Here is a 110,119-nt window from a genome sequence, read left to right as displayed (position 1 = left end):
GAACCTGCTCTCGGCCACGATCGATGCGTTTGACCGCGTGGATATCCTCGTGAATGCCAGCCGCCAGATGATGGTCTCGGACCCGCTCGACCCGGATGAGGACAATGTCGCCCCGATGCTGGAGCAGAACCTGATGACGGCCCTGCGCCTGAGCCAACTCGTGGCCAAACGCATGATCAAGCAGGTCGTGGCCGAGGGCGATGATGAGGTCCCGGCGGGCGCCATCGTCAACCTGTCTTCGATTGCCGCGCGCCAGACCCATGCGCAGCTTCTGGGCTATTCCGTGGCCTCGGCGGCGCTGGACCAGATGACCCGCTCCATGGCCGTGGCTCTGGCCGAGCACCGGATCCGGGTCAATGCCGTGGCCTTCGGCAGCGTAATGAGCGCGAGCCTCAAGGACGTGTTGAAGGACAACAAGTCCCTGCGCGGCGAGATCCTCGACTGCACGCCCATGTCCCGGATCGCGAAGTCCTCAGAGGTCGCGGATGCGGTGCAATACCTCGCTTCGGCGGGGTCCGGCTTCGTCACGGGTCAGATCATCACCATCGATGGCGGGCGGACCCTGCTCGACCCGGTTACTGAGCCCGCGCATTAAGCATGCAAGCGTCGTAGTCGGCCCGCGCCCGCTCCTTCAGGCCCGGGATCCGCGCCCGCAGATCCGCGGCAATCTTGCGCTCCTGATCCTCATCCACGGCCACGGGCCGGTCGCGCTTGGTCTCGAACTGATTGGTGCAGATCGTGCGCGGTGACAGGGTCGCATAGCAATCGCTGACATCGAGATCGACCCAGGTCTCTTCTTCGAGTCGATAGCCCCGCAGGGCCGAATCTTCGGCTTGCGCGATAAGCGAATAGACCGTCGCCAGCTCGCGCGTCGCGACGGCAAAGCACATATCCTCGTCCGGAACGGCGCAGGCGGAGAGCGCCGCGAGCATGAAAAGAGACAGGCGGAGTGTCATTGGGACCTGACACTGGCGGGCAAAACTGCTAGCCAGAACTCCAGACGAAGGAGACCGAAATGACCGAAGACTTCACCGAGCGCAAGGCCCGTGCCTCGTCCTGGTTCCGCACCCTGCGCGATGAGATTGTCGCCGCATTCGAGGGGCTTGAGGACACGCAGGCCGAAGGCCCCTTCGCCGATCTCCCGGCCGGGCGCTTCGATGTGCGCGAGACCAGCCGCGCCTCCGAGGACGGGTCCGATGCCGGCGGCGGTCTGATGAGCGTGATGCGCGGTGGGCGTGTGTTCGAGAAGGTCGGGGTCAATATCTCCACGGTGTATGGCGAGCTCGCCCCGCGCGCCCAGGCCGCCATGGCCGCGCGCAAGGGCGTGCCCGGCATGGACACCGATCCGCGTTTCTGGGCCTCGGGCATCAGCCTCGTGGCTCATATGCGCAACCCCCACAGCCCGGCGGTCCATATGAACACCCGCATGTTCTGGACCCCGCAGACCTGGTGGTTCGGCGGCGGCTCGGACCTGAACCCCTGCATCGAGAAAGAGGCCGATACGGCCGAGTTCCACAATGTGCTGAAAGAGTATTGCGACAAGCATGATGCCGCGCTCTATCCCAAGTACAAGGAATGGGCGGATGAGTATTTCTTTGTCCCCCATCGCGGGCGCGCGCGGGGTGTCGGCGGGATCTTCTATGACGACCGCAACACCGGCGATTGGGAGGCGGATTTCGCCTTCACCCAGGATGTGGGCCGCGCCTTCCTTCCGGCCTTCCTGCCGGTGACCGAGCGCAACCGGAACCTGCCCTGGACCGACGCCGACAAAGAGGCGCAGCTTGTCCATCGCGGCCTCTATGCCGAGTATAATCTGGTCTATGACCGGGGCACGAAATTCGGGCTTGAGACCGGCCACGACGCCACTGCCGTGCTCATGAGCCTGCCGCCCGAGGCCAAATGGCCTTGAGCCCGCGCCGGGCCTGACAGCCCCCATCCTCATGATCCGATCTCCATGCCTTTGACCTACGGGTCAGAGGCAAATTTTTGGTTAACAGCTTCTTGCCGAGACCGTCTGAAAGGGCGCAGTCCACTGTTTCCAGTTCGTGGAAACTCGCTACCATGGGGGCGGTAGTGGGAGAATATCATGACAAAGCACATCACCCTTGCGGCCCTCATCGCCTTGAGCGGCACCGCCGGGTTCGCGCAGGAAGCTGCAGACAGCGTCGCGCCCGAGGCCGCCAGCGCCTCTGGCCCCTTCTCGGGCATTTCCGAGGCCGCCCGTGCGGCCCTGGCCACCAAAGAGGCAGGCGCGCCCGTGGCCGCTGAGACCTGGATGGTCGCCGCCGCCAACCCCCATGCGGTGGAGGCGGGCGCGCGCGTGCTCGCCGAGGGCGGTACAGCGGCGGATGCCATGGTCGCGGTTCAGGCCGTGCTCGGTCTGGTGGAGCCGCAATCCTCCGGGCTCGGCGGGGGCGCGTTCCTCGTCTGGTATGACGCGAATTCGGGCGAGGTGACGACCCTCGATGGCCGCGAAACCGCGCCGCTTTCGGCGACGCCGACGCTCTTTCAGGATGAAAACGGCGAGCCGCTGAAGTTCTTTGACGCTGTGGTGGGCGGCCTCTCTGTCGGCACGCCCGGCACGCCCGCTCTGATGGCCGAGGCCCATGCCCAATGGGGCACGCAGGATTGGGCGGGGCTCTTTGCCGAGGCGATCGCGCTGGCCGATGGCGGCTTCCCGGTCTCACCGCGCCTTGCGAGCCTCGTGGCTGGCGATGCGGAGCGGCTCTCGCGCTTTGCCACGACCCGCGACTACTTCCTGCCCGGGGGCACGCCGCTCGCCGAGGGGGATATTCTCGTCAATGCGGACTACGCCGACACGCTTCGCAAGATTGCGGCCCTCGGGGTGGACGCCTTCTATGGTGGCGAGATCGCGGCGGATATCGTCGCCACGGTCCGCACCGCGCCGGGCAATCCCGGGGTCCTCTCGATGACCGATCTGGATCTCTACCAGGTGAAGGAGCGGCCCGCGGTCTGCGCCACCTACCGCGCCCATGAGGTATGCGGCATGGGCCCGCCGTCGAGCGGCGCGCTGACCGTGGGGCAGATCCTCGGGATGCTCGACAGCTATGACCTCTCGGCGCTGGGGGCGGAGAACCCCGAAGCCTGGCGTTTGATCGGCGATGCCTCGCGGCTGGCTTTCTCGGACCGGGGCCGCTACATGGCCGATAGTGATTACGTGCCCGTGCCGACCCAAGGGCTCGTCGCGCCTGCCTATCTCGCGGAACGCGCGGCCCTGCTCGATACGGATGCGGCGCTGGAGAGTGTCAGCCCCGGCAGCCCAGAGTTTGACCACGCGCTCCTCTGGGCCGATGACGAGAGCATCGAGCTGCCCTCGACCTCCCATATCTCGATCGCGGATCAATACGGCAACGCGCTGTCGATGACGACGACCATCGAGAACGGCTTCGGCTCGCGGCTCATGGTGCGGGGCTTCCTGCTCAACAATGAGCTGACGGATTTCTCCTTCCGCACCCATCGCGAGGGCGTGCCCATCGCAAACCGGCTCGAGCCGGGCAAGCGTCCGCGCTCGTCGATGTCTCCAACCATCGTGATGAAGGATGGTGCGCCGAGCATGGTGATCGGCTCCCCCGGGGGCAGCCGGATCATCGGCTATGTGGCCAAGACGATCATCGCGCAGCTCGACTGGGGACTCGACCCGCAACAGGCCGTCGCCCTGCCGCATCTGGTGAACCGCTTTGGCACTTATGATGTGGAGGCCGGTACCAGCGCCGAGGATCTCCTCCCCGCGCTGGAGGGGCTTGGCTTCAAGATGAACGCGCGCGGCCTGACCTCTGGCCTGCATGTGATCACGCTCGGGGAGGGACTGCTGGGGGCTGCGGATCCGCGCCGCGAAGGGATCGCTCTGGGCGACTGAGCCTTGGCGTCAGAACATCAAAGGCCGCTCCTTCGGGGCGGCCTTTTTGTTTGCGCACATGGCGGACGTCTCGCGGTCACGCCACCGCGCGGGGCCCGAGCTTGGCATGGACCTCGTCGAGATCGACCTCGCCCAGGGGCATCTTGTTGGCCGGGTTCTCGAACTCATAATGGAAAAGCTCAAAATCCTGTTTGTACATCTCATACATCAGATGCATCGCGAGATCGTCGAAATAGTCCTCCACCGGATGGAGCCGCTTCGGCCCATGCCCTTCGGATTCGTTGAACCGCGGGATCGTCTCCAGATCCACCGGATGGGGTGTCGAGACTTGCGCCAGCACATCCGCCATCCCCTCCTGAAACCGTTCGGTGAAAAACACCCGGTCATAGCGCCCGCCATTGGCCACGAGCGTCGAGACATGGCCCGACATGGCCGACCAGTGGATATCCGGATCCATGGGGCGGCGATAGCGGATCGTGTCCCGGGCAAAGAGAAGGAAGCGGCGGAAGCTCGCGATCTGATCGAAATCGCCCTCCACATCCACGCCGTAGCGCTGGGTCAGCATCGGGACGAGCTTGCCCCGATAGCGGTTCCCGTTCCGCTGGATCCCCGCGATCTTGTCGAAAAACGCCGACAGGATCCGGGTATAGGGGTTGCGCACGCAGGTGAAGACCAGCCCGCCATGGTCGCGAATCCCGGCCTCGATCGCCGGGCGGCTCGCCTCCTGACCCCATTTGTGCAGCCGGTCCTTGCTGTCATGGATGTCGCCGACAAAAAACGCGCCATTGTCCGAATAGAACATGATCTGCCCGATGGTCGAGCAGGCGCATTTCGGCACCACGCGATAGATCATGGAGCCGCTTTCGGTCATCCAGGTCCCGGGAAATCCCATCTTGCCTCCGTCTGTTTGCGCGAGGATGCGTCAAAAAAATGAATGCATCATTGATTTGTAAAGACTCTTCACGGTCTATGGGAGCACCCCGAAGCTGACACGAGGCTGCACGGCTTGGCAAGAATTGCCTTTATCCTCCTGTGCCACAAGGATCCTGACGCGATCATCGCCCAGGCGCGGCGTCTGACGTCCGAAGGCGATTATGTGGCCGTGCATTTCGATGCGCGCGCGAGGGCGGAGGATTTTGCCGCGATCCGGAGCGCGCTGAAGGATAATCCGCAGGTCCGGTTTGCCGCGCGCCGCCACAAATGCGGTTGGGGCGAGTGGTCGCTTGTGGCCGCCACGCTGGAGGCGGTGCGTGTGGCCGAGGCGGCCTGGCCCGATGCGAGCCATTTCTACATGGTCTCGGGCGACTGCATGCCGATCAAATCGGCCGAATACGCCCATGATTTCCTCGACCGGCGTGATTGCGACTACATTGAGGCGGTGGACTTCTTCAATTCCGACTGGATCCGCACGGGGATGAAGGAAGACCGGCTGCGCTATCGACACTGGTTCAACGAGCGCACCCAGCGGCAGTTGTTCTATGGATCTCTCGCACTTCAGCGGGCCCTGCGCCTGCGCCGCCCGGTGCCTGCGGATCTCACCATGCAGATCGGCTCCCAATGGTGGTGCCTGCGCCGCAGCACCATCGAGGCGATCCTCGCGTTTTGCGCCGAACGGCCCGAGGTGCTGCGCTTCTTCGCGACGACCTGGATCCCGGATGAGACGTTTTTCCAGACCTTGACCCGACATCTGGTGCCCGACGCCCAGATCGAAAGCCGTACGCCGACCTTCCTGATGTTCTCGGATTACGGGATGCCGGTGACGTTCTACAACGATCACCATGACATGCTGCTGGGGCAAGAGGCGCTCTTTGCGCGCAAGATCTCGCCCGAGGCGCAGGAGCTCAAGGACCGGCTCGGCGCGCTCTGGTCCGAGACCGGGCGCGGCTTCGCGATCTCTAACGAGGGGCGGCGCCTGCACGGGTTTCTGACCGGGCAGGGGCGGATCGGCCATCGCTACGCCCCCCGGTTCTGGGAGGCGGCGAGCAGTCTAGGCCCGGAGCGGGAACTGCTTCTGATCGCGTGCAAGAAGTGGCATGTGGCCAAACGGCTCCTGACCCGGGCGCAGCAGGATCTGGGCCTGCAGGGGGTCGCCTTCGCCTTTCACGAAGAAGACTGCGAACTGCCCGATCTCGGCGGGCTCGACAAGACGCTCGACAAGCGCAATCGCCATCGCCGGTCGCTCGTGCGGCTCCTCTATAGCTGTTTTGAGACCGACCGCCTGGCCCTCTGCATCGACCCGAGCGCGTTGGATCTGATGCGGGATTTCTTCGCCGACCGCGCCACCACGCGGCTTCTGGTGATCGATTGCGATTTCTCCGATGGATATCTGGTGGGGCACGCGAAACGCATCGGCCTCGCGGCAGAGCATTCGCCCCAAACCGTGCTCGATCAGGCCGTCCCGACGATCCGCGCCGAGATTGCGCTGGAGCGGGAGCAGATACGGGATGCGGGCTTTGGCGATGTCTATTATATCAGCGAACAGAACTCCGCCGATGGCAATGCGGTGGCCCTGGCCGGGTTCTTCGGCATTCCGGAGGCTCAGGCCGAGGCGCTCGCCCGGTCGGATCACCTGTTCAGTGACTGAGGATTGGCATGGCCCATAATTACGACCCCGAGAACATTTTTGCGAAGATCCTGCGTGGAGATTTGCCCAACAAGACCGTGCTGGAGACCGAGCACACCCTGGCCTTCCACGACATCTATCCCCAGGCGCCGGTCCATGTGCTGGTGATCCCCAAGGGGCCTTACGTGACCTATGATCATTTCGCCGCCGAGGCGTCGGATGCGGAGATCCTCGATTACACGCGGACGATTGCGAAGGTCTGCGAGATGCTGGGCGTGGGCGAGGACGGGTTCCGCCTGATCTCCAACGCCAAGGAGATCGGCGTGCAGGAGGTTCCCCACCTGCACATCCATATCCTGGCCGGTCGACCCCTCGGGCGGATGCTCAATCCGCCCAAATAGGGAAAGGTTGCGGATGCCCCATCCGCCTGAGCAGAGCAGCTTGCGGATGCGCAAGCCGCTAAAATAGCGGCGGGGTGGGGGGCTTCAGTCGTCGGAATAGAGGCCCCAGCCGACTCTCATTTCCCGACGGGAAACCTCGGAAGGTCTCCCCTCTCCGAGGCAACCGTGCCGCGTGCTTTCGCCGTCCAAAGGATCCTCTGCGGCGAATACCCCACCCGCCGCATCTCGCGCGGGCGTCCGGGGCCTATTCGGGCCGGATCAGCCGGTTTGCGTGGCCCATCTTGCGGCCCGCGCGGGTCTCGGCCTTGCCATAGAGGTGCAGTGCGACGTCCCGTTCGGTGGCCAGCGCGGGCACCCGGTCCATATCGTCGCCGATCAGGTTCTCCATCACCACATCCGCATGGCGCTGCCCGTCCCCGAGGGGCCAGCCGACAACGGCGCGGATATGCTGCTCGAACTGATCCACGACGCAACCGGTCTGGGTCCAATGGCCGGAATTGTGGACCCGCGGCGCGATCTCATTGACCACCAGCCCGCCGGGCGTCACGAACAACTCGACCCCCATCACACCCACATAGTCCAGCGCGTTCAGGATCTGCCCCGCGAGGATCACCGCATCCATGCGCTGGCTCTGGCGCAGGCGCGCAGGCACGGTCGTGGTTGCAAGGATGCCGTCGCGATGGACATTCTCGCCGGGGTCGAAACAGGCCACTGCGCCATCCTGCCCGCGTGCGGCGATCACTGACACCTCATGGGAGAAATTGACGAAGCCTTCGAGGATCGCAGGCGCTCCAGCCATGGCCGCGAGCGCATTCTCGGCCTCTTCGGAGCTCTGGATCCGGGCCTGGCCCTTGCCGTCATAGCCCAGCCGCCGGGTCTTGAGGATCGCAGGCGTGCCGATCTCGGCCAGCGCGGCCGCGAGACTGGCCGCGTCGTCCACCGGCGCAAAAGGCGCCGTGGTCAGCCCAAGTCCTTGCAGGAATTCCTTCTCGACCAGTCGGTCCTGGCTCTTGGCGAGCGCCATGCGGCCCGGATGGATCGGGCGCAGAGCCTCCAACGCGTCCAGCGCCTCGGTCGGGATGTTCTCGAACTCATAGGTGATGACATCCACGCCCTCGGCAAAGGCGCGCAGGGCGTCGAGATCGTCATAGGGCGCGGTCATGACCTTCTCGGCCACCTGACCGGCGGGCGGGTTGGCCCCAGGCTCGAAGATGTGACAGCGAAAGCCCAACCGGGCCGCCGCCATGGACAGCATGCGTCCGAGCTGCCCACCGCCGAGAATGCCGATCACCGCACCGGGGGAGAGGGGATCACTCATCGACCGGCACCTCCGGGATCGAGGCCGCCAGCGCGGCGCGCCAGGCATCGAGCCGCGCGGCCAGATCGGCGTCCTCATTGGCGAGGATCGCTGCCGCCATCAGACCCGCATTGGCCGCACCCGCCTCGCCAATCGCCATGGTGGCCACGGGGAAGCCCTTGGGCATCTGCACGATGGAATAAAGGCTGTCCACACCCGAGAGCGCCCGGGTCTGCACTGGCACGCCGATCACCGGCACCCGGGTCTTGGAGGCCATCATGCCCGGCAAGTGCGCCGCCCCACCGGCCCCGGCGATGATCGCTTTCAACCCGCGTTCGGCGGCGGTCTTGCCATACTCCCAAAGCCGGTCGGGCGTGCGATGGGCGCTCACGATCCGCGTCTCATAGGCCACGCCCAGCTCATCCAGCAACTCGGCCGCCAAGCGCATGGTCTTCCAGTCGGACTGGCTGCCCATGATGATCCCAACGCTCACGCTCATATCCCTCTCCGTCTCTTGGGAAAGCGGCACTATAGCCAAGCGCCGTGGCTTGGCAACGCGCTGCCGCTGATGGCCTCTCGCCTATGCGATGATATCCGGGGTGAGCTGGTCTTCGATCCGGGTGATCTGGTCCTTCAGGGCCAGTTTCTTCTTCTTGAGACGCTTGAGGGTCAGCTGATCGGGCGCCGGGCGTTCCGCCAGAGCCTGAATCGCCTCGTCGAGATCCCGGTGCTCGCTGCGCAGCACTTCCAGCTCGACCTTGAGCACCTCTTCTCGGCTCATCTCGCCGGTGCCATGCATACCCGTCACTCCAACTCACTCGCCCTGCGGTTTTAAAGGGATTCCTCCAATCGCGAAAGGCCTTTGGCCGCAGGCAGGCCCCGAACACTTGTCGCATGGGGCCACGCCCCCCATATTTCTGAATAAGCGCCGGTTGCCAGTCGGGACCGCGCGCGGAAGGTCGCTTTTCGAAGGACAGCACGATGACGAAGATGACTTTGGGCGCGCACCCGTTTCTGCTTGGGTTTGACCAGCTTGAACGGTTGGTGGAGCGCACGGCGAAATCCGGGAATGACGGATATCCGCCCTATAATATCGAACAATCCTCCGAGAACCGCTATCGCATCACCCTTGCGCTGGCCGGGTTCGAGGAAGAAGACCTCTCGATCACCGTCGAGGATCGCCAGCTCGTGATCCGCGGTCGCCAACGCGATGACAGCGAGGGCCGGATCTTTCTCCATCGCGGGATCGCCACGCGCCAGTTCCAGCGCAGCTTCGTGCTTGCCGACGGGGTGGATGTGAGCGGCGCGACCATGGAGAACGGCCTGCTCCACGTGGATCTCAAGCGCGACGTGCCTGAAACCGTGGTCCAGACCATCCAGATCACCCCCTCCAAGGACAGCCGCAAGAAGGAGCGCTCCGAATGACCCATGATTTCGACGACGTGACCCAGAACGGCCAGCCGATTGTCTATGTCCGCCCTGTGGACATGGCCGAGCTGCCGGCGGATGTGCAGGCCCAGCTCGAGGATGCGTCCGAGCTGTTCGCGGTGCATTCCGACACGGGCGAGCGCCTCGCGCTGGTCACCGACCGGGATACGGCCTTCGTGCTGGCCCGCCAGAACGAGATGTCGCCGGTGCATGTGCACTGAACACCCGCGATAAACATGCCTAGAGCGTGACGAGATCGCCCTCGAAATCCACGAGGGTGATCCGCTCCACCCCCGGGACACGAGATTTGATCCGCAGTACGGCGCTGCGGTCCGCCAAACACAGCGCCGTCGAGAGCGCATCTGCGACCACCGCTGTCTCGGCCTCCACCGACACAGTTGACCATTGCGGACCACGCCCCCCGCGGGGATCGAGGATATGGGTCGCCCCATCGCGCAGATGGAGCGCGCGCGGGCTTGAGCTTGCGATGGCTCCGCTGCGCAGCATCCGCGTCCCGAGCAGGCCCTGATCCGGGTCTTGCAGACCGATCCGCCATGGCCCGCCCGTGCCGCGAAACTCCCCGATATTGACCAGAAGATCGCCGAAACCATGGGCGCTCAGCGTTTCCGAGACCAGATCCGTGGCATAGCCCTGGGCAATCCCGTTGAAGCTCAGCGCTTGACCCGGGGCCAGCCGCAACGCGCCGTCCTGCCAGGCGACCCGGTCCCAGCCGACCCGCGCTCGGGCCGCCCTTGCATCCCCGCCCCGGGCCAGCGCGGACCAGAGGGGCTGGATGCTCGGATCGAACCGCCCCTCGGTCACGTTGTGCATCTGATCGGCGAGCTCCACCAGCTCTGCAAAGCGCGGATCCGGATGAGGCAGATGCCCCGTCCGGTTCAACCGCGACAGGGCCGATCCCGGATCATAGAGGTTGAAGAGCCTCTCCACCTCACGCAGCGCCGCAAGAGCCGCATCCAGCGCGGGCTGCGCCTGACGCGGCGGGGCACGCAGGGTGATCTTGCAGGCTGCGCCGAGGGCTTGGCCCTCCCAATGGGTGAAGCCCGCCCCGGCCCGCGCGCCCGCGGCCCCGCGCCCCAGCGCCCCGGCGGAAATGGTCAGAAAACGGCGACGGCTCAGGCTCATTTCGCGGCCACTCCGTAGCTGCGCTCCTCGCGCCGCGCGGCCAGGATCAGTGGCACACATTGGCTGGGGCTGTCATGGATCGTCACGCAGTCGAGGCACTGGAAGCACTCGGAATAGGCGACCTTGCCCGAGGGCTCGATCGCGCCGTATTTGCACTTCACCTTGCAAAGCTGGCAGGGCGAGCCGCAGGCCTCGCGCCGCGCGATCCAGTCCCGCCCGCGGATCAGCCCGCCAATGGCCATCACCGCGCCCAAGGGGCAGACATAGCGGCAGAACCCTTTGAAGAGCACCATCCCGAGCAGCAGCCAGAGCGCCGCATAGGCCACATAATACCACTCCCGCAGGAAATAGACCGTGATGGCGGTCTTGAAGGGCTCGATTTCGGCCACCGTGTCGATCTGCGCGGGCGCGATGAACACGGTCGCGACCAGCCCGGCCAGCAGGATGTATTTCACGCTCTTGAGCCGTTTATCCCAGACCGCCGAGGGTTCGATCTGCGGCAGGCGGAGCAGGCGGCCCAGATGGTGGGCAAACTCCTGCAACGCGCCAAAAGGGCAGAGCCAGCCGCAGAACAGCCCACGCCCCCAGGCGACAAAGCCGAGGATCGCCACCGCCCAGATCACCAGCGAGAAGGGATCATAGAGCAGATAGGCGAAACTCGCCCCCTCCCACGCCGTGCGGAGGGTCGCGAGCACCGTCACGATCGACAGCTGCCCTTGCCCCCACCAGCCGATGAAGCCCGTCACCACCGCGAGGATCCCGAGCCGCACCGGCATGAACGCCGCCAGCCCCGCCAGCCAGTTCAGCCGCGCCGCCAGGAGCGCGACGAGCCCGGTCAGGAACACCGCCAGCAGGATCAGGTCGGTTTGGCGGTTGAGCAGCGCCTCCTGCCAGGGGGCGAGGGGTTCGGTGATCGCAGGGGTCAGAAAAAACCGCGGATCCGAGGCATAGGTCGCGGTCAGGGTCACGCTGCCGATCTGGGGCTGCAGCATCCCGTGGCTGCGCACGGCCTCGACCCCGAGCACCCAGTCCCGCGTCGGATCAAAGCCCAGCCGCCGATCCGTGCGCAGCACCATGGCAACCCCGTCCTGCAGGGCCTCGGGCAGGTCCGGATGCAGCTCCACGAAGATGTCACTGTCGCGCAGGGCAACCGGCAGCCCGTCCTGGGTGATCGACAGCCAGGCGGGGGAGGTGTTGCGCACGAAATCCGGTGAAACCAGCCCATGCCGCGCGGTCTCGATCATCAGGATCGGCTCGTCGGAGCCCGAGATTTCGAGGAAGTCCTGCAGCTCGGCATAGCCGTCCTCCGACAACAAGGCGCGGGCCACGGAAGGCGGGCCGAGATCCGCGATCCAGAGGTCGAGATAGGCCGCCTCGGGGTCCTCCAGCGCCTCCGGATCATCATCCTCCCAAAGCGTATCCTCGAACTGCGCCTGCACCTCGGCATTGCTGACGGTCTTGCGCAGCAAGAGCCCCTCTGCTTGCAGAGCCGCGAAATCCAGATCCTCGGTATAGTCGGGATCGGGATGGGCCGGGGGGCCGGTGGCCACGCCCTGCATCTTCTCGCGGGCGACCTGCAAGGTGGCCGCAAGGATCGACTCATGGGCAATCCGCACGCTCGCCGTCGCCTTGGTCACCCCGTCCAGATAGACCAGACCGCCCCCCGCATCGCCGCCGCCATAGGGCGTGCCGACCACGAGGCTGTCGGAGATCGAATGCCCGCGATACTGCTCGAAAAACTTGTGGAACGCAGCCTCGCCCAGCCCGGAGACGAAGATCGGCTCGTTATGGGAGACCAGCAGCACATGCTCGAACCGCCCCTCCAGATCGAGGAGCACCAGCAGGTTGATCGCGCTGCCGGAAAAGCCGGGCAGGGGGGCCATGGGCTCGGTCTCAAAGGCATACCCCGCCAGCGCGCCCCCGGCATTCAGGAGCGACCAGACCCCCTTGTCATTCAGGGGCTCGCCCAGGGTGAAGGGCGGCAGGATGCGCGCGGCCATCGCCTCCCGGTCCAGCGGTTCGGCCCGCGCGGGGGCGCTGATCACCAGAAGGCACAGCAGCAGGATGCGGAGGATGAGGGCGCGCATTCCCGGACACTAGGCGGGCCTCCGGATGCCGCGAATTGGACCAAGGTCGCAAAACCCTGTGTCTCACAACAGGTTGATGAGGCTTTGCCTGTGGCGGCGAACCTGCCAGAGTTACGCCATGGACATGCAGGCCGGCCTCACCAAGTTCCGCACCACGTTCCTGTCGCTGATCGCGCTGGGCGTGGCCTGGCAATTGGGGGCGCTCGCGCTGGCCGATCCGGCGGTGCTGCCTTCGCCCATGACCGTCTGGACGATCATCGCGGCGGAATGGGCCTCGGGCGAGCTGGCCTTTCACACGACCCAGACCCTGATCCGGGTCGCGGCGGCCTTCGGGCTGGCCATGGGGCTCGGCTCGGTGATCGGGGTGGTGCTGGGCAAGCTGCCCTGGCTCGACCGCTGGCTCGACCCTTGGGTGGTGTTCTTTCTGAACCTGCCCGCGCTGGTGGTGATCGTGCTTTGCTATCTTTGGATCGGGCTGAACGAGACCGCGGCGATCGTGGCGGTGGCCCTGAACAAGACGGCCATGGTGATCGTCACCATGCGCGAAGGGGTGCGCGCGCTCGACCCCAATGTGGCCGAGATGGCGCGGGTCTACCGCTTTTCCGCCTGGTCGCGGATCCGCCATGTGCTGATCCCGCAGCTCGCGCCCTTCATCTCGACAGCGGTCCGCAACGGGCTCGCCGTGATCTGGAAAATCGTGCTGGTGGTGGAGTTTCTGGGCCGCTCCAACGGGGTGGGCTTTCAGATCCACCTCTATTTCCAGCTCTTCGAGACCGGATATGTGCTGGCCTATGCCCTGAGCTTTGTGGCGATCATGCTGGCGCTGGAATACGCGCTCGTCCAGCCATGGGAGGCGCGCGCCCGCCGCTGGCGCCGCACCGCGACCCCCTAGGGTGCCGCCCCCGCCAAGCGGCCCAGCACCACCGCGCTCAGCAGACCATTGCCCGACAGATACCCCGCATCGCCGGAGCCCGAGACGCCACAGGCCGCCCCGCCCACGGCATAGAGGTTCGGCAGCACCCCGCCCGCGGCCCGCTTGACCTGCCCCTCGGGCGTGATGTCGAGCCCGCCTTGCGTGTGAAACAACGCCCCCGTGACCCGCACCCCGTGATAGGGCGGGCGCAATCGCTTGGTGGGGTCGAAGATCCGGCCAAAGCTGCAGGCTTTCAGGCTTTCGAGCCCCAGCATCGTCTGCACCAGCGTCGGGCCCGGCAACCCGAGCCGCGCGGCCAGGGCCTCGGGCGTGTCGGCGGTGACAATCGCACCTGCGGTCTCGGCGGCGCGGAAATCCTCGAACTGCCGGGCGATGCTTGCGATCCGGCTGTCGAAAATCGCATAGGCCTCGCCGCCCGGCTGGCGCAGCACCTCGCGCGCGGCCTCAGAATAGCCAAGGCTTTCGTTCCAGAACCGTTTGCCCTCGCGATTGACCTGCACACCGCCCTCGGCCATCACCGCCCAGGTCACGAGGATCCCATGGGGATGGGCCACATTGCCGTGGCCCTGATAGGCATCCAGATGGCGGGTCGCGGCGCCGAGGCCTGCGCCCCAGACAAGCGCATCGCCCTGATTGCCGTCATGCCCGAAATAGAGCGCATCGCGGATCTCGGGGGTTTGCATCGCGACCATCTCGGCATTGCCGCCAAACCCGTTGCAGGCGAGGATCAGCCGCCCGCACCCCACCCGGTCCAGCCCGCCATCGGGCCGCGTATAGGCGACCCCGGCGATCTCTCCGTCCTCCTCGGCGTAAAGGGTGGTCACCTTCGCCTCGGTGAGCGTCTCGATCCCCTCCATGCGGGTGCAGGCCTCGCGCAGACGGTCCACCAGCTCCTGTCCCGCCCGGCTCGGCAGCCCGTGCATGCGCCTTGTGGAGTGGCCGGGATAGTCGAAATCCGCGACGACCGAGAAGGGCATGTCATGGGTCTCGGCGAGCCACTCGATGGTCGGACCCGATTGCGCGCAAAGCGCCTTGACCACGGCCCCATCCGCCTCGCCGCGCGCCTTGGTCTGGATGTCGACGGCAAAGGCGCTGGGGCTGTCCTTGATCCCGGCATTCGCCTGCATGCGCGTGCCCGCCGCCGGGATCAGCCCCGCCGAGAGGGCGGTGGAGCCCGCCTGCACCGCGTCGCGCTCGAGGATCAGGCAGGACCGCCCCTGTTCCGCGCTGGTCAGGGCGGCCACCATGCCGCCCGCACCGCCGCCCACGATGACCGTGTCGAATTGAAGGGCGAAGCCGCCCGCAGGAGGAGGTGCGACGCTCATGACGTGTCCCCCTCATAGGTTTTGCCCGCAGCGAGGATCTCTGCCGTGCCCAGCCGCGCATTCAGGGCGCCGAAATCGAACATCCGCTCCTGCATGGCCGCGTTGGATCCGGTCGCGGCGAGGGAGTGGTAATAGGCCTCCGCCGTATGGGCGAGGGCCCGGACGATCCCGCCGGGGAAGATCACCACGCCGAACCCCAGCGCCTCCAGTTCGGTCGCGGATTTCAGGGGCGTATCCCCGCCTTCGACCATATTCGCCAGGAGCGGCACGCGCCCGGCAAAGCGTCCGGCAATCGCCGTCATATGGGTGTCCGAGCGCGGCGCCTCGATAAAGAGCACATCCGCCCCGGCCTCCAGATAGGCTTCCGCCCGGTCGAGCGCGGCCTCCAGCCCCTCGACCGCGATGGCATCCGTGCGCGCCACGATCAGCGTTTCCTCCGAGAGGCGCGCATCGGCCATGGCCCGGACCTTGCCCGCCATCTCCGAGACCGGGACGAGGACCTTGTCCGCCAGATGGCCGCAGCGTTTGGGATAGCTCTGATCCTCGACCTGCAAGGCGCTCGCCCCGGCCCGCTCATAGAGCCGCATGGTCCGCTGGGCGTTGAGCGCATTGCCGAAGCCCGTATCCGCGTCGATGATCACCGGAATATCCACCCGGTCCCGCACCAGCGCCATGGTCGAGGCCATCTCCGTGACCGAAGTCAGCCCGATATCCGGCCGCCCGAGCCGCGTGTAGGAGACCGCCGCCCCCGAGAGGTACAGCGCCTCGAACCCGGCTTGGGCGGCCAGCGCCGCCGTCAGGGCATCATAGACCCCCGGCGCCACGAGGATCGAGGGATCGGTCAGGCGCGCGCGCAGGCTCATAGCACCGCCTCCACATCCGCACAGCTGGCGATCCGGGTGACGGTGCCGAGGGATTTCAGGGTTGCCGCATGGACCTCCGGGTCGAAGGCTGCGCAGCCATCGGACAAGAGCACCGTGTCGAGGTTGCGCAGATGGGCGTCCCGCACGGTGGAGGCGACGCCGCCATTCGTCACGATCCCGCCGATGATCAACCGGTCGATGTCCATGGCGCGCAGGACATATTCCAGCCGCGTCTGGTAGAGCGCGGAATAGGCGACCTTCTCGATGGTGAAATCCGCCGGTGCGAGCGTCTCGACCAGCCCGTGTCCCCAGGCCCCGGGGCAGAAATCTCCGCGTCCGAGGAAGGGGCGCAAGGCCTTCAGATGCGGCGCGATCAGGGGCTCGCCATCGCGCCCCGGCACCAGTGTGAACTGGGCCGAAATATAGGTGCCTCCCGCCGCCCGCAGCTTGTCGCGCAGGGGCGCGATCCGGGCGGGCAGGGCCGTGAGCGCTTCGCCAGTCTGGCCCGCGCGGCCATAGGCACCGTCCGGGTGCAAGAAATCGTTCTGAAGATCGATGGTCAGCAGCGCCGTACGGGCCGGGTCCAGTGTCGCCAAAGGTTGGGCCATCAGGATCCCCCTTCCGGTTGGGTGACCGACAGGATGAGGTTGCCATAGGCGTCCACGCGCCCCTCATAGCCCGGTTCGATCAGGATTGTGGTGTCGGGTTGTTCGAGAATGGCGGGGCCCGGAATGACACTGCCCACGGGCAGGGCGAGCCGGTGGTAAAGCGCCGTGTCCTGCCAGCCCTCGCCGAAATGCACCGGTCGGCTGCCATGGCGCGCAGCCTCCGCGTCGGACCCGTCTTCGGGCGCGAGGGTCTTGAGGTCAAACTTGGGCCGCGTGCCCGTCACGCTGGTCCGCAGGTTGAGCACCCGGCGCTGTCCGCCCTCCAGAAGCCGCCCGAATGCCGCGCGATAGGTGGCGTCAAAGGCCGTGGCGATGGTCTCCGCATCCGGCGGGCGCACCGTGCCTCCGGGCGCTTCGGGCAAGGGGACAGGCACGGCGACCGTATGGGTCTGACCCAGATAGGCCATGTCAAAGCTCAGCACGATCCGCCGTGCGGCAAAGGGGCTCTGGGCCGCATCCAGTGTCGCGAGCCCCTCGGCCACATGGCCCTCAAGGATCGGCGCCAGGGTCTCGGGCGTCAGATCCGCGAGCATCATGTTCAGGGTCTGCACGAAATCCTGCCGCATATCGGCGATCACGCAGCCCATGGCCGAGGTCACACCGGGATAGCGCGGGATGATCGCCCGGGCGAGCCCGACCTCGCGCAGCATCGCCGTCGCATGGAGCGCCCCGCCTCCGCCAAAGGGCATGAAGGCAAAGGCCTTGGGATCATGGCCCCGCTCGATGCTCACCAGCCGGATCGCGCCCGCCATCCGCGCATTGGCCACGGTCAGGATCGCCTCCGCCGCGGCCAGCGGATCGAGGCCCAGGGGCGTGCCCACATGGGTCGCGATGGCCTCGTGCGCGGCCTCCACATCCAGCCGGTTGAGGCTGCCGCCAATGGGGTTCTCCGGGTCGATCCGGCCCAGCACGACATTGGCATCCGTCACCGTGGGCCGCGTGTTGCCCTGACCATAGGCCACGGGGCCGGGCGTCGAGCCCGCGCTTTCCGGCCCGATCTGCAGGAGCCCGCCCTTGTCCACCCAGGCAATCGAGCCGCCCCCCGCGCCAATCGTGGCGATCTCGATCATCGGCGTGCGAATGACCATCCCGAAATCGATCGCGGTCTGCGGGCTGAGCGCGGGCACCCCGCCCGTGACCAGCGAGACATCGAAACTCGTGCCGCCCATATCCCCGGTGATCACGTCCGGATAGCCTGTCGTCTCGGCGATATAGGCCGCCGCCGTCACCCCCGCCGCAGGCCCCGACAGGGCCGTCCGCACGGGCCGCGCGCAGGCGGTCTCGACGCTCATCACGCCGCCATTTGATTGCACGATCAGGAACTCGCCCCCGGACCCGCCCCTCTTGAGCGCGGCCTCCAGCCGGTCGAGATAGCCCGCCACTTCGGGCTGCAGATAGGCGTTGAGCGCGGAGGTCGAGAACCGCTCGAACTCCCGGATCTCCGGCAGGATCTCGGACGAGCCGCTTACATGGGGCGTGGGCCAGACCTCCCGCACGGCGGCGAGCGCTGCGGCTTCATTGGCCGGATTGGCATAGCTGTTCACGAAGAGGACCGCGACCGCCGCGCAGCCCGCCTCCAGCAACTCCGCCGCCGCACTCCGCACTGCGTCGAGATCGACCTGAGTATGCAATGTCCCGTCCGCGAGCACCCGCTCGGGCACCTCAAGGCGCAAGTCACGAGGCACCACCGAATGAAACTCACCGCGCAGCCCCCATGTGTCGCGCCGATCCCGCCGCCGCATCTCCAGCACGTCGCGGAACCCTTCGGTGGTGATCACCCCGGTCTTCGCGCCCTTGCGCTCCAGCAGGGCGTTGGTCCCGGCGGTGGTGCCATGAACCACCGCGCCGACAGTGCTCAGATCCGGCACATGCACCCCGATCCCGGCGAGAAATCCCGCCGACTGGTCGGGGCGGGAGGTCGGGACCTTCGCCACCCGGGCGCGGCCCGTCCCCTCGTCCAGAACGAAGACATCCGTGAAGGTCCCGCCAACATCGACGCCGATCAACACGCTCATGGCGCGACCTCCTGCCAGGCGGGGCCGTATTGCGCGGTCGCGGCCTCGGGGCTGAGATAGCCCAGCCGCACATCCCGGGCGACGGCCTCAGGACCGCGCTCGGAGGCTGCGCCGTATCCTCCACCCCCGGGCGTGTCGAGCCGCACGCGCTGGCCTTTGGTCAGGCGCATGCCCACGGCCTTGGAGGCCAGCGGCGGCACCTGCCACCCCTCGGGCTGCTCATAGCGGAACGCGTTCAGCGCCCCGTCGCCGCCCCCGGCCACGCCCTTGGGGGCAAACCGCCCACGCTCGCCAAAGAGAAACGCCTCCGCCTCCTCCTCCAGCAGCTCGATCTCATAGGTCGCGCCCAGCCCGCCGCGATGGGCCCCGGGCCCGGCACTGTCTGGCCGCAACGCCCATTGGCGGAACATCACCGGATAGGCGGCCTCGAGGATCTCCGCCGGCGGGATCGTCGCCGTCGAAATCGGTGCGTTCCCGTGGTTCAGCCCGTCGCTCTCGGGGCTGCCGCCATGGCCGCCGCCATAGAACGAGAACATCACCCAGCGCGCCCCATTCCCCCGCCTTCCGGCAATCGACAGCGCGTTGATCGTGCCATAGGCATTGGCCACAACCCGGTCCGGAATGGCCTGGGCCGCCGCCGAGAAGATCACGTCGATCATGCGCAGGATCGTCTCCGTATAGCCGCCCGTGGGGGCCGGAAACTCCGCCGAGAGGATCGAGCTCTCGGGCACCTTTACCGCTATCGGGCGCATCACCCCGGCATTGGCGGGCAGGCTCGGAAAGATATGCTTCATCGCCACATAGGCCGTGGCAATCGTCGTGGGCAGGGCGATATTGACCGGCCCTTTGACCACCCCCGCACTGCCCGTGAAATCGAGGCTGAGCCGATCACCCGCGATCTCCAGCGCGACCTTGATCGCCAGCGGCTCCGGGTCGATCCCGTCATTGTCGAGGTAATCCACCGCCTCCCAGCGGCCATCGGGAAGGGCAGCGATCTCGGCCCGCATCAAGGCCTCCGCCCGGTCGGTCAGGGCCGTGAGCGCGCCTTGCACCGTTGCCACCCCGTAATCCGACAGGAGCGCATCCAGCCGCCTGACCCCGAGATCGAGCGCGCCGAGTTGGCCGTTCAGATCCCCCTGGGCCGAGGCGGGCAGGCGCGTGTTGCGCATCAGGATGTCGACAATGTCGGTCTGGAGCACGCCCGCGCGCATGAGCTTGACCGGCGGCAGGACGAAGGCCTCCTGAAAGACTTCCGTCGCCGAGGGGTTGTAATTGCCCGGCACCGCGCCGCCCACATCATGCCAATGGCCGACCGAGGCGAGAAAGCAGATCAGCGCGCCGTCACGAAAGACCGGACGCACCAGCCGCATATCGCTCAGATGGGTGCCGCCGATATGGGCGTCGTTGAAGATATAGACATCGCCCTCGGCCAGATCGCCGTCCCGTGCGGCCTTCTCGATCACCGCCTTCACCGCAAAGGCCATGACCCCGACGAAGATCGGCAGGCCCGATTTGCCCTGTACCAAGGTGTCGCCGGTCTCAGCATGGTAGATCCCGTGGGACGCGTCATGGGCCTCGGCGATGATCGGGTTGAAGGCCGCGCGAAAGAGCGTCGCGTCCATCTCATCGGCGATCTGCTCCATCCGCCCGGCCAGCACGGCGAGGGTGATCGGGTCGATCTCGGAGGGGGCCGTCGCGCTCATGACTGGGCCTCGCCCAACCGCGCCTCACCCATGTCGTTCCAGACCTCCTGCCGCCACAGCTTGCCCGCCCGCAGCTCGAAACGGTCGACAAAGCGGATGCCCTCGAACGCGGTGCCGCCGGGCCAAGCGCCGGCGAGCGTGCCACGGCAGATCACCACCGGACCGCCCTCGGTCATGGCCGTGTCGAAGCCTGTATAGGTCTTGGCGATCCGGGCATAGCGCGGCTTGGACCAGGCGATGAGCTCGTCGAGCCGGGTCATGCGGACGCCGCCGGGAAAGGTCATCTCGAACCCTTCGGAGAGGAACCCCGCTGCGCGGTCGAGATCCCGCGCCTCCATCGCCCGCAGGAAATCGCGCACGGTTTTCACCGGGTCGGGCAGGGCCGGGGCCGGGCTGCGGTTCTGACCGCCGCGCATATACCCAGCGGCGCTGACCTCATGGGTGAGGACCGTCACCGCCTCCGGATCGGCGGGGAGGACCGCACGCACCGCATCGGTCAGGCCCCGGCCCAACCGGGCTTTCGTGTCGATGTCATAGCCCTCGATCAGGTGCAGTTCGATCACCGGCATCCGCTGTCTTCCCCCCTCGCAGATCGGGTTCCGGCACGGACCTGTCTGCTTTTTGATACAGGTGAAGCTATGGCGATGGACCAAAAAGGGTAGGGTTTGTGATCCAAAATCTTGCGCCTGCGCCGAACCGGGCTAGGTGGCGCTTAGGAAGAGAGGGCGACGCATCATGGATGGCGGCAGCGGCACACACCTCCCCGAGGGGGGCAAGGCACGGCGGGTCTACCTGCAGTTGCGCGATATGATCGTGCAGGATGCCATGCGCCCGGGGGACCTGTTGCCGGGCGAGCAGAAGCTCGCCGCCCGCTTCGGGGTGAGCCGGGTCACGATCCGCCGCGCATTGGAGGCCTTGGCCGAGGATGGGCTGATCGACAAGCGCGCGGGCGCAGGCAGCGTGGTGTGCGCGCCGGGGGCGGCGGGCTCGGTCCTGACGGGCAATCTGGCGTCTCTCATGCCGCAACTGGTGGAGATGGGGCAGCGCACCGAGGCGCGGCTCCTGGCCTTCTCCTATGGCGAGGCGCCGGGCGCGGTGCTGCAAGCGCTGGCGCTGGAGCCGTCCGAGCAGGTGCAGACCGCCACGCGGGTGCGCCTGCTGGGCGGGGTGCCCTTCTCGCATCTCACCACCCATGTGCCCGCGCGGATCGCGACGAATTACTCCGAGGCGGATCTGGCGACCACGCCGCTCTTTCGCCTGCTGGAGCGCAGCGGGGTACGCATCGCCTCCGCCCATCAATCGGTGACCGCGACGCTCGCGACACCCGAGGTCGCGGATGCGCTAGACGTGGCCGTGGGCTCGGCTCTGACGGCGCTGACCCGGGTCGTGCGTGATGTGGACGGGCAGGGGATCGAGTACCTCTCGGCGCTCTACCGGCCCGATCTCTACCGGCTCGACATGACCCTCTGCCGGGTCGGAGCCGAGGACAATCGCCATTGGGAGCCGGTACTGAGCGAGCCGCCCAGCCCGTCGGAGGGGGTTGCATGAGCGCGGCTCCGCGCACCCTGCTGGAGAAGCTCTGGCACGCCCATGAGGTGCTCCGGCGCGAGGATGGCACCTCGCTCCTCTGGGTGGACCGCCACCTGCTGCATGAGGGCTCGCACCACGCTTTTGCCAAGCTTGCGGCCCGGGGCCTGCCCGTCGCTGTACCGGAGCAGACCTTCGCCGTGGTCGACCACTATGCCCCCACGCGGAACCGCGAAAAGGGAGGCGCCACGCCCGAGATCCGCAGCATGATCACCCGGCTCAAGGAGAACGCGGCGCGGCACAAGATCCGCCTCTTTGACCTGATGGATCCGGATCAGGGGATCGTCCATGTGATCGGGCCCGAGCAGGGGCTGACCCTCCCCGGTCTCACCATCAATTGCGGCGACAGCCACACCTCGACCCATGGCGCGTTCGGCGCGCTGGCCTTCGGGATCGGCGCGACGGAGGTGGCCCATGTGCTGGCCACCCAGACCATTTGGCAGGCCCGGCCCAAGACCTTGCGGCTGCGCTTTGACGGCGCGTTGGGACCCGGTGTCGGGGCCAAGGACATGGCGCTGGCCTGGATCGCGCGGTTCGGGGCGGATGCGGCCCGGGGCCATGCCATCGAATACACGGGCGCTGCGGTCCTGGGCCTCTCGATGGAAGGGCGGATGACCCTGTGCAACCTCTCGATCGAGGGCGGGGCCAAGCTCGGTCTCGTCGCGCCGGATGAGACCACTTTCGCCTATCTCAAGGACCGACCCTATGCGCCCCAAGGCGGGGGTTGGGACAAGGCCTGTACCGATTGGGCGGCCCTGCCCAGCGACCCGGAGGCCGCGTTTGACCGTGAAGAGAGCCTCGACTGCGCGCAGATCGCGCCGGTCGTGACCTGGGGGACGCGGCCGGATCAGGCCATTCCCGTGACCGGCAACCTTCCCCGCGGGGAAGGTGGAGAGGTTAATTCTGCATTAACTTACATGGGCTTAGAGGCGGGGCGCCCAATTGCGGGCCTGCCCGTGGATCAGGTCTTCATCGGGTCCTGCACCAATGGCCGGATCGAGGATTTGCGCGCGGCAGCGGCTGTGCTCGCAGGGCGCGCGGCCAAGGTGCCGGGACAGGTCTCGCCCGGCTCGGCCCGGGTGAAAGCGCAGGCCGAGCAGGAGGGGCTCGACCGGATTTTCACCGCTGCCGGGCTCGACTGGACGGGCGCGGGCTGTGCCATGTGCGTGGGCATGAATGGCGATCTTGTGGCGCCGGGCGCGCGCTGCGCCTCGACCACCAACCGGAATTTCAAGGGGCGGCAAGGCCCCGGTGCGCGCACGCATCTGATGTCGCCCGCCATGGTCGCCGCAGCGGCGGTCACGGGCGAGATCACCGATGTTCGCCCCCTTCTGGCCGGGAGGGCGGTGGCATGAGCGCGCGCGGCTGGCAGACCCATGAGGGCCTCGCCGTGGGTCTCCCCATGGATGGGGTCGACACGGATCAGCTGATCCCGGCGCGCTTCATGGCGACGCCGCGAGAGGCGGGCTATGGCGGGTTCCTCCTCCATGATCTGCGGTTTGACGGGGCGGGCGCGCGCCTGCCCGAGTTTGTGCTGAACAGAACCGAGAGCGCCGGGGCCAGCGTGCTCGTGGCGGGGCGGAATTTCGGCTGCGGCTCCTCCCGGGAGGCGGCGGTCTATGCCCTGATCGATTACGGGATCCGCGTGGTCGTGGCCCCGAGCTTTGGCGATATCTTTGCGGCCAATGCGGTGAATAACGGGCTCTGCCCGGCGCAGGTCAGCGAGGATGTGGCCGCCGCGATGCTGGCCGGGCTAGGCGAGGCGCCGCGCCCGGTGACCGTGGATCTGGAAGCCTGCGAGATCGTCGGGCCTGCCTGTCGGGTGCCGTTCAGGCTCGACCCGGTTTGGCGGCAGAAACTCATGGAAGGTTGGGACGACATCGATCTGACCCGGGCCTATGCGGCGGATATCACCGCCTTTCGCGACCGGGATGCGCGGGCCCGACCCTGGGCGGCGGTGCGGCCCCCGGGGCTTGCAGCAGAGACAAGACCAGACCGCGTTTGAACGCGGCAAAAGGGGCACAGGCATCGCCCCGGACAGGTGCCACAACAGGGAACTGGGTCGCCGCAGCGCGAACCGAACATGAAGGAGCGAAGTGATGAAACATACCGTATTGGGCACCGTGCTCGCCGGCAGCCTCGGGCTGGGTGGTGCGGCCTGGTCCATGGACACGCTGACTGCGGTCCATGCCTTTCCGACCACGCTGATCTACACCAAGAGCTTTCTGGAATTCGTCGACAAGGTGAATGCCGCGGGCGAGGGTGTGGTGCAGATCGAGGTGCGGGGTGGTCCCGAGGCGATCGGCATGTTCCAGCAGCCCGATGCGGTGCGCGACGGGATCGTGGATATGGTCTATACGCCCGGCTCCTTCTATGGCGGTGCGCTGCCTGAAAAGGACGCGATGGTGGCTTCGAACCTCACGGCGGTCGAGACCCGGATGAATGGCGGGACCGAGCTGATCGACCAGATCCATCAGGAGAAGATGGGCCTGAAATATCTCGGCTGGTTCGACAGCGGCGTGAGCTACAACCTCTGGACCGTGGATGAGCCGACCTTCGAGGATGACGGCGATCTGAGCGTGGCGGGCATCAAGCTGCGTGGCAACGCGGTTTATAACGCGTTCTTCACCGAGTATCTCGGCGCGCAGGTGATCGATCTGCCCACGACGGATGTCTATGCGGCGCTGGAGCGGGGCGTGGTGGATGCCACGGGCTGGACCCAGATCGGGCTGATTGACCTGAAGTGGAACGAGTTCCTGAACTACCGGATCGAGCCGAGCTTCTTCTCGACCGATCTCGGGGTGATCGTGAACCTCGAGAAATGGGAGAGCCTCAGCGAGGAGGCCCGCACCATCCTGCAGGATGTGGCGATCCAGCATGAGAAGGACAGTGTTGCGGCCCTGACGGCCAAGCGCGATGAGGATTTCAAGGCGCTGGATGCGGGCGGTATGAAGGTCGTGAGCCTCGAGGGCGATGCCAAGGCGCGGTACCTGGCCGCCGCACGTGAGAAGACCTGGGAGCGGATGAAGGGTCTGATGGCCGAGCATCCCTCGGGGGACGGCAATTACGACACGCTGATCTCGCTCTTCTACGATCCGGCGCAGGATTGATCTGAGAGAGGCGCCGACGGGGCAAGCCCGTCGGCGCGGACCCGCCCCGCCCATGCGCGTGCTCGTGAAACTCTATGACGGATGGATCGTCGGGATGGCCGCCCTCGCGGGGCTCGGCCTTGTCTGGCTGATGGTCTCGGTGATCGTCTCGGTGGTGATGCGCAATGCGGGGGTGCAGCCCTTTGCCTGGCTCTTCACATCCGCGGAATACAGTCTTCTCTACCTGACGATGCTTGGGGCGCCCTGGCTCGTGCGCGAGAAGGGGCATGTGCATATCGAGCTTGTCACCGCCGCCCTGCCCGAGGGGGTGCGGCAGGTGGTGAGCCGGGCGGTCGCACTCCTATGTGTGCTGGTCTGTGTGATCCTTGCCTGGAAAGGTGTGGAGCTCTGCCTGCGCAATCTGGAGCGGAACGACTATGACGTCCGCGCCTATTTCTTTCCGCGCTGGATGCTGACGATCTCCTTCCCCATTGCCTTTGGTTTCATGGCGCTGGAGTTCACGCGCTTCGTGGTCGGGCGCGAGATCCTGCATTCGGGCGAAGCGGGGATCCACGAATAATGGAATGGCCCGATGGAATGGTTTGAGGCTTTGGCCCTGCTCTTGGGGGCCATCGTGGCGCTCATGGCGCTGGGCATGCCCGTGGCGCTGGCCTTTCTGGCGGCGAATATCCTCGGGGCCTGGGTGTTCATGGGCGGCGACCGGGGGGTCGTGCAACTGCTGAACAACGGGCTCGGGGCGCTGACGAAATTCGCGCTGGTGCCGATCCCGCTTTTCCTGCTGATGGGGGAGATCTTCTTCCACACCGGCCTTGGCGGGCGCATGTTCACGGCCATTGACCGGCTGCTGGGGCGCCTGCCTGGGCGGCTGAGCTATGTCACCGTGCTGGGCGGGACGGGGTTTTCGACCCTCTCGGGGTCTTCCATGGGATCCACCGCCCTGCTGGGCAGCCTGATGGTGCCGGAGATGCAGGCGCGCGGCTACAAATCCCATATGAGCATCGGGCCGATCCTCGGCACCGGGGGGCTTGCGATCATCATCCCGCCCTCGGCGCTCGCGGTCCTGCTGGCCACGCTGGCACAAATCGATGTTGGCGCATTGCTGATCGCCGGGGTGTTCCCGGGGTTGATCCTTGCCGGGTTCTATATCGCCACGATCTACGTCCAGACCCGGCGGGACCCGAGCGCGGCCCCGGCCTATGACGTCTCGCCGATCTCGGCGCTGGCCAAGCTTGGCCTGCTTCTCCGGGATGTGGTGCCCATGGTGGGGGTGATGATCGTCATTGTCACCCTGATGATCTTTGGCATTGTCACCCCGTCCGAGGCGGCGGCCTTTGGCGCGCTGGGGGTGATCCTGCTGGCGGCTGCGTTCCGGTGCCTCACGCTCAAGGCTCTGAAGACGTCGGTTATCGGCGCGCTCAAGGTCACGCTCATGGCCTATATGATCGTCTTTGGCTCGGCGACCTTCAGCCAGCTTCTGGCCTTTTCCGGCGCCTCGCGCGGGCTGATCACCTGGGCGACGGGGTTCGAGCTCGACCCGATCTGGATGCTCTTGGCGATGTTCGGGGTGCTTTTGATCCTTGGCATGTTCATGGAGCAGATCTCGATCATGCTCCTGACCGTACCGATCTTCTTTCCGCTGGCCGAGAGCCTGGGCTTTGATCTCGTGTGGTTCGGGCTGATCATGCTCTTGGCGCTGGAGATCAGCTTTACGACCCCGCCCTTTGGTCTTTTGCTTTTCGTGATGAAGGGCGTGGCCCCGCCGAGCACGACCATGCGCGAGATCTATCTGGCGGCGATCCCGTTCATCCTGTGCTCGCTGGCGCTGGTGGCGCTCTTGATCCTCTTCCCGCCGCTGGCCACATGGCTGCCCGGGCGCGGTGGCTAGACAGGGTGCAGGAGGCCGGACTAGCCTGCCCTTCTGACATTGCGCTTTAAGAAAGTGACTGCATGAATTTCGCCCTTTGGCTGGCGCGCAGTGCCACGCGCAGCCCAGATGCCCCCGCCCTCTATACCGGTACCACGCTGGAGACGGATTATGCGGGTTTTGCCGATCAGGCGGCCCGGATCGGGGCGGCGCTGGCCGCGCGCGGGATCGGCAAGGGCGACCGGGTCGGCGTCTTCATGAAGAACTGCACGGATTACCTGCGGGTGATCTATGGCATCTGGTGGAGCGGTGCGGCGGCGATCCCGATCAATGCCAAGCTCCATCCGCGGGAGGCGGAATGGATCCTGTCGGATGCGCAGGCGACCCTATGCTTTACCACCCCGGATCTGGCCGAGGGGCTCGCCGAGGTCGCGCCCGCGTGCCCTTGCGTGGTCAGTGGCGGTGCCGATTTCGCCGGGATGCTCGCCACGCCTCCCATGGCCGAGCCGGTGGAGATGGCGCGCGAGGATCTCGCCTGGCTCTTTTACACCTCCGGCACCACGGGCAAGCCCAAGGGCGTGATGATAAGCACGGCCACCATCACCGCCATGACCCTCAGCTATTTCGTGGATGTGGACGAGGTCAGCGCCGAGGATGCGATCCTCTATGCCGCGCCCATGAGCCATGGGGCGGGTATCTACAACTTCATGCATGTGCTGCGCGGCGCGCGCCATGTGGTGCCCGAGAGCGGCGGGTTCGAGCCGGCGGAGATCTTTGCACTGGCCGCCGAGATGCGCGCGATCAGCATGTTCGCCGCCCCGACCATGGTGCGCCGGATGATCGATGTGGCCAAGGCGACGGGCGCCACGGGGGACGGGATCAAGACCGTCATCTATGCGGGCGGGCCGATGTATCTGGCCGACATCATGGAGGCGGTCGAGGTTCTGGGCGACCGCTTCGTGCAGGTTTACGGGCAGGGCGAGTGCCCCATGGGGATCACAGCGCTGAGCCGGGCGGATGTGAGCGATCGCACCCATCCGAACTGGCAGGCGCGGCTGGCCTCGGTCGGCACGGCCCAGACCATCAGCGAGGTCGCCATCCTCGATGAGAGCGGCGCGCCCGTGCCTGTAGGCGAGACCGGCGAGATCGCTGTGCGCGGCGCGGGTCTGATGCTGGGCTATTGGAACCGGCCCGAGGCCACGGCGGACACCATCAAGGACGGCTGGCTCTGGACCGGGGATATGGGGCGGCTCGATGCGGATGGCTATCTGACCATGGTGGACCGGTCCAAGGATATGATCATCTCGGGCGGCTCCAACGTCTATCCGCGCGAGGTCGAGGAGGTGCTCCTGACCCATGAGAGCGTGGCCGAGGTCTCGGTCGTGGGGCGGCCCCATCCAGACTGGGGCGAGGAGGTCGTGGCCTTTGTCGTCCCCACCCCCGGCGCGGCTCTGGCGGAGGCGGCGCTTGACGCGCTCTGCCTCGATCAGATCGCGCGGTTCAAGCGGCCCAAGGCCTATATCGCCATCGAAGCACTGCCCAAGAACAATTACGGAAAGGTCCTCAAGACCGACTTGCGGGCCCGGTTGCGGGGCGATTAGGCCCCGCCCCCCTGCGCCAGATCATCCCCTCGCCTAAAGCGGCGATTGGGACTAGGCTTTGATCCATGCGCCTTGAGCCGCCCTCCACGCCCCAATCGGGGAGCCTGTCCGGGATTGACGATTCCGCATGGTCCGAAGTGTTGCGGGCCGTCGATGACACCTATTCCGCTCTGATCGAGAACCAGACCGCGCTGGAGGCGCGCAACCGCGAGCTTGAGGATCTGCGCCGCTTCATGGGGTCAGTCATGGCCTCGGTTTCGGATGTGCTCCTGGTCGTGTCGCGGACCGGGGATCTGCAAGAATGCAGCGCGTCGCTCCTGCGGTTGGCGGAGCGGGACCGGGAAGAGATCCTTGAGACGCCCGTCGCTGCGCTGTTCACCGAAGCGGACCGGCCCCGGTTGGCGGATGCTTTGCAGGCGGCGATCTCGGCCAAGGCGCGGGTGGATTTCGAGGCGGATCTGGATCTGGCCGATGGGGCGGCGACGCTGGAGTTCAACATCGCGCCGCGGCTCGATGATCGCGGGCGCGCGACGGGCGCGGTTCTGACCGGGCGGCCCGTGGGCGAGCTGCGCCAGGCCTATGCCGAGCTCGCCAAGAGCCATGACGCCCTGCAACAGACCCAGGCCCAGCTGGTGCGCAATGAAAAGCTCGCCTCGCTGGGTCGGCTGCTCGCGGGCGTGGCCCATGAGCTGAACAACCCGATCAGTTTCGTCTATGCGAACGCCCATGCCATGGAGCGCTACGCCACCAAGTTCGAGACCTATTTCGAGCGGGTGCAGGAGGGCGCGGACCGGGCCGAGCTCGTGTCGCTCCGCGAGGAGCTGAAGCTCGACCGGGAGATCCGCAACCTGCGCGAGGCAATTGACGGGGCCCGGGACGGGGCGGAACGGGTGCGCGATATCGTGGCCGATCTGCGGCGGCTCTCGGCGGAGGGTTCAGGCGAGACCGAGGAGTTCGATCTGGCCGAGGCGGCGCGGACGGCGGCGAGCTGGGTCGCGCGCGGGGCAAAGGGCGAGCTGCGGATTACCTTCATGGGGCTCGATGCGGCCCCGGTCGCGGGCAAGCCGGGGCATATTCAGCAAGTGGTCATGAATCTGGTGCAAAACGCCGTAGATGCCATGGCCGATCAGGAGGATGCATCGCTGCATTTGGACGTCTACCAGACCGGGGATCTGCTGACCCTCGATGTCACCGATACGGGGCCGGGGATTCCCGCGGATGTGGCCCCGCATATCTTCGATCCGTTCTACACCACGAAACCCGTGGGGCAGGGGACGGGGCTGGGCCTCGCGATTTCCCACAAGATTGCCGATGAGCATGGCGGGCGGCTCTTGCATGTGCCGACCGAGACCGGGACCTGCATGCGGCTGGAACTGCCCGTGGTGACCGCGCCATGACCCGGCGGCGGAGCATGCTCTGGCTGCAATCAGCGGGCTGCGGCGGCTGCACCATGTCGCTTCTCTGTGCTGAGGCGCCCGGCGTTCTGCATGCGCTGGAGGGGGCGGGGATCGACCTGCTCTGGCATCCGGCGCTCAGTGCCGAGACCGGCGCCGAGGTGCGCGCGCTCTTGGCCGGGATCGAGGCGGGGGAGATCCCGCTCGATATCCTCTGCGTCGAGGGTGCGGTGGCCAAAGGGCCCAAAGGGACCGGGCGCTACCAGATGCTCTCGGGGACGGGGCGGTCCATGCTCGATTGGGTCGAGAGCCTTGCCCCCCATGCGGGCCATGTGCTGGCCGTGGGCAGTTGCGCGGCCTTTGGTGGCGTGACCTCGGCTGGGGGCAACCCGACGGATGCGGTCGGTCTGCAATATGAGGGCACCCATCCGGGCGGCGTGCTGCCGCCGGAGTTTCGCGGGGCCGAGGGCCTGCCGGTGGTCAATATCGCGGGCTGCCCGACCCATCCGGACTGGGTGACCGAGACGCTTCTGATGCTGGCGGGCGATGATCTGACGCCAGAGGCGCTCGATGCCTATGCCCGGCCGCGGTTTTATGCAGATCATCTGGTCCACCATGCCTGCCCGAAGAACGAATACTACGAGTACAAGGCCAGCGCCCGCAGCCTGTCGGAGATGGGCTGCATGATGGAGCATCTGGGCTGTGTCGGCACGCAAGCCGTGGGCGATTGCAACATCCGGCCCTGGAACGGATCGGGGAGCTGCACGCGCGGCGGCTATCCTTGCGTGAACTGCACCGCGCCCGAATTTGAGGAGCCGCGCCATCCCTTCACCGAGACCCCGAAACTGGCCGGGATCCCCGTGGGTCTGCCCACGGATATGCCCAAGGCCTGGTTCATGGCGCTCGCCTCGCTGAGCAAGGCCGCCACCCCGCCGCGTGTGGGCGAGAACGCTGTCTCGGACCGGGTGCGCGTGCCGCCCACCTTGCGAAAGCCCCCCGGCGCATGAGCGAGCGGGAACTTCTGGTCGGGCCGTTCAACCGGGTGGAAGGGGATCTGGAGCTGCGACTCGAGATCTCTGGCGACCGGGTGCAGGCGGCCTATGCGAACTCGCCGCTCTTTCGCGGGTTCGAAATGATGCTCCTGGGCAAAGCGCCACAGGATGCGCTGACCCTGACGCCGCGGATCTGTGGGATCTGTTCGATCAGCCAATCGGCGGCGGCGGCGCGGGCACTGGCGGCGGCGCAGGGCGTGAGCCCTACTGAGAATGGCGCGCGGGCGGCGCAGATCATCCATGCGGTAGAGAATCTGGCCGATCACATCACCCATTTCGCGCTGTTCTTCATGCCGGATTTCGCGCGCGCCGATTACGCGGGCCGCGACTGGCACGGCGCGGTGACCGAGCGGTTTCTGGCGACCAAGGGCTCCATGGCCCATGCGACGCTCTCGGCCCGGGCTGAGCTGATGCATGTCCTCGGGCTGCTTGCGGGCAAGTGGCCCCACACGCTGGCGATCCAGCCGGGGGGCGTGACCAAGGCCCCGACCGCACGGGACAAGGCGCGGATCGCGCTGAGCCTCGCCGGGTTCCGGCGGTTTCTGGAGACAGATCTCTTTGGCGCGCCGGTGGAGGCCTTTGCCGAGCTCGCGTCGGTTGAGGCGCTGATGGCCTGGGAGCCTGGGGATGCCGGGCTCTTTCTGCGGATCGCGCGGGATCTCGAACTGGCAGAGATGGGCGCGGGGCCGGGGCGCTATCTGTCCTTCGGCGCCTATGCGGGGGACGCGGGGCCGGCCTTTGCCCAAGGGGTTTGGGACGGGGCGCTGCGCCCCTTTGATCCGGCGGATGTGGTCGAGGATCTGAGCCATGCCTGGATGCTCGGCGAAGATGCCCATCCGCAGGCCGGGCAAACCCGACCGGATGAGGATATGGCGGCCCCCGCCTATAGCTGGTGCAAGGCGCCACGCCTCGCGGGGCAGGTGGCCGAGACCGGGGCCTTTGCCCGGCAAGTGGTGGACGGGCATCCGCTGGCCCGGGCGTTGGCGGCCTCGGGCGGCAGTACGGTGCTGAGCCGGGTGGCCGGGCGCCTGCTGGAGGTGGCGCGGACACAGATCCTGCTGGAGGAGTGGACCCGGGCGCTCGATCCCGGGGCGGTCTTCATGGTGCAGGGCGAGACCCCGCGCGAGGGAGAGGGCGTCGGGCTGGTGGAGGCGGCGCGCGGCGCGCTGGGCCATTGGTTGCGGATCGAGAAAGGCCGGATCGCGGGCTATCAGATCGTCGCGCCGACCACATGGAATTTCAGCCCGCGCGACCGGGCGGGGCAGCCCGGGGCGGTCGAAGCCGCGCTGGCCGGGGCGCCTGTGGGACCGGCGGAGGAGACGCCGATCTCGGTTCAGCATATCGTGCGCAGTTTCGATCCCTGCATGGTCTGCACGGTCCACTGAGATGGAGGGCCGCCGCATTCGCGTGCGCGGGCAGGTGCAGGGGGTCGGGTTCCGCCCCTTCATCTGGCAACTTGCCCAGGCGCGGGGGCTGCGGGGCGAGGTTCTGAACGATCCCGAAGGCGTGCTGATCCATGTCTGGGGCGCGGATCTGGAGGAGTTTGCCGCCGAGATCACTGCCAAGGCTCCGCTGCTCGCGCAGGTCGATGCGGTGGAGGTCGTACCCATGGAGGGCGCGCCGCCAGAGGGGTTCTCGATTGCCGCCAGCGCGGGGGCGGGGAACCAGACCCGGATCACCCCGGATGCGGCGACCTGCGCCGCGTGTTTGGCCGAGATTCGCGATCCGGCGGAGCGGCGGTTTGGATATCCTTTCGCCAATTGCACCCATTGCGGACCGCGCCTGACAATCATCGACGCGCTGCCCTATGACCGGGCCCAGACCGCGATGGCGGATTTTCCCATGTGTGATGCCTGTCGCGCGGAGTATGAGGACCCGGAGGACAGACGGTTTCATGCCCAGCCCATCGCCTGCCCGGATTGCGGTCCGCGCCTGTGGTTTGAGCGGGACGGAACTGAGATCGGTGGCGCGGCCATTGACATGGCCGCGCGGTCGCTCGCCGCTGGAGAGGTGATCGCAATCAAGGGACTTGGGGGCTTTCATCTCGCTGTGGACGCGGGCAACGGCGAGGCCGTCGCCCGCTTGCGGGAGCGCAAGCGACGACCGGCGAAGCCCTTTGCCCTGATGGGAACGCTGGAGATGATCCAGCGCCATTGCCCGATGCGGGGCGATGAACAGGCCTTGCTCAAGAGTCCGGCCGCGCCGATCTTGCTGCTGGAGGCGCGGGGCGAGGCCTTGCCAGAAGCGGTCGCGCCGGGGATGGACACGCTGGGCTGGATGTTGCCGAGCACGCCTTTGCATCACCTTCTGCTGGATGCGTTTGGCGGGCCGCTGGTCATGACCTCGGGCAACCTCTCGGGCGAGCCGCAGGTGATCGGAAATGCGGAGGCGCGCAAGAAGCTTGGCGAGTTTGCGGATGCCTTCCTGATGCATGATCGAGAGATCCGGCGGCGCCTCGATGACAGCGTGATGCGGGTCCTGCCCTCCGGGCCCATGGTGCTGCGCCGGGCGCGGGGGAATGTGCCGGGCACGCTGCCCTTGCCCGAGGGTCTGCGCGATGCCCCGCCCGTGGTGGGCTATGGCGGGCAGATGAAAGGCGCGATTTGTCTGACCAAGGGGGGCGAGGCGCTGCTCGGGCACCATCTGGGCGAGATGGACAACCTTCTGACCATCGAGGCCTTTGATCAGGCGGATGCGGATTACGCGGCGCTCTTTGACCATGACCCGGCGGCGGTGGCGTGTGACCTGCATCCTGAGTTCCATGCCTCGCGCCATGGGGCCGCGCGGGCAGAGACGCTGGGCGTGCCGCTGTTCGAGGTGCAGCACCACCACGCGCATATGGCGGCCTGTATGGCGGAAAACGGCTGGTCGCTGGAGGCAGGCCCTGTGGTCGGGATCATCCTGGATGGGTTGGGGCTTGGGCCCGATGGCACGGTCTGGGGGGGCGAGGTCCTGCTGGGGAGTTATGCCGAGTTCGAGCGGTCAGCGTGGCTGACCCCTGCGCCTCTGGTCGGCGGGGATCGGGCGCAGGCGGAGCCGTGGCGCAATGCGCTGATGCGGCTGGATGCAGCGGGACTGGGCGACTGGGCGGATCGGGTCTTTGCCGATCATCCCCGCGATCTGCTCCGGCAGGCGGCGGAGGCCGGGGTGAACGCGCCGCTCTCCTCCAGTGCCGGGCGGCTTTTCGATGCTGTCGCGGCGATCCTGGGGATCTGCCCGGATCGGCAGAGCTATGAGGGGGAGGCGGCCATGCGGCTGGAGGCGCTGGCAGGTACATGGACCGGCCCGGCGCCGGGCTGGGCCGAGGAGGTTGCGCTACCGCGCACGGGTCCGATTGACCCCGCTCCGATGCTGCGCGCGCTGGTCGCGGAGCTGCAGGCGGGGGGCGATCCCGCGGCGCTGGCTCATGGGGCGCATCGCTGGGTGGCGGACGCCGTTGCGGCCCCTGCGCGTGCGGCTGTGGAGGCGGGGCAGGCCCTGGCCATCGCCCTGTCGGGCGGGTGTTTTCAGAATGCGCTGCTGTCCCGGATGGTCAGCGAAAGGCTCGGGGATCTGCCGGTTCTGACCCATGGAAAGGTCCCGGCCAATGATGGCGGACTCGCCTTGGGACAAGCGGCGGTGGCCGCCGCGCGGCTGCTTCGCGGCGGATAGATACTTCCCACCCTCTGCCGGAAACTGGAAATCCGATCACCGGGCCCAGAGACGAGCATCTCAGGGAATTCCGCGTAACGCGCTGAAAACATGATTGTATTCCGTCGCACACAAATATCCGCCCAAAGGTTTGCGACCCCTTTCCGATCCATCGCCTACTGACCCAAAGCGCGGCCAGAGCTCCGTCCACAAGGGGCCGGGACGCGCAGGGACAGTGAATGGAGGACCCCCGGTGAGTGAGATCGAAACCTTTTATGACGTGATGCGGCGGCAAGGGATCACCCGGCGCAGCTTCATGAAATACTGCTCGTTGACGGCGGCGGCCCTCGGGCTCGGGCCGTCCTTCGTGCCCAAGATCGCCCATGCGATGGAAACCAAGCCGCGCACCCCGGTGATCTGGGTGCATGGGCTGGAATGCACCTGCTGTTCCGAGAGCTTCATCCGCTCGGCCCACCCGCTGGCCAAGGATGTCGTCCTGTCGATGATCAGCCTCGACTATGACGACACTCTCATGGCGGCGGCGGGCCACGCGGCCGAGGCGGCGATGGCGGACACGATCGAGAAATACAAGGGCAACTACATCCTCGCGGTGGAGGGCAACCCGCCCTTGAACGAGGACGGGATGTTCTGCATCTCCGGCGGCAAACCCTTTGTCGAGAAGCTGAAATACGCGGCCAAGGACGCCAAGGCAGTGATCAGCTGGGGGGCCTGTGCCTCCTATGGCTGTGTGCAGGCGGCCAAGCCGAACCCGACCCAGGCCACGCCCGTGCACAAGGTCATCACCGACAAGCCGATCATCAAGGTGCCCGGCTGCCCGCCGATCGCCGAGGTCATGACCGGGGTGATCACCTATATGCTCACCTTCGAACGGATGCCCGAGCTTGACCGCCAGGGTCGTCCGAAGATGTTCTATTCCCAGCGGATCCACGACAAATGCTACCGCCGTCCGCATTTCGATGCCGGTCAGTTCGTCGAGGAATGGGACGATGACAATGCGCGCAAGGGCTATTGTCTCTACAAGATGGGCTGCAAGGGCCCGACCACCTACAATGCCTGTTCGACCGTGCGCTGGAACGAGGGGACATCCTTCCCGATCCAGTCCGGCCATGGCTGTATCGGCTGTTCCGAAGACGGGTTCTGGGATCAGGGTTCGTTCTACGACCGGCTCACCGACATCAAGCAGTTTGGGATCGAGAAGAACGCCGATCAGGTGGGTCTTGCGGCCGCCGGTGTCGTCGGCGGGGGCGTCGCGCTCCATGCTGCGGTCTCGGCCCTGAAAGCGGCCCAGAAAAAAACGCAATCCGATGCGTCCGAGGAGGTCTGATAGATGACCATTCAAACACCTAACGGCTACACGCTGGACAACTCGGGCAAGCGGATCGTGGTCGATCCCGTGACCCGGATCGAAGGCCATATGCGCTGCGAAGTGAATGTGGATGACGAGGGGGTGATCCGTAACGCGGTCTCCACCGGGACTATGTGGCGGGGGCTCGAAGTGATCCTCAAGGGCCGCGATCCGCGGGATGCCTGGGCGTTCACCGAGCGGATCTGCGGGGTCTGCACCGGCACCCATGCGCTGACCTCGGTGCGCGCGGTCGAGGATGCGCTGGGGATTACAATCCCGGACAATGCGAATTCGATCCGCAACATCATGCAGCTCAACCTGCAGATCCATGACCATGTGGTGCATTTCTATCATTTGCACGCGTTGGACTGGGTGAACCCGGTCAACGCCCTGCGCGCGGATCCCAAGGCGACTTCGGAGTTGCAGCAGATGGTCTCGCCGAGCCATCCGCTCTCGTCCCCGGGCTATTTCCGCGATGTGCAGAACCGCCTGAAGAAGTTCGTGGAAAGCGGCCAGCTTGGCCTCTTCAAGAACGGATACTGGGACAACCCGGCCTATAAACTGCCGCCCGAGGCGGATCTGATGGCCACGACTCACTACCTCGAGGCGCTCGATCTCCAGAAGGAAATCGTGAAGGTCCACGCGATCTTTGGCGGCAAGAACCCCCATCCGAACTGGCTGGTGGGCGGGGTGCCGTGCCCGATCAACGTCCATGGGGATGGCGCGACGGGCGCGATCAACATGGAGCGGCTGAACATGGTCAGCTCCATCATCGACAAGTGCGATGAGTTCAACAAGAACGTCTATATCCCGGATGTGATCGCCATTGGCGGGTTCTACAAATCCTGGCTCTATGGCGGGGGGCTGAGCTCGCAGGCGGTGCTGGCCTATGGGGACATCCCCGAGCATGCCAACAATTTTGACGCCGACCAGCTGCACCTGCCGCGCGGGGCGATCATCAATGGCGATCTGAGCACGGTCCATGACGTGGATGTGCGCGATCCCGAGCAGGTTCAGGAATTTGTCGACCACTCCTGGTACGACTACGGCGAGCCGGGCAAGGGTCTGCATCCCTGGGACGGGGTGACTGAGGCGAAGTTCGAGCTCGGGCCCAATCTCAAGGGCACCAAGACCAACATCAAGGAGATCGACGAGGCCGCGAAATACTCGTGGATCAAGGCGCCGCGCTGGCGGGGGCACGCGATGGAGGTCGGACCGCTCTCGCGCTACATCGTCGGCTACGCCAAAGGGCACGAGGACATCTCGGAGCAGGTCAATGGCCTGTTGCGGACCATGGATCTGCCGGTGGAGGCGCTCTTCTCGACCCTGGGTCGGACGGCGGCACGGGCGCTCGAATCCGAGTATTGCGGACGCTTGCAGAAGTACTTCTTCGACAAGCTCGTCACCAACATCAAGAACGGCGACGAGAGCACCGCGAATATCGAGAAATGGGACCCGTCGAGCTGGCCGAAAGAGGCCAAGGGCGTCGGCATGACCGAGGCGCCGCGCGGCGCGCTGGGCCATTGGGTGCAGGTCAAGGATGGCCGGATCGAGAACTACCAATGCGTGGTGCCAACCACCTGGAACGGCTCGCCCCGGGACAAGGAGGGCAATATCGGCGCCTTCGAGGCCAGCCTGATGAACACGCCCATGGAGCGGCCCGAGGAGCCGGTCGAGATCCTGCGCACCCTGCACAGCTTCGATCCGTGCCTTGCCTGTTCGACCCATGTGATGTCGCCCGATGGCGACGAGCTGACCACGGTCAAAGTGCGCTAAGGGAGGGCGTCATCATGAAAACCGCAGCAATCTACCTGCTGACGGCCGGGGCGGCGCTCGCCCATCCCGGCCACCCGGAGGCCGAGACCGGGCTCCTGCACTGGATCACGTCGGCCGACCATCTGCTGATCGTGGCGGCGCTGGGCTACGGGGTCGGGCTGGCCCTGCCTATCTTGCGGGCGCGGCTCGGCCGCAAGTCGGAATGAGGAGGGGGCTGCCATGAACACCAGCACCCGCACCATCCACAAGCCCAATGCGGAGGTGGAGCCGCTGCCGTCATCGCGCCTGACGGGCGACGCGACGGCGGAGGATATCGACAGCATCCGCCGCCGCACCTCGGTCTATGTCTACCAGGTCCCCGTGCGGCTCTGGCACTGGATCAACGCGCTGGCCATCGTCGTGCTCTGCGTGACGGGCTATTTCATCGGCTCGCCACCTCCGACGATGATCATCGGCGAGGCCACGGATCAGTTCGTCTTTGGCTATATCCGCTTTGCCCATTTCGCCGCCGCGATGATCATGACGATCGGCTTTTTTGGGCGGATCTATTGGGCGATGGTGGGCAATCACCACGCGCGGCAGATGTTCTACCTGCCGATCTTCAACCGTCACTGGTGGGCCGAGATCCTGTTCGAGCTGCGCTGGTACATGTTCCTGGAAAAGGAGCCGAAGAAATATGTGGGCCACAACCCGCTGGCCCAGGTCGCCATGTTCTTCTTCATGACCGTGGGGCTGAGCTTCATGATCGTTACGGGTTTCGCGCTCTATGCCGAGGGGATCGGCGCGGGCTCGACGCTGGAGAGCATCTTCGGACCGCTTCTGGTCTGGGTCGGCGGCAGTCAGATGATGCACACGCTGCACCATCTGGGCATGTGGGCCATCGTGGTCTTCGCGATCATCCATATCTATGCGGCGATCCGCGAGGACATCATGTCCCGTCAATCCATGGTCTCGACCATGATTTCCGGGCACCGGACCTTCAAGGATGACCGCCCCGAATAAGGTGGAATCATATCCCTCCAGAGGGCGTCCTTCGGGGCGCCCTTTTTCGTGCTGGGTGAGGCGTTTTCGGAAAACCCAAAAAGTGGAAACTAACTTTGCATCATGATTTCGCGAAAACGCGCCATCTGCATGCAATAGTATCCTGAAATCAACCACTTGGGCTGGTGCGGCAGAAAGTCCGCCTGACAACCTTCGCGCAAGTGACAACCCTTTGAGCATTCGGGGTAGAAATCGGAAACAAATAAGCCGATCTCCGGGAGGGACTGACAGAATGACACAGCGAGTGCTGATCCTCGGGATCGGAAATGTGCTTTGGGCGGATGAAGGCTTTGGCGTACGCGCCGTGGAGGAGCTGGCCCGCCGGTGGAAATTTCCTGACCATGTAAAACTGCTGGATGGGGGCACCCAGGGCCTCTATCTGCTGCCGTTTCTCGAAGAGGCGGATGTGCTTTTGGTCTTTGACGCGGTGGATTACGGGCTGGAGCCCGGCACCATCAAGGTGGTCGAGGATGACGAGGTGCCCCGCTTCATGGGCGCCAAGAAGATGAGCCTGCACCAGACCGGGTTTCAGGATGTGATCGCCACGGCGCAGCTGATGGATCAATGCCCCGAGAAGCTCTGCCTGATCGGTGTGCAGCCGGTGGAGCTGGAGGATTACGGCGGGGGGCTGCGCCCGCTGGTGGCTGAGCGGATCGCCCCGGCCATCGAAATCGCGCTGACCTATCTCGCGCGCCACGGCGTGCAGCCCGAGCCCGGCCAGAGTGCCGCCGACCTGTTGGCGGACCCGGCGATCCTGCGCGATGCCTATGAGGCCGGGCGCCCGTCGGAAGACGAGGCCTGCCGCACGGGCGATGCCCGCTTCTTCCCGGCTGGGGCCTGATCCCATGTGTCTCGGCGTTCCCATGCAGGTGATCTCGATCGACGGGATCGCCGCGCTCTGCAGCGACGGGCAGCGCGAGGAGCTGATCGATATCTCTCTCACCCCGGACGCGATCCCCGGCGTCTGGCTGCTGACCTTTCTCGGCGCGTCGCGCGAGGTGCTCGATGCCGATGAGGCGGCCAAGATCTCGGCGGCTCTGGGCGGTTTGAAATCGCTCATGGCCGGAGACGGGCTCGGCGATGCCTTCGCCGATCTCGAGGCGCGCGGTCCGCAACTTCCCCCCCATCTCGCCGCGGCGGCTGCCGCTGGCAAAACCACAGGATAATCCCCATGGCCTATTTGATCACACGATTGACCGATGAGCTGGGCTGGGCCCGGCTGGAGGATCTGGCCGCTTTCGAGGCGCTGCTGGCCGCGCCCGGCGCCCATTGCGTCTTTGTTCCGGGCGATCCGGTGCGCAATCTCGAGAGCACGGATGTGGCGGTGATCCTGCCCGAGATCCGGCAGGCGTTTCAGAACCGGTTCGATGTGGCCATCGCCACCCCGGCAATCGAGCAGAACATCCTCAAGGCTGCGGGGGTCTTCAAGACACCGAGCCTGATCTTTTTCCGCGACGGCGCCATGATCGGCGCGATCCCCAAGGTGCGCGACTGGGACGATTACATGGCGCGCGTCACCCGCATTCTGCAGTTTGAGACCGCCTGAGGAGGGCCCCATGGTACAGAACTTTCACCTGCCGCCCTCCGGGTTTGGCCCCGGCTCGCAAGCGGACCCATCCGAGGGGCCGGAGCTCGAATACATGCCGCTGCCCTCGGGGATGCGGACCTATTCCACCCATCTTCCCGAGATCGACGAGATCGAAGCGGATGTGAGCACGGCCCTGGGCCTGCTGGCCGCGATGGCCGATGCCGCCGACCGGGTCGGCCGGGGCGGCGCGCCCGAGACCTTCGATCTGAGCGCGCTCGACACGGCGAACCGTGCCCTGCTGGCCGAAACCATGGGCGATGGCGAGGTGTCGATGAAGCTGCGCGGGGTGCCAGCGCTCGCTGTGCAAGAGAGCGTTTTTGCCGGGGTTTGGCAGGTCAAGGGGGCCGAGGTCGACGCGATCGAGATCGCGCCCGTGCCGCAAGCCGCCCGGGACCGCGCCTTTGACCCTGTCGCGCCGGCGCTCGGGAAAGACGCGCCGCTCAGCCCGCAGGTGGTCAATGCGCCCGCCCTGCTGGCGGAGCTGCGGGACAAGTCCGACGCTTATGGGCCCGGGGTTGAGACCCATGTGGTCAACCTGACCCTGCTGCCCCATACGGAGGCCGATCTCGACTGGCTCGCCGCCACCCTCGGGACCGGTTCGGTTGATGTGCTGAGCCGCGGCTATGGCAATTGCCGGGTGACCGCCACGGCCACGCCCCATGTCTGGCATGTGCAATTCTTCAACTCCATGGATACGCGGATCCTCGATACATACGAGGTGGGCCCCATGCCCGAGGTCGCCCTGGCCGCGCCCGAGGATTTGGTCGACAGTGCCGAGCGTTTGCGCGAAGTTCTGGAGGCGATCCGATGACCACTGCGCAAGGCATGACCCCCGGCTTCGAGGGCTCCTATATGGGGTCGGACGCCAAGATCAGCGCGCAGGCGGTGATGGAATGCAAGATCTGCTGGACGCCCTACGATCCCGCAGAGGGGGACGAGCATCGGCAGGTTCTGCCCGGCACGCCCTTCACCGCGCTGCCCGAGGACTGGTCCTGCCCCAATTGCGACGCGCCCAAGGAACAGTTCCTCGTGCTCGACGATCCGGGTTCCGTCGAGGCGGAAACCTCCGCCCATATGGAGGAGGCGGTGCGCGCCCTCGTGGCCGATTTCACCGAGATCTATCACGCCAAGATGCGCGACGTGCCGATCATCAACAAGGCGCTCCATGTGGAGGCTGTGGGCTTTCGCCCCCATGGCACGGGCTATCTCGGGGTGCTGATGTCGCCCTGGTTCATGAACCTCGTGCTCCTGCCGGGGCGGGATGAGGATTGGGCGGATCTGACCGCCGGGGCGAAGGAGAACCTCGATTTCCCCTCGGGCACCTACGAGTTCCTGCACAACACCCGCGAGACCGTGGGGGGCTACAAGGCCTGCTCGCTTTTCTCGCCGATGGAGGCGTTCAACAGCCAGATGCAGGCGCTGGATACGGCGCGCGCGGTGATGGTTGCGCTCTTTGACGAGAACAACCGGGCCGAAACCGACCGGGCTGCCGAGATCCGCGCCACGCGGCAGGCTGAGCTTGATGCGGTGGCCGAGGCCGAAGCGGCCGCAGAAGCGGAGACCGAGGAGGCCGCCAAGGCCCGCGCCCGGGCCGAGACCGAGGCCGCCAAGGCCGCGATCCTGGCCGAGGCGCCGTCGCGACGCGCGGTGATCTCGGGCGGTCTGGCCGGAGGCGAGAGCTGAGATCATGGCGGGCTCCGGGTTGCAGTTGCGATGGACCAAGGCAGGCGCGCCCCCGCGTCTGATCCCGGAGGCTGCGATGCCGATCGGGGCCTTTCTGTCCGGGCGCCCTGCTGCTGAGGCCGCCGAGCTCCTGCCGCGGATCTTCAACGTTTGCGCGGTGACCCAGCGGGTGGCGGCACGGCTGGCACTGGACCTGCCGGCCTTGCCCGGAGATGCCAAGGCGCTGCAGGCCGAGATCCTGCGCGAACATGTGCTGGTCTTTGCCCTGCGCTGGCCGGGGCATCTGGGGCTGCCACAGCGCCCGGACCTGCTGCAACAGTCTGGCGAGGCTCTGCGCCATGCGCTCTTCGGAGCTGCGACCTTGCCCCAGAGCTTGACCGCGTTTCTCGATCTTCTGCGGCGGGGCGAGGCCCCAGGGCTCGCGGTGCTGAACGGGATCGAGCGGGCCTTTGCCCCGGGGGAGGCGACCTGCGATGCGTTGCCCTTCGCCGGTGCAGGTGATCCGTTCAACGGGGCGCCATCGGAGAACTCCGCCGTCGGGCGTCATGGCGCGCATCCCCTCCTGGGCGATATCGAAGCGATCTATGGGCGCGGCCCGTTTTGGCGTGCCACGGCCCGGGCGCTGGAGCTTGAGGCGCTGGCCCAAGGCTGGCAGCCCCGCGCGCGCCAGTGGGCCGATGGCACCGCCGAGGTTGCTGCCGCCCGGGGGACCTATTTTTGCCGGGCGTCCTGCGATGATCAGGGGCGGGTCACCGGGTTTGCCCGGGCGACCCCCACGGATCATGGCACGGCCCCGCGCGGCACCATGCATCAGGCGCTTGCCTGCCTGAACGATCCCAGCCAAGCGCGGGTCGACCTGCTCTTTGCGATCCTCGATCCCTGCGCCCCTGTGACCCATAACCCGGAGCCGGCCCATGCATGAGATGTCGCTTTGCGAAGGGATCCGCGGCATTGTCGAGGATCAGGCCCGCAACCACGGCTTTGACCGGGTCACGCGGCTGCGGCTGGAGATCGGGCGCTTCGCGGGCGTCGAGAAGGACGCCCTGCGCTTTGCCTTTGAGGTGGTCATGCGCGGCTCGCCTGCGGAAGATGCCGCGCTGGAGCTGATCGACCTGCCGGGGATAGCCCTTTGTTATGACTGTATGAGCGAAAAAGAGATCAACGACCGGCTCGACCCCTGCCCGGATTGCGGCAGCGGCAAGATGATGCCCCAGGGTGGGGACGAGATGCGGATCAAGGATATGGAGGTGGCTTGAGATGTGCACGGTATGCGGATGCGACGGCGATGGGGTGAAGATCGAGGCGGGCGGGCATAGCCACGCCCACGGGCATGATCACCACCACCATCATCACCATCACCACGGGCAGGACATTCATTTTGGCGCAGGCCCTGCCGGGGTCGAGGTGCCGGGGATGAGCCAGGAGCGGCTGATCGAGATCGAGACCAGCATCCTGTCCAAGAACGACGCCTATGCGGATGGCAACCGCGCGCGGCTCGCCGAGCTCAACGCGCTGGCGCTGAACCTTGTCTCCTCCCCGGGTTCGGGCAAGACGACGCTGCTCTGCAAGACGATCGAGGCGTTGGGCGATCAGCCCCTCGCGGTGATCGAAGGCGACCAGCAGACCAGTGCCGATGCGGACCGGATCCGCGAGACCGGCGCGCGCGCAGTGCAGGTCAATACCGGCAAGGGTTGCCATCTGGACGGGCATATGGTGGGTCATGCGCTCGACCATCTGGCGCTGGATCCGGGCGCGATCCTGTTTATTGAGAACGTAGGCAACCTTGTCTGCCCGGCGGCGTTCGATCTGGGCGAGGACGCCAAGGTCGCGATCCTGTCGGTGACCGAGGGTGAGGACAAGCCCCTGAAATACCCGGATATGTTCACCGCCTCCAAGCTGGCGATCCTGAACAAGATCGACCTCGCGCCCTATTGCGATATCGATCTGGATCTTTTCGAGACCCATCTGCGCCGCGTGAACCCGGAGATCGAGATCCTCCGCGTCTCGGCCCGCACGGGCGAGGGGATGGAGGCCTGGATCGCCTGGCTGCGGCAGGCGCTGGCGGCCAAGACCGCACAAGCGGCAGCGGCCGAATGACCAAGGCACCGCCCCTCCCCGGAGTGCTCCTCGTCGATGACGAGGCGCATTCCCTGACCTCCATGCGCATGGCGCTTGAGGACGATTTCGAGATCTTCACCGCCGCCGATGCGGAGGCCGCCTGGGACATCCTTGAGCGGGAGTGGATCCAGGTGATCTTTTGCGATCAGCGGATGCCCGGGAAGACCGGCGTTGAACTGCTCTCGGATGTGCGGGAGCGCTGGCCCGAGACCGTGCGGATCATCATCACCGGCTACACGGATGGCGAGTCCATGGTGGCGGCGATCAACGAGGCCGGGATCTATCAGTTTGTGACCAAGCCCTGGCATCCGGACCAGCTCCTGATGGTGGCCAAGAATGCTGCCGACCTTTTTTCTCTGAGCCGTGACAATGAGCGGATGAGCCTTGAGATGCGCTATCTCGGGACCACGGCGCAGACGAAGCTGGACAAGCAGCGGGCCGCTCTGCGCGAGGGGATGGGGTTTGAGACCATCCTGCGCGCGACCAACTCTCCGACCAATGAAACCGTGGCCCAGGCACGGCAATTCGCGAGCTTTGACGTACCCGTGTTGCTCACTGGCGAAGTGGGCACGGGCAAAACCGATCTGGCGCGGGCGATGCATTACGCGTCCCTCCGCGCAGATCGTCCTTTCTATGCGTTCAACTGCGCGGGCCTGCCGGATGCGTTTCTGGAGGCCGAGCTGTTCGGCGCCCGGCGCGGCGCGCTGGAGCATTCCAACGCCAACAAGATCGGCCTTTTGCGCAAGGCGGATCAGGCGACGCTCTATCTCGGCGGGATCGATGCGCTGAGCCCGGAGTTTCAGCTCAAGCTGACCCGGGTTCTGAGCGAAGGCGCGTTCCAGCCTGTGGGGGCCACGGAGGTGCAGACCACCAATGTGCGCCTGCTGGCGGGCACCCATAAGGATCTGCGCGCGATGATGGCCGAGGGAAGCTTTCGCAGCGATCTCTTCTACCTGCTGGCCTCCACCGAGTTGACCATGCCGCCTCTGCGGGCGCGGCCCGGGGATATCTCGATCCTCGCCACCAACATGCTCTTTGAGGCGGCGAACCTGCACGGCAAGAAGGTGCGCGGTTTTACCGATGGCGCGCTGTCATTCCTGGAAAACTACGACTGGCCCGGGAACCTGCGGGAGCTTGAGAATGAGGTCACGCGGATGCTGATCTTTGCCCAGGAGGATGTGCTGGGCGCAGAGCTGATCTCGCGCCACATCCTGCAGACCGCGCCGGGCGAGGGCTCCGATGACCGGATGGCGGATCCCGCGGCGATGACCGACGGCTCGCTCAAGGACCGGGTGGAGCTTATCGAGATGCGCATCCTGCGCGAGACGCTCACGCGGCTGAAATGGAACAAGAGCCGGGCGGCGGCGGAACTGGGGCTGAGCCGGGTCGGCTTGCGCGCCAAGCTCGACCGCTACGGCATCAAGCCCGCGCCGGAGACCACCGCGCGCGAGCTGGACTGAGGAGGACACCCAATGTGCTTAGGAATTCCGGGCCGGATTACGGCCATCACCGATCCCGACCGCCTGATGGCGCAGGTCGATGTGTCGGGCGTGAAACGCGAGGTCAATGTGGCTTGCGTGGCGGGCAACCGACCGCTGGAGGAGCTGATCGGGACCTGGGCGCTGATCCATGTGGGCTTCGCCATGAGCGCCATTGATGCCGAGGAAGCCGCCAAGACCCTCGAGGCCTTGCGCGAGCTGGGTGAGGCCCAGGAAGAGATCGAGGCCATGCAGGCCTCCAATGCCATGCTCGCCGGGGAGGGTGCGTGATGAAATATGTTCAGGAGTTTCGGGATCCCAAGGCGGCCAAGGGCGTGCTCGCGGCGATCGAGAAGGTCTGTGACGAGATCGGTGCGACGGCGGAGAAGCCCGTCCACATCATGGAGATTTGCGGTGGTCACACCCATGCGATCTTTCGCTACGGGCTCGACAAGCTGACCCCGCCGGGGATCGAGTTCATCCATGGGCCGGGTTGCCCGGTCTGCGTGCTGCCCATGAGCCGGGTCGATGAATGCGTGGAGCTGGCCGAGCGGCCGGAGGTGATCTTCACCACCTTTGGGGATGCCATGCGCGTGCCGGGGACCCGCAAATCCCTGCTGCAGGCCAAGGCCGATGGGGCCGATATCCGCATGGTTTATTCCCCGCTCGACGCGCTGGAACTGGCGCGCCGCAACCCGGATCGGGAGGTGGTGTTCTTTGGCCTCGGGTTCGAGACCACGACGCCGTCGACCGCGCTGAGCATTCAGGCCGCGGCGCGCGAGGGGCTGACGAATTTCAGCGTCTTCTGCAACCACATCACCGTGCCGCCCCCCATCAAGGCGCTGCTGGATGACCCGCATATGGTGCTGGACGGGTTTGTGGGGCCGGGCCATGTGAGCATGGTGATCGGCGTGCATCCCTATGATTTCATTGCCGAGGAGTATGGCAAGCCGCTGGTGGTGGCAGGGTTCGAGCCGCTGGATCTCTTGCAATCGGTGCTCATGGTGCTGGAGCAGATCCGCGACGGCCGTGCCGAGATCGAAAACCAGTATGCGCGGGTGGTGCCCGAGCATGGCAATCCGGTGAGCCTTGCGGCGATTGCCGATGTTTATGAGCCGCGCCCGACCTTCGAGTGGCGTGGGCTGGGCGAGATCGATGCGAGCGGGCTGCGGATCCGCGAGACCTATGCCGCCTTTGATGCGGAAGAGAAGTTCGAGATCGGTTACGGGGCGGAGCGCCGCGTGGTCGAGGAGATCGAGGGCTGTGCCTGCGGGGCGGTGATGACCGGGCGGATGAAGCCCGTCGCCTGTCCGCAATTCGGGCGCGGCTGCACGCCGGAGATGCCTCTGGGGGCGTTGATGGTCAGTTCCGAAGGCGCTTGTGCGGCCTATTACCAGTATGGCGGGGCCCGGGCGCTGGACCCGGTTGCGGCGGAGTAGGGGGCTCTGCCCCCGCGCGCGATGCGCGCTCCCCCAGAGTATTTGACGAACAATGAGAAGGTGGGCGCGATGACGGCCAAGAGCTTGCGCGACACGGCGGTGACCCTGTCCCATGGGGGCGGCGGCAAGGCGATGCGGGATCTGATCGAGGTGGTCTTCACCTCTGTCTTTGAGCCCGACGGGATGGAGGATCAGGCGCGTCTGACCGCGGCGGCTCTGGCCGAGCCCGGGGCGCGGCTGGCCTTTACGACGGATAGTTTCGTGGTCGATCCGGTGGAGTTTCCCGGCGGCGATATCGGCAAGATCGCAGTGTGCGGCACGGTGAATGATCTGGCCGTGGGCGGGGCGCAGCCGCTCTGGCTCTCGGCGGCGTTTATCCTTGAGGAAGGGGTCGAGATCGCGCTGGTGCAGCGGGTGGTCGCCTCCATGGCGCGGGAGGCGGCGGCGGCGGGCGTGCGCATCGTGACCGGCGATACCAAGGTGGTCGGGCGCGGCTCGGCGGACAAGATTTTCGTGACAACCTCGGGGGTTGGGGTGATCCCGCCAGGCCGGGATCTGGCCGCGGGCCATGTGCGTCCGGGAGATGTGGCGATCGTGAACGGTGTGCTGGGAGATCACGGTGCCACGATCCTTGCGGCGCGCGGGGACATGGCGCTGAGTGCGGAGATTTCGTCTGATTGCCAATCGCTCAACGGGTTGATGGAGGCGGTTCTGGCGGTCGCCCCCAATACGCGGGCGGCGCGGGATGCGACGCGGGGCGGTCTGGCCTCGGCGCTCAACGAGATTGCCGAGGCGGCGGGCGTGGGCGTGGTGCTCGAGGAGACCGCGATCCCCATGCGGGACGAGGTGCGGGGGACGTGTGAGATCCTCGGGCTCGATCCGCTTTATCTCGCCAATGAGGGCACGCTTGTCCTCTTTGTGCCGGAGGCAGAGGCGGAGGCGGCACTTGCGGCCATGCGCGGCACCTCTGCCGGGCGCGGGGCCTGCATCGTCGGGCGTGCGGTGGCGGAGCATCCGGGCCGGGTGGTCATGACCACGCTCTTCGGGGGCACGCGGATCGTCGACATGCTGGTGGGCGAGCAATTGCCCCGGATCTGTTGATCAGCGCTCTGCAATCGGGCTGCGATAGACATAGGCCGTGTATTCATAAAGGTCGTAATCGGCGCGCAGGATGACCCGCCGCCCCGCGAGCCCGTAGAGCCAGCGCAGAAGCGCGTCGCTTTCCACGTGGAAGAGATCTTCGCGCTGCCAATCGACCACGGCGGACATGACGTTGAAGGCCATGCCGTGCCGCGTCATCTCCCACATGGCAGTGGTGGCGGCGCGCAGGAAGTCCCACATCTCGTCCTGGCTCAGGCTGTCCTTGACGGTGAAGAGCCCGTTGGCGATCACATAGTCGAACGGCCCGGGTGCCGGGTCTCGCAGGATGTCATGGCGGGCGAAGTGTTCGGCGCCATGCTTTGCCTGGGCTGTGGTGATGGCCGCTTCGGAGATATCGAGACCGAGATAGCGCCGGGGCGGTTGGCCTGCCGCGATGAGATGGTCGAGAAACGCGCCTGTGCCACAGGCCAGATCGCAGAGATCCTGCATCTGACCTGCGGGCGCCAGCTCTCTCATGATCCCGAACCGGGTCTGCCGGTCCGCCTCATTGGGCCAGCCGGCGCCTTGGGCGGTGTCGCCGTGATCGGCGAGGCAGCGGTCATAATAGTCATGCAAGGTCTCGGGGCTGCGATCCATCAGTGCTGGACCTCCTCGGGCGGGGGGAGTTGGGCTAGCTCGGCGCGGAGCGCGTGGATCGGCTCGGTCGAAAACGCGTGGAGCATGGAGAAACGGGTGCCCGTGTAGGGGGCGAGGAAGGCAAGCCGCAGGGCGTGATCGCGAAACGTCGCCGCGTTGTAGAGGTCGCGCCCGCCGGGCAGGTTCACATAGGTCTTCCCTTCTGCGGCGCGGGCGGCGGCGATCACCCGGTCCTGTCCGCGCAGATCCGGGGGCAGGGCAAGGTCCGAGCTGCGCCGGATTGGCGTCTTGATCCCCAGCATCGCACAAGCGCGCGCAAGCTGCCCGTCGAGATAGGCAGTGACCCCGTCTGCGAACGGGGCGGAGAGCGTTTCGACCATCTCCTCCGAGAGCCAGGGCAGGGCCGCGAGGCGCTGGGACCATCTTTGGCTTGCGTCGGTGGCGAACCGCAGATCCTCGATCATTGTGTCGCGCGGTTGGCGTGCGAGGGGCAGGGTCAGCCAGCCATCCTCGGGCAGCGGGGCGCGGTGGATCCGCCCGCGTCGGGGAAACTGCACGCAGTCAAAGAGGATGAAGAGATCCACCGAGGCGATCAGGTGAAAATAGAGCGGATAGGGGTAGAGATAGGGTTGCATCACCGCGACCCGCATCACGCCCCTCCGGTCTTGGCGGCGATTGCGGTCCGGCGGGCGAGCGCTTCGGCCCGGCGATCCTCGAAAACCCCGTGGGCGGTCCGCACCGCCCCGGCGGCTTCCATCGCGGCCAGCGCGTCGGGCGCATAGAATTGCCGGTCGAACTCGTCCTGCAAACCACCCGCCTCATAGATCTCCAGCCAGCGCCGCCAATGCCAGGCGATGTTCCCGGAATGATCCGCATCATAACGCGCGAAGACGCCCGCGATGTTCTGCACCTTGCGCTCGAAGCGGGCATAGGTGGTGAAAGGCAGGTGGGCTACGACGATGTCCTGCCCCCGGGCGCGGCGCAGCACGCTTGCATCGGCCGTGGCGACCTGATGCATGCCGAGCCCGTAGCTCTGCACCGTTTCGGGCCGCACCATCAGCTTGGGCCCGATGCGATGGGTGACCCAGCGCAGGCTTGGATCTTCGGCCATGGCCTGGCGGGAGAGCGCTGCACGCTCCACCAGAAGCGGCAGATTGCGCAGGCCCGCATCGCTGTCCAGCTGCGCAAGGTCGACCGCGCCCTCGGGCAGGGCTGCGTTGAACCGCTCGACCACGACCACATCATGATTGGCCAGCGCGGCCGTCTTGCGCAGATCCCCCCGGCGCGGCATCCAGAACTCATCCGCATCGGTCACCATGAGCCAGTCGGGCTGGTCCCGCTGCAGGATGGGGCCAAAGATCGGGCCATCCAGCCCGAGCGAGGTTTTCAGGTCGATCACCCGTGCGCAGCGATGCACATTGTCATGCGCGGCACAGAGCCGGTCGACCAGCGCGCCCGTCCCATCGGTGGAGCCGTCATCCATGATGCTGATCGAGTAGACGCCGCTGCGTAGGAGCTGGGCCACGGCCCGGCCCAGCAGGTCGACCTCATCCTTCACCCAGATGACCGCGCTGATTTTCACGTTTGATCGCCTTCTATCCACACCCGGCGCTGCTCGCCTTGGGCGTTGATCGGAGCATACAGGGCAGGCGGGCATGCTCAACCGGGCGCTCTTGGCGCCGCGAGAGCGCGGGCGCGCGGGGCGCGAACCGTCGCGCTTGGGCCACAGTGGTGGCGGGCCGATTGCGCTTTCATCCGCGATTGGTGCACCATAGCATGAGACTTGGCCGGCCCTGTCGCCGCGCAGTTCCAAGGATGGACAACAGTTTGATGAGCGGCGACCTGCACAAAGTGTGCGATCCCCTTTTGCCCGGCGCGCAGGAGATCATGGCCTATCTGGAGGTCCCGGATCGCAATCGCTGGTATGCGAACCGCGGCGAGCTGGTGCGCAGGCTTGAGACGCGGCTGTCGCAGGCATTGGGGGCGGCGCGTGATGTGGTGACCACCACGGCGTCCGGAACCGCAGCGCTGGAGGCGTCGATCCTCGCCACTGCCGGGCGGGCCGGGCCCGAGCGCCCGCTGGCGCTGCTGCCGTCCTATACCTTCGCGGCCACGGCGCTTGCGGCGGAGCGGTGCGGATACACCCCCTACTTCGCCGATATCGACCCGGCGACCTGGGCGCTGGATCCGGGCGCCTTGGCAACCCATCCTGCGCTCTCTCAGGTCGGGGTGATCCTGGTTGTGGCGCCCTATGGACGGCTGCCGGATATCACCGCCTTCGAGGATTTGCGCGCGGCCACGGGGATCCCCGTGATTGTCGACGCGGCGGCCGCGTTTGAAGCGGTGATCGCCGCACCGGAGGCCGTGACCGAGACCATCCCGGTCTGCCTGAGCTTTCACGCGACCAAGACCTTCTCCACCGGCGAGGGCGGGGCCGTGATCTGGGACACCCAGCCCGGGCGCGAGCTGATCTCGCAGGCGACGAATTTCGGCTTCCTGAACTCGCGGGAATGCCGGATGTCGGGGTTCAATGGGAAGATGAGCGAATACCACGCCGCTGTCGGGCATGCGATGCTCGACATGTTTGACCGGCGCGCCGCGGCCTATGGGACGGTGTCCGAGACCTATCGCCGGACCTTTTGCGAGGCGGGCGTGCCGGGACGCCTCTTTGCGTCGCCCGAGGTCAGCTCGGCCTATGCCCTGCTGGAGGTGGCCAGCGGTGCGGCGGCGGATCCCCTGCTCAACGCGCTGGATGCGGCGGCCTTTGGCTGGCGGCGCTGGTATGAGCATGGGCTCCACGAGATGTCCAACTTTGCCGAATGCCCAAGGGATCCCCTGCCTGCGACGGTCGATCTGGGGCTGCGGCTGATCGGGCTTCCCATGGCGCCAGACCTCACCGAGGACCGGATCGCGGCGATCGCGACCCATCTTGCCCAGGCGGCGCAGGAGGCGTCGGCGCCGCAAACTGCGGTACGGTCCGCCTCGTGATGGCGCGCCCTGCCGAGATTTCGGCCGCTGTTTGGGAACGGATCTGCAAACGCGCGGTCCCGCCGCCGAACGGGCGGCCCGTCTCCCTGATGAACGCGATGCATGTGAAGCGCGATTTGCGCGCAGCCCTGCCCCTGGACGCGGCGGTGGCGCATTACGCGGATCTCATGGGGTTGGGGCCCGGGTGCCACTGCGTTGAGATGGAGATCGCGCCGCTCGCCGCCGCGTTGGAGGCCGGGCCGGGCCCGGTCACCGTTCTGAACGAAGGAGGCGCGCCGCTCAGCAATCGCGCGCCGGTGACTTATGGTCCGGCGGAGGTGCCGGGTTTTGACAATCTGAGCCGCCGGGTCCTCTCTGGCTGGCTCCATGGGGCGACGGTCTTTGGCCGCTCCGCCCTGATTGCGCAAGACGGACGCCTTCTGCTCGATGCAACGCCGGAGGAGCGGGTGGCCCTGCCGGTGGAGCTGGCCTTCGATCCCATCGTCTTTGAGCGCATCGCGCCGGATCGCGCGCAGGTTCTGGTCGCGCCAGACGCACCGCGCCGCGCACTGCCGCGAGCCCTCTCGATGCTTGGGATCAATTCGATCTCCTTCGGTCATTGGATGATGGAGCATCTGCCCCAGTTTCTGGCGGCGCAAGCAACCCTTGGCGCGGATCTGCGCGGGGCCGATGGGGCGCCATTGCCGGTTCTGATCGACAGCCATATGCCGCGCCAGCATGTGCAATCCCTGCGGTTCTTCGCGGGGGCTGCTGGGGTCGAGTTGATCGAGATCGGCAAGGGGGAGGCGGTGGAGGTCGCGCAGCTGTTCGTGACGCAGAACTGGATGCACGCGCCCCATCTCTTGCTGACGGATCAGGGGCTGGACATCGCCGCGCTCCACCCGACCGCGATCGGGCTGGCCGGGACCTACTCCGCCGTGTCGGACCGGGTGGAGGCCAAGATCGCGGCTGAGGCGGAGGACACCGCCCCTGCGGACCGGCTCTTCTGGGCGCGCAAACCCAATCGCCACCGGGCCATCGACAATTGGGAGGAGATCCGCGGCAAGCTTGAGGTGCTGGGCTATCGCACCTGTTTTCCTGAGGAAATGAGCTTTGACGCGCAGATCCGCGCGATCCGTGGCGCCCGGCGCATCGCGGTGCAGAACGGGTCGGCGTCGCTCGGGCTCTTTCTTGCCGCAAAGAGAACGCGGCTGCTTTATCTCAGCCATCCGGACATGTCGCGGCTGGCCATGCAGATCGAGGCCCATGCTCAGACCGGGGTTGAGATGCGGGTGCTGGCCGGGGCGTTTTCCAAGCGAACGGATCGCTGGGTGGATCAGTCCAACTACCGGATCGCGGCCCCGGATTTCGAGGCCGCCATGGCTTGGCTCGAAGCCCCTGCAGAGGAGGGCGCGCCATGACGCAAACGGATATCGTGCTCTTTGGGGCGGGGGATATGGCCGCTGTGGTCGCGGTCTATATCCGGGCAGAAGCGCCGCATCTGAACATCGTCGGCTACACGCTGGACGACGCCTATTGCACCGCCGAGACCCATGACGGGCTGCCGCTGGTGCCCTGGTCGCAACTCGAGGCGCAGTTTTCGCCTGACAAGGTGCAGCTGCTCGGGCCGCTCACCTACCAGCGCATGAACACGATTCGCCGGGACCGGTATCTGGAGGGCAAGGCGCGGGGCTATGCCTTCGCCAGCTTCCTGCATCCGGATTGTCACTATTACGGCGACAGCATTGGCGAGAATTGCGTGATCCTTGAGCGCAACATCATCCAGCCCTTCGCCAGGATCGGCAACAATTGCATCCTGTGGAGCGGCAACCATATCGGCCACCATGTCACCATCGGTGATCATGTCTTCATCTCGTCACAAGTGGGCGTCGCGGGCTCCACGGTGATCGGGGATGAGTGCCATCTGGCCGGGCAAGTCGCGGTGACCCATGGGTTGAAGATTGGCCGGGCTGCGGCGCTCCTGAACGCCGCGCTTGTTTCGCAGGATGTGCCCGATGAGGGGGTCGTGGTCGGACCCGCGCCCGAGACCAAACCCTTCAAGAGCAGCCGGATGCGCAGGTTGTTGTGACCGGCGCGGGCGCAGATCTCTGGCAGCGGCGCGGGGTGATCCAGATCGCGCCGGAGCCGGGCGTGGACTGGTGGCAAAGCCATGCCCAGAACCCGACGCCGCTGATCTTCGACGACCGGCATTGGCGGCTCTATTACGCCGTGCGGGATCAGGAGAACCGGGCGCGCATGCTCTGGGTCGATGTGGACCCGCTGGACGAGATGCGGGTGATCGGGCGGTCAGACAGGCCGATCCTGCCCCTCGGGGTGCCGGGGACCTTCGACAGCGCGGGGCAGGGGCCGAGTGTGGCCTTGTGGCGCGATGGGATCGCGCATCTCTACTATATGGGGATGCATCTGCGCCGGGATGTGCCCTACGGGCTGGCGCTTGGTCTGGCCACGAGCCCGGATGGCGCGGCGTTCACGCGACAATGCGCGGGGCCGGTCCTGTCGGTCGGTTCGGTGGACCCGTTCTTTGTCTCGCTGGCCCATATTCAAGCTGAGCCCACAGGGTTTTCCGCCTGGTACATGAGTGCCACGGGCTGGACCCCGCGGCCGGAGGGGCCGGCGGATGCGGATTATGGGCTGCGGCGGGCGGTCTCGGAGGATGGCCTGACCTGGACCCCTCAGGACGTGTTGATCGCGCCGGGCACCGCGAATCTGCCCGAGGGCGGCGGGCTGGCCCGTCCCTGGCGGGCGCGGATTGACGGGGGCGAGCGGCTCTATTTCTCTTACCGGGCGCGGAGCGATTTTCGGACGGATCGGGACGCGGCCTATCGCATTCTGTCCCTGCCGCTGGATGCGGAGGGGCTGCCCGCAGGCCCGGCAGAGCCCCTGGTTTTCGCCAACCCGCCTACCACGTCGGACTGGGACGGGTTCATGCAGGCCTATCCCACGATCCTGCCGCTCGGGCAGGGTCATGTGATGCTTTATAACGGCAATGGATTTGGCCAGACCGGGTTCGGTTGGGCCACGCGCGGTCTCTAGCGCCCGGGGGTCACCAGGTCAGGCGACCTCGTCAACGAATCCCAGACGGGCCAGGGCACGCGCGGCAGCATTGGCCATCTCGGCGGAGCCTTCGAGGATCTCTTCATTCAGGGTGTGAACCAGGGCGCTCAGGCGTTTATGCGCGATCTGATCCCGCAGAAACTCCCCGATATCCTCATCGCCCAGAGCCAGGACGTCAGCGGCAGAAGACCGAATGTCATGTTGCATGTGGCAGCACCTTCTAGAGAGAAATTCTCCAATCCCCACGAATTCGTTACCAGAGAGTTACCCTTCAGGGCGAGTCAAATTCGCGCGGATCCCGGGGGCTGCGGCGCTCAGACCCAGCTGGGGCGTTTGGTCGCCTGCAAAAGCGACACGCCGGCGGTCTCTGAACCGGCCAGGGCAAGGGTCGTGTCGCGCAGCATCGCAATTCCCTCTTCGCTGCGCGCAGGCAGGGCGGCGGCAGAGATCGGCTCGCCAATGGTGACCTGAAAGGGCTGGCGGTCCTTGTTCAGGGTCTCGTGGAAGAGGGTGATGTCGCGCAGGGTCGGGTGGATCAGGTCAAAGAGGTAGAACAGGACCGAGTTGCGGGCCTGAATGTGGATCGGGATGACCGGCACGTCGAATTTGCGGGCGATCATCGCCGCCGACGCCATCCAGGGCCGCTCGAAGAGGCGCAGGCCCCGCCGTTTGGCCAGACGCCCGGAGGGAAAGATCACGCCGAGCCGCCCCTGCCCGAGGGCTGTGCGCGTATAGGCCATGGTCTCGCGCGTTTTGGTCATGCTGCGCTTCTCGTGCCGCCATTCCACGGGCGCGATCAGTTGGGTCATCTGCGGCAGCACCCGGAGGATGTCGGAATTGGCGTAGAAAAACAGATCCGGGCGGATCGGCGCCAGCGCATGATGCAGGATGATACCGTCCGCGATCCCGGTCGGGTGATTTGCCACAACCAGCGCGCCTCCGTGCCATGGGATGTTTTCCAGGCCGCTCACGCGCACGGCGCGGGCCAATTGCGCGCCCATGGTCGCCATGATCTCCGGCGCGGGTTTCGGGGCGAGCCGTTCGCCCAAGGCTACCGTGCGCGGATAGCCCAGCAGCTCTGTCAGCGCCCGCCGCGCCACAGCCACGCCCAGCCCGTCGTCAAACAGCCACGGGGCGCGTTCAGCAATCAGCGGATCGAGTCTCTCCTGCATGGGGGCGTTTGAGCAAAGCTTTGCAACAGGCCCGTGACGCTGCGCCGGGATCGGCGAAAGACGGGGTCTGGTTTTGCCCGGTATCGGCGATAGACTGCTCAGCGGGGAAGCTGAGAGGGTGTCATGCCGAACAAACGCATCTCCGCTGCAGCGGCAGCGGATCTCATTCGTGACGGGGATACTGTGACCACGTCTGGGTTCGTCGGGATCGGCGTGCCGGAGGAGCTGCTGGTCGCGCTGGAGACGCGCTTTGCCGAGACCGCGGCGCCTCGGGACCTGACGCTGCTCTTTGCGGCGGGGCAGGGGGATGGCAAGACGCGAGGTCTCAACCGGTTGGGGCAAGAGGGGCTTTTGTCGAAAGTGGTGGGAGGCCATTGGGGGCTGATCCCCAAGGTCGCGGCGCTTGCCACGGCGGGCAAGATCGCGGCCTATAACCTGCCCCAGGGGGTGATCAGTCACCTCTACCGGGACATCGCGGCGGGGCGGCCGGGCACGCTGACCCGGGTGGGTTTGGGCACCTTCGTGGATCCGCGCCTGCAGGGGGGCAAGATCAATGATGCGACGCCTGAGGATATCGTCTCGGTGATGGAGATCGGCGGCGCGGAGCATCTGTTCTACAAGGCGATGCCGATCCATGTGGCGCTCCTGCGCGGGACCTCGGCGGATCCCGAGGGCAATATCTCCATGGAGCGCGAGGCGCTGGTGATCGACAACCTTGCCCAGGCCATGGCCGCGAAGAACTCCGGTGGTGTGGTGATCGTGCAGGTCGAGCAGATGGTGGCACGCGGCGGGCTCAATGCGCGGGACGTGGTGATCCCCGGCGCGCTGGTGGATGCGGTGGTGGTGGCTGCGCCCGAAAACCACCATCAGACCTTTGCCACCCCCTATAGCCACGCGTTTTCCGGTCAGTTCCGGGTGGAGGCCGATGCCGCGCCCGAGATGCCCCTGACCGTGCGCAAGGTGATCGCCCGGCGCGCGGCGTTCGAGTTGCCGATCAATGGGGTGGTCAATCTCGGGATCGGGATGCCCGAGGGCGTGGCGGCGGTGGCGGGGGAGGAGCGGCTTCTGCCCCACCTGACCCTCACCGCCGAACCGGGTGTGATCGGCGGGCAACCGGCCTCGGGCCTCGATTTCGGGGCGGCGATCAACACGGATGCGATCGTGCCCCAAGGGGCGCAGTTCGATTTCTATGATGGGGGCGGGCTCGATATCGCCGTGCTCGGCATGGCCGAGGTCGACCAGCAGGGCAACGTCAATGTCTCGCGCTTTGGGCCCAAGCTTGCCGGGGCGGGGGGCTTCATCAATATCAGCCAGAATGCCCGGGCCGTGGTCTTTGCGGGGACCTTTACCTCTGTCGGGCTGGATATTTCTGTGGGTGATGATGGGCTGGCGCTGCGCAGCGAAGGGCGGGTGGCGAAGTTTGTCGAGCGCGTGGAGCAGGTCACGTTTTCCGGACCGCTGGCCGCTGCGGCGCGCAAGCCGGTGCTCTATGTGACCGAGCGGGCGGTGTTCCGGCTGCGGGGCGACGGGCTGGAGCTGATTGAGATCGCGCCGGGCATGGATCTGGAGCGGGATATCCTCGGCCATATGGCCTTCCGCCCCCATATCGCGCCGGATCTGGCGCAGATGGATGGGCGGATCTTCCGCGCGGATCCGATGGAACTGCGGGTCGACCTGCTGCATCTGGATCTGGATGACCGCATGGCGCTCTCGCCGGATCGCAAGCAGCTCTTCCTGAATTTCGAGAAGATGCGCGTGCGCGGCGCCACGGAGGTCGCGCGGGTGCGCGAGCGGGTCGAGGCGCTCTGTGCGCCGCTGGGGCATCGGGTCGATGTGATCGTGAATTATGACGGTGCGCGGATCGACGAGGATATTCAGGAGGCCTGGGTCGCCATGGTCCACGGGCTGGAGGATCGGTACTACGGCACGGTCACCCGCTATTCGGGCTCGGCCTTCATGCGCATGAAGCTCGGCGATGCCTTTGCGCGGGAGGTCCGTCCCCATGTGTTCGAAACCGCGGCTGAGGCGCGCGCGTTTTTGTCGGGGGCCAAGGCGTCGCTGTGATCAATGGGTCGCTGTTTTCCGCTTGAGTTTCGGGGCCGTGCGGGTCACTCCGGGCGAGGTCGGCAGGGTCCAAGGAGCGAGGCGAAGATGCGGTACAAGGCGGTGGTGTTTGATCTCGATGGCACGCTGGTCGACAGCGCGCCGGATATGCGGCGGGCGATCAACGGGATGTTGGAGGAACGCGGGCGCCGGACCCTGAGCCTGGCTGAGGCGGTGTCCTTCGTGGGCTCGGGCGCGCGGGTCCTGGTGCAGCGTAGCCTGCGCGCGACCGGTGGGATCGTGGACGAGGACGCCGCCTTGGCGCGGTTTCTGGAGCTCTATGAGACCGGGGTGGATCATGAAACGGTGATCTATCCGTGCGTGACGGAGATGCTGGAGGCGCTGCAAGAGGCCGGGTTGCCCATGGCGCTCTGCACGAACAAGCCGGAGGGGCCAGCGCGTGTGCTGTGTGGACATCTCAATCTGTCGCGGTTTTTCCCGGTGATCGTTGGCGGGGATACTCTGCCCGTTTTGAAGCCCGATCCGGCGCCCTTGCACCATGCGATTGCCGGGCTTGGGGTGGCGCCGGAGGCGGTGCTCTATGTCGGGGACAGTGTGACGGACTACAAGACGGCCCTTGCGGCAAAGGTGGATTTCGCCTTCGTCGAAGGCGGGTATCAAAGCCAGGCGATCCCGGATTTCGCCCCGACCTATCAACTGACCCGTCCGGCGCTGGTGGGGCCGCTGGTCCTGAACAGCTGAGGCCTGGCGTGTCGGCGCGGTCCACATGTGGACCGCGCGGTCGCGCGCGGCTCAGGCGCTGATCTCTGCGGCGTCCTGGGTCAGGGTGACCGGCAGACCTGTGGCGATGGAGCGTTGGGCTGCCAGCCCCATCTCTACTGCGCGCCAGCCATCATAGGCGCTTACCTCCGGCGCATCGGTCTCTCCGCGCACCAGTGCCAGGAATTTCTGGTGCTGGTAGAAGGTCGCGCCGTTGTGGTCGCCCGCTTCGAGCAGTTCCGGATCCACCGGGACCTCGCGCACTTCCGGGCGCTGGGGATTGCGCGGGCTCAGCTCAAGCTGGGGCACCGGGGCGGGGCCGAGATCTGCGGGCCAGAACCGGCCCGGACCGGGCACGCGGGCTTCGATCTTGCCTGCGGGACCGACTGCGCTCAGCTCTTCCTGATAACGCGCGCCCTCGGCATACATGCAGAGCTCCAGCATGGCGCGGGCGCCGTTTTCGAACTCGCATATCGCGTAGCCCGCATCGAGAATGTCCGGGGCTTGCCCGCCATAGGTCTCGCCGCGATGGTTGAGCACCGGAGCGGCACTGGCCATGATGCGGGTCGGTTCGGACTTGAGCGCAAAACGCATCAGGTCGAAGAAATGGCAGCATTTCTCGACAAAGGTTCCGCCGGTGTAGCGGTTGAACCGGTTCCAATCGCCGACCTTCTGCAGGAAGGGGAAGCGGTGCTCACGGATCGAGAGCATCTGGACACCACCGGTCGCGTCCTCGAGCCGGTCGAGGAAGGCGGCGATGGGGGGCATGTAGCGATACTCCATCGCGACCCAGACCGGGGCCGGGTAGCGCGCGAAGAGCGCTTTGACCCGGGGCAGGTCCGCCGGATCCGTGTAGAGCGGCTTTTCCACCAACAGGGGCAGGGGGCGGGTTGCAGCGATCTCGGCCACCTGTTCCATGTGGCGGAAATTGGGGCTGGCGATCACCAGCGCATCGAGCGCTGGCATCGCCAGCATCTCACTCAGGCTCGATGCGCGCACCGCTCCGGGCGCCAGCGCGAGGGCGGCGTCGGCCATCTCCTGATCCGGCTCGAACAGCGCCACCGCCTCGGCGCCGGGCAAGAGCGCGAGATTGCGCAGATGCTCTTGCCCCATCATGCCACAGCCGATCAGGCCATACCGAATAACGTCACTCATGGATGTCTTCCGTCTTTGGGCCCGTCCCTTGGGCCGCTTCGTTCAGGCGTTGCACGTAATGCGCGCAGGTCCCGTCGAACCATGTGCGCGAGTATTCCACGGGGGCCCCGGGGCCGCCCCAGGCGAACCGTTCCACATAGCCCGCCAGCGTGCCCGGCGCGGGCAGCGCGGCGGGCGTCCAGTCCGGGAAGGGGGCGAGCCGCACCCGGTCCTCGGCCCGGGTGATCGTCAGCCCGAGCCGCGTGGCGTAGCTGCGATAGAGCGACTCCGAGAGAGGACCTTCGTCCAGACGCCCGGCCCCGGCATCGAGCCAGATCTCCTCGGCGGCGATGGGTCGGTCATCGAGATAGCGCAGCCGCCGGAAGCGAGTCGCCTCGGGGCTGCGGCCAAACTCGGGCAAGTCGCGCGGCTTGGCGAGAAACACGCGATCGAGCATTTCGGCCCGGGGCAACCCGCCGCCGCCCAGCCGCTCCAGCCGGAACATCGCGTAGACCCCCGCCGCGGGCCCGCCGCGCCGCACGTAGTTTCCCGAGCCCTGGATCCGGTGCAGCAAGCCCTGTTCGGTCAGATGCGCCAAGGCCTTGCGCAGGGTTCCGACGGAGGTCCCCATCTGGACCGCCAGATCCCGTTCAGGCGGCAAACGCGCGCCTTCGGCCAGCCGCCCGGCCGTGATATCGCGGATCAGAACCTCGCTGATCTGCATGTGTTTCGGGAGGGCGGCGAGGGCGGGCATCGGGGACCGGAATAAAATTGATACAGGATTGATCTATATCAAGGCGGATGCTACGCACAATAAAAATCGCACCTTCCGGAGACGCTTTCCATGACCGTCGTACCTGTCACCTCTGCCGATCTCGACGCCGCCGAGGTTTCCTGGTTCGCTGCCCTGTGTTCGGACGATTATCGCTTTCTGGGCGTGCCGGAGGGCGATCTGCGCTCCTCCTGGGCCCATTGCAGCGAGATCGTGACAACCGCCGAGCGACTGGGCTTTCGCAACATCCTCTGCCCGTCCTCCTATCAGGTGGGCCAGGACACGCTGAGCTTCGTGGCGGGCTGCGCGCCGATCACCGAAAAGATCAACCTGCTGGCGGCTGTGCGTTGCGGCGAGATGCAGCCGATCATGCTGGCGCGAACCATCGCGACCCTGGATCACATGCTGCAGGGCCGTCTGACGGTGAACATCATCAGCTCGGATTTCCCGGGCCAGAAGGAGCCGAGCCCCTATCGCTATCAGCGCTCGCGCGAGGTGGTGGAGATCCTCAAGCAGGCCTGGACCCGGGACGAGATCAACCATGAGGGCGAGGTCTATAACTTCTCGGGACTGACCACGGATCCGGCGCGCCCCTATCAGACCGGCGGGCCGCTCCTTTACTTCGGCGGCTACAGCCCCGACGCGCTCGATCTCTGTGCCGAGCACTGCGATGTCTACCTGATGTGGCCGGAGCCCAAGGAGAACATCAAGGGCCGGATGGAAGCCGTCCATGCCCGCGCCGCCGAGAAGGGCCGCACCCTCGATTACGGGCTGAGGGTCCATATGATCGTGCGCGACACCGAGGTCGAGGCGAAGGAATATGCCGAGCATATCACCTCGAAGCTTGACGACGAGTATGGCCGCGCGATCCGCGAGCGGGCGCTGGATTCCGGCTCGCTGGGCGTGTCCCATCAGGCCAAGAACCGCGATATCGCCGATGAATACGGCTATGTGGAGCCCCATCTCTGGACCGGGGTCGGGCGCGCGCGCTCGGGCTGCGGCGCGGCCCTCGTGGGCTCGGCCGATCAGGTCCTGTCGGAGATCGAAGAATACAAGAAGATGGGCATCCGCGCCTTCATCTTCTCGGGCTATCCGCACCTGGAAGAGGCCGAGCATTTTGGCCGCCTCGTCCTGCCTGAGCTGAAAACCTGTTCCATGCCGGAGGCTTACGGTCGCGTACCCGCCAGCCCCCCTGCCACACCCCTTGCCGCCGGAGAGCGCCGCTGATGGACCGCACCCAACTTACCAATGATCTCAGCCTGAGCCGCATCGTTTATGGCATGTGGCGACTGGACGAGGATAGCGACACCTCGCCCGCCCATATCCAGGCCAAGATCGAAGCCTGCCTCGCACAGGGGATCACCACCCTGGATCAGGCGGATATCTATGGCGGCTACGAGGCTGAGGAGCTGCTGGGCGCGGCGCTGAAGGCCGCCCCGGCGCTGCGCGAGAAATGCGAGATCGTCACGAAATGCGATATCGTGGCGCCCGTGGGCCGCTATGCCAGCGCGAAGGTGAAGCATTACGACACGTCGCGGGCGCATATCGAGGCGTCGGTCGAGCATTCCCTGCGGCTGATGAATATCGAGCAGATCGACCTGCTGCTGGTTCACCGCCCCGACCCGATGATGGATCATCGCGACACAGGCGCGGCGCTGGATGGGCTTGTCGCCTCGGGCAAGGTCCGCGCCGTGGGCGTGTCGAACTTCAAGCTCCATGACTGGACGCTGCTGCAATCGGCGATGGAGACCCCGCTGGTCACCAACCAGATCGAAATCAGCCTGACCACCAATGACGCCTTCACCAATGGCGATATCGCCTTCCTGCAGGAACGCGGCGTGGCGCCTATGGCCTGGTCGCCTCTCGGGGGCGGGTCGCTGATGACCGGCGATCACGCGGCGGGCACGGCGCTCGATCAGGTGGCGAGCGTCCAGGGCGTGGATCGCGCGGCGGTTGCCGTGGCCTGGCTTCTGGCCCATCCGGCGGGAATTGTGCCGGTGATGGGGACGAACAAGCTTGACCGCATCGCCACCTTCTCCGATGCCTTGAAGGTGAAGATGGACCGCGAGACATGGTTTGCCCTCTATGAGGCGGCCAATGGGGCGGAGGTTCCCTGACATGGCCGATGGAGCAGCCCCGCATATGACCGAGATCACGCGCCTTGCGCCCTTCACCCCCGGTCCCGAGACCGCCCGGGAGTTCCGCAATGCCATGGGGCGCTTTCCCACGGGCGTGACCGTGGTGACCGTGCAGGGGCCGAACGGACCCATGGGGATCACCGCCAACAGCTTTGCCAGCGTGTCGATCGATCCGCCGCTCCTCTTGTGGTGCCCGGCGAAGAAATCGAGCCGGTTCGACGCCTTTGCCGGGGCGGATCGGTTTGCCATCCACATCCTCGGACAGGGCCAGATGGAGGTCGCGCGCGGCTTTGCCCAGCGGGCCGATGCGTTCGAGGGGCTGGAGCTTGACCCATGCCCCCACGACGTACCGCTTCTGGCCGATTGCCTGGCTCGGTTCGAGTGCAAAACAGTGCAGACACATGATGCGGGCGATCATATGATCGTCGTTGGAGAGGTCCTGGAGGCGGGCTATCGCGACGGCGAAGCGCTTGTCTTCAGTGAAGGAATGTTCGGCCGCTTCGTCGGTCACTAGGCCTTCGGGCCAAGAGGGACGCGGAGATGGGGACGCCAAATGATCCCCGCCCGCCAATGGGAGGAGGACGCGCCATGAGCGCATTACTGGCGGTGCTTGCACCGTTCCGGATCGTGAACGAGGCCGTGTTCAAGCTCGGCCGCGGGATCGGGGTGATCTGCGTGGCCGCCATGGTGGTAGCGATCCTGATCCAGGTGTTTTACCGCTATGTTCTGAACAATGCGCTCCCCTGGCCCGATGAGGCCGCGCGGTTTGCCATGCTCTGGATGACCGGGCTGATGGCGCCCACGGCGTTCCGGCGCGGCGGGTTCGTGGCCATCGACATGGTGGTGCGGATGCTGCCGCAGAAGGTCGGCGCGCTCCTGTCGTTGTTCCTGTTATTCGTGATGCTCTTGGTGCTGGTGATCTCGGTGCAGATCGGCTGGTCCGAGGTCACGGGCTTTGGCGGGAAATTCGCCACCGCCTCGCTCTATGTCCCGCTGGATCTGGGGTTCACAGAGTGGTTCCGGGTGCCGCGCAGCTGGATGATGGCCTCGCTGCTGGTAGGGATCATCATGATGATTTCCGCCAATATCGAGCTGATCCTGCGTTCTGTCATATCCCTGTTGGGCGGCGCGGACACATTGCCGGAAATTCCCGGCGCCGAGAATGTAGGAGCCGAATGACATGCTGATCTGGTTCCTGCCCCTTTTCCTGATTTTCCTGATGATCGGCCTGCCGGTGGTGTTTGGCCTGTTGGCGGCCCCGGGTCTGCTGCTCTGGCTTAACGGCCAAGAGCGCGACATCACGCTGCTCTATCGCAATGTCTATAACGGGATGGACAGTTTCCCGCTGATGGCGATCCCGTTCTTCATGCTCGCAGGCGAGCTCATGAACCGGGGCGGCATCACCATGCGTCTGGTGGAGTTTGCCCAGGCGCTGATGGGGCATTTCCGGGGCGGTCTGGCCCATGTGAACATCCTGAGCTCCATGCTCTTTGCCGGGCTGTCGGGCTCGGCGGTGGCCGATACCTCGGCGCTGGGCTCCATGCTGATCCCGGCCATGGAAAAACAGGGCTATACCCGCCGCTTTGCCGCAGCGATCACTGCCGCGAGCTCGGTGATCGGGCCGATCATTCCGCCTTCGGGCATTATGATCATTTATGCCTATGTCATGGGCGAAAGCGTCGCCGCCCTGTTCCTCGCGGGGATTGTTCCGGGGATCCTTGTGGGCGTGGGCCTGATGCTCATGGTCAAGGTCATGGCCGACAAATACGACTTCCCCATCGCCTCGGCCAAGACCACATGGGGCGAGCGCGGGCAGGCGAGCCTCAAGGCGTTCTTCCCGCTGATGACGCCGGTGATCATTCTGGGCGGGATCCTCGTGGGGATCTTCACCCCGACGGAGGCGGCCGCCGTGGCCGTGGCCTATGCGCTCTTCATCGGGTTCTTCGTGCTGCGGACGCTGAAGGTTTCTGAACTGCCGGATATTCTGGGCCGGGCGGGGATCACCTCGGCGGTGGTGCTGCTGCTGGTGGGCGCGGCCATGGCCTTCAAGACCGTGGTCAGCCTCAGCTACGCGCCGCAGATCATGGCCGATTTCATGCTCTCGCTGTCGAACAACCCGTTGATCCTGCTGCTGCTGATCAACTTGCTTCTGTTCGTGGTGGGGATGTTCCTCGACGCAGGCCCGGCGATCATCATCCTGGGGCCGATCCTCGGGCCGATCTTCGTCGATCTGGGCGTCGACCCGATCCATTTCGCGATCATCATGAGCGTGAACCTGACCGTGGGGCTGGCAACGCCGCCCATGGGGCTTGTCCTCTTCGTGGCAAGTTCGGTGTCCGGCGAGAGGGTGGAGCGCATCGCCAAGGCGATCCTGCCCTTCCTCGCGGTGGAGATCTTCGTGATCTTCCTGATCACCTATGTCCCCGCGATTTCCATGACCATTCCCCGCCTGACCGGCTTTGTCGAGTGACGGCGCCGGTGAGACAGACACAACCGCAAAAACACGATCAACTGAGGAGGTACACAATGTACAAAAACACCCTGAAGGCGATGCTGGCCGGCGCGATGCTGATCGCGACCCCGCTGGCGGCGACCGCACAGGACTACACCCTGCGCGCCACCGCGAATTCCAACGAGAATGACGAGGATTATGACGGCCTCGTGGTTTTCAAGAACTTCGTCGAGAGCGCCTCGAACGGCGCGATCGCCGTTGAGCTCTTCATCGGCACGCAGCTTTGCTCGAACGGGGCGGAATGCCTGCAGGGCGTGGCCGATGGCTCGATCGATATCTATATCTCGACCTCTGGCGGTGCCTCGGGGATCTTTCCTTACGTGCAGGTGCTCGACCTGCCCTACCTGATGGCCGATGACCGGGTTGCCGAGGCCGTTCTGGCAGGTGATTTCACCCGCAAGCTGCGCCAGATGGCGTTGGAAGACAGTGGTGACACGATCCGCCTGATGACTGTGGGCAATACCGGTGGCTGGCGCAACTTTGCCAACACCAAGCGCCGCGTGGCCGCCCCCGCCGATATGGAAGGCCTGAAGATCCGCACCGTGGTTGCCGACCTGCCCCAGGAGCTGGTCCGCGCACTCGGCGCGTCCCCGACCCCGATCCCGTGGCCGGAGCTCTTCACGTCCTTCCAGACCGGCGTCGTTGAGGGCTCCAAGAACGGCATCACCGACATCATGGGCATGAAATTCCCCGATGCGGGCCTGCAATATGTGACCCTCGACGGGCACGCCTATATGGGCGCGCTCTGGTGGATGAGCAATCAGCGCTTCCTCGAGATGCCCGAGGATATGCGCCGCGTGGTCGTGGACGGGTTCTATGCCCTGCAGCAGGCGACCTTCGCCTCGCCGAAGCGGAAGTCCATCGCGGCCTATGAGGAGTTCGTGGCCGGTGGCGGCGACCTCTATGTCCCGACCCCGGACGAGAAAGCAGCCTTCAAGGAAGCGGCGGCTCCGGTGTTTGACTGGTTCAAGGCCAATGTGGGCCGTGGCGAGGAAGTGTTTGACGCGCTGAACTCCGCCGTGGCTGAGGCCGAGGCCGAGATCAACGCTGCGCGCGCTGCTGACCTGCAGTAAGAGCAAGCTCTATGGGGCGGCTGGGCTTTGGGTCTGGCCGCGCTTTTTTATGGGGCCGGGCGGTTCGGGTTGATGCCGTCGGCCAGTGAGTGTTTCAGGAACAATGAGGCGCAAGGCGCGCGGATGTGGGCCGTCTCGGTCACCGAAACGGGTACATCCAGACCTTGTAGTCATCGACCAGCTCATGGGCTTTGGCGACCTGATCGGCGGTCATCTTCTTGCGGACCTCTTCCTGGCTGTCGGCAGCATCCGGGTCGCCGCCAATCGCGCTCAGTACGTACCACATATAGGCCCGCACCAGATCCGGGCCGGGCATGCCAAGCCCAACCTCGTAGTACCAGCCGACCCCCGATTGCGCGCCCGCATGGCCCTTCATGGCTGAGCGCAGATACCATTCGAACGCGCGGGTATAGTCCTGCTCGACCCCGAGCCCCAGCGCATACATCACCCCGATCAGCTCCTCGGCCTCGGCATTCCCGGAGCGCGCCGCGGGCCAGAGCAGCTCCTTGGCTTGGGCGAAACGGCCTTCCTCCATCAAATCGCGCGCAGGCTCCAGATCAGCAAAAGCTGGACTTGAAACTCCGATAAAGAGCGCCAAAATCGCCCCATGCAGCGCTGTCTTCATCTCTTGGCTTTCCTTCTCGCAGGCCCCGCTCTGGCGGAGCTCCCGGAGCCGATCGGCCCGGAGGATTTTCACGCATTCGACCCGGAGCAGGCCCGGATCGGTCAGCTTCTGTTTTACGACAAGATCCTGTCGGGCAACAGAAACATCTCCTGCGGGACCTGCCATCACCATGACCATGGGGGCACGGATGGGCTGAGCCTCGGGATCGGCGAAGGCGGGGTCGGTGTGGGGCCGAAACGCACGGCGGGGACGGGCGAGGACCGGATCCGCAAGCGCATCCCGCGCAACGCGCCAGCCTTGTGGAACCTCGGACATCGGGAGGTCGATGTCCTCTTCCATGACGGGCGGCTGGAGGTCTCGGATCTCTATGGCAACGGGTTCAACTCGCCAGCGCAGGAGTGGCTGCCTTCGGGGTTCGAGAGCATTCTGGCCGCGCAAGCCGTGCTGCCGCTCGTCGCGCAATTCGAGATGGCCGGGAACCCCAAGGAGAATGAGATCGCGGGCGCAGTCCATGACCGGATCGACGCGGCCTGGCCGATCCTGGCCAAGCGGGTGCGGACGATCCCGGAATATGGCGCGATGTTTGTGGGCGCTTTCGATCATATCGATGCGCCCGAAGAGGTCACGATTGTCGAGATCGCCAATGCGCTGGCGGCCTTCATCGGCACGGAATGGGCCAATTACGACAGCCCTTTTGACGCCTATCTTGCGGGGGATGCGGAGGCGCTCAGCCCCGAGGCTGCGCGGGGCAAGGATCTGTTCTTTGGGGCGGCGGGCTGTGCTGCTTGCCATTCCGGCCCGCTTCTGAGCGATCAGGGGTTTCATGCGCTGGGTTTGCCGGCCTTTGGGCCGGGCCGGACCCGGCAATGGGATCCGATCCCACGGGATATGGGCCGGGTGGGAGAGAGTAACCGGCTCGAGGATGCCTACCGGTTCCGCACGCCGCCCCTGCGCAATGTCGCGCTGACGGGGCCTTACGGGCATAACGGGGCCTACGCCACGCTGGAGGGGATCCTGCGCCATCATCTGGATCCGGGAACTGCGCGGGCGACTTGGGAGACGGCTGAGGCGCGCCTGCCGGAGGTACCTTGGCTCGCCGCGATTGATTTTGTCATCCGCTCGGATCGGGCGGAGATCGCGCGCCAGGCGGCTGTGCTGGACATCACGCCGGTGGCCTTGTCCGATGCCGAGATCGCGGATCTGGTGGCGTTTCTCCATGCGCTGACAGGGGCCACGGCAGAGGCCCGACCGCTCGGGCGACCGGAGACGGTGCCCAGCGGGTTGCCTGTCGACTAGCCGCCGCTCAGTTCAGATCGGCGAGCTTGCGCCCCTCCAGATGCAGTTGCTGCAGGATTTCCGGCGCGCCGCTGCCCAGCCGGTCGATCAACGTGCCGAGCCCCTCCGCATCCGCCCAATGCATGGGGCCACCGAGATGGCGTGGGAAGCCGTAGCCAAAGAGCGTGACCGCATCGATGTCGATCGGCCGCAGGGCGATGCCCTCGCTGAGGATCTGTGCGCCCTCAGCGGCCATGGCGGTCAGGTAGCGGGTGGTGATCTCCTCCGGCGAAAAGCTGCGGGGCGGGGTGCTGCGGGCAGCCTCGATCAGAGGTTCCACATCCGGGTTTGGTGTCCGGCTCTTCCCGTCGTGCAGGTAGTAGCCTCGTCCGGTCTTGCGCCCGAACCAACCCTTGGCGCAGAGCGCGTCTGAGACCGGCGCGACCTCCCCGCGCCGTTGACGCCCGGCCTGCCCGATATCGAGCCCGGCGAGATCCGAGACCGCGAAGGGGCCCATGGCGAAACCGGTAGCTTCCAGCGCGGCGTCCACCTCCCACGGGGTGGCGCCTTCGAGCACGAGCGCATCTGCCTCGGCCCGGACGCGCGCCAGCATGCGGTTGCCGATGAAGCCGTCGCAGACCCCGGCGTGGACCGCGATCTTGCGCAGGCGCTTGGCGAGCGCGAAGCCCGTGCGCACGACGTCTGGTGCGGTGTCGCGGGCGACCACCACTTCGAGCAGGCGCATGATATGGGCGGGGGAAAAGAAATGCAGGCCGATCACATCCGCCGGGCGTGCGGTGGCCGCCGCGATCAGGTTGATATCGAGATAGGAGGTGTTGGTGGCGAGGATCGCGCCCGGTTTGCAGGTCGCATCGAGCTTGCGGAACACCTCTTGCTTGAGGTCCAGATCCTCGAACACAGCCTCGATCACCAGATCGACCTGAGCCAGCGCGTCCAGATCCGTCGCGATCTGCAGCCGCGCCAGCGTGTCGTCAGCCGAGGCGAGCTTGCCGCGCGTCACGGCCCCGTCGAGGGTTTTGCGGATCCAGTCCAGCGCCTCGGCGCGTACCGTCTTGTTGGGCTCTACCAGCGTCACAGGCAGCCCGGCCATCAGAAGCGCGGTGGCGATGCCCCGCCCCATCGTGCCCGCGCCCAGCACGCCGGTGGTGTGGATGTCGCGCTGGGTCGCTTCGGCTTCCGGTATCTTGGTCACGGCCCGTTCGGCGAAGAAGGCGTGGATAAGCGCCGCGCGCTGGGGCGAGGCCATGCAGTCGTCGAAGAGGGCCCTCTCCCGGGCGAGGCCTTCGTCCAGAGGCAGGGCGCTGGCCGCAACCGCCTCCACGCATTTCAGCGGCGCAAAGAGCGGCGAGGCTTCGGCCTTGGCCCGAGCGGCGTCCAGCGCGGCGGGGTCTGCCGCCACCTCTTGCGCAGCGGTCACCCGGGTGGGCAAATCTCCCGACAGCACGGCCTCGGCCATCTCAAGGGCGAGATCTGCGGGCGTGCCCTCCCGGATCTGGTCGATCAGCCCGTACCCCAGCGCGTCATCTGCTCCGATCCGCCGCCCGGTGGTGATCAGGTCGAGAGACGGGGCCAGCCCCGCAAGCCGGGGCGCGCGTTGGGTTCCGCCTGCGCCGGGCAGGATGCCGAGCGTGACCTCGGGAAAGCCGAAAAGCGCGCCGGGCAGGGCGATCCGCGCATGGGTGGCCAACGCGACTTCGAAACCGCCGCCCAGAGTCGCGCCATGGAGGATCGAGATCACCGGGGTCGCGCAGCGCTCCAGCACGAGGCAGACCTCGGGCAAAAGCGGGGCTTGGGGCGGCTTGCCGAACTCGCGGATATCTGCACCGGCGATGAAGCCGCGCCCCTCGCCATAGAGGGCGATCACCGCGACCTCCGGATCCGCGTCAAGGCTCTGGACCACCTCGGTCAGGGCGAGACGCAGGGCGTGGGAGGCAGCATTGACCGGCGGGTTGTTGAGCGCGATCCGCGCCACCTTGCCGGTCTTCGTGACAGTTACTGGGCCGGGCATGGGCTCTCCGCGTCGAGGTCGAGCTCCGGGGCGAAGACGTCCAGAAGCCGGTGTTTGAGGATCTTGCCCGTGGGGGCAGTGGGCAGGCTGTCGACCACGAGAATCCGCGCCGGGATCTTGTAGGGCGCCAGCCGGGGCCGCAACCAGTCCTGCAGTGTGGCTTCGCGCAGGGGGGCGGTGGTCTGGACGAAGGCCAGAACCTTCTCATCGCCGCCGGTGGGCCTCCCGATCACGGCGGCTTGCGCCACATCCGGATGCAGCGAGAGGGCAGCCTCGACCTCGGGCGGATAGATGTTGAAGCCGCCGCGAATGATCAGCTCCTTGGAGCGCCCCAGAATATGCACGGCCCCGTCCGGTGCGATCCGGGCCAGATCCCCGGTGCGCAGCCAGCCATCGGGGGTCAGGGCCCCTCGGGTTGCCAGCGGGTCGCGGAAATAGCCGCGCATCACCCCGGGGCTGCGTACCTCAAGCGCGCCATCGGGGCAGAGCCGCAGATCCACATCGCGCAAGGCTGTCCCCACGGAGATATCCGCGCGCGGGCTGGCCGGGCGGGTGGCGCAAATCCCCGGGCTCGCCTCTGTCATCCCGTAGCCATTATGCAGGGGCAGGCCATAGCGCGCCTCGATCCGGGTCTTCCAATCGGGATCGAGCGGCGCGCCGCCCGCCGAGAGGTAGCGCAGGTTCGGTGCGGGCGCGGCCTCGGTTTCGGTGATCAGACGGGCATACATCTGCGGTACGCCGGGGAAGACCGACACGCCTGCGGCCAGTGCGGCGGCGACCTCGCCGGGCTCGAACCGCGCCATGGGCCAGAGCCGCGCGCCTGTGGCCAGCGCCGAGAGGACGACGGAGGCAAAGCCGAAGATATGGGTGATCGGCAGGACGGCGAGCACGAGATCGCCAGCCACCATGTCCCGCAAATCCGCCGAAGTCCGCGCGTTCCAGCAGAGATTGGCATGGCTGAGCATGACGCCCTTCGGGCTCTGGGTCGTGCCGGTGGTGTAGAGGATCGCGGCGATCCGATCTTCGGGCCGATCGGGGCAGGCTGAGGGCGGGACGGGATCCGGCGCGCTCATCACCACCCCATCGGTCAGAGGGGCGGCGCCGAGTGCGGTGCCATGGGCAGCAGCCTCGGGCGAGGTGTCGGGGGTGATCAAAACAGCGCGGGGCTGAAGATGCTCGCGCAGGGCTGCGATCTCGGCCCCTGTGTGGCGCGCGTTCACTGGCGCCACGGTCGCCCCGAGACGGCTGAGCGCGAGGATGGCGCGGATGGCCGCCGGGCAGGTCTCCGTGATCAGCATCACCCGGTCGCCCGGATGCACCCCGCGCAGGCGCAGGGTCTCGGCCAGCGCCGCCACCTCGTCCCGCAGTGTCGCGTAGGTCTCTCCGTCCCGGGTCCAGTGAGATGTGTTCGAGGCCGACACGATCAGGTCATGCAGAAACCCCGTCACCTCTGGTCGCCTGTTTCAGCGGCCATGTCCTCCCTCCTCCCAAAGTTCGGCCCGGCTATGGGAGGGGAAGTTAACGGAATTGTCAAACACCCTGCGGCGCCGGGCCTGCGGCAAACTGCGTGGACAATGGCGCGGGAGTATGGAAAGGGACCGGGCAAGGAGACCACCATGACCACCACCCGTTTCGCGCCGTCGCCCACCGGCTACCTTCATGTGGGCAATCTGCGCACCGCGCTGTTCAACTACATGATTGCCCGCAAGGCGGGCGGGACGTTCATCCTGCGCATCGATGACACGGATCCGGAGCGCTCCAAGCCGGAATATGTGGACGCGATCCAGGAGGATCTGAGCTGGCTCGGGATCACCTGGGACCGGATCGAGTTCCAGTCCAAGCGGCTGGATCGCTATGCGGAGGCCGCCGATGCCCTGCGCGCGGCGGGTCGGTTCTATGAGGCGTTCGAGACGCCGACCGAGCTGGACCTCAAGCGCAAGAAGCAGCTGAACATGGGCAAGCCCCCGGTCTATGACCGCGCGGCACTGGCCCTGTCGGAGGACGAGAAGGCCGCGCTGCGCGCCGAGCGGGGGCAGGGGGTCTGGCGGTTCAAGCTGGATCATGAGCGGATCGCCTGGACGGACGGGATCCTCGGGGATCTGTCGATCGACGCGGCCTCGGTCTCGGATCCGGTGCTGATCCGGGGCGATGGGCAGGTGCTCTATACGATTGCGTCGGTGGTGGATGACACCGAAATGGGCGTGACCCATGTGGTGCGCGGCTCGGACCATGTGACGAACACCGCCACGCAAATCCAGATCATGGCGGCCCTCGGCCACGGGCATCCGGAGTTTGCCCACCACTCGCTGCTGACCGGGCCCCAGGGCGAGGCGCTGTCGAAACGCCTCGGCACGCTGGCTCTACGCGATCTGCGCGCCGATGGGATCGAGCCCATGGCGCTTCTGAGCCTGATGGCGCGGCTCGGTTCCTCGCAGCCGGTGGAGCTGGTGGACAGTCTCGATGCGCTGATCGAGGGGTTCGACCTGAGCAGCTTCGGGTCTGCGCCGACGAAGTTTGACCGCGACGACCTCTTGCCGCTGACCGCGCGGTTCCTGCATGGGGTGCCCTTCGCGGATATGGCCGCGGAGATCGCTGGCCTTGGCGTGCCGGCGGAGCTTGCAGAGACCTTCTGGGACGTGGCGCGCGCCAATATCACCACCCGCGCGGATCTGCCGGGCTGGTGGCATCTCTTCCGCGATGGCGGGGCGCCGAAAGTGGCCGATGAGGATCGCGATTTTGTCGCCGATGCCTTTGCCCGTCTGCCGGAGCCGCCCTATGGCCCGGACACATGGTCGAGCTGGACCGCCGAGGTCAAAGAGGCGTCGGGCCGCAAGGGCAAGGGGCTCTTCATGCCGCTGCGCCGCGCGGTCACGGGCCTCGACCGTGGTCCGGAAATGGCGGATGTGATGCGGCTTCTGCAAAAGAAACCGACGCTCTGAGCCCGGCGACCACCCCAGCGGTGGCTTCGGGTTAGACAGGGGGCGGCGGGCTCGCTAGGCTCAATCGACCCCCGGAGGCGCCATGGCCGAAGCCGCCAAATTCCTGACAGGCAATCTCTTTCGCCATGTCACCGTGATGTCCCTGACCGCGTCGGTCGGGCTTGTGGCGGTGTTCTTCGTCGATTTTCTCGACATGATCTTCATCGCCATGCTGGGGCAGGCCGAGCTGGCCGCGGCCGTGGGCTATGCGGGCGCGATCCTGTTCTTCACCACCTCCTTCGGGATCGGCGTGGCCATCGCGACCGGCGCGCTGGTCGCCCGGGCGCTCGGGGCAGGGGACGAGGATCTCGCCCGGCAACGGGCCTCTACCTCTCTGATTTACGGCGTGCTCTTTGGGGCGATCTTTGCGGCGCTGGTTTGGCTCAATCTCGATCTCTTGGTGCAGATGATCGGGGCGGAGGGGGCGACCGCGGATCTGGCTGTGCTCTATCTGCAGATCGTGGTGCCAAGCCTTCCGCTTTTGATGATCGGCATGGCCGGCGGGGCGATCCTGCGGGCCCATGGCGCGGCGCGAGCGGCGATGATGGCCACGATCTGGGGCTCGCTGGTCAATGGCGTGCTCGATCCGATCCTGATCTTCGTGCTGGACCTGGAGCTTGTGGGCGCCGCGCTCGCCTCCGTGGCAGCGCGGATTGCGATTGCTGCGGTGGCCTTGCGACCGATCTTTCAGGAATATGGCGGCTTGATCCGACCGGACCTGCGCTGCCTTGCGCTGGATCTGGGGCCGCATCTGACGATCGCTGCGCCTGCGATCCTGACCCAGCTCGCCACGCCGCTTGGGCAGGCCTATGTGACCCGCGCCATGGCGGAGTTCGGGCCCGATGCGGTGGCGGGGCTTGCCATGGTCTCGCGCCTGACACCGGTGGCGTTCGGCGTGATCTTTGCGCTTTCGGGGGCGATCGGACCGATCATCGGCCAGAATTACGGGGCGCAGCGCGGGGACCGGGTGCAGCGCGCTTTTCGCGACGGGTTGCTGTTCACGGCGCTCTACGTGCTGGCTGCGGCGCTGCTGCTCTATCTGGCACGAGCGCCGCTTGCGGACCTCTTCCAGGCCTCGGGCCAGGCGCGCGCGCTGGTCTACCTCTTCTGCGGACCGCTGGCCCTGGCCTTTTTCTTCAACGGCGCGCTCTTTGTGGCCAATGCGGCCTTCAACAATCTTGGTCATCCCTTCTATTCGACCTGGCTCAACTGGGGGCGGCACACGATCGGCACGGTTCCTTTCGTGATGCTCGGCGCGCTCTGGTTCGGGGCGGAGGGGGTGCTGATCGGTCAAGCGCTCGGCGGTGTGTTTTTCGGCGGGCTCGCCGTCTGGCTGGCGCGGCGCGTCATGGCCGAACCGGGCAGTTCAGAGCGCGCGCCGTTCGCCCGTCAGGCCCGCCTCCTCGGGCTCTTGCACCTGCGCCGATAGGCACGCGAGCGCGCTGTCCACGAGGTCCCGCGCTCCTGCCTCCAGCGGTTGCGCCCGCGGATAGATCGGCGCCGCCCGGTCGTTCAGGACGGGCCCGTCCCAGCCATCGGTCGTCGCAAAGAACGCCTCGGCCCCTGTCTCGCCGAACTCCGCCAGATAGCCGCCGATCACCGTATCGAGATAGCTGAGCAGGATCGGATGCCGCAGCTCCGGGGCGTCGAGATGCTCGGCCCGCGCCTCATAGACATGCAGGTCGAGCTCCCGGGCATCCTGCTGCGCCTCCGGACCGAGCCGGATCCTGTTATAGGCGCGTTCCCGCGCGTCGAGCGCCGCCCAATCCGCGCCCGGCACGGCGGCGACCAATCCGGCGATGCGAGAGCCCGGCGCGCGCACCGCCGAAAGGAAGGCCACCTTGCGATGGCGCGAATGCCGCCAGACCCGGCGCCAGCCCTGCAATTCCGCTTGCATCCGCACGGGATAGCCATGGGTGCCGCGATGCACGAGTGAGCCATAACCAAAGAAATGCGGGGTTTCGGGGGGCGGGGCAGACATGGCGAAATCCTGCGCGAATCCACCCGCGGCAACAAGGGGCGCGCGGGAAACTTGACCCTGCGCATGCGCGCCACATGTACCCCCCTACCAGACCAAATGGAGAGACCATGTCCAATCTCGAAGACCGCCAGCGCGCCTATACCGACAACCCCTATGCCGAGAAGCACGCCGCCGCACTCGCCTCGATCGAGGCAGAGAAGCGACGCAAGGAAGCCTCGGGCTATGCCTGGATGGCGGCGGCTGCGGGCTATGGCGAGGCGGCCCAGGGGGGCGGCAAGTTCGGCAAGGTCGCGACCGCGTCGAAATGGTTCGTCCTGTGGTTCGCGATGATCGTGCCGAACCTGCTGCTGATCCGCGTCATTTTCTGACGAAACACCTGCCCGAGGGGCGGGTCCTTGGTCACTGGAAGCACAACGAGGCCGCGCAGTTCAGCGCGGCTTTCCTGCGTTTCGGATCAGGTCACGCGAATAAACCCGCGGGAAATCGGGACCGCGCACCCGGAGATCCGGACACGGGACAGCGCGCCATCGGTGACCTCCGCCTCGAAGCCGATCCGGCTGAGCCGACCCATATCCTCGCCCTGGGTCAGGGTCAGGTGGGTCGTGCCTTCGGACAACGCATCCGAGGCCAAAAGCTGCGCCGCAAGGATCGCACTGGCCGAGCCGGTCGCCGGATCCTCTGGGATCCCGGCGGTGGGCGAGAACATCCGCGCGTCATACCCGTCAGACGACCGGCAATAGAGATACGCGCTGTCCACGTCACAGGCCACCATCAACTGGGACCAATAGGGCTCCACGGGGCGGGCACGGCGCAAGGCCTCGCGATCAGCCACAGGCAGATAGACAAAGGCCGGGCCACCGGCAAAGACCGCAGGGGTATGACTGGCAAACCCCAGAGCGTCCAGACCCACGGCCCGTGCGGCGAGCGCAGGGTCGCAATCCGGCCCATGGGGATGGGGCAGAACCGGCGCCGAGAGCGTCGCAACCCCATCGGCTATCTCCACCGGGACCAGCCCGGCATTTTCGCCCAAAACCACATGGTCGAGACCTAGCTGCCCCGCGAGATGGAGCGCGCAGCCAATTGTCGGATGCCCGGCAAAATCGATCTCAGCCGTGGGAAAGAAAATCCGCACCCGCGCGGTCTGCGTCGCATCCTCGGGCGGCTGCACGAAGATCGTCTCCGACAGGTTGAACTCCCGCGCGATGGTCTGCATCTGTGCCGTGCTCAGCCCGCCTGCTTCCTCGACAATGGCCAGAGGGTTCCCGGTGAACGGCGTGTCGGTGAACACGTCATAGACATGAAACGGCAGCTCCATCACGCCCCCTCATTGTTCTCAAAATACTCCGGGGGAGGCGCTTTGCGCCGGGGGCAGAGCCCCCAGACACCGTTTCCTCACACCAGACGGCTGTTATCCTTGGCGGCCCGCACGAAATCCGCAAAGAGCGGATGCGGCTCAAACGGCTTCGATTTCAGCTCCGGGTGGAACTGCACACCGATGAACCAGGGGTGATCCTTGACCTCGACGATCTCGGGCAGGCGGCCATCCGGAGACATGCCGGAAAAGATCAGACCCTCGGCCTGCAACTGATCGCGGTACTTGATGTCCACCTCATAGCGATGGCGATGCCGCTCTTCGATCGTGGTGCTGCCATAGATCTCCGCGACCTTGGAGCCTTCGACCAACTGCGCCGTGTAAGCGCCAAGCCGCATGGTGCCGCCCTTGTCATCATCAACCTTGCGCTCGACCTTGTGGTTGCCCTGCACCCATTCCTTCAGATGATAGACCACCGGCGTGAAGCGGCGCTTGCCGGCCTCGTGGTCGAATTCCTCGGAGCCCGCATCGGTGAGATCCGTGAGGTTCCGCGCGCTTTCGATCACGGCCATCTGCATGCCGAGGCAAATCCCCAGATAGGGGATCTTGTGCTCGCGGGCGAATTGCGCGGCCTTGATCTTGCCCTCGGTGCCACGCTCGCCAAAGCCGCCGGGCACGAGGATCGCGTCGAATTTCTCGAGATGCGGGACCGGGTCCTCGCGCTCGAAAATCTCCGCATCGATCCATTTGGATTTGACGCGCACGCGGTTGGCCATGCCGCCATGGGTCAGAGCCTCGGCGATGGACTTATACGCGTCCTCGAGCTGGGTGTATTTGCCGACAATCGCGACTGTCACCTCGCCCTCGGGGTTGTGGATCCGGTCGGCCACGTCATGCCAGACGCTCAGATCGGGCTTCGGGGCGGGCGAGATGCCGAACGCGTCGAGCACCGCCTGATCGAGCCCCTCGCGGTGATAAGCGAGTGGCGCCTCGTAGATCGATTTCAGATCCTGTGCCGCGATCACAGATTCCGGGCGCACATTGCAGAAGAGGGCGAGCTTGTCCCGCTCCTTCTGGGGGATTGGCCCCTCGGAGCGACAGACCAGCACATCCGGCGCGATGCCGATCGAGCGGAGCTCCTTGACCGAGTGCTGGGTCGGCTTTGTCTTCAACTCGCCCGAGGCCGCGATCCAGGGCAGCAGCGTGAGATGCATGAAGATGCACTGCCCGCGGGGCTTGTCCTGCCCGAACTGGCGGATCGCCTCGAAAAACGGCAGGCCCTCGATATCGCCCACGGTGCCGCCGATCTCGCAGAGCATGAAATCGACCTCATCATCGCCGATATCGATGAAATCCTTGATCTCGTTGGTTACGTGCGGAATGACCTGGATCGTCTTGCCGAGATAGTCACCGCGGCGCTCTTTCTCGAGAACATTTGAATAGATCCGGCCGGAGCTGACGGAATCAGTGCGCCGTGCGGCCACGCCGGTGAAGCGCTCGTAATGGCCCAGGTCGAGATCGGTCTCGGCCCCGTCATCGGTGACGAACACCTCCCCATGCTCGAACGGGCTCATGGTGCCGGGATCGACGTTGAGATAGGGGTCCAGCTTGCGCAGCCGGACCGAGAACCCGCGCGCCTGCAACAGCGCGCCGAGGGCCGCAGAGGCCAGTCCCTTACCCAGCGAAGAGACAACCCCGCCCGTGATGAAAACATAGCGTGCCATTGGGCTCGGCTCTCCCGTCCATCCCCGTTTGCGCGCGGGGATCTTGCAAAATTTTGGAAAGGATGCAGGGGATTCGAGGCCCCTGAACCCGTGTCTCCACGGGATTTAACCTGTAAAGGATTCGTCCCGCTTTGGCAACCGGACCGCTATATCCTGCGGTCCGCGTTAACTTTTTCCCTAGAAGTAGGGTCTACTCCGCGCGCGGCGGCAGCAGGGGCTGGTCGCTGGCCGCAGGCGGCAGCAGGTCCGAGGCCGGGGGCAGAAGATCGTTCTGCTCAACCGGGGGCGGCACGGGCTGATCGGTCAGCCGGTCCAGCACGGAAGCGTTGTTCGAGTTCGCCGCAGCCAGGATCGTCAGCGTGATCGAGGTGCCGATAAAGGCAATCGCCAAGAGCCAGGTCATCTTGCCCAGCGCCGTCGCTGCCGAGCGCCCGGTCATGGCACCGCCGCCGCCACCGCCGCCCATGCCCAGACCGCCCCCTTCGGAGCGCTGCAGGAGCACCACGCCAATCAGCGCAAGCGCCAAGAGCAGGTGGACGATCAGAATGACGTTTTCCATGGACGGTTCGGCCTCGTTATGCGGACCCCGGCTACCTAAGGCGTCCGGGACCGGCTCGCAAGCCCTCAGATGTCTCAGGCGTCCACGTCATCCACATCCGCCTGTCCGCTGAGCCGGCGGCGCACGATGCTCCAGCTCAGGCCCACGCCCAGCACGATCGAGAGCGCGAGGATCCCCAGCCAGGTCTGCACGCCCGGATTCTCGAGGCTGAGCAGACCCAGATCGTAGAGAACCCAGATCAGCGCCGCGAAAATCGCCGCGATCAGGATCATTCCGAAGAGCCCGATGGAGCGCAGGGTCGCGCGCAGAAAGATGATATAGCCGACGGTCAGGAGCAGCCCGAGCAGGACCACCACCGAAAGCTGCGCCTCGTGATTGCCCAGAGCCCAGCGGATATAGTTGAAATCCGTCGGGTTATAGGTGGCCGCCAGCAGCAGAAATGCCGCCAGCCAGCGGATCAGAATGTCCATCTTCGTCCCTCGTTTTCGCGCTCGATGGTGCCCCTGCTGCCAAATACCGCCCCCCGCGTCCAGTGCTGCGCGCCCGCGCCGCGCATTTTGCGGTTTCCCCACAGGACCGGCATGGATATACCGGCGCGGGTTTCCTGAAACACGAAGTGAGGGCCGAGATGGCGAACGTAGTGGTCGTGGGCGCGCAATGGGGCGACGAGGGCAAGGGCAAGATCGTGGACTGGCTCTCGGAACGCGCGGATGTGATCGCACGGTTCCAGGGCGGACATAACGCAGGCCACACGCTTGTGATTGACGGCAAGGTCTACAAGTTGAACGCGCTGCCCTCGGGTGTGGTGCGGGGCGGCAAGTTGTCGGTGATCGGCAACGGGGTCGTGCTCGACCCCTGGCACCTCGTGAAAGAGATCGAGCAGATCCGCTCGCAAGGCGTGGATATCACCCCTGAGACGCTGATGATTGCCGAGAACACGCCGCTCATCCTGCCGATCCATGGCGAGCTGGACCGCGCGCGGGAAGAGGCGGCCTCCAAGGGCACCAAGATCGGAACCACCGGGCGCGGGATCGGCCCGGCCTATGAGGACAAGGTTGGCCGCCGCTCGGTGCGCGTGGCTGATCTGGCCGATGACGCGACGCTCGAGGCGCGGGTGGACCGCGCGCTGCAGCACCACGATCCGCTGCGCAAGGGCTTGGGGATTTCGCCGGTGGACCGCGACGCGCTGATCGCGCAACTGCGGGAGATCGCGCCGGCCATTCTCGAATATGCCGCGCCGGTCTGGAAGGTTCTGAACGAGAAGCGCAAGGCGGGGCACCGGATCCTCTTTGAAGGGGCGCAAGGGGCGCTGCTTGATATCGATTTCGGAACCTACCCTTTCGTGACCTCGTCCAATGTGATCGCCGGTCAAGCGGCCACGGGCGTGGGGATCGGGCCGGGCTCCATCGATTATGTGCTGGGTATCGTGAAAGCCTACACGACCCGCGTGGGGGAGGGGCCGTTCCCGACCGAGCTCGACAATGACCATGGTCAGCGGCTGGGTGAACGCGGGCGCGAGTTCGGGACCGTGACCGGGCGCAAGCGGCGCTGCGGTTGGTTCGACGCGGCCCTTGTGCGTCAGACCTGCGCAACCTCCGGGGTGAACGGGATCGCGCTCACCAAGCTCGATGTGCTCGACGGGTTCGAGACCCTGAAGATCTGCGTGGGCTATGAGCTTGACGGCAAGACGCTCGATTATCTGCCGACAGCGGCTGAAGAGCAGGCGCGCTGCAAGCCGGTTTATGAAGAGATCGACGGCTGGTCTGACAGCACCGAGGGTGCGCGCAGCTGGGCGGATCTGCCGGGGAATGCGGTGAAGTACGTGCGCCGGATCGAGGAGTTGATCCAGTGTCCGGTGGCGCTACTTTCCACATCACCTGAACGGGACGACACAATCCTTGTGACCGATCCCTTCGCGGATTGAACTCGGGTGGTGTGATGGCTCTTTCCTATAAAGCGCGGCGGCGATGGTCGCTGGTGATCCTGCTCCTGGGGTTGCCCGCCTATATCGTTGCTGCGGTGACCATCATGAACTTGCTCGACCGGCCGCCCTTCTGGGTAGAGTTGGCGGTGTATGTCGGGTTGGGCATCCTCTGGGCGGTGCCCTTCAAATTCGTTTTCAAGGGGATCGGGCAAGCAGACCCGGATCAACCGCGCGACGACGCCTAGCGTCTAGGGATCCGCTCGATTAGGCGGTCGAGCTCAGGCTTGAAGCCGGCGTGATTGGGCGTCCTAAGAGATGCCCGGTTGTGTTTCAGCCATTCGCCACAAAACGGGAATCGGTTGAGATAACGAACTGCCCCCGTTCGATTTTCTCGATCGTTCCGTTGCGAAGGAGGTCGCCGAAGCTTCGCAGGGAGTCTTCGCGCGAGAAGCTGCGGTCATGGTCATGGCGCATTACCATATGCATGACTTCCGGGCGCGAGAAATGCGCTTTGCCTTCCACGACACTCAGATAGGCCGCAGCGGCTTCGAGGAGTTCATGCAACTCGCTCGCGCCAACGGATTCCGCGTAGTTCGCGAAGCCGGTGTCGAGCGCGCGGGTCTTGTCCTGACCTGCGATAGCGGTCCGGGTGATCCGGCGCGGGCGCACGGACGGGTCGGTGTCATCCCAATCCACGCGGGCTTGCGGCACCAAGACGAGTGGCGGAGGGCCGTTGTGCTCCGAGGTATGGTCAGCGTCGACCGCTGCCCCTTCGATCGCATCCTCAATGTCCGTGGCGACAGGGTCTGGCGCGGGCTCTTCGGAGATTGTCTCGCCGCTAAGGGTGGCGCCCGTCTCAGGATGCTCCTCGAAAGCGCGCGCCACATCTTCGTCTGCTTCTTCGAGTTGGTTTCTGCGCTTGAGTTTCCCAGGCATCAGGCGATCCGCAAAGGTCGCCGCCACGGCCGCCTTGATGTGGCTCAGCGTACTGCGCCGGTTTTGCGCGCCTTCTTCATTCAGTGCATCGTCTGTTTTGGCGAGGATGCGGTCGACAGTTTCGGCTTCATCGATCGGCGCAAACTGCGGAGCGTGATCCGCGGTCGCAAGATCTGGATCTGTGTCAGCAGGGGCTGAAGCGACCTCCTCACCGGCCTCATGATCAAGTTCGGCAAGTGAGGTGCTCTCTTCGACATCTGCCACTTCGACACTGCGTTGGAACGCCTGCGGGCGCTCCGCGCCACGGCTGCGTAGCAGAGAAACCGCCGCTTCGAGATCCGCGCTTTTGATGCCCAATGGGGGCAGCGTGTCTTCCGTGGCCGCTTCGCATTCCTCCGCATGATCTTCGTGTGCGTCTTCTGTCTCCGAAGTTTCAGCAATCTCCGGATCGTCCTCAGAGGCCTCTGTCTCAGAGACGCTTTCCTCAAAATCCGTCTCATCCAGCATTGCCAGCGTGGTGGCGATCACGTCCTCCTCTTCAAGGTCTTCGCCGTCAATATCTGTCTCGCCGTCGAATCCCTGAGCTTCGCCTGTGAAGGGATCATGCTCATCCGATTGCGTATCCGACGGGCTCTCTTCTTCCAGATCTTGCGTTGGTAGATCCGCGTCGAAGGCATCGACGGCCCCCGCGTTTTCCGCCAACAGCGCAGAGACGGCATCGTCTGAACTCAGATCGTCTTCAGCATAAGCTATTGCGGGTGCTTCGGGCGCGGACCACGCTTCCTCAGCCTCAGCCTCAGCCTCAGCCTCAGCCTCAGCCTCAGCCTCAGCCTCAGCCTCAGCCTCAGCCTCAGCCTCAGCCTCAGCCTCAGCCTCAGCCTCAGCCTCAGCCTCAGCCTCAGCCTCAGCCTCAGCCTCAGCCTCAGCCTCAGCCTCAGCCATTGGCATGGCCACTACTTGGGCAGGCACTGCGAAGGTGACCTCATCGGTCAGGTCATCCGTATCCTCGACATCGAAGCGCGCTTCGAGCTCAGCAGTGCTGTCCACGGTATTGGCGGCAACGACCGAGCGAATGCGCTGCAGCTTCGCGGCGATGCTGGAGGCGCTGAGCCCGGTGGTGGAGAGGTCTGGCGCTGGCTCAGCGCTCGGTTCGGGCGCGGGAAGGTCCGTGGAAGGGATCTGGAAGAGTGCTGTGACATCTTCGTGCCGATGCCAGGGATCGGGATCCGCAGTCGCGACCTCTTCGGGCTCGGATACGGCAATCGGCAGCTCCGGCGTATCGGGCTCGGGTTCCTCCGGGGCGGGCGGCTCCCAAAGCGACGACGTATCCTCATCCTCAAGCACCGGTTCGGCAGCGTCGGGCGCATCCTCTTCGGGTGGCGTTTGGGTCAGGTGCACGGCACCGTCACGCAGATCAGCATCCACACTGGTCGCGGCGCGGCGCTGGGCGATGCTTTGCAGCATCTGTGCATCCGGGGTCGGCGGCTCAGCTCCGAAGTAGCGATCCTCGGCGGCCAGATCGCGAAAATACTCCGCAATATCCTTCATCGCGGAGAAGGGATCCTCGAACCCTTCAAGCGTGCAGGAGAAGGTCCCGTAAGAGACCGTCAGGATCTTGTTCGAATCTTGCATGTGCCTGCTCACTTCCTTCCCCCGAGCCAGCTGACATAAAATACGGGCTGCAATTTCCATTTCACAAACAAAAACAAGAAAAATTCCCTAATTTTCGGCAATTATGGTTGAAGTTTGGCAAGCCTCGGAAAATGGTCATGAAATGGCCCAACTCCCGAAAAATTCCGCCACATTCGTGACATATTTGGGTGCTGGGCCGGCGCCGGGTCCGGTGATTCAGGCGGCCTTGGCTGCGGCACCGATTCTCGTTGCGGTGGATGGCGGGGTGTCCCATGCGGCGGCGATCTCGACCCGTCCGACCCGGATTCTCGGCGATCTCGACAGCCAGCCAGAGGCCCTGCCGGAGGCGTTCGCGGACGTCCCCGTCACGCATATTGCCGAGCAGGAGAGCACGGATTTCGACAAGGCGTTGCGGACGGTCCCGGCGGATCTGGCCCTCGGCGTGGGGTTCCTCGGGGGGCGGGTGGATCACGAGCTGGCCTGCTTTCACACTCTCCTGCGCTACGCCCATCTCAAGGTGCTGCTCCTGTCTGAGACGGACGTGGTGACACTCGCCCCGCCGCGCGGGGTGATGCGCCTGGCTGTGGACACGCGGCTGTCATTTTTCCCGCTCCAGCCGGTGCGCGTGACCTCTACTGGGGTGCGCTGGCCGCTGACGGCCGAGTGGTTGGATCCGCGCGACCGGATCGGGACGTCCAATATCGTGACCGCAGGGCGGGTCACGCTGGAGGCCTCGGATCCGGGCTGTCTGGTCATCGCGCCGGCGGACTGCCTCGGCCAAATGATCGATTACCGGCGGCAATCGGATGTTTGGCCTGAAAAACACGCATGAGTCCGCCGGTCCTCACGAGAATTTCAGGAAAATCGCTCCATGGTCTCGCGCATCGCGCGCTTTTGTCCCATAAGCGGCCCGTGACCGTCGAGGAGCAGGCCCTATGTCCGGAGAATTGTCCCCAATTGATCGCGCAAAATACGTCGCGGCAAAACGCGCTGTCGGGTTTATCGAAGACGGCATGCGGGTTGGCCTTGGCACGGGCTCGACCGCGGCCTGGATGGTGCGCCATCTGGCCGAAGTGGTGGCCGAAGAAGGGATGCAGATCACCTGTGTGGCGACCTCGACCCGTACGGCAGAGCTCGCCCGGGAACTGGGCCTGACGGTAACAACCCTGGATGATGTCAAATGGCTCGATCTGACCATTGATGGCGCGGATGAGTTTGACCCGGGGCTGAACCTGATCAAAGGCGGTGGTGGCGCGCTTTTGCAGGAAAAGATCGTCGCGACAGCCTCGGACCAGATGATTGTGATCACTGATTCGTCCAAGGCCGTGGCCACGCTGGGGGCCTTCCCCCTGCCGGTGGAGGTGATCAAATTTGGCTGGGAGACCACCAAGACCCTGATCGAAGAGACCCTTATCAACATCGATGTGGCCGGGCGCGAGACGCGCCTGCGCATGGATGGAGACACGCCCTATATCACCGATGAGGGCAATGTGATCGTCGATCTGGATCTGCAACGCATTGGAAATGCTCGCCAGCTCTCGCTCGTGCTGAACCAGCTGCCGGGTGTGGTGGAGAACGGGCTCTTCCTCGACATTTGCGACATCGTGGTGATCGGCAAGGGCGATGGCAGTGTCGAGCTGCGCGATATCAATGCCGGAAGCGTGCACCAAGAGCAGGTTGAAGTCCCGGGCGCGCGCAACGTATTCTCCGACCAGTAACGACTGACCCGGGTGGGGTCGGCGTGGAAGACAGGAGCGACCCCATGAGTTTTGACTACGATTTGTTTGTCATCGGGGGAGGCTCCGGTGGCGTTCGGGCCGCGCGCGTGGCCTCCGCCGAAGGTGCCAAAGTCGCGCTGGCCGAAGAGTACCGCATGGGCGGGACCTGTGTGATCCGCGGCTGTGTTCCCAAAAAGCTGATGGTGTTCGCCTCGGGCTATGGCGAAATGCCGGAAGAGGCGCGCGCCTATGGCTGGGACATCCAGGACGGCGATTTCGATTGGCTTCCTTTCCGGACCAAGCTGAATACCGAACTGAACCGGCTGGAAGAGGTCTATCGCAGCCTGCTGAACGGCTCGGATGTGGAGATCTTTGACAGCCGCGCCACGCTGGTCGACCCGCATACGGTGAAGCTCGCCTCGGGCGAGACGAAGACCGCCAAGCACATCCTTGTTGCGACGGGCGGCTATCCGGTGCGCCCGGATCTGCCGAATGCCCATCTGGGCATCACGTCGAATGAGATCTTCCAGCTTGAGAGCCTGCCGAAATCGGTTCTGATCATCGGCGGCGGTTATATCGCCTGCGAGTTCGCGTGCATTCTCAATGGCTTGGGGGTGGAGGTCACGCAATACTATCGCGGGGCGCAGATCCTGCGGGGTTTTGATGACGAGGCCCGGGGGCTCGTGGCCGAGGCCATGCGCGAGAAGGGCGTGAACCTGCATCTGGGCACGAATATTGTCGAGATGCGCGCGGCTTCGGATGCAGAAAACGCGCAGATCCTGACCAGCACGGATCCGGCCATGGGCGCCGCCGCACAAGATGCCGCCGATCTTGCGGAGGCAGGGCCGGCTTGTGGGCCGGTTTGGGTCAAGGCGACCAACGGGCAGGAAGGCGTCTACGATCAGGTGATGTTCGCCACCGGGCGCAGCCCTTCGACCCAGGGGCTGGGTCTCGAGGAGGCGGGCGTGGCCGTCGGGCGCCGCGGGGAGGTGGTCGTTGATGACTATTCCCAGACCAACATCCCCTCGATCTATGCCATTGGCGATGTGACCAACCGGGTGCAGCTGACGCCCGTGGCGATCCGCGAGGGCATGGCGTTTGTCGAGACGGTGTTTAAAGGCAACCCAACAAAGCCCGATCACGACCTGATCCCGTCGGCGATCTTTACCCAGCCCGAGCTCGGGACGATCGGTCTGAGCGAAGAACAGGCCCGCGAGCAGGAACCGGTGGATATCTACTGTACCTCCTTCCGGGCGATGCAGGGCGCCTTTGCCGGAAAGTCCGACCGGGTGCTCATGAAGCTCGTGGTCAGCAAGGCCACGGACAAGGTTCTGGGCTGCCACATCGTGGCCGATCATGCTGGCGAGATGATCCAGCTTGCCGGGATTGCAGTGAAAATGGGGGCGACGAAAGCGGATTTCGACAGGGTCTGCGCGGTGCATCCGACCATCTCCGAAGAGTTGGTCACGATGAAATCACCCGTGCGGAGCGCTTGATATCCGGGCGTGCGCAACCATGTCCTGAGGGGAGTTACGACGATATGCAGACGACAAGGAAAACGGATGGCGAATAACAACGGTGGACCCTGGGGCGGCGGGGGTGGTCGCAACGGTGGCGACAACCGAGGCGGTGACAATCGCGGCGGCCGACGGCCCGGAGGCCCCGGAGATAACGGTCAAATCCCCGAAATCGACGAGATCATGAAAAAAGGCCAGGAGCAGCTGCGTGTCCTCATGGGCGGTCGCGGCGGCGGCACCAACGGGCGCAGCCCGGGCGGTGGCGGTGGTGGCCCGAAGATCACCAAGGGCACAGTGGCTCTTGCGGCGCTCGCGGCGGTTGGCCTGTGGGTTTATTCGTCCCTCTACACGGTGCGTCCGGAAGAACAATCGGTCGAGCTGTTCCTCGGTGAGTTCTCTGCCGTTGGCAACCCGGGTCTGAACTTCGCGCCTTGGCCGCTTGTGACCGCAGAGGTTCTGCCGGTGACGCGGGAAAACACCGAAGAGATCGGCACGTCCCGCACCAGCACGCGCGGCGAAGACGGTCTGATGCTGACCACGGATGAAAACATCGTGGATATCGACTTTGACGTGGTCTGGAACATCTCCGACCCGGCAGCCTTCCTGTTCAACCTGCGCGATGGTCAGGAGACCGTGCGCGCGGTGTCCGAAGCGGCCATGCGCGAAGTGATCGCCCAGTCCGAACTGGCGCCGATCCTGAACCGGGATCGTGAACTGATTGCACAACAGGTGCAGGACCGGATCCAGGAAACCCTCGACAGCTATGTCAGCGGCATCAATGTGGTGCGTCTCAACCTCGACCGGGCCGACCCGCCCGAGCAGGTGATCGATGCCTTCCGCGAAGTGCAGGCCGCCGAACAGGAGCGGGACCGTCTGGAACGTCAGGCGGACGCCTATGCCAACCGCGTTCTCGCGGGCGCGCGCGGTGAAGCCGCCCAGCTTCTCGAACAGGCCGAAGCCTATCGCGCTCAGGTCGTGAACGAGGCCGAGGGTGAAGCCAGCCGCTTTACCGCCGTTCTGGCTGAATATCAGAACGCGCCGGAGGTGACCCGCAAACGTCTCTATCTCGAGACGATGGAGCGTGTGCTCGGCGGGATCGACAAGGTCATCCTCGACAGTGATGCAGAGAGCGGTACCCAAGGCGTCGTCCCCTATCTGCCCCTCAATGAGTTGCGCCGTCCGGCCGGAGGAACGAACTGATGAAAAAGGGACCTATTGGCCTGATTGCCGTCGCGATTGTCGGTTTCGTCGCGATCAACTCGCTCTTCATCGTGGATGAACGTGAAAAGGCCCTCGTGCTCCAGTTCGGTCAGATCAAGGCCGTGAAGGAGAACCCGGGACTCGCGTTCAAGATCCCCTTCATTCAGGAGGTCGTGCGCTATGACGACCGTATCCTGAGCCTCGACACCCAGCCCATCGAAGTCACGCCCTCCGACGATCGGCGTCTCGTGGTCGACGCCTTCGCGCGCTACCGGATTTCGGACGTGGTCCAGTTCCGGCAGGCGGTCGGTGTCGGTGGCATGCGTGCGGCGGAGCAACGCCTCGAAGGCATCCTCAACCCGCAGATCCGGGCCGTGCTAGGTTCGGACGGTGTGACCTCGAACACGATCCTCTCGGCAGATCGCGCCGATCTGACCTCGCGCATCACCGCAGGGGCACGGGCACGGGCGTCCGATATCGGCCTCGAAGTGGTGGATGTGCGCCTGAAACAGACCAACCTGCCGGCGCAGAACTTGGACGCGACCTTCGCCCGGATGCGGGCGGAACGGGAACGGGAAGCCGCGGACGAGATCGCGCGCGGTGAAGAAGCGGCGCAGCGTGTCCGCGCCCAAGCCGACCGGACCGTGGTCGAGCTTGTCTCCGAATCCCAGAAGGAAGCCGACATCACCCGCGGTGAGGCGGATGCCCGTCGGAACGCGATCTTTGCCAGCGCCTTTGGGGCGGATCCGGAATTCTTTGAATTCTATCGCTCCATGACCGCCTATGAGCGGGCCCTGCAGGGTTCCAACTCCACCATGGTCATCGCCCCGGATAGCGAGTTCTTCGACTATCTCGACGGCACAGTGGCGCCTTCGCAGCGCTGATGGATGTCATTCTGACCGCCCTCGGGTTGGTCTTCGTGATCGAGGGGCTGGTGTTCGCACTGGCCCCTTCGCGTATCGAGGATCTGCTGGCCGCTTTTGCGCGCATGCCGGTCTCGACCCGACGCGGCTTGGGTTTGGCGGCAATCGCCCTAGGTACTATCCTTGTCTGGGTGGGAAAGAGCTTGGTCGCCTAGCGATCCCGTGGAACACTGCCGCCCGGGCATGTCACGTCTACGTGACGACGCGCGAGAGGCAGGACGCTTGAATATGGCGTGGGCAATGAAAACATCTGGGACAGCATGGGCTCTGTCCCGTGAGAAGACCTAAGACCCGCTCCCCCGTGGCGGGCTTTCAGGAGGACCCCAAGAGTGAACAGACACGACGAACAGCGACGCGCGCCGCAGGTCATTGCGCAGGTCGCAACCCCCGCGTCCCGGCGGGTGACCCCCCTTCATGCCATGGCAGCGGCCCTTCTGGCCCTCGCGATGGTGCTGGCACAAACCCTCGCCACTGAGGCGCGGGACAACCCTGGCAGCTTTGCGGATCTGGCCGAACGGGTCAGCCCGGCGGTGGTGAACATCACCACCTCGACCAATGTGGCCACACCCGGTGGGCCGCAGCCCATCGTTCCCGAGGGCTCGCCGCTCGAAGACTTCTTCCGCGATTTCATGGACCGGCAGCAGGAAGAGGGGCGTCCGGCTCCGCGCCAGCGCCGCTCCAACGCGCTGGGTTCGGGCTTCGTGATCTCCGAGGACGGCTTCATCGTCACGAACAACCACGTGATCGAGCAGGCCGATGAGATCCTGATCGAGTTCTTCTCGGGCGAGGAGCTGGAGGCAACGGTGATCGGCACGGATCCCAACACCGATATCGCCCTTCTGAAGGTTGAAAGCGATGCGCCGCTGCCCTTCGTGAGCTTCGGCGACAGTGACGCGGCCCGTGTGGGCGATTGGGTCATGGCCGTCGGCAACCCGCTGGGGCAGGGCTTCTCGGTCTCTGCCGGGATCGTCTCGGCGCGCAATCGCGCGCTTTCGGGCACCTATGACGACTACATCCAGACCGATGCGGCGATCAACCGGGGCAACTCGGGCGGTCCGCTCTTCAACATGGATGGCGACGTGATCGGTGTGAACACCGCGATCCTGTCGCCCAATGGTGGCTCGATCGGCATTGGCTTCTCCATGGCCTCTGGCGTTGTGACCAATGTGGTCGACCAGCTCAAGGAGTTCGGCGAGACCCGTCGCGGTTGGCTGGGTGTGCGCATTCAGGATGTCACCGACGATGTGGCCGAGGCCCTGGGGCTTGAGACGGCTGCGGGCGCGCTGGTGACGGATGTGCCCGATGGCCCGTCCCTCGATGCGGGCATGGAAGCGGGTGACGTGATCCTGACCTTTGATGGTCGCGATGTGGAAGACACCCGCGAGCTGGTGCAGATCGTCGGCAACACCGCGGTTGGCAAGGCCGTGCGGGTTGTGGTCTTCCGCTCCGGTGCGACGCAGACCCTGCTGGTGACCCTGGGTCGCCGCGAGGAAGCGGAGCGCGCCGTGCCTGTCTCGGCCCCGGCGGATGAGCCGATCGAGAAGGAGATCATGGGCCTGACCGTGACCGAGCTGAATGACGAGCTGCGCGAGCAGCTGGGCATCACCAATGGTCTCGCGGGGCTTGTGGTCAGCGATATCGACGAGACCTCCGAGGCCTATGAAAAAGGTCTGCGGGCCGGTGACGTGATTACCGAAGCCGGTCAGGAGAAGATCGCGTCCGCAGATGAGCTCGAAGAGCGGATCGAGGCGGCCAAGGAAGCCGGGCGCAACTCGCTTCTGCTGCTGGTGCGCCGGGATAACGAGCCGCGCTTTGTGGCGCTCTCGCTGAACTGACGTTCGCGAGACGATTAGCTTGGAAAACAGGCGCGCCTCCGGGGATCCGGGGGCGCGTTTTTCGTTTCTCAGGGCTGGTCGGCGGCGCGGCAGATCTCCGGCCGCAGGAGCTGGTCCAGCATGGCGGAGCAATCCTCGATCTCATCGGCGATCAGGTGAAGGACTGCCCCTTCGCGCTGGATCCGCCCCTGAACGCGCAGCATGCGTCCGGCGATCACGGCCCGGCGGTAGCGCTCATAGATCTTGTTCCAGACCACCACATTGACCGTGCCGGTCTCATCCTCGAGCGTGACGAAGATCACCCCATGGGCCGTGCCGGGGCGCTGGCGCAGCAGGACCAGCCCCGCCACGCAGACCCGCGCGCCATTGGGCGGGCGGTGCAGCAGGTCCGCCGGAATACAGGCCGGGGGGCGGGGCCAGGGGGGCGGCGATCCCGCGGAAAGGTCGCTGGGAGGAGGCATGGGAACATAAGTAGAACATTTATCGGATTTCGCAAGGCTGGCCAATTCTGCGCGGCTGAACTATGTGAGGGTTAACACTTGTCTTGCAGAGCAAAGGACCGCGGTCAGAATGGCGAAGATCACCTATATCGAACACAACGGGACCGAGCATGTGGTCGACGTGGCCAATGGCCTGACCGTGATGGAAGGCGCCCGGGACAACAACATTCCCGGCATCGAGGCCGATTGCGGCGGTGCCTGCGCCTGCTCGACCTGCCATGTCTATGTCCATCCCGATTGGGTTGAGAAGATCCCGGGCAAGGAAGCCATGGAAGAAGACATGCTGGATTTCGCCTTTGAGCCTGACCCCGCGCGCTCGCGTCTGACCTGCCAGATCAAGGTCTCGGATGCGATTGACGGCCTCGTGGTGCAGATGCCCGAGAAGCAGATCTGATGACCCTCCGGGCGCCGCGTCTGGCGGCGCGCCTGTGGGTCCGGCGCGCGCGCGGCGCTCTGCTGGCCAGGGCGCTTGTGGCGCTGGCCGCTCCGTGGCTGGCCTCGGGGGCTGCTCAAGCCGCCGAGGGTGTGGTGTCCGCCGAGTATGGGGACGAGACCACCCGCTACGCCCATGGGGTGCTGGGCGATGCCATCGAGTATGGCTCTCTGACCATCGTGACGGATCGCGGGCGTCGGTTGCGGATCGTGCTGCCGGAGCATTCGGTCTTTGAGGATCTGGCCCCACGGGTTGCGGATCTCGACGGGGATGGCGCGGCGGAGGTCGTGGTGGTCGAAAGCCACCGAGATCTCGGCGGGCAATTGGCGATCTACGGTCCCGAGGGCAAGATCGCCGCGACGCCCCATATCGGGCGCACCAATCGCTGGCTCGCACCCATCGGGGCGGCGGATTTCGATCGCGATGGCGCGGTGGAGATCGGCTATATCGACCGGCCCCATCTGGCCAAGACCCTGTTGCTCTGGCGCTATGAGGACCGGGCTTTGACCCAGGTCGCGGCGATGCCCGGCGTGACGAACCATCGGATCGGCGAGGATTTCATCTCGGGCGGGGTGCGCGACTGCGCTGGTGCCCTCGAGATGGTGGTGGCCGAGGCGAATTGGTCAGGGACCGTCGCCGTGCGCTTTGAAGGTGGCCGTCTGTCGCGTCAAGCTTTGCCTTACCCGGCCACTCCGGCAGGGTTTGCAGACGCGCTGAGCTGCACGCCCTGAGCGCGCCTCAGAGCGCGCGCCAGCCGATATCCCGGCGCACCATGCTCTCGGGCCAATCGATCCCGTCCACCAGCGCATAGGCCTTGGCCTGCGCCTCGGCGAGGGTCGCGCCACGGGCCGTCGCGTTGAGCACCCGTCCGCCATTGGCCAGAAGCCGACCGCCCTCGCGCTTTGTCCCTGCGTGGAACACCATATTGGCGCTGTCCTCGGGCAAGGCCTCGATCCCACGGATCTCAGTGCCCTTCTCATAGGAGCCGGGATAGCCCTCGGCGGCGAGCACAACGGTCAGGGCATGATCCTCGGCCCAGTTCACCTTGGCCTCGGCCAGCTTGCCCTCGGCGCAGGCCAGCATCAGGTCGAGCGCCTGGGCCCCGAGCCGCATCATCAGCACCTGGCATTCCGGATCGCCGAAGCGCGCGTTGTACTCCACCAGCCGGGCGCGCCCATCCTCGATCATCAGACCAGCATAGAGCACGCCCTGATAAGGCATGCCGCGTTTGGCCATCTCGTCCATGGAGGGGCGGATGATCTCGTCCAGCGCCTGCCGGGCAATCGCGTCCGTAAGAACCGGGGCAGGGGAGTAGGCGCCCATGCCGCCCGTATTCGGCCCCTTATCGCCGTCAAAGGCGCGCTTGTGGTCCTGCGCCGTACCGATCGGTAGCACGGTCTCGCCATCGCAGAGCACGAAATACGACGCCTCTTCACCGGTCATGAACTCCTCTATCACGACCTCCGCGCCCGCCCCGCCAAAGGCTCCGCCGAACATGTCATCCACCGCGGCCAGCGCTTCGGCCTCGGTCATCGCGACGATCACGCCTTTGCCCGCGGCCAGACCATCGGCCTTGACCACGATGGGCGCGCCCTGCGCCTCGATATAGGCCCGCGCGGCGGCGGCGTCGGTGAAGTGGGCATAGGCGGCCGTGGGGGCGCCCGCTGCGTCACAGACCTGCTTGGTGAAGGTCTTGGATGCTTCGAGCTGTGCGGCCGCCGCCGAGGGACCAAAGCATAGGATTCCCGCCTCGCGCAGCCGGTCGGCGACCCCGGCGGCCAGAGGCGCCTCGGGCCCGATGATCACGAAATCAATCGCGGCTTCCTCGGCAAAGCCCACCACGGCGTTCCGATCCTCGATATCCAGCGCCGCGCATTCAGCGATCTCGGCCATGCCCGCATTGCCCGGTGCCACGATCAGCCGGTCGCATTTCGGGTTCTGGGACACCGCCCAGGCCAGCGCATGTTCGCGACCGCCACTGCCGAGGATGAGGATGTTCATGATCTGCCGCGTCCTTTGACTTTTACCCGGGGTTGCCGCGTTCTAAGATGCGCAGCAAAGCGAGGCAAGCGAGGCCAAATGTCCGATTTCGACCTGATCGACGACCCCCAGCCGGGCCAGAACGCGCCGGAATTCACGGTCTCGGAGCTTTCGGGGGCGATCAAGCGCACGCTGGAGGGCGAGTTTGGTCGCGTGCGGGTGAAGGGCGAGTTGGGCCGGGTGATGCGGGCCAAGTCCGGGCATCTCTATTTCGACCTCAAGGACGACCGCGCGGTGATCAATTGCACTACCTGGAAAGGGCAGGTGGCAGGCCTCGGTGTGATGCCCGAAGAGGGGCTCGAGGTCGTGGTTGAGGGCAAGCTCAGTGCCTATGCGCCGTCCTCGCGCTACAATATCAATGTGGACCGGATCGCCGTGGCCGGGGTCGGCGCGCTCATGGCGATGCTGGAGAAGCGGCGCAGGCAGCTTGCCGCAGAGGGGCTTTTTGACGAGGGGCGCAAGCGTCCAATCCCGTTCCTGCCCGAGGTGATCGGCGTGGTGACCAGCCCCTCGGGCGCGGTGATCCGCGATATCCTTCACCGGCTGCGGGAGCGGTGTCCGCGCAAGGTGCTGATCTGGCCCGTGGCCGTGCAAGGGCAAAATTGCGCGCCCGAGGTGAGCAATGCGATCCGCGGGTTCAACGCGCTGACCCCGGGCGGGGCGCTGCCTCGGCCCGATCTGCTCATTGTGGCGCGGGGGGGCGGGAGCCTCGAGGATCTCTGGGGCTTCAACGAGGAAGCCGTGGTGCGCGCCGCCGCCGAAAGCGAGATCCCCCTGATCTCTGCCGTGGGGCACGAGACCGACACGACCCTGATCGACCATGCCGCCGATCTGCGCGCGCCCACGCCCACGGCGGCGGCGGAGCGGGCCGTGCCCGTGCGGCTCGACCTCTTGGCCGGGCTCGACAGCCTGGGGGCGCGGATGCTGACCGGTCTGACCGGGGGCGTGCGGATCCGGGGACAACGGGTGCGCGATCTCTCTCGCGCCTTGCCCCGGCCCGAAGAGCTGTTGAGCACGCCGTCCCAGCGGCTCGACCATGCCACGGCGCGTCTGCCCGCCGCCTTGCGCAGCGCGACGCAGGCCAAGCGGGGCGCGCTGGCCGAGGCGGGCGCGGCCCTGCGGCCCCGACTGCTGCGCGCGCAGATCGAAGCGGGCGCCCAGCGGGTCGCGCAAGCGGGCGCACGGCTCGATACAGCGCTCCCTCGGGTGGTCACGCTCCAGACCGAGCGGCTTGCGACCCGTGCGGCGCGGCTGCGGCCCGAGACCCTGACGCTGCAGGTGGGGCGCGAGCGGGACCGGTTTGACGGCTTGTCGGCCCGACTGGCCCGGGTCTCAGCGGCGCAAGTCGCCGGATGGCGCAGCGGGCTTGAGGCGTTGGAGCGTGTGCGGACCACCGTAGGCTATGAGGCGACGCTCAAGCGCGGCTACGCGGTAGTGCGTGCGGGCGAGGGGATCGTAACGACGAAGGCCAGCGCTGCGGAGGCATCCGGGCTCGAAATCCAGTTCCAGGATGGCCGCCTCGCGGTCGCCGCCACGGACACTCCCGTCGCGGCTCCGACAAAAGCCGCAAAGCCCAAAGCACAGCGCAAGCGCAAATCCTCCGAACCAGACCAGGGGTCTCTTTTCTGAGGGGTCAGGCCCCGAGATAGGGTTGATCGCAGATCAGCGGCGCCGGGCTCTCCCGCCGTCCGGTCAGATCATCGAGCGGATCCGCCCCCACCACGCGGCCCACAAGACCCTGAGGCTGGTCGAAGAAGTGCCAGCATTGCGGCTCGTTCGGCGCGTGTTCATAGACGAAACAAATCGCGTCCCCTTCCGGGTACCAGCGTCCCTCGCGGCACTCCTCGCCCGAAAACCGCCACGTGACGGAGCCGTCGCTGCGATAGGTTTCCGCCCCGTAGGCGCGGCCATATTGCTCGAAATAGATCGTCTTGCCGGTGACCCGCTCGGCAAAATCTACCCCCGACAGGGGCGCCTCCTCCGCAGCCTGAGCCGGAAGGGTCGTCATGAGGCAGAGAGCAAGAGCGCGCAGCATGGCGAAAAGGCTAGCAATGCCATGGGCATCCGTCGATCCCTGATCCGCAGCGGCGGCATGCCCGCATCAGGCAAGGGCGAATCCACGCAGAAGCGGGCTGCGGGCTTTTCCTCGGGCATCGGGGCGATTAGGTGTGAGCCAGAGGTGTAGACCCCGCGAGAAGGCCCCCGATGTCGTTTTTCAAGAAGCTCAAGACCCGGATGTTCAAATCCTCCTCGAAGCTGGAGGAAGGGCTGGACGCGCTTGTCGAGGATGGCGGCGAGGTCGATGCGACGCCGCCACCTCCACCGCCTGCGCCTGAGCCTGAGCCTGAGCGGGCTGAAGCTTCGGCGCCTAGAGCCGAACCGGAGGCACCGCCCCCGGCATCAGAGGTTACGGCTGCCCCGGATCCCATTGTCGAGGACACCCCGGAGCCCGCACCGACAACAGAGCCCGCACCGATCCCCGAGCCTGCTGCGCCTGAACCCGATCCGATCCCGGATCCTGAGCCGATCCCGGAGCCCGAACCGGCCCCAAGTGCCGAGATGGAACCCGAGCCTGAGCTCACGCCAGAGCCCGAACCCAGCCCGGAGCCGGTGGAAGACCCCAATCCCGCGCCCGTGGCGACACCGGAACCGGCGCGCAAGCCCGGCCTGATCGGGCGTCTCTTCGGGGGCGGATCGGCACAACCTGCGCCAGAGCCCGTCCCGGAAGCGGCCGCGCCCACCCCCGCGCCCATGCCCGTGCCAGCCGCTCCGACCATGCGGCGGGTCATGGATGACGAGATGCTCGAGAGCCTTGAGGAGGTGCTGATCGCCTCGGATATGGGCGTCGACACGGCCCTGCGGGTGAGCGCGAATATCGCCGAAGGGCGCATGGGGCGCAAAGTCTCGACGGAGGATATCAAACGGATCCTCTCCGATGAGATCGCCCGGATCATGGAACCTGTGGCCCGCCCACTACCGATCTATCCCAAACGCCCGCAAGTGGTTCTGGTGGTCGGGGTGAACGGATCCGGCAAAACCACGACGATCGGCAAGCTGGCCAGCCAGTTCCGGGCGGCGGGCAAATCCGTGGTAATCGCCGCCGGGGACACGTTCCGTGCAGCGGCGGTGGAGCAGCTGCAGGTCTGGGGCGACCGCGCCGGGGTGCCGGTGTTGACCGCGCCCGAAGGCTCCGACCCCGCCTCGCTCGCCTTCGATGCGATCAAGCAGGCCCAGTCCAGCGGCGCTGACCTTCTGATGATCGATACGGCGGGACGGTTGCAGAACCGCGCGGATCTGATGGAAGAGCTCGCCAAGATTGTCCGCGTGATCCGCAAGGTCGACGAGACCGCGCCGCATAATACGCTTCTGGTGCTCGACGCAACCACGGGTCAGAACGCGCTGAGCCAGGTCGAAACCTTCCGCAACCTCGCTGATGTCTCGGGACTCGTGATGACCAAGCTCGACGGCACGGCCAAGGGCGGGGTTCTTGTGGCGCTCGCGGACAAGTTCGGCCTGCCGATCCACGCCATCGGCGTCGGCGAGCAAATCGACGACCTCGCCCCCTTCGATCCGGAGGAGTTTGCCGATGCGCTCACCGGTCTTGAGCGCTGAGGACTTAAGTCTCGAAATATCCTCGGGGGGGCGCAGCTTGTCTGCGCGGGGGGCAGACAGCCCCCCTCCGACGCGTCTCGACGGGACAAACCGATGAGCGACTGGCTGGTCAGCCTCGAAGGGACGGCGGATGGAAAATCCCTGGCCCTGATCCTCGCGCTGACCGCGGCGCTGCTCCACGCGATTTTCGGCGCGCTGCAAAAGGGCCGCCATGATCCGTGGCTGTCCCGCGGTGCCATCGATAGCGCACTCTTCGTGATCGCGGCGCCCACCGCGCTCTGGATCGTGCCTTGGCCGGAGCCGCATATGTGGCCCATCTTTCTCGGCGTCTTCCTGATCCACACGGCCTATAAAACGCTGCAGGGGTTTGCCTATTCCAAGGGGGCCTATACGGTCGTCTACCCCGTGGTGCGCGGAACGGGGCCGCTTTTCACTGTGTTCGGGGCCTATCTCATATTCGGAGAGACGTTCGCGCCGATGCAGTGGGTCGGGGTTGCGGTGTTGCTGGCGGGGATCTTCGGGCTCGCGGCTTACAATTTGATCCATATCGAGGTGGCGCGGGATACGCTTGTGCCCGCGCTCGGGTTGGCTGTCGCCACAGGCCTCTTTGTGGCGCTCTATACGACCTTTGATGCCTATGGGATCCGGGCGACGGCGGATCCGTTCACGTTTTTGGCGTGGTTCTTCTTCATCGACAGTCTTGTCTTTCCTTGTGTGGCGGCCCTGCGTTGGCGCCGGATGGCTGATGCCCCGGCGCTTGGGCCCCTCGCTCTGCGCGGGGTCATCGGCGCTGTGGTGGCGATCGGCAGCTTCGGATCGATCATGATGGCAACCCGGCTCGACAAAGTTGGCGAGGCCGCCATCTTGCGGGAAACCTCCACGGTCTTTGCGGCGGTGATCGGCTGGGTCTTCCTGAAGGAGACCGTGGGGCCGCGCCGCATGGGCCTGATGGCATTGATCGCAGCGGGGGCTGTGATAGTGGAGGTCGCAGGATGAGTGAGAGAGGCCCGATGGCAGAGCAGAAACCGATCAACCCCTGGGTCAAGATGGCGCTGGAGCTGGGCCCCGTGCTGGGCTTCTTCATCGTCTATATGCGGATCAAGGATGAGGTCTATCCGATCTGGGGCCGCGATTATGACGGGTTCATCGTGGCAACGGCGGGCTTTGTGCCCGTGCTTCTGCTGTCGATCGCGATCCTGTGGAAGCTGACGGGCAAGCTCAGCCGCATGCAGATCATGACCGCTGTGCTGGTCATCGTCTTTGGCGGGCTCACGGTGATCTTCAACGATGAGGCTTTCTTCAAGATCAAGACCACCATCGTTTACGGCATGTTCGCGGCGATCCTCGGGATCGGGTTGCTTCGGGGGCAATCCTACCTGGCCTTCGTCATGGAAGACCTGATGCCCCTGGCCCAGGAAGGCTGGATGCGGCTGACCAAGCGCCTGACGGCGATGTTCGCCTCCATGGCCATCGCCAATGAGATCGTCTGGCGCACCATGGATACGGAATTCTGGGTGAAGTTCGAGACCTTCGCCCTGCCGGCAGCGCTCTTTGCTTTCTTCATTGCGCAGGCGCGGATGCTCGAGCGCTATTCACTGGAGAAGGACGACCCGGAGGCCTGATCTCCGGACGGTTGCCAAACTGCGCGCCTGCGGCGCATTTTTATCCGCACTGCGTGCCTGATTTGGGGGCGTTGCCCCCGTCGCGCGCGGCGCGACTCCCCCTCAGGCTCTGCTGCGGATCGGGTTTGCCCGGCGCCACCGGAGCGGCGCGGGGCAGATGGGTCAGATGCGCTCGACCGTCACTTTATGCGGGTAGAACGCGATGTGGTCGCGGATCCGCGCCACCCCGTCTTTGGGGCTTTCATAGGACCAGCCCGCATCCGGGATCAGCCCGGCTGACGCGTGGATCGAATAGTAGCTCGCATCGCCCTTGAAGGGGCAATGGGAGCGGGTCTCGGAGGGCTCCAGAAAGGCCATGCCGATATCCGCGCGCGGGAAGTAGATCACCGGGTCGCTGCTGCCTTCGATCAGCTCCAGCGCGTTCTCGCTCTCGGCCAGGACCGCGCCATCGGCCCGGACGGTCCAGGTTCCCTCGGCCTTGTGGATCTTGATGTGGTCGCTCATGGCACTCCCCTTCCTTCGGTTTTCCGCGTCCCGTGTGATAGGGCGCGGACTGTATCAGTTTTGTGTCTCGGTGATGCGGTCCTGCGCGCTCAGAGAGGTGCTGTGACCCGGATCAGCCAGTCTCGCGCGCTGTGCGAGACGCGGGGCTTGAGGTAGCTCCGCACTTGCGCGTGGTAGTTGTCGAGCCAGTCTCGTTCCGCCGGTGACAGCATCGACAGATCGATCAGGCGCCGGTCGATGGGCACATAGGTGAGGGTTCGAAAGCCCAGCATCTCGCGCCCGGGATCGCCGCCTTCGGGCGGGATCATCTCGGTCACGACCACGAGGTTTTCGATCCGGATCCCAAAGGCGCCCTCGCGGTAATAGCCGGGCTCGTTGCTCAGGATCATGCCGGGGCGCAAGGGGACCTCGCTCACCCGGCTGAGCCGTTGTGGCCCTTCGTGCACGCAGAGATAGGTGCCGACCCCATGGCCCGTGCCGTGGTCGTAATCCTGCCCGGCCCGCCAGAGCGGCGCGCGGGCCAGCGCATCGAGATCGCGACCCGCGAGCCCTTTGGGCCAGCGCGCAAGGCTGACGGCGATCATGCCCTGCAACACCCGGGTGAAGGCCGCGACAGCCCCGTCCGGGGGCGTGCCCGTGGCCATGGTGCGGGTCACATCCGTGGTGCCATCGGCATATTGTCCGCCGCTATCGACCAGCAGCAGGTCGCCGGGGGTGACCGCGCGATTGGTGTCCTCGGTCACCCGGTAATGGACGATCGCCCCATGGGGACCGGTGCCGCAGATCGTCTCGAAGCTGATATCGAGGAGCGCGCCGGTGGCCGCGCGGAACCCCTCCAACGCGGTCACCACGTCGATCTCATGCAGGCTGCCCGGGTCCTGGGCATCGAGCCAGGCGAGGAACTCGACCATGGCCGCCCCGTCGCGCAAATGGGCTTCGGCAGTCCCCGAAATCTCGGCCTCGGTTTTGCAGGCCTTGGGCAGAATGCAGGGGTCATCTCCTTCCGAGACCGGGATCCCGGCGCTCTCGAGCAGGTCAAAGATCGCGACCGGCGCGGTTGCGGGATCCAGGCGCACCGGGCCGCTCAGGGCCATCACGGCAGGACCGAAGCTTTCGGGCGCGGCGATCCGCACATCGGGACCCAGATGGGCCATGACGTCGTCGGAGAGCTTGGCGGCATCTAGGAAGAGATCGCAGCCCCCATCGGCATGGAGGATCGCGAAGCCATGGACCACGGGATTGCGCGGGATGTCCGAGCCCCGGATGTTCAGCAGCCAGCAGAGGCTGTCGGGCAGGGTGAGGATCGCGGCGGTCTCATTGGCCGCGCGTAAGGCCTCGGCAATCTCCGCACGTTTCTCGGCCGCGCTGCGACCTGCCAGAGCGTCCGGATGAATCTTGACCGCGCCCTGGGGTGGGGCGGGCTGATCGGGCCAGATCCGGTCCACGAGATTGTCGACCCGCAACAGGCTGAGACCTTCGCCCAGCCCCTTCTCCAGCCGCGCGATCTCGGCCTTCGTGTGGAGCCAGGGATCGAACCCGACCACGCCCGTGCCCAGCGTCTCGGTCAGCCAGGGACCGGGCTGCGTTTTCGGCCAGGAGACCGGGGTGAAGGCCTCCAGCGCGACCTGCTGGCGGGATTGCAGCGTATAACGCCCATCCACGAACACGCCCGCCGTGTCGGCCAGTGCGATGCAGAACCCCGCCGAGCCCGTGAAGCCCGTAAGCCAGGCCAGCCGGTCATCGCGCGGGGCGACATACTCGCCCTGATGGGCATCAGCGCGGGGGATGAGAAACGCATCGACCCCGGCATGGGTCATCTCGGCGCGCAGGGCGGCAAGCCGGGGCGGCCCTTGCTCGGGCGTGGTGGTCGCAGAAAAGGATTGAAACATGAGGTCCGACGTCTTGTTCTAGAGCGTGTAAGATAGCGTTTCGGGAGGAAACTACCATGGCAATCGAGCCTGGGCCGATGAAGACCTCCTGGGTGGAGGTGCGCGGTCTCCGTGTGGCCTATACGGAAATGGGGCGCGGCGCGCCGATCCTCTTCCAGCATGGCAATCCGACCTCCCGCTATCTGTGGCGCAATATCCTGCCGCAGCTCGCGGATCTGGGGCGCTGCATTGCGGTGGATCTCATCGGTATGGGGCAGAGTGACAAGCTGCCGGGCTCGGGTCCCATGCGCTATGATTTCGCGACCCATGCGGGCTATCTGGCGGAGGCGTGGGACGTGCTGGGTGTGAAGGGTGAAGCGGTGCTCGTCCTCCATGACTGGGGCTCGGCCCTGGGGTTTGATTGGGCGCAGGCCCGTCCGGAGGCAGTCCAGGGCATCGCCTATATGGAGGCGATCACCGCGCCAGTGCCCGATTGGGAGGCCTGGCCCGAGGCGGCGCGGGGGATCTTTCAGGCCATGCGCAGTCCGGCGGGGGAGGCTATCGTTCTGGAGAAGAACGCCTTTGTCGAAAAGATCCTGCCCGCGTCGATCCTGCGAGACCTGAGCCCGGAGGAGATGGCGCAGTACCGCGCGCCGTTTCTGCGGCCAGAGGACCGTTGGCCCATGCTCGATTGGCCCCGGCAGATCCCGATTGGCGGGGAGCCGCCCGAGATCGCGGCGATTGTCGCCCGCTACGCGGATTGGCTCGCGCAGAGCCCCGTGCCGAAGCTCTTTGTCAACGCCGAGCCCGGCTCGATCCTCGTGGGACCTCAGCGGGAGGCTTGCCGGGCCTGGCCGAACCAGACCGAGGTCACCGTGCCGGGCAGTCATTTCCTCCAGGAGGACAGCCCCGATGAGATCGTCGCGGCCTTGCGCGCCTTCGTGCTGGGTCTGCGCGGCGGGGCCTAGATGTCGAACTCGACCACCACCGGGCAATGGTCGCTGGCCTTGGGGCGGTCCCAGCCGATCCGGGGATAACGCGCGGTTGCTAGGTTCGGGACCCGGTGGGGCATGCCCGCGCGGATGATCTCCGGCGTGCTGCGTACTCGGTCCGCAAGGGCGGGGGAGGCGATGATATAGTCGAGCTGGGTCTTGGAGCGTCCGCCTGCGTAGTAGTGGGTCCAGCGGTCGGCCTCGGGAAGCGCGGCGACGAGGTTGATGCCGAACCCATCCTCCAGCAGGGGGGCGATGCCGGAGCTGTCCTCGCCCGAGGGTGGTTTGTCCTTCTGGGTCTCGTTGAAGCTGCCATCGGGCTGTTGGACAGAGCTGACAAAGCGGTAGTCGAGCGCATCGTTGAGATCGCCGCAAATCGCCCAGAGTGCTGTGGCCGGTTCCTCGAATTTCCGGGTGATCAGTTCGCGGACGAGGATCGCTTCGGTCTGGCGGGTGGCGAGGGACTTCTCTGCGTCGCGCCCGCCCATGGATTTGAAATGGCAGTTGAAGAGGGACAGGGTCGCGTCACCCACGGCCAGTTCCAGCTCGAGGCAGTCGCGCCGGAAGACCCGGGAGGCGCGCAAGGACCGGGCTCGCGTCTTGGCGAGCGGATAAGCGTCGAGCAGGGCCTTGCCCGTCTCCGTGTCATCGATCACCGAGCCGGTGAGCCAGGCGTGGCTGCGGCTGTAGAAGGGGAATTTGCGCACTGAGATCGCGGCCACATCAATCCCACGGACATCATTGCCCTCATGGAGCACGCGGTTGTGGAAGCTCTCCCCCATGGTCTTCTTCACGTAGGCCTCGAGAAAGCGGCTCAGGGGATCGAAGCCTTCAACCTCTTGCAGGCAATAGAAATGCGCGTCGGCCTCGGCGATGGCGAGGGCGGTTTGCTGACGCTTGTCATCGTCTTGGGAGATGGCCGCAGTCTCGACCATGCGTTTGAACGCCTCGAATTTCGACAGGTCGTCATCGCCGAAATCGCCGTAGAACTGCACGATGGGCGAGAGGTAGCGGGCCGCATCCGGGTCGGAGAAGGCCGAGAAATCGAACCGTGTGAAGAGGTTCTCGATATTGAAGCTGCACAGGCGGAATTTGGTCATGAAACGGATCCTCTGGAGACTGGGCTCAGGGTAGCACAGCTGGATCCGTCGCGCGCCGGTCCTGCGGGAGACGCGGCGGCACGGTCAGGATATGAGTATTTGGGGAACAATGAAGGGGAGGGCGCGCGCAGATGGGACGTGGCGCTCCCTGCGGGCCGGGTTAGCCCGCGCGTTTCATGCCCATGACCCGCGCCCGGGCGCGGGGATTGGTGTCAAAGAGCGCGGCGAGCTGTTCGGTCATGGCCCCGGCGAGCTGCTCCACATCCGTGATGGTCACGGCCCGGTCATAGTAACGGGTCACGTCATGGCCGATGCCGATGGCGATAAGCTCCACCGCGCGGCGTTTCTCGACCATGGCGATCACATCGCGCAGGTGCTTTTCGAGGTAATTGGCCGGATTCACCGAGAGGGTGGAATCATCCACCGGCGCGCCGTCGGAGATCACCATGAGGATCTTGCGGGCCTCGGGCCGCGCGAGCATCCGGCGGTGGGCCCATTCCAGCGCCTCGCCATCGATGTTTTCCTTCAGGAGTCCCTCTTTCATCATCAGGCCCAGATTGTTCCGGGTCCGGCGCATGGGTGCGTCGGCCTGCTTGTAGATGATATGGCGCAGGTCGTTCAGGCGGCCGGGCTGTTGCGGACGGCCATCGGCGAGCCATTTCTCGCGGCTGAGCCCGCCTTTCCAGGCGCGGGTGGTGAAGCCGAGGATCTCCACCTTGACCTGGCAGCGCTCCAGCGTGCGGGCGAGCACATCGGCGCAGATCGCCGCGATGGAGATCGGGCGCCCGCGCATGGAGCCGGAATTGTCCAGAAGCAGGGTCACCACCGTGTCGCGGAATTCGGTGTCCTGCTCCACCTTGAAGCTGAGCGGGGTGGTCGGGTTCGCCACCACGCGGGCCAGACGACCCACATCGAGGATGCCTTCCTCCATGTCGAACTTCCAGGAGCGGTTCTGCTGCGCCTGGAGCCGCCGCTGCAGCTTGTTGGCGAGCCGCGAGACCGCGCCCTTCAGGGGTTCGAGCTGCTGGTCGAGATAGGCGCGCAGGCGTTCGAGCTCGGCCGCTTCGGCCAGTTCCTCGGCCTTGATCTCTTCATCATGCTCGGTCTGGAAGACGATGTAATTCGGATCCGCATCGGAATGGGCGGGCGGTGGGGGCGGATCGAGCGGGGCCTCGCCCTCGGGCAGTTCAGCGTCCTCTCCGAGCTCCATATCCGCGAAATCATCCATGGCGACCTCGGCCTGGGCCGGGTCCATCTCCTGCATGTCCGTCGGATCGGGGGCAGCCTCGCCTTGCTCGGTCTGCTCGTCCCCGTCATTGCCCTCATCCGAGGCGCTCTCTTCCTGTTCGTCCTGCTCAGAGGTCTCCTCTGACTCCTCTTCCTGCTGGTCGGGGTCATCGCCGAGCTGATCGCCATAGCCCAGATCATCGATGATCTGACGCGCGAGCTTGGCAAAGGCCGCCTGATCGCTCAGATCCTCCTGCAGGGAGGCGAGCGTGTCCGCGCACTGATCCTCAATATGATCGCGCCACAGATCCATGACGTTCTGCGCGCCCTCCGGCAGGTCGCGGCCCGTGGCAAGGTGGCGGATCAGGTAGCCTGCCGCGATGGCCAAAGGCGCCTCGGAGGCCTGGGTGATCTGGTCATAGCCCTTGCGGGTCGCCTCGGCCTCGATCTTGGCGTCGATATTGCCGGCGGTGCCGGGCATGGCCCGCGCGCCCATGGCCTCACACCGGGCGGTTTCCATCGCCTCGTAAAGGTCGCGCGCCATCTGCCCGGCGGGCTCGTATTTCACATGGGTGCCCGCGTCGTGATACTTGCGCCGCATCGCATAGGCATCCGCCGTGCCGCGCGCAAAAAGCACCTCATCCCGGGTCATCCGGCGGCTGATCTGCGGCAGGCGCATGGCATCGGACGTCATGCCGGGCGGGTCCACCGAATAGGTCACGGCGATATCCGGATCATCGGCGAGCACGCGGGTCGCCTCAGCCAGGGCCTTCTTGAACGGTTCAACGGGATTGTCGGGCTTGGACATCGGAGCCTGCGTGTCGTGAGGGGGGCAAACGGCGGGGCCGCTGAGCATATATAGGTGTTATGGAGCGGTTGGGGAGAATTGGCCAGAGGCGGCGGGCGCGGGATCGTCCTCATGGACCAGCAGATCCCCGGGCTGGCAGTCGAGCGCGGCACAGATGGCGGCCAGGGTCTCGAACCGGACGCCCTTCACCTTGCCGGATTTCAGGAGGGACAGATTCTGTTCCGTGATGCCGATCTGCCGCGCCAGCTCGCGGGAGCGCATCTTGCGCCGGGCCAGCATCACATCGAGGGTGACGACGATCCCCATCTCAGACAAAGAGCCGGTTTTCGTCGGCCTGCCGGGTCGCTTCGGCCATGACCCAGCCCACCACCAGCAGCAGGGCGCCGAGCAGGGCGAGCAAGAGGTCATGGCTGGCCAGAGACACCGCCAGCGAACGTTCGCCGGGCGGGTTGTCATAGGTCAGGATCAGCACGGCGAGGGTGCGCCCGAGGATGGCGAGCCCGGTCCCGGCCAGCAGAGCTGTCCCGATCCGTCGGATCGCCTGGGCGTTCTGTGTGCTGAACACGGCACCCTGTCCGTAACGGGCAAAGAGCCCCCGCGCCGTCCAGAGCGCGATGAGCGCCGGAGTGAATAGAACCGCGGTCAGACAAGCCAGCGCCACCCGCTTGGTCGGGGTGAGGCCCGTTGCCGTCTCGATAGGGGGCGTGAAGGCCGCAGGCTCCATCAGAACCACGCCATAGGCGGCGAGCAGCGCGAGGCAGCCCAAAGTGCAGCCATGGGACAAGACCCGGCAGAGACGGCCCAGATAGGGGGGAAGTTCAGATCCCATATTTTCAATCCTCGCAGTGATAGTTTAATGTAAAACAATAAATGATTCGTGTCTAGCGAGGTGCCTATGAGGGTTTTGACAGTGTTGGTGGCGGGCCTGCTCGCCGGATGCGGGCAGGTGCCTGTGATGAGCATGGTGGAGCTTGCGCGGTTCGATCCGCTCTCCAGCGATCTGGCGGCGGTGACGGTGGCGGTGGATGTAACCGAAGGTCTGCGCGTGGCGCCGGACGGGGCCGTGATGCTGCTGCGCGCAGCGGCGCCTGATGGTCGGGAGGTGTCGGAAGAGTTCATCCTCGACGCGCAGCGCGCAGCAGAGGGCACGCGCTGGCTCTTTGGAGTGGCGCCCGAAGATGCGGCCCGGTTGGATGAAACGCGTCAGGCGATCCTGGCGTTGAAGGCCGAGGACCCAGACACAGCCGGACAGCTGTCGGTCTCGGCCACGCCCTGTCGCGAGGGTCCATCCCCGGACGGGCCGCAGATCGTGGATGTCTTCCTCCAACTCGCGCCGGACCGGCCCTTTGTGCCGGTCGCGCCGCGTGTCGATCTGCGTGCCGAAGGGCTGCCGTTGCCCGCCTGTTGAGGCGGGCGCGGGATCTAGGCGGCCTTGCGCGCGCGGCGGGGCCGACGCCGCTTGTTGCCGGGTTTGCCCGGGGCCTTGCCCGGCCCGCCTGTGCCTTTGGCCGCGCGGCCCGGGTTGGGCGTGGCTGCGCCCTGGCGCTTCTGTCCGCCACCGGGACCGCCGCGGCGACGTCCGCCGCCTCCGCCCCCGTTGCGCTTGGGCTTGGCGCGTTCCTCGTCCCGCTCCCACGGGGTGCCGCCGGCCACGGGAAGGGTCAGGCCCATGACCTTCTGCACGGCGCGCAGCTCGCCCATCTCATCCGGCGCGACAAAGGCCACGGCCTGTCCATCGCGCCCGGCGCGGGCGGTGCGCCCGATCCGGTGCACGAAGTTCTCGGGCACGTTCGGCATGTCGTAATTGTAGACGAAGCGCACATCGGGGATGTCGATCCCGCGTGCGGCCACGTCTGTGGCGACCAGCACCTTGAGCGTGCCCTCGCGGAAGGCCTTGAGCGCGCGTTCCCGCTGGCCCTGGCTGCGGTTGCCGTGGATTGCGGCGACCTCATAGCCCGCAGCAGAGAGCTTGCGCGCCAGCCGGTCCGAGCCATGCTTGGTGCGGGCAAAGACCAGCGCCAGCTCGTCGCGATGCGCGGCCAAGAGCTCGATGAGGGTCGCGGGCTTGTCGCTTTGTTCCACGAAATGCACCGATTGGGTGATCTTGTCGGCGACCTTGCCCGGAGGCGAGACCTCGACCCGGACCGGGTCGGTCAGATAGGCGCGGCTCAGCTCCTCCATTTGTTTCGGCATCGTGGCCGAGAAGAGCATCGTCTGGCGCTCCTTCGGCAGAAGCGGCGCGATCTTGCGCAGGGCGTGGATGAAGCCCAGATCGAGCATCTGGTCGGCCTCATCCAGCACCAGAAAACGCGTTTCCGACAGGCGGACGGCCTTGCGGTCCAAGAGGTCGATCAGACGGCCCGGGGTGGCCACGATCAGATCCGCGCCCTTCTCCAGGCGTTTGATCTGCGGATTGATGGAGACCCCGCCCACGATCAGGTTGATCCGCAGATGGCTGCCCTCGGTGAAGGCACGCAGGCTGTCGGAGATCTGGCTGACCAGCTCACGGGTGGGCGCGAGGATCAGACCCCGGCAGGTACGCGGAGCGGGCTTGGTGCCCTCTTTCAAGAGCTTGTCCAGCAGGGGCAGGCCAAAGGCTGCCGTCTTGCCGGTGCCGGTCTGGGCGAGACCGAGCACGTCGCGCCCGTTCAGACCATGGGGGATTGCCCGGGTCTGGATCGGGGTCGGGTCGGTGATGTTTTGGGCGGCGAGGCCAGCCACGAGACGGGGCGAGAGCCCCAGCATGTCAAAATCCATGAAGGATCATGTCCTTTCCGCGCCGTTGCGGCGCAGGCAATGGTCCACGCGGCCCGCTCGGGGCGGCACGTGGCACGGGTGGGTGCGAAGGGCGGTGGGGCGTCTCCCCTGTCCGTCAACTCTCCGCAGGGCCCAGGCGTGAATGGGAACCGGTAGGGGGCGAATTGGTGTCCGTCGCAGGGTCTTGATCCCGGGGCAACGGCTCTGCTCACGCGGCAGGACCAGTTTCGCTGTGGCGTAGATGGGGCAGAATGCGCGCCGCGTCAAGGGCTTGGCCTGCGACCTGCTCGCGCTTTGCCGCGGGGTCGGACCGTGTCGTGGCGTCAAACGCGGTTGCAATGGCACCGATTTGGCCCTAGCGCTGGGGGCCAGTTGACCCCGAACGGAGCCCGAAGCGCCCATGCGCATGACCGATACCTTCATCAAGCCCATGCATCCCGAGGGCCGGAAATTCGTGGCGATCTTCGCCGCCGTGGCGCTGGCGCTGTTTCTGCTCTGGGAGCCGTTGGGTTGGATCGGCGTTGGGGCGACGGTCTGGTGCTACTATTTCTTCCGCGATCCCGAGCGGGTCACGCCCGCGCGCCCGGGGCTGGTGATCAGCCCGGCGGACGGCATTGTCTCGCTGATCGAGCCTGCGGTACCGCCTGCGGAGCTCGGCATGGCGGATACGCCGCTGACCCGGGTGAGTGTCTTCATGAATGTGTTCAACTGCCATGTGAACCGGGCGCCGGTGCCGGGCACGGTCAAAGCGGTGGCCTACCGCCCGGGCAAGTTTCTGAACGCGTCGCTGGACAAGGCGTCCGAGGATAATGAGCGCAACTCGCTCTGCCTGGAGATGGCCGATGGGCGCGAGGTCGCGGTGGTCCAGATCGCCGGGCTGGTGGCGCGCCGTATTGTGAGCTTTGTCTCCGGCGGCGAGGCTTTGGCCACCGGCGACCGCTTTGGCCTGATCCGGTTTGGCAGCCGGGTCGATGTCTATCTGCCCGAAGGTGTTGAGCCCTCGGTCATGGTCGGACAGACCATGGTCGCGGGCGAGACGGTGCTCGCCGATCTGACTGCCGCCGCTTCGGAGGAACAGCTCGCATGACCCGCCCGCCCCGCAAGCCCCGCAAGGAGTTCGCTATCGTTCAGCTTTTGCCGAACATGCTGACGGTTGCTGCGATCTGTGCGGGAGTGACGGCGATCCGGTTCGGTGTGGATGGGAATTACGAGCGTGCGGTGCTCTTGATCCTGTTCGCCGCGGTACTGGACGGGCTTGATGGCCGTCTGGCGCGCGCGCTGGGCAGTGACAGCGAGATGGGGGCCGAGCTCGACAGTCTCGCGGATTTCCTGAATTTCGGGGTGGCGCCGCCGCTCCTGATCTATTTCTGGGCCCTGCAGGATATGCGCAGCGCGGCCTGGATCTCGGTTCTGGTCTTCACCGTGTGCTGTGTGGTGCGTCTGGCGCGGTTCAACGCGACGAGCAAGGCGGATGAAGGGGCAAGCAAGCTGTCGGAGTTCTTCACCGGGGTGCCGGCGCCTGCCGGGGCGATGCTGGTGATGCTGCCGATGTTCGCGTCTTTCGCGGTGGCCGATACGCCGATCTTCCCGGGGCCGGTGATCATGATCTACATGATGGCCATCGGGCTTTTGATGATCAGCCGCATCCCCACATGGTCCTTCAAGACGACGCGGGTCTCGCGGGAGAATGTGAAGTTCTTCCTTGTGGGGTTCGTGGCTGTGGTGGCGGCGGTCTTCACCTTTGCCTGGACGACGCTGGTCATTCTGTGCCTGGCCTATGTGGGCGTGGTGATCTGGGGGCTGCTGATGCGGCGTCCCAAGCCGGATGAGCCGACCTCCGAGTAACGGAGCGGGCTAGAGCAAGCCAGGGATCGACCAAGAGCAAGGCCGCGCCCTGCCCATGGCAGCGCGCGGCGGACACGCGAGCGGGTCTTTCGAAGCGCATGGGGCAAACATCGCTTGCCCGGCATGACCTGTGTGCTGTGCGGGTCCGCGCGCGCCGCCAGCGGCGGGCGCCCCCCCACCAAGCGCAGCCCACCGCCGGGGGGGGCCCC

The 110,119-nt window shown here is 65.9% G+C and carries 109 protein-coding genes (1 of these 109 running past the window's edge); 70 read left to right on the top strand and 39 right to left on the bottom strand.

What is annotated here, in order from left to right; genetic code table 11:
- A protein-coding gene (locus ACP153_RS12900; protein ID WP_424971404.1) for an SDR family NAD(P)-dependent oxidoreductase crosses the window boundary here: on the top strand, positions 1 to 595 show its 3' portion. Its footprint begins 215 nt before the window's first position; the window shows 595 of its 810 coding nt (coding positions 216–810); its start codon lies beyond the left edge, outside the window; the stop codon is at positions 593 to 595.
- Here ACP153_RS12900 and ACP153_RS12895 read toward each other — a convergent pair.
- Positions 576 to 956, bottom strand: a complete 381-nt coding sequence (locus ACP153_RS12895; RefSeq protein WP_424971403.1) for a hypothetical protein — start codon at positions 954 to 956, stop codon at positions 576 to 578. The two genes, ACP153_RS12900 and ACP153_RS12895, sit on opposite strands and share 20 nt — an antisense overlap.
- A gap of 59 nt (positions 957 to 1,015) precedes the next feature.
- Between ACP153_RS12895 and hemF the strand changes: the two genes are divergently transcribed.
- Complete coding sequence (hemF, locus tag ACP153_RS12890) at positions 1,016 to 1,909, top strand: oxygen-dependent coproporphyrinogen oxidase (RefSeq protein ID WP_424971402.1); 894 nt, start codon at positions 1,016 to 1,018, stop codon at positions 1,907 to 1,909.
- 177 nt (positions 1,910 to 2,086) lie between these two features.
- On the top strand, positions 2,087 to 3,877 hold the full coding sequence (gene ggt, locus ACP153_RS12885; RefSeq protein WP_424971401.1) for a gamma-glutamyltransferase: 1,791 nt from the start codon (positions 2,087 to 2,089) through the stop codon (positions 3,875 to 3,877).
- A 76-nt stretch (positions 3,878 to 3,953) separates the two neighbouring features.
- Here ggt and ACP153_RS12880 read toward each other — a convergent pair whose 3' ends face one another.
- On the bottom strand, positions 3,954 to 4,769 hold the full coding sequence (locus tag ACP153_RS12880; protein ID WP_424971400.1) for a sulfotransferase family protein: 816 nt from the start codon (positions 4,767 to 4,769) through the stop codon (positions 3,954 to 3,956).
- Positions 4,770 to 4,883: 114 nt separating this feature from the next.
- Between ACP153_RS12880 and ACP153_RS12875 the strand changes: the two genes are divergently transcribed.
- Complete coding sequence (locus ACP153_RS12875) at positions 4,884 to 6,461, top strand: DUF5928 domain-containing protein (RefSeq protein ID WP_424971399.1); 1,578 nt, start codon at positions 4,884 to 4,886, stop codon at positions 6,459 to 6,461.
- Between the two features lie 8 nt (positions 6,462 to 6,469).
- On the top strand, positions 6,470 to 6,841 hold the full coding sequence (locus tag ACP153_RS12870) for an HIT domain-containing protein (RefSeq protein WP_424971398.1): 372 nt from the start codon (positions 6,470 to 6,472) through the stop codon (positions 6,839 to 6,841).
- A gap of 244 nt (positions 6,842 to 7,085) precedes the next feature.
- Here ACP153_RS12870 and ACP153_RS12865 read toward each other — a convergent pair whose 3' ends face one another.
- From ACP153_RS12865 to ACP153_RS12855, 3 genes are all read right to left on the bottom strand, one after another.
- A complete protein-coding gene (locus ACP153_RS12865; RefSeq protein ID WP_424971397.1) occupies positions 7,086 to 8,159 on the bottom strand; it encodes a 5-(carboxyamino)imidazole ribonucleotide synthase in 1,074 nt (357 codons plus the stop codon).
- Positions 8,152 to 8,637: a 5-(carboxyamino)imidazole ribonucleotide mutase gene (gene purE / locus ACP153_RS12860; RefSeq protein WP_424971396.1), complete on the bottom strand. Its 486-nt coding sequence runs from the start codon at positions 8,635 to 8,637 to the stop codon at positions 8,152 to 8,154. The genes ACP153_RS12865 and purE overlap by 8 nt, the downstream gene beginning before the upstream one ends.
- Before the next feature lie 81 nt (positions 8,638 to 8,718).
- Positions 8,719 to 8,937, bottom strand: a complete 219-nt coding sequence (locus ACP153_RS12855) for a YdcH family protein (RefSeq protein ID WP_424971395.1) — start codon at positions 8,935 to 8,937, stop codon at positions 8,719 to 8,721.
- A gap of 182 nt (positions 8,938 to 9,119) precedes the next feature.
- On the opposite strand from ACP153_RS12855, the gene ACP153_RS12850 reads away from it, so the two are divergent.
- Both ACP153_RS12850 and ACP153_RS12845 read left to right on the top strand, forming a co-directional pair.
- Positions 9,120 to 9,563 (top strand): Hsp20 family protein, encoded by a 444-nt coding sequence (locus tag ACP153_RS12850; protein ID WP_424971394.1) that lies wholly within the window; start codon positions 9,120 to 9,122, stop codon positions 9,561 to 9,563.
- Positions 9,560 to 9,787 carry a DUF1150 family protein gene (locus ACP153_RS12845; RefSeq protein WP_424965477.1) on the top strand — a complete coding sequence of 76 codons (228 nt, stop codon included), beginning with the start codon at positions 9,560 to 9,562 and terminating at the stop codon, positions 9,785 to 9,787. The genes ACP153_RS12850 and ACP153_RS12845 overlap by 4 nt, the downstream gene beginning before the upstream one ends.
- Positions 9,788 to 9,806: 19 nt before the next feature.
- On the opposite strand, the gene ACP153_RS12840 is transcribed toward ACP153_RS12845, so the two are convergent.
- Both ACP153_RS12840 and ACP153_RS12835 read right to left on the bottom strand, forming a co-directional pair.
- Positions 9,807 to 10,709: an FAD:protein FMN transferase gene (locus tag ACP153_RS12840; RefSeq protein ID WP_424971393.1), complete on the bottom strand. Its 903-nt coding sequence runs from the start codon at positions 10,707 to 10,709 to the stop codon at positions 9,807 to 9,809.
- The gene (locus ACP153_RS12835) at positions 10,706 to 12,796 is read right to left on the bottom strand and encodes a 4Fe-4S binding protein (protein ID WP_424971392.1); all 2,091 of its coding nucleotides are present in this window, start codon (positions 12,794 to 12,796) and stop codon (positions 10,706 to 10,708) included. The genes ACP153_RS12840 and ACP153_RS12835 overlap by 4 nt, the downstream gene beginning before the upstream one ends.
- Positions 12,797 to 12,914: 118 nt before the next feature.
- Between ACP153_RS12835 and ACP153_RS12830 the strand changes: the two genes are divergently transcribed.
- Entirely contained in the window at positions 12,915 to 13,688 is a 774-nt protein-coding gene (locus tag ACP153_RS12830; protein WP_424971391.1) for an ABC transporter permease, read from the top strand.
- Here the strand turns inward: ACP153_RS12830 and ACP153_RS12825 are convergent.
- Genes ACP153_RS12825 through ACP153_RS12800 form a run of 6 tightly spaced genes read right to left on the bottom strand, consistent with a single transcriptional unit; the run spans position 13,685 to position 20,873 of the window.
- The gene (locus ACP153_RS12825) at positions 13,685 to 15,055 is read right to left on the bottom strand and encodes an FAD-dependent oxidoreductase (protein ID WP_424971390.1); all 1,371 of its coding nucleotides are present in this window, start codon (positions 15,053 to 15,055) and stop codon (positions 13,685 to 13,687) included. The genes ACP153_RS12830 and ACP153_RS12825 overlap by 4 nt on opposite strands.
- A complete protein-coding gene (locus ACP153_RS12820) occupies positions 15,052 to 15,918 on the bottom strand; it encodes an isocitrate lyase/PEP mutase family protein (RefSeq protein ID WP_424971389.1) in 867 nt (288 codons plus the stop codon). The genes ACP153_RS12825 and ACP153_RS12820 overlap by 4 nt, the downstream gene beginning before the upstream one ends.
- Positions 15,915 to 16,526: a cysteine hydrolase family protein gene (locus tag ACP153_RS12815; RefSeq protein ID WP_424971388.1), complete on the bottom strand. Its 612-nt coding sequence runs from the start codon at positions 16,524 to 16,526 to the stop codon at positions 15,915 to 15,917. The genes ACP153_RS12820 and ACP153_RS12815 overlap by 4 nt, the downstream gene beginning before the upstream one ends.
- The gene (locus tag ACP153_RS12810) at positions 16,526 to 18,601 is read right to left on the bottom strand and encodes a hydantoinase/oxoprolinase family protein (RefSeq protein ID WP_424971387.1); all 2,076 of its coding nucleotides are present in this window, start codon (positions 18,599 to 18,601) and stop codon (positions 16,526 to 16,528) included. Before ACP153_RS12810 ends, ACP153_RS12815 begins: the two co-directional genes overlap by 1 nt.
- Entirely contained in the window at positions 18,598 to 20,304 is a 1,707-nt protein-coding gene (locus tag ACP153_RS12805) for a hydantoinase B/oxoprolinase family protein (protein WP_424971386.1), read from the bottom strand. Before ACP153_RS12805 ends, ACP153_RS12810 begins: the two co-directional genes overlap by 4 nt.
- Positions 20,301 to 20,873 carry a nuclear transport factor 2 family protein gene (locus ACP153_RS12800; RefSeq protein ID WP_424971385.1) on the bottom strand — a complete coding sequence of 191 codons (573 nt, stop codon included), beginning with the start codon at positions 20,871 to 20,873 and terminating at the stop codon, positions 20,301 to 20,303. The genes ACP153_RS12805 and ACP153_RS12800 overlap by 4 nt, the downstream gene beginning before the upstream one ends.
- A 166-nt stretch (positions 20,874 to 21,039) precedes the next feature.
- Here ACP153_RS12800 and ACP153_RS12795 point away from each other — a divergent pair, with 166 nt between their 5' ends.
- From ACP153_RS12795 to hypE, 27 genes are all read left to right on the top strand, one after another.
- Positions 21,040 to 21,852 (top strand): GntR family transcriptional regulator, encoded by an 813-nt coding sequence (locus ACP153_RS12795; protein WP_424971384.1) that lies wholly within the window; start codon positions 21,040 to 21,042, stop codon positions 21,850 to 21,852.
- Positions 21,849 to 23,246: a 3-isopropylmalate dehydratase large subunit gene (gene leuC, locus ACP153_RS12790; RefSeq protein WP_424971383.1), complete on the top strand. Its 1,398-nt coding sequence runs from the start codon at positions 21,849 to 21,851 to the stop codon at positions 23,244 to 23,246. The genes ACP153_RS12795 and leuC overlap by 4 nt, the downstream gene beginning before the upstream one ends.
- Positions 23,243 to 23,896, top strand: a complete 654-nt coding sequence (leuD, locus tag ACP153_RS12785; RefSeq protein ID WP_424971382.1) for a 3-isopropylmalate dehydratase small subunit — start codon at positions 23,243 to 23,245, stop codon at positions 23,894 to 23,896. Before leuC ends, leuD begins: the two co-directional genes overlap by 4 nt.
- 94 nt (positions 23,897 to 23,990) lie before the next feature.
- A complete protein-coding gene (dctP, locus tag ACP153_RS12780; protein ID WP_424971381.1) occupies positions 23,991 to 25,001 on the top strand; it encodes a TRAP transporter substrate-binding protein DctP in 1,011 nt (336 codons plus the stop codon).
- Positions 25,002 to 25,053: 52 nt separating this feature from the next.
- Positions 25,054 to 25,560 carry a TRAP transporter small permease gene (locus ACP153_RS12775; RefSeq protein ID WP_424971380.1) on the top strand — a complete coding sequence of 169 codons (507 nt, stop codon included), beginning with the start codon at positions 25,054 to 25,056 and terminating at the stop codon, positions 25,558 to 25,560.
- 12 nt (positions 25,561 to 25,572) lie between these two features.
- Entirely contained in the window at positions 25,573 to 26,886 is a 1,314-nt protein-coding gene (locus tag ACP153_RS12770) for a TRAP transporter large permease (RefSeq protein ID WP_424971379.1), read from the top strand.
- Positions 26,887 to 26,948: 62 nt separating this feature from the next.
- Positions 26,949 to 28,466 carry an AMP-binding protein gene (locus tag ACP153_RS12765; RefSeq protein WP_424971377.1) on the top strand — a complete coding sequence of 506 codons (1,518 nt, stop codon included), beginning with the start codon at positions 26,949 to 26,951 and terminating at the stop codon, positions 28,464 to 28,466.
- Between the two features lie 65 nt (positions 28,467 to 28,531).
- Complete coding sequence (locus ACP153_RS12760) at positions 28,532 to 29,863, top strand: sensor histidine kinase (protein WP_424971376.1); 1,332 nt, start codon at positions 28,532 to 28,534, stop codon at positions 29,861 to 29,863.
- Complete coding sequence (locus ACP153_RS12755; RefSeq protein WP_424971375.1) at positions 29,860 to 30,867, top strand: HupU protein; 1,008 nt, start codon at positions 29,860 to 29,862, stop codon at positions 30,865 to 30,867. Before ACP153_RS12760 ends, ACP153_RS12755 begins: the two co-directional genes overlap by 4 nt.
- Positions 30,864 to 32,297, top strand: a complete 1,434-nt coding sequence (locus tag ACP153_RS12750) for a nickel-dependent hydrogenase large subunit (protein WP_424971374.1) — start codon at positions 30,864 to 30,866, stop codon at positions 32,295 to 32,297. The genes ACP153_RS12755 and ACP153_RS12750 overlap by 4 nt, the downstream gene beginning before the upstream one ends.
- Position 32,298: 1 nt before the next feature.
- Positions 32,299 to 34,563, top strand: a complete 2,265-nt coding sequence (gene hypF, locus ACP153_RS12745) for a carbamoyltransferase HypF (RefSeq protein ID WP_424971373.1) — start codon at positions 32,299 to 32,301, stop codon at positions 34,561 to 34,563.
- A 232-nt stretch (positions 34,564 to 34,795) separates the two neighbouring features.
- Entirely contained in the window at positions 34,796 to 35,887 is a 1,092-nt protein-coding gene (locus ACP153_RS12740) for a hydrogenase small subunit (RefSeq protein ID WP_424971372.1), read from the top strand.
- Between the two features lie 3 nt (positions 35,888 to 35,890).
- Positions 35,891 to 37,684 carry a nickel-dependent hydrogenase large subunit gene (locus tag ACP153_RS12735; RefSeq protein ID WP_424971371.1) on the top strand — a complete coding sequence of 598 codons (1,794 nt, stop codon included), beginning with the start codon at positions 35,891 to 35,893 and terminating at the stop codon, positions 37,682 to 37,684.
- Between the two features lie 14 nt (positions 37,685 to 37,698).
- A complete protein-coding gene (locus ACP153_RS12730; protein WP_424971370.1) occupies positions 37,699 to 37,890 on the top strand; it encodes a HupE/UreJ family protein in 192 nt (63 codons plus the stop codon).
- A gap of 13 nt (positions 37,891 to 37,903) precedes the next feature.
- Positions 37,904 to 38,686, top strand: coding sequence for a Ni/Fe-hydrogenase, b-type cytochrome subunit (gene cybH / locus ACP153_RS12725; protein ID WP_424971369.1), 783 nt, complete (start codon positions 37,904 to 37,906; stop codon positions 38,684 to 38,686).
- Positions 38,687 to 38,957: 271 nt separating this feature from the next.
- Complete coding sequence (locus ACP153_RS12720) at positions 38,958 to 39,566, top strand: HyaD/HybD family hydrogenase maturation endopeptidase (protein WP_424971368.1); 609 nt, start codon at positions 38,958 to 38,960, stop codon at positions 39,564 to 39,566.
- Positions 39,538 to 39,891: a HypC/HybG/HupF family hydrogenase formation chaperone gene (locus ACP153_RS12715; RefSeq protein WP_424971367.1), complete on the top strand. Its 354-nt coding sequence runs from the start codon at positions 39,538 to 39,540 to the stop codon at positions 39,889 to 39,891. Before ACP153_RS12720 ends, ACP153_RS12715 begins: the two co-directional genes overlap by 29 nt.
- Positions 39,892 to 39,896: 5 nt before the next feature.
- Entirely contained in the window at positions 39,897 to 40,271 is a 375-nt protein-coding gene (locus ACP153_RS12710) for a hydrogenase accessory protein (protein ID WP_424971366.1), read from the top strand.
- A 10-nt stretch (positions 40,272 to 40,281) separates the two neighbouring features.
- Complete coding sequence (locus tag ACP153_RS12705) at positions 40,282 to 41,124, top strand: hydrogenase expression/formation C-terminal domain-containing protein (RefSeq protein WP_424971365.1); 843 nt, start codon at positions 40,282 to 40,284, stop codon at positions 41,122 to 41,124.
- Positions 41,121 to 41,996, top strand: coding sequence for a [NiFe]-hydrogenase assembly chaperone HybE (locus ACP153_RS12700; RefSeq protein WP_424971364.1), 876 nt, complete (start codon positions 41,121 to 41,123; stop codon positions 41,994 to 41,996). The genes ACP153_RS12705 and ACP153_RS12700 overlap by 4 nt, the downstream gene beginning before the upstream one ends.
- 4 nt (positions 41,997 to 42,000) lie before the next feature.
- On the top strand, positions 42,001 to 42,918 hold the full coding sequence (locus ACP153_RS12695; protein ID WP_424971363.1) for a hydrogenase expression/formation protein HupK: 918 nt from the start codon (positions 42,001 to 42,003) through the stop codon (positions 42,916 to 42,918).
- Positions 42,911 to 43,252, top strand: a complete 342-nt coding sequence (gene hypA, locus ACP153_RS12690) for a hydrogenase maturation nickel metallochaperone HypA (RefSeq protein ID WP_424971362.1) — start codon at positions 42,911 to 42,913, stop codon at positions 43,250 to 43,252. Before ACP153_RS12695 ends, hypA begins: the two co-directional genes overlap by 8 nt.
- A gap of 1 nt (position 43,253) precedes the next feature.
- Positions 43,254 to 44,093, top strand: a complete 840-nt coding sequence (gene hypB / locus ACP153_RS12685) for a hydrogenase nickel incorporation protein HypB (protein ID WP_424971361.1) — start codon at positions 43,254 to 43,256, stop codon at positions 44,091 to 44,093.
- The gene (locus ACP153_RS12680; RefSeq protein ID WP_424971360.1) at positions 44,090 to 45,574 is read left to right on the top strand and encodes a sigma-54-dependent transcriptional regulator; all 1,485 of its coding nucleotides are present in this window, start codon (positions 44,090 to 44,092) and stop codon (positions 45,572 to 45,574) included. The genes hypB and ACP153_RS12680 overlap by 4 nt, the downstream gene beginning before the upstream one ends.
- A gap of 12 nt (positions 45,575 to 45,586) precedes the next feature.
- Positions 45,587 to 45,883, top strand: coding sequence for a HypC/HybG/HupF family hydrogenase formation chaperone (locus ACP153_RS12675; protein WP_424971359.1), 297 nt, complete (start codon positions 45,587 to 45,589; stop codon positions 45,881 to 45,883).
- The gene (gene hypD / locus ACP153_RS12670) at positions 45,883 to 47,031 is read left to right on the top strand and encodes a hydrogenase formation protein HypD (protein ID WP_424971358.1); all 1,149 of its coding nucleotides are present in this window, start codon (positions 45,883 to 45,885) and stop codon (positions 47,029 to 47,031) included. The genes ACP153_RS12675 and hypD overlap by 1 nt, the downstream gene beginning before the upstream one ends.
- Positions 47,032 to 47,100: 69 nt before the next feature.
- Positions 47,101 to 48,132: a hydrogenase expression/formation protein HypE gene (hypE, locus tag ACP153_RS12665; protein ID WP_424971457.1), complete on the top strand. Its 1,032-nt coding sequence runs from the start codon at positions 47,101 to 47,103 to the stop codon at positions 48,130 to 48,132.
- Here the strand turns inward: hypE and ACP153_RS12660 are convergent, their stop codons facing one another.
- Genes ACP153_RS12660 through ACP153_RS12650 form a run of 3 tightly spaced genes read right to left on the bottom strand, consistent with a single transcriptional unit; the run spans position 48,133 to position 50,350 of the window.
- Complete coding sequence (locus ACP153_RS12660) at positions 48,133 to 48,768, bottom strand: class I SAM-dependent methyltransferase (protein WP_424971357.1); 636 nt, start codon at positions 48,766 to 48,768, stop codon at positions 48,133 to 48,135. It lies immediately after the preceding gene.
- Positions 48,768 to 49,418: a WbqC family protein gene (locus ACP153_RS12655; RefSeq protein ID WP_424971356.1), complete on the bottom strand. Its 651-nt coding sequence runs from the start codon at positions 49,416 to 49,418 to the stop codon at positions 48,768 to 48,770. The genes ACP153_RS12660 and ACP153_RS12655 overlap by 1 nt, the downstream gene beginning before the upstream one ends.
- Complete coding sequence (locus tag ACP153_RS12650; RefSeq protein ID WP_424971355.1) at positions 49,418 to 50,350, bottom strand: glycosyltransferase family 2 protein; 933 nt, start codon at positions 50,348 to 50,350, stop codon at positions 49,418 to 49,420. The genes ACP153_RS12655 and ACP153_RS12650 overlap by 1 nt, the downstream gene beginning before the upstream one ends.
- A gap of 269 nt (positions 50,351 to 50,619) precedes the next feature.
- Between ACP153_RS12650 and ACP153_RS12645 the strand changes: the two genes are divergently transcribed.
- From ACP153_RS12645 to ACP153_RS12630, 4 genes are read left to right on the top strand one after another with little or no spacing between them, the layout of a single operon-like run.
- Positions 50,620 to 51,756 carry a DegT/DnrJ/EryC1/StrS family aminotransferase gene (locus ACP153_RS12645; RefSeq protein WP_424971354.1) on the top strand — a complete coding sequence of 379 codons (1,137 nt, stop codon included), beginning with the start codon at positions 50,620 to 50,622 and terminating at the stop codon, positions 51,754 to 51,756.
- Positions 51,756 to 53,156: a glycosyltransferase family 61 protein gene (locus tag ACP153_RS12640; RefSeq protein WP_424971353.1), complete on the top strand. Its 1,401-nt coding sequence runs from the start codon at positions 51,756 to 51,758 to the stop codon at positions 53,154 to 53,156. Before ACP153_RS12645 ends, ACP153_RS12640 begins: the two co-directional genes overlap by 1 nt.
- The gene (locus ACP153_RS12635; protein WP_424971352.1) at positions 53,153 to 53,824 is read left to right on the top strand and encodes an acetyltransferase; all 672 of its coding nucleotides are present in this window, start codon (positions 53,153 to 53,155) and stop codon (positions 53,822 to 53,824) included. Before ACP153_RS12640 ends, ACP153_RS12635 begins: the two co-directional genes overlap by 4 nt.
- Complete coding sequence (locus ACP153_RS12630; protein ID WP_424971351.1) at positions 53,821 to 54,789, top strand: hypothetical protein; 969 nt, start codon at positions 53,821 to 53,823, stop codon at positions 54,787 to 54,789. The genes ACP153_RS12635 and ACP153_RS12630 overlap by 4 nt, the downstream gene beginning before the upstream one ends.
- An 18-nt stretch (positions 54,790 to 54,807) precedes the next feature.
- On the opposite strand, the gene ACP153_RS12625 is transcribed toward ACP153_RS12630, so the two are convergent.
- Positions 54,808 to 55,017, bottom strand: coding sequence for a hypothetical protein (locus ACP153_RS12625; RefSeq protein WP_424971350.1), 210 nt, complete (start codon positions 55,015 to 55,017; stop codon positions 54,808 to 54,810).
- A 107-nt stretch (positions 55,018 to 55,124) separates the two neighbouring features.
- Positions 55,125 to 55,982 carry a lysophospholipid acyltransferase family protein gene (locus ACP153_RS12620; protein WP_424971349.1) on the bottom strand — a complete coding sequence of 286 codons (858 nt, stop codon included), beginning with the start codon at positions 55,980 to 55,982 and terminating at the stop codon, positions 55,125 to 55,127.
- 123 nt (positions 55,983 to 56,105) lie between these two features.
- On the opposite strand from ACP153_RS12620, the gene ACP153_RS12615 reads away from it, so the two are divergent.
- Together ACP153_RS12615 and gph are read left to right on the top strand one after the other, a co-directional pair.
- Positions 56,106 to 58,046 carry an acyl CoA:acetate/3-ketoacid CoA transferase gene (locus ACP153_RS12615; RefSeq protein ID WP_424971348.1) on the top strand — a complete coding sequence of 647 codons (1,941 nt, stop codon included), beginning with the start codon at positions 56,106 to 56,108 and terminating at the stop codon, positions 58,044 to 58,046.
- 87 nt (positions 58,047 to 58,133) lie between these two features.
- Positions 58,134 to 58,787 (top strand): phosphoglycolate phosphatase, encoded by a 654-nt coding sequence (gph, locus tag ACP153_RS12610; protein WP_424971347.1) that lies wholly within the window; start codon positions 58,134 to 58,136, stop codon positions 58,785 to 58,787.
- A 51-nt stretch (positions 58,788 to 58,838) separates the two neighbouring features.
- Here the strand turns inward: gph and ACP153_RS12605 are convergent, their stop codons facing one another.
- Positions 58,839 to 59,960: a Gfo/Idh/MocA family protein gene (locus ACP153_RS12605; RefSeq protein ID WP_424971346.1), complete on the bottom strand. Its 1,122-nt coding sequence runs from the start codon at positions 59,958 to 59,960 to the stop codon at positions 58,839 to 58,841.
- Positions 59,953 to 60,693 carry a GntR family transcriptional regulator gene (locus ACP153_RS12600; RefSeq protein ID WP_424971345.1) on the bottom strand — a complete coding sequence of 247 codons (741 nt, stop codon included), beginning with the start codon at positions 60,691 to 60,693 and terminating at the stop codon, positions 59,953 to 59,955. The genes ACP153_RS12605 and ACP153_RS12600 overlap by 8 nt, the downstream gene beginning before the upstream one ends.
- A gap of 90 nt (positions 60,694 to 60,783) precedes the next feature.
- On the opposite strand from ACP153_RS12600, the gene ACP153_RS12595 reads away from it, so the two are divergent.
- From ACP153_RS12595 to dctP (ACP153_RS12570), 6 genes are all read left to right on the top strand, one after another.
- Positions 60,784 to 61,938, top strand: coding sequence for an LLM class flavin-dependent oxidoreductase (locus tag ACP153_RS12595; RefSeq protein WP_424971344.1), 1,155 nt, complete (start codon positions 60,784 to 60,786; stop codon positions 61,936 to 61,938).
- Positions 61,938 to 62,828 carry an aldo/keto reductase gene (locus ACP153_RS12590; RefSeq protein WP_424971343.1) on the top strand — a complete coding sequence of 297 codons (891 nt, stop codon included), beginning with the start codon at positions 61,938 to 61,940 and terminating at the stop codon, positions 62,826 to 62,828. Before ACP153_RS12595 ends, ACP153_RS12590 begins: the two co-directional genes overlap by 1 nt.
- Before the next feature lies 1 nt (position 62,829).
- Complete coding sequence (locus tag ACP153_RS12585) at positions 62,830 to 63,363, top strand: flavin reductase family protein (protein WP_424971342.1); 534 nt, start codon at positions 62,830 to 62,832, stop codon at positions 63,361 to 63,363.
- 74 nt (positions 63,364 to 63,437) lie between these two features.
- On the top strand, positions 63,438 to 64,028 hold the full coding sequence (locus ACP153_RS12580; RefSeq protein ID WP_424971341.1) for a TRAP transporter small permease: 591 nt from the start codon (positions 63,438 to 63,440) through the stop codon (positions 64,026 to 64,028).
- Position 64,029: 1 nt separating this feature from the next.
- On the top strand, positions 64,030 to 65,319 hold the full coding sequence (locus tag ACP153_RS12575) for a TRAP transporter large permease (RefSeq protein WP_424971340.1): 1,290 nt from the start codon (positions 64,030 to 64,032) through the stop codon (positions 65,317 to 65,319).
- Positions 65,320 to 65,375: 56 nt separating this feature from the next.
- Entirely contained in the window at positions 65,376 to 66,434 is a 1,059-nt protein-coding gene (gene dctP, locus ACP153_RS12570) for a TRAP transporter substrate-binding protein DctP (protein WP_424971339.1), read from the top strand.
- A 139-nt stretch (positions 66,435 to 66,573) separates the two neighbouring features.
- Here dctP (ACP153_RS12570) and ACP153_RS12565 read toward each other — a convergent pair whose 3' ends face one another.
- A complete protein-coding gene (locus ACP153_RS12565; protein WP_424971338.1) occupies positions 66,574 to 67,059 on the bottom strand; it encodes a tetratricopeptide repeat protein in 486 nt (161 codons plus the stop codon).
- On the opposite strand from ACP153_RS12565, the gene ACP153_RS12560 reads away from it, so the two are divergent.
- Positions 67,042 to 68,355 (top strand): cytochrome-c peroxidase, encoded by a 1,314-nt coding sequence (locus ACP153_RS12560; RefSeq protein ID WP_424971337.1) that lies wholly within the window; start codon positions 67,042 to 67,044, stop codon positions 68,353 to 68,355. The genes ACP153_RS12565 and ACP153_RS12560 overlap by 18 nt on opposite strands.
- 7 nt (positions 68,356 to 68,362) lie before the next feature.
- Here ACP153_RS12560 and ACP153_RS12555 read toward each other — a convergent pair whose 3' ends face one another.
- Both ACP153_RS12555 and ACP153_RS12550 read right to left on the bottom strand, forming a co-directional pair.
- Complete coding sequence (locus ACP153_RS12555) at positions 68,363 to 70,363, bottom strand: 3-hydroxyacyl-CoA dehydrogenase NAD-binding domain-containing protein (RefSeq protein WP_424971336.1); 2,001 nt, start codon at positions 70,361 to 70,363, stop codon at positions 68,363 to 68,365.
- The gene (locus tag ACP153_RS12550) at positions 70,348 to 71,811 is read right to left on the bottom strand and encodes a class I adenylate-forming enzyme family protein (protein ID WP_424971335.1); all 1,464 of its coding nucleotides are present in this window, start codon (positions 71,809 to 71,811) and stop codon (positions 70,348 to 70,350) included. Before ACP153_RS12550 ends, ACP153_RS12555 begins: the two co-directional genes overlap by 16 nt.
- A gap of 168 nt (positions 71,812 to 71,979) precedes the next feature.
- On the opposite strand from ACP153_RS12550, the gene gltX reads away from it, so the two are divergent.
- Both gltX and ACP153_RS12540 read left to right on the top strand, forming a co-directional pair.
- Complete coding sequence (gene gltX / locus ACP153_RS12545; protein ID WP_424971334.1) at positions 71,980 to 73,302, top strand: glutamate--tRNA ligase; 1,323 nt, start codon at positions 71,980 to 71,982, stop codon at positions 73,300 to 73,302.
- Positions 73,303 to 73,384: 82 nt separating this feature from the next.
- Positions 73,385 to 74,770, top strand: a complete 1,386-nt coding sequence (locus ACP153_RS12540) for an MATE family efflux transporter (RefSeq protein WP_424971333.1) — start codon at positions 73,385 to 73,387, stop codon at positions 74,768 to 74,770.
- Here the strand turns inward: ACP153_RS12540 and ACP153_RS12535 are convergent.
- A complete protein-coding gene (locus tag ACP153_RS12535) occupies positions 74,708 to 75,322 on the bottom strand; it encodes a gamma-glutamylcyclotransferase family protein (protein WP_424971332.1) in 615 nt (204 codons plus the stop codon). The genes ACP153_RS12540 and ACP153_RS12535 overlap by 63 nt on opposite strands.
- Positions 75,323 to 75,429: 107 nt before the next feature.
- Between ACP153_RS12535 and ACP153_RS12530 the strand changes: the two genes are divergently transcribed.
- A complete protein-coding gene (locus ACP153_RS12530) occupies positions 75,430 to 75,690 on the top strand; it encodes a hypothetical protein (RefSeq protein WP_424971331.1) in 261 nt (86 codons plus the stop codon).
- A gap of 86 nt (positions 75,691 to 75,776) precedes the next feature.
- Here ACP153_RS12530 and ACP153_RS12525 read toward each other — a convergent pair whose 3' ends face one another.
- The 4 genes from ACP153_RS12525 to ACP153_RS12510 form a co-directional block, all read right to left on the bottom strand.
- Positions 75,777 to 76,637, bottom strand: coding sequence for a PhzF family phenazine biosynthesis protein (locus ACP153_RS12525; protein WP_424971330.1), 861 nt, complete (start codon positions 76,635 to 76,637; stop codon positions 75,777 to 75,779).
- A gap of 77 nt (positions 76,638 to 76,714) precedes the next feature.
- Entirely contained in the window at positions 76,715 to 78,358 is a 1,644-nt protein-coding gene (locus ACP153_RS12520; RefSeq protein ID WP_424971329.1) for a CTP synthase, read from the bottom strand.
- Between the two features lie 190 nt (positions 78,359 to 78,548).
- A complete protein-coding gene (gene secG, locus ACP153_RS12515; RefSeq protein WP_424971328.1) occupies positions 78,549 to 78,917 on the bottom strand; it encodes a preprotein translocase subunit SecG in 369 nt (122 codons plus the stop codon).
- 74 nt (positions 78,918 to 78,991) lie between these two features.
- Positions 78,992 to 79,387, bottom strand: coding sequence for a DUF6524 family protein (locus ACP153_RS12510; protein ID WP_424971327.1), 396 nt, complete (start codon positions 79,385 to 79,387; stop codon positions 78,992 to 78,994).
- Between the two features lie 158 nt (positions 79,388 to 79,545).
- Here ACP153_RS12510 and ACP153_RS12505 point away from each other — a divergent pair, with 158 nt between their 5' ends.
- Together ACP153_RS12505 and ACP153_RS12500 are read left to right on the top strand one after the other, a co-directional pair.
- Positions 79,546 to 80,841 (top strand): adenylosuccinate synthase, encoded by a 1,296-nt coding sequence (locus ACP153_RS12505; protein ID WP_424971326.1) that lies wholly within the window; start codon positions 79,546 to 79,548, stop codon positions 80,839 to 80,841.
- A gap of 14 nt (positions 80,842 to 80,855) precedes the next feature.
- Positions 80,856 to 81,086 carry a DUF2842 domain-containing protein gene (locus ACP153_RS12500; RefSeq protein WP_424971325.1) on the top strand — a complete coding sequence of 77 codons (231 nt, stop codon included), beginning with the start codon at positions 80,856 to 80,858 and terminating at the stop codon, positions 81,084 to 81,086.
- Positions 81,087 to 81,171: 85 nt separating this feature from the next.
- On the opposite strand, the gene ACP153_RS12495 is transcribed toward ACP153_RS12500, so the two are convergent.
- Positions 81,172 to 83,409, bottom strand: coding sequence for a hypothetical protein (locus tag ACP153_RS12495; RefSeq protein ID WP_424971324.1), 2,238 nt, complete (start codon positions 83,407 to 83,409; stop codon positions 81,172 to 81,174).
- A gap of 175 nt (positions 83,410 to 83,584) precedes the next feature.
- Between ACP153_RS12495 and ACP153_RS12490 the strand changes: the two genes are divergently transcribed.
- From ACP153_RS12490 to ACP153_RS12460, 7 genes are all read left to right on the top strand, one after another.
- Complete coding sequence (locus ACP153_RS12490) at positions 83,585 to 84,241, top strand: thiamine diphosphokinase (protein ID WP_424971323.1); 657 nt, start codon at positions 83,585 to 83,587, stop codon at positions 84,239 to 84,241.
- A 103-nt stretch (positions 84,242 to 84,344) separates the two neighbouring features.
- Positions 84,345 to 85,127 carry a ribose-5-phosphate isomerase RpiA gene (gene rpiA / locus ACP153_RS12485; protein ID WP_424971322.1) on the top strand — a complete coding sequence of 261 codons (783 nt, stop codon included), beginning with the start codon at positions 84,345 to 84,347 and terminating at the stop codon, positions 85,125 to 85,127.
- 44 nt (positions 85,128 to 85,171) lie between these two features.
- Complete coding sequence (locus ACP153_RS12480; RefSeq protein WP_424971321.1) at positions 85,172 to 86,623, top strand: FAD-dependent oxidoreductase; 1,452 nt, start codon at positions 85,172 to 85,174, stop codon at positions 86,621 to 86,623.
- A 66-nt stretch (positions 86,624 to 86,689) separates the two neighbouring features.
- Entirely contained in the window at positions 86,690 to 87,844 is a 1,155-nt protein-coding gene (gene hflK / locus ACP153_RS12475; RefSeq protein ID WP_424971320.1) for an FtsH protease activity modulator HflK, read from the top strand.
- Positions 87,844 to 88,728, top strand: coding sequence for a protease modulator HflC (gene hflC / locus ACP153_RS12470; RefSeq protein WP_424971319.1), 885 nt, complete (start codon positions 87,844 to 87,846; stop codon positions 88,726 to 88,728). The genes hflK and hflC overlap by 1 nt, the downstream gene beginning before the upstream one ends.
- Complete coding sequence (locus ACP153_RS12465) at positions 88,728 to 88,922, top strand: DUF2065 domain-containing protein (protein ID WP_424971318.1); 195 nt, start codon at positions 88,728 to 88,730, stop codon at positions 88,920 to 88,922. Before hflC ends, ACP153_RS12465 begins: the two co-directional genes overlap by 1 nt.
- Before the next feature lie 264 nt (positions 88,923 to 89,186).
- Positions 89,187 to 90,602: a Do family serine endopeptidase gene (locus tag ACP153_RS12460; RefSeq protein ID WP_424971456.1), complete on the top strand. Its 1,416-nt coding sequence runs from the start codon at positions 89,187 to 89,189 to the stop codon at positions 90,600 to 90,602.
- A gap of 68 nt (positions 90,603 to 90,670) precedes the next feature.
- Here ACP153_RS12460 and ACP153_RS12455 read toward each other — a convergent pair whose 3' ends face one another.
- Positions 90,671 to 91,063, bottom strand: coding sequence for an OB-fold nucleic acid binding domain-containing protein (locus ACP153_RS12455; protein WP_424971317.1), 393 nt, complete (start codon positions 91,061 to 91,063; stop codon positions 90,671 to 90,673).
- Between the two features lie 109 nt (positions 91,064 to 91,172).
- On the opposite strand from ACP153_RS12455, the gene ACP153_RS12450 reads away from it, so the two are divergent.
- Together ACP153_RS12450 and ACP153_RS12445 are read left to right on the top strand one after the other, a co-directional pair.
- Positions 91,173 to 91,496 (top strand): 2Fe-2S iron-sulfur cluster-binding protein, encoded by a 324-nt coding sequence (locus tag ACP153_RS12450; RefSeq protein WP_424971316.1) that lies wholly within the window; start codon positions 91,173 to 91,175, stop codon positions 91,494 to 91,496.
- Positions 91,496 to 92,266 carry an FG-GAP repeat domain-containing protein gene (locus ACP153_RS12445; protein ID WP_424971315.1) on the top strand — a complete coding sequence of 257 codons (771 nt, stop codon included), beginning with the start codon at positions 91,496 to 91,498 and terminating at the stop codon, positions 92,264 to 92,266. The genes ACP153_RS12450 and ACP153_RS12445 overlap by 1 nt, the downstream gene beginning before the upstream one ends.
- Positions 92,267 to 92,273: 7 nt before the next feature.
- On the opposite strand, the gene purD is transcribed toward ACP153_RS12445, so the two are convergent.
- Positions 92,274 to 93,536, bottom strand: coding sequence for a phosphoribosylamine--glycine ligase (purD, locus tag ACP153_RS12440; RefSeq protein ID WP_424971314.1), 1,263 nt, complete (start codon positions 93,534 to 93,536; stop codon positions 92,274 to 92,276).
- A gap of 78 nt (positions 93,537 to 93,614) precedes the next feature.
- Here purD and xseA point away from each other — a divergent pair, with 78 nt between their 5' ends.
- Positions 93,615 to 95,204: an exodeoxyribonuclease VII large subunit gene (gene xseA / locus ACP153_RS12435; protein WP_424971312.1), complete on the top strand. Its 1,590-nt coding sequence runs from the start codon at positions 93,615 to 93,617 to the stop codon at positions 95,202 to 95,204.
- 4 nt (positions 95,205 to 95,208) lie between these two features.
- Here the strand turns inward: xseA and ACP153_RS12430 are convergent, their stop codons facing one another.
- Positions 95,209 to 95,583, bottom strand: coding sequence for a hypothetical protein (locus tag ACP153_RS12430; protein WP_424971311.1), 375 nt, complete (start codon positions 95,581 to 95,583; stop codon positions 95,209 to 95,211).
- Positions 95,584 to 95,780: 197 nt separating this feature from the next.
- Between ACP153_RS12430 and ftsY the strand changes: the two genes are divergently transcribed.
- From ftsY to ACP153_RS12415, 3 genes are all read left to right on the top strand, one after another.
- Positions 95,781 to 97,187, top strand: a complete 1,407-nt coding sequence (gene ftsY, locus ACP153_RS12425) for a signal recognition particle-docking protein FtsY (RefSeq protein WP_424971310.1) — start codon at positions 95,781 to 95,783, stop codon at positions 97,185 to 97,187.
- A gap of 93 nt (positions 97,188 to 97,280) precedes the next feature.
- Positions 97,281 to 98,183 (top strand): EamA family transporter, encoded by a 903-nt coding sequence (locus tag ACP153_RS12420; protein WP_424971309.1) that lies wholly within the window; start codon positions 97,281 to 97,283, stop codon positions 98,181 to 98,183.
- Between the two features lie 14 nt (positions 98,184 to 98,197).
- Entirely contained in the window at positions 98,198 to 98,809 is a 612-nt protein-coding gene (locus ACP153_RS12415) for an inner membrane-spanning protein YciB (protein WP_424971308.1), read from the top strand.
- A 162-nt stretch (positions 98,810 to 98,971) separates the two neighbouring features.
- Here ACP153_RS12415 and ACP153_RS12410 read toward each other — a convergent pair whose 3' ends face one another.
- The gene (locus tag ACP153_RS12410; RefSeq protein ID WP_424971307.1) at positions 98,972 to 99,313 is read right to left on the bottom strand and encodes a DUF427 domain-containing protein; all 342 of its coding nucleotides are present in this window, start codon (positions 99,311 to 99,313) and stop codon (positions 98,972 to 98,974) included.
- Positions 99,314 to 99,402: 89 nt separating this feature from the next.
- Complete coding sequence (locus ACP153_RS12405; protein ID WP_424971306.1) at positions 99,403 to 101,202, bottom strand: aminopeptidase P family protein; 1,800 nt, start codon at positions 101,200 to 101,202, stop codon at positions 99,403 to 99,405.
- 56 nt (positions 101,203 to 101,258) lie between these two features.
- Here ACP153_RS12405 and ACP153_RS12400 point away from each other — a divergent pair, with 56 nt between their 5' ends.
- A complete protein-coding gene (locus ACP153_RS12400; RefSeq protein WP_424971305.1) occupies positions 101,259 to 102,149 on the top strand; it encodes a haloalkane dehalogenase in 891 nt (296 codons plus the stop codon).
- On the opposite strand, the gene ACP153_RS12395 is transcribed toward ACP153_RS12400, so the two are convergent.
- The 4 genes from ACP153_RS12395 to ACP153_RS12380 form a co-directional block, all read right to left on the bottom strand.
- Complete coding sequence (locus ACP153_RS12395) at positions 102,146 to 103,273, bottom strand: endonuclease/exonuclease/phosphatase family protein (RefSeq protein WP_424971304.1); 1,128 nt, start codon at positions 103,271 to 103,273, stop codon at positions 102,146 to 102,148. The genes ACP153_RS12400 and ACP153_RS12395 overlap by 4 nt on opposite strands.
- A gap of 160 nt (positions 103,274 to 103,433) precedes the next feature.
- Positions 103,434 to 105,308 (bottom strand): cobaltochelatase subunit CobT, encoded by a 1,875-nt coding sequence (gene cobT, locus ACP153_RS12390; protein WP_424971303.1) that lies wholly within the window; start codon positions 105,306 to 105,308, stop codon positions 103,434 to 103,436.
- Between the two features lie 57 nt (positions 105,309 to 105,365).
- Entirely contained in the window at positions 105,366 to 105,614 is a 249-nt protein-coding gene (locus ACP153_RS12385; protein ID WP_424971302.1) for a helix-turn-helix domain-containing protein, read from the bottom strand.
- 1 nt (position 105,615) lies between these two features.
- Positions 105,616 to 106,137, bottom strand: a complete 522-nt coding sequence (locus ACP153_RS12380; protein WP_424971301.1) for a DUF2975 domain-containing protein — start codon at positions 106,135 to 106,137, stop codon at positions 105,616 to 105,618.
- Positions 106,138 to 106,203: 66 nt separating this feature from the next.
- On the opposite strand from ACP153_RS12380, the gene ACP153_RS12375 reads away from it, so the two are divergent.
- Positions 106,204 to 106,716, top strand: a complete 513-nt coding sequence (locus tag ACP153_RS12375; protein WP_424971300.1) for a hypothetical protein — start codon at positions 106,204 to 106,206, stop codon at positions 106,714 to 106,716.
- A gap of 14 nt (positions 106,717 to 106,730) precedes the next feature.
- On the opposite strand, the gene ACP153_RS12370 is transcribed toward ACP153_RS12375, so the two are convergent.
- Positions 106,731 to 108,065: a DEAD/DEAH box helicase gene (locus ACP153_RS12370; protein ID WP_424971299.1), complete on the bottom strand. Its 1,335-nt coding sequence runs from the start codon at positions 108,063 to 108,065 to the stop codon at positions 106,731 to 106,733.
- Positions 108,066 to 108,465: 400 nt separating this feature from the next.
- Between ACP153_RS12370 and ACP153_RS12365 the strand changes: the two genes are divergently transcribed.
- Both ACP153_RS12365 and pssA read left to right on the top strand, forming a co-directional pair.
- Positions 108,466 to 109,152, top strand: coding sequence for a phosphatidylserine decarboxylase (locus tag ACP153_RS12365; protein ID WP_424971298.1), 687 nt, complete (start codon positions 108,466 to 108,468; stop codon positions 109,150 to 109,152).
- The gene (gene pssA, locus ACP153_RS12360) at positions 109,149 to 109,910 is read left to right on the top strand and encodes a CDP-diacylglycerol--serine O-phosphatidyltransferase (RefSeq protein WP_424971297.1); all 762 of its coding nucleotides are present in this window, start codon (positions 109,149 to 109,151) and stop codon (positions 109,908 to 109,910) included. Before ACP153_RS12365 ends, pssA begins: the two co-directional genes overlap by 4 nt.
- Positions 109,911 to 110,119 lie beyond the last annotated feature (209 nt).

The sequence above is a fragment of the Dinoroseobacter sp. S76 genome (assembly GCF_049801095.1).
Taxonomy (GTDB): Bacteria; Pseudomonadota; Alphaproteobacteria; order Rhodobacterales; family Rhodobacteraceae; genus Dinoroseobacter.
Note: the sequence above shows the minus strand (reverse complement) of the source record. Positions and strands in the feature narration are given on the sequence as shown.

Excerpts from the sequence above, each read along its gene's own strand:
- ACP153_RS12895 (WP_424971403.1), bottom strand. The coding sequence starts at position 956 with ATGACACTCCGCCTGTCTCTTTTCATGCTCGCGGCGCTCTCCGCCTGC.
- hemF (WP_424971402.1), top strand. The coding sequence starts at position 1,016 with ATGACCGAAGACTTCACCGAGCGCAAGGCCCGTGCCTCGTCCTGGTTC.
- ggt (WP_424971401.1), top strand. The coding sequence starts at position 2,087 with ATGACAAAGCACATCACCCTTGCGGCCCTCATCGCCTTGAGCGGCACC.
- ACP153_RS12880 (WP_424971400.1), bottom strand. The coding sequence starts at position 4,769 with ATGGGATTTCCCGGGACCTGGATGACCGAAAGCGGCTCCATGATCTAT.
- ACP153_RS12870 (WP_424971398.1), top strand. The coding sequence starts at position 6,470 with ATGGCCCATAATTACGACCCCGAGAACATTTTTGCGAAGATCCTGCGT.
- ACP153_RS12865 (WP_424971397.1), bottom strand. The coding sequence starts at position 8,159 with ATGAGTGATCCCCTCTCCCCCGGTGCGGTGATCGGCATTCTCGGCGGT.
- purE (WP_424971396.1), bottom strand. The coding sequence starts at position 8,637 with ATGAGCGTGAGCGTTGGGATCATCATGGGCAGCCAGTCCGACTGGAAG.
- ACP153_RS12855 (WP_424971395.1), bottom strand. The coding sequence starts at position 8,937 with ATGCATGGCACCGGCGAGATGAGCCGAGAAGAGGTGCTCAAGGTCGAG.
- ACP153_RS12850 (WP_424971394.1), top strand. The coding sequence starts at position 9,120 with ATGACGAAGATGACTTTGGGCGCGCACCCGTTTCTGCTTGGGTTTGAC.
- ACP153_RS12845 (WP_424965477.1), top strand. The coding sequence starts at position 9,560 with ATGACCCATGATTTCGACGACGTGACCCAGAACGGCCAGCCGATTGTC.
- ACP153_RS12840 (WP_424971393.1), bottom strand. The coding sequence starts at position 10,709 with ATGAGCCTGAGCCGTCGCCGTTTTCTGACCATTTCCGCCGGGGCGCTG.
- ACP153_RS12835 (WP_424971392.1), bottom strand. The coding sequence starts at position 12,796 with ATGCGCGCCCTCATCCTCCGCATCCTGCTGCTGTGCCTTCTGGTGATC.
- ACP153_RS12830 (WP_424971391.1), top strand. The coding sequence starts at position 12,915 with ATGGACATGCAGGCCGGCCTCACCAAGTTCCGCACCACGTTCCTGTCG.
- ACP153_RS12825 (WP_424971390.1), bottom strand. The coding sequence starts at position 15,055 with ATGAGCGTCGCACCTCCTCCTGCGGGCGGCTTCGCCCTTCAATTCGAC.
- ACP153_RS12820 (WP_424971389.1), bottom strand. The coding sequence starts at position 15,918 with ATGAGCCTGCGCGCGCGCCTGACCGATCCCTCGATCCTCGTGGCGCCG.
- ACP153_RS12815 (WP_424971388.1), bottom strand. The coding sequence starts at position 16,526 with ATGGCCCAACCTTTGGCGACACTGGACCCGGCCCGTACGGCGCTGCTG.
- ACP153_RS12810 (WP_424971387.1), bottom strand. The coding sequence starts at position 18,601 with ATGAGCGTGTTGATCGGCGTCGATGTTGGCGGGACCTTCACGGATGTC.
- ACP153_RS12805 (WP_424971386.1), bottom strand. The coding sequence starts at position 20,304 with ATGAGCGCGACGGCCCCCTCCGAGATCGACCCGATCACCCTCGCCGTG.
- ACP153_RS12800 (WP_424971385.1), bottom strand. The coding sequence starts at position 20,873 with ATGCCGGTGATCGAACTGCACCTGATCGAGGGCTATGACATCGACACG.
- ACP153_RS12795 (WP_424971384.1), top strand. The coding sequence starts at position 21,040 with ATGGATGGCGGCAGCGGCACACACCTCCCCGAGGGGGGCAAGGCACGG.
- leuC (WP_424971383.1), top strand. The coding sequence starts at position 21,849 with ATGAGCGCGGCTCCGCGCACCCTGCTGGAGAAGCTCTGGCACGCCCAT.
- leuD (WP_424971382.1), top strand. The coding sequence starts at position 23,243 with ATGAGCGCGCGCGGCTGGCAGACCCATGAGGGCCTCGCCGTGGGTCTC.
- dctP (WP_424971381.1), top strand. The coding sequence starts at position 23,991 with ATGAAACATACCGTATTGGGCACCGTGCTCGCCGGCAGCCTCGGGCTG.
- ACP153_RS12775 (WP_424971380.1), top strand. The coding sequence starts at position 25,054 with ATGCGCGTGCTCGTGAAACTCTATGACGGATGGATCGTCGGGATGGCC.
- ACP153_RS12770 (WP_424971379.1), top strand. The coding sequence starts at position 25,573 with ATGGAATGGTTTGAGGCTTTGGCCCTGCTCTTGGGGGCCATCGTGGCG.
- ACP153_RS12765 (WP_424971377.1), top strand. The coding sequence starts at position 26,949 with ATGAATTTCGCCCTTTGGCTGGCGCGCAGTGCCACGCGCAGCCCAGAT.
- ACP153_RS12760 (WP_424971376.1), top strand. The coding sequence starts at position 28,532 with ATGCGCCTTGAGCCGCCCTCCACGCCCCAATCGGGGAGCCTGTCCGGG.
- ACP153_RS12755 (WP_424971375.1), top strand. The coding sequence starts at position 29,860 with ATGACCCGGCGGCGGAGCATGCTCTGGCTGCAATCAGCGGGCTGCGGC.
- ACP153_RS12750 (WP_424971374.1), top strand. The coding sequence starts at position 30,864 with ATGAGCGAGCGGGAACTTCTGGTCGGGCCGTTCAACCGGGTGGAAGGG.
- hypF (WP_424971373.1), top strand. The coding sequence starts at position 32,299 with ATGGAGGGCCGCCGCATTCGCGTGCGCGGGCAGGTGCAGGGGGTCGGG.
- ACP153_RS12735 (WP_424971371.1), top strand. The coding sequence starts at position 35,891 with ATGACCATTCAAACACCTAACGGCTACACGCTGGACAACTCGGGCAAG.
- ACP153_RS12730 (WP_424971370.1), top strand. The coding sequence starts at position 37,699 with ATGAAAACCGCAGCAATCTACCTGCTGACGGCCGGGGCGGCGCTCGCC.
- cybH (WP_424971369.1), top strand. The coding sequence starts at position 37,904 with ATGAACACCAGCACCCGCACCATCCACAAGCCCAATGCGGAGGTGGAG.
- ACP153_RS12720 (WP_424971368.1), top strand. The coding sequence starts at position 38,958 with ATGACACAGCGAGTGCTGATCCTCGGGATCGGAAATGTGCTTTGGGCG.
- ACP153_RS12715 (WP_424971367.1), top strand. The coding sequence starts at position 39,538 with ATGCCCGCTTCTTCCCGGCTGGGGCCTGATCCCATGTGTCTCGGCGTT.
- ACP153_RS12710 (WP_424971366.1), top strand. The coding sequence starts at position 39,897 with ATGGCCTATTTGATCACACGATTGACCGATGAGCTGGGCTGGGCCCGG.
- ACP153_RS12705 (WP_424971365.1), top strand. The coding sequence starts at position 40,282 with ATGGTACAGAACTTTCACCTGCCGCCCTCCGGGTTTGGCCCCGGCTCG.
- ACP153_RS12700 (WP_424971364.1), top strand. The coding sequence starts at position 41,121 with ATGACCACTGCGCAAGGCATGACCCCCGGCTTCGAGGGCTCCTATATG.
- ACP153_RS12695 (WP_424971363.1), top strand. The coding sequence starts at position 42,001 with ATGGCGGGCTCCGGGTTGCAGTTGCGATGGACCAAGGCAGGCGCGCCC.
- hypA (WP_424971362.1), top strand. The coding sequence starts at position 42,911 with ATGCATGAGATGTCGCTTTGCGAAGGGATCCGCGGCATTGTCGAGGAT.
- hypB (WP_424971361.1), top strand. The coding sequence starts at position 43,254 with ATGTGCACGGTATGCGGATGCGACGGCGATGGGGTGAAGATCGAGGCG.
- ACP153_RS12680 (WP_424971360.1), top strand. The coding sequence starts at position 44,090 with ATGACCAAGGCACCGCCCCTCCCCGGAGTGCTCCTCGTCGATGACGAG.
- ACP153_RS12675 (WP_424971359.1), top strand. The coding sequence starts at position 45,587 with ATGTGCTTAGGAATTCCGGGCCGGATTACGGCCATCACCGATCCCGAC.
- hypD (WP_424971358.1), top strand. The coding sequence starts at position 45,883 with ATGAAATATGTTCAGGAGTTTCGGGATCCCAAGGCGGCCAAGGGCGTG.
- hypE (WP_424971457.1), top strand. The coding sequence starts at position 47,101 with ATGACGGCCAAGAGCTTGCGCGACACGGCGGTGACCCTGTCCCATGGG.
- ACP153_RS12660 (WP_424971357.1), bottom strand. The coding sequence starts at position 48,768 with ATGGATCGCAGCCCCGAGACCTTGCATGACTATTATGACCGCTGCCTC.
- ACP153_RS12655 (WP_424971356.1), bottom strand. The coding sequence starts at position 49,418 with ATGCGGGTCGCGGTGATGCAACCCTATCTCTACCCCTATCCGCTCTAT.
- ACP153_RS12640 (WP_424971353.1), top strand. The coding sequence starts at position 51,756 with ATGGCGCGCCCTGCCGAGATTTCGGCCGCTGTTTGGGAACGGATCTGC.
- ACP153_RS12635 (WP_424971352.1), top strand. The coding sequence starts at position 53,153 with ATGACGCAAACGGATATCGTGCTCTTTGGGGCGGGGGATATGGCCGCT.
- ACP153_RS12625 (WP_424971350.1), bottom strand. The coding sequence starts at position 55,017 with ATGCAACATGACATTCGGTCTTCTGCCGCTGACGTCCTGGCTCTGGGC.
- ACP153_RS12620 (WP_424971349.1), bottom strand. The coding sequence starts at position 55,982 with ATGCAGGAGAGACTCGATCCGCTGATTGCTGAACGCGCCCCGTGGCTG.
- ACP153_RS12615 (WP_424971348.1), top strand. The coding sequence starts at position 56,106 with ATGCCGAACAAACGCATCTCCGCTGCAGCGGCAGCGGATCTCATTCGT.
- gph (WP_424971347.1), top strand. The coding sequence starts at position 58,134 with ATGCGGTACAAGGCGGTGGTGTTTGATCTCGATGGCACGCTGGTCGAC.
- ACP153_RS12605 (WP_424971346.1), bottom strand. The coding sequence starts at position 59,960 with ATGAGTGACGTTATTCGGTATGGCCTGATCGGCTGTGGCATGATGGGG.
- ACP153_RS12600 (WP_424971345.1), bottom strand. The coding sequence starts at position 60,693 with ATGCCCGCCCTCGCCGCCCTCCCGAAACACATGCAGATCAGCGAGGTT.
- ACP153_RS12595 (WP_424971344.1), top strand. The coding sequence starts at position 60,784 with ATGACCGTCGTACCTGTCACCTCTGCCGATCTCGACGCCGCCGAGGTT.
- ACP153_RS12590 (WP_424971343.1), top strand. The coding sequence starts at position 61,938 with ATGGACCGCACCCAACTTACCAATGATCTCAGCCTGAGCCGCATCGTT.
- ACP153_RS12585 (WP_424971342.1), top strand. The coding sequence starts at position 62,830 with ATGGCCGATGGAGCAGCCCCGCATATGACCGAGATCACGCGCCTTGCG.
- ACP153_RS12580 (WP_424971341.1), top strand. The coding sequence starts at position 63,438 with ATGAGCGCATTACTGGCGGTGCTTGCACCGTTCCGGATCGTGAACGAG.
- ACP153_RS12575 (WP_424971340.1), top strand. The coding sequence starts at position 64,030 with ATGCTGATCTGGTTCCTGCCCCTTTTCCTGATTTTCCTGATGATCGGC.
- dctP (WP_424971339.1), top strand. The coding sequence starts at position 65,376 with ATGTACAAAAACACCCTGAAGGCGATGCTGGCCGGCGCGATGCTGATC.
- ACP153_RS12560 (WP_424971337.1), top strand. The coding sequence starts at position 67,042 with ATGCAGCGCTGTCTTCATCTCTTGGCTTTCCTTCTCGCAGGCCCCGCT.
- ACP153_RS12565 (WP_424971338.1), bottom strand. The coding sequence starts at position 67,059 with ATGAAGACAGCGCTGCATGGGGCGATTTTGGCGCTCTTTATCGGAGTT.
- ACP153_RS12555 (WP_424971336.1), bottom strand. The coding sequence starts at position 70,363 with ATGCCCGGCCCAGTAACTGTCACGAAGACCGGCAAGGTGGCGCGGATC.
- gltX (WP_424971334.1), top strand. The coding sequence starts at position 71,980 with ATGACCACCACCCGTTTCGCGCCGTCGCCCACCGGCTACCTTCATGTG.
- ACP153_RS12540 (WP_424971333.1), top strand. The coding sequence starts at position 73,385 with ATGGCCGAAGCCGCCAAATTCCTGACAGGCAATCTCTTTCGCCATGTC.
- ACP153_RS12535 (WP_424971332.1), bottom strand. The coding sequence starts at position 75,322 with ATGTCTGCCCCGCCCCCCGAAACCCCGCATTTCTTTGGTTATGGCTCA.
- ACP153_RS12530 (WP_424971331.1), top strand. The coding sequence starts at position 75,430 with ATGTCCAATCTCGAAGACCGCCAGCGCGCCTATACCGACAACCCCTAT.
- ACP153_RS12525 (WP_424971330.1), bottom strand. The coding sequence starts at position 76,637 with ATGGAGCTGCCGTTTCATGTCTATGACGTGTTCACCGACACGCCGTTC.
- ACP153_RS12520 (WP_424971329.1), bottom strand. The coding sequence starts at position 78,358 with ATGGCACGCTATGTTTTCATCACGGGCGGGGTTGTCTCTTCGCTGGGT.
- secG (WP_424971328.1), bottom strand. The coding sequence starts at position 78,917 with ATGGAAAACGTCATTCTGATCGTCCACCTGCTCTTGGCGCTTGCGCTG.
- ACP153_RS12510 (WP_424971327.1), bottom strand. The coding sequence starts at position 79,387 with ATGGACATTCTGATCCGCTGGCTGGCGGCATTTCTGCTGCTGGCGGCC.
- ACP153_RS12505 (WP_424971326.1), top strand. The coding sequence starts at position 79,546 with ATGGCGAACGTAGTGGTCGTGGGCGCGCAATGGGGCGACGAGGGCAAG.
- ACP153_RS12500 (WP_424971325.1), top strand. The coding sequence starts at position 80,856 with ATGGCTCTTTCCTATAAAGCGCGGCGGCGATGGTCGCTGGTGATCCTG.
- ACP153_RS12495 (WP_424971324.1), bottom strand. The coding sequence starts at position 83,409 with ATGCAAGATTCGAACAAGATCCTGACGGTCTCTTACGGGACCTTCTCC.
- rpiA (WP_424971322.1), top strand. The coding sequence starts at position 84,345 with ATGTCCGGAGAATTGTCCCCAATTGATCGCGCAAAATACGTCGCGGCA.
- ACP153_RS12480 (WP_424971321.1), top strand. The coding sequence starts at position 85,172 with ATGAGTTTTGACTACGATTTGTTTGTCATCGGGGGAGGCTCCGGTGGC.
- hflK (WP_424971320.1), top strand. The coding sequence starts at position 86,690 with ATGGCGAATAACAACGGTGGACCCTGGGGCGGCGGGGGTGGTCGCAAC.
- hflC (WP_424971319.1), top strand. The coding sequence starts at position 87,844 with ATGAAAAAGGGACCTATTGGCCTGATTGCCGTCGCGATTGTCGGTTTC.
- ACP153_RS12465 (WP_424971318.1), top strand. The coding sequence starts at position 88,728 with ATGGATGTCATTCTGACCGCCCTCGGGTTGGTCTTCGTGATCGAGGGG.
- ACP153_RS12460 (WP_424971456.1), top strand. The coding sequence starts at position 89,187 with ATGGCAGCGGCCCTTCTGGCCCTCGCGATGGTGCTGGCACAAACCCTC.
- ACP153_RS12455 (WP_424971317.1), bottom strand. The coding sequence starts at position 91,063 with ATGCCTCCTCCCAGCGACCTTTCCGCGGGATCGCCGCCCCCCTGGCCC.
- ACP153_RS12450 (WP_424971316.1), top strand. The coding sequence starts at position 91,173 with ATGGCGAAGATCACCTATATCGAACACAACGGGACCGAGCATGTGGTC.
- ACP153_RS12445 (WP_424971315.1), top strand. The coding sequence starts at position 91,496 with ATGACCCTCCGGGCGCCGCGTCTGGCGGCGCGCCTGTGGGTCCGGCGC.
- purD (WP_424971314.1), bottom strand. The coding sequence starts at position 93,536 with ATGAACATCCTCATCCTCGGCAGTGGCGGTCGCGAACATGCGCTGGCC.
- xseA (WP_424971312.1), top strand. The coding sequence starts at position 93,615 with ATGTCCGATTTCGACCTGATCGACGACCCCCAGCCGGGCCAGAACGCG.
- ACP153_RS12430 (WP_424971311.1), bottom strand. The coding sequence starts at position 95,583 with ATGACGACCCTTCCGGCTCAGGCTGCGGAGGAGGCGCCCCTGTCGGGG.
- ftsY (WP_424971310.1), top strand. The coding sequence starts at position 95,781 with ATGTCGTTTTTCAAGAAGCTCAAGACCCGGATGTTCAAATCCTCCTCG.
- ACP153_RS12420 (WP_424971309.1), top strand. The coding sequence starts at position 97,281 with ATGAGCGACTGGCTGGTCAGCCTCGAAGGGACGGCGGATGGAAAATCC.
- ACP153_RS12415 (WP_424971308.1), top strand. The coding sequence starts at position 98,198 with ATGGCAGAGCAGAAACCGATCAACCCCTGGGTCAAGATGGCGCTGGAG.
- ACP153_RS12410 (WP_424971307.1), bottom strand. The coding sequence starts at position 99,313 with ATGAGCGACCACATCAAGATCCACAAGGCCGAGGGAACCTGGACCGTC.
- ACP153_RS12405 (WP_424971306.1), bottom strand. The coding sequence starts at position 101,202 with ATGTTTCAATCCTTTTCTGCGACCACCACGCCCGAGCAAGGGCCGCCC.
- ACP153_RS12400 (WP_424971305.1), top strand. The coding sequence starts at position 101,259 with ATGGCAATCGAGCCTGGGCCGATGAAGACCTCCTGGGTGGAGGTGCGC.
- ACP153_RS12395 (WP_424971304.1), bottom strand. The coding sequence starts at position 103,273 with ATGACCAAATTCCGCCTGTGCAGCTTCAATATCGAGAACCTCTTCACA.
- cobT (WP_424971303.1), bottom strand. The coding sequence starts at position 105,308 with ATGTCCAAGCCCGACAATCCCGTTGAACCGTTCAAGAAGGCCCTGGCT.
- ACP153_RS12385 (WP_424971302.1), bottom strand. The coding sequence starts at position 105,614 with ATGGGGATCGTCGTCACCCTCGATGTGATGCTGGCCCGGCGCAAGATG.
- ACP153_RS12380 (WP_424971301.1), bottom strand. The coding sequence starts at position 106,137 with ATGGGATCTGAACTTCCCCCCTATCTGGGCCGTCTCTGCCGGGTCTTG.
- ACP153_RS12375 (WP_424971300.1), top strand. The coding sequence starts at position 106,204 with ATGAGGGTTTTGACAGTGTTGGTGGCGGGCCTGCTCGCCGGATGCGGG.
- ACP153_RS12370 (WP_424971299.1), bottom strand. The coding sequence starts at position 108,065 with ATGGATTTTGACATGCTGGGGCTCTCGCCCCGTCTCGTGGCTGGCCTC.
- ACP153_RS12365 (WP_424971298.1), top strand. The coding sequence starts at position 108,466 with ATGCGCATGACCGATACCTTCATCAAGCCCATGCATCCCGAGGGCCGG.
- pssA (WP_424971297.1), top strand. The coding sequence starts at position 109,149 with ATGACCCGCCCGCCCCGCAAGCCCCGCAAGGAGTTCGCTATCGTTCAG.